Source organism: Klebsiella sp. RC2 (assembly GCF_014192815.1).
In the GTDB taxonomy this organism is placed as follows: Bacteria; Pseudomonadota; Gammaproteobacteria; order Enterobacterales; family Enterobacteriaceae; genus Klebsiella; species Klebsiella variicola.
The window spans coordinates 56,613-170,384 of sequence record NZ_JACHYL010000005.1 but is presented as its reverse complement, the minus strand read 5'-3'; the positions used below and the strand labels follow the sequence as shown (position 1 = coordinate 170,384).

At 58.6% G+C, this 113,772-nt stretch carries 110 protein-coding genes, 1 pseudogene and 1 riboswitch (2 of these 112 running past the window's edge); of the genes and pseudogenes, 59 read left to right on the top strand and 52 right to left on the bottom strand.

What is annotated here, in order from left to right:
- The 6 genes from cbiD to pduF all read right to left on the bottom strand — a co-directional run.
- Window positions 1-164, bottom strand: the 5' portion of a protein-coding gene (gene cbiD / locus FHW76_RS16855) for a cobalt-precorrin-5B (C(1))-methyltransferase CbiD (RefSeq protein ID WP_032740947.1). 976 nt of this gene lie to the left of the window's left edge; only the first 164 of its 1,140 coding nucleotides appear in the window; it begins with the start codon at window positions 162-164; its stop codon lies off the left edge, out of view.
- Window positions 161-796, bottom strand: a complete 636-nt coding sequence (locus FHW76_RS16850; protein WP_022065734.1) for a cobalt-precorrin-8 methylmutase — start codon at window positions 794-796, stop codon at window positions 161-163. The genes cbiD and FHW76_RS16850 overlap by 4 nt, the downstream gene beginning before the upstream one ends.
- 10 nt (window positions 797-806) lie before the next feature.
- The gene (cbiB, locus tag FHW76_RS16845) at window positions 807-1,766 is read right to left on the bottom strand and encodes an adenosylcobinamide-phosphate synthase CbiB (RefSeq protein WP_008806296.1); all 960 of its coding nucleotides are present in this window, start codon (window positions 1,764-1,766) and stop codon (window positions 807-809) included.
- Window positions 1,763-3,139, bottom strand: a complete 1,377-nt coding sequence (locus FHW76_RS16840) for a cobyrinate a,c-diamide synthase (RefSeq protein ID WP_032755427.1) — start codon at window positions 3,137-3,139, stop codon at window positions 1,763-1,765. The genes cbiB and FHW76_RS16840 overlap by 4 nt, the downstream gene beginning before the upstream one ends.
- 92 nt (window positions 3,140-3,231) lie before the next feature.
- Window positions 3,232-3,410, bottom strand: a riboswitch (cobalamin riboswitch).
- Window positions 3,411-3,690: 280 nt separating this feature from the next.
- Complete coding sequence (gene pocR, locus FHW76_RS16835) at window positions 3,691-4,602, bottom strand: transcriptional regulator PocR (RefSeq protein ID WP_012967304.1); 912 nt, start codon at window positions 4,600-4,602, stop codon at window positions 3,691-3,693.
- A gap of 202 nt (window positions 4,603-4,804) precedes the next feature.
- On the bottom strand, window positions 4,805-5,614 hold the full coding sequence (gene pduF, locus FHW76_RS16830; RefSeq protein WP_012967303.1) for a propanediol diffusion facilitator PduF: 810 nt from the start codon (window positions 5,612-5,614) through the stop codon (window positions 4,805-4,807).
- Between the two features lie 524 nt (window positions 5,615-6,138).
- Between pduF and pduA the strand changes: the two genes are divergently transcribed.
- The 21 genes from pduA (at window position 6,139) to FHW76_RS16725 (ending at window position 22,915) form a co-directional block, all read left to right on the top strand.
- Window positions 6,139-6,423, top strand: a complete 285-nt coding sequence (gene pduA, locus FHW76_RS16825; RefSeq protein WP_002915737.1) for a propanediol utilization microcompartment protein PduA — start codon at window positions 6,139-6,141, stop codon at window positions 6,421-6,423.
- Complete coding sequence (gene pduB, locus FHW76_RS16820; RefSeq protein ID WP_012540676.1) at window positions 6,420-7,232, top strand: propanediol utilization microcompartment protein PduB; 813 nt, start codon at window positions 6,420-6,422, stop codon at window positions 7,230-7,232. The genes pduA and pduB overlap by 4 nt, the downstream gene beginning before the upstream one ends.
- A gap of 18 nt (window positions 7,233-7,250) precedes the next feature.
- Complete coding sequence (gene pduC / locus FHW76_RS16815; RefSeq protein WP_032731191.1) at window positions 7,251-8,915, top strand: propanediol dehydratase large subunit PduC; 1,665 nt, start codon at window positions 7,251-7,253, stop codon at window positions 8,913-8,915.
- 10 nt (window positions 8,916-8,925) lie between these two features.
- Window positions 8,926-9,606: a propanediol dehydratase medium subunit PduD gene (gene pduD / locus FHW76_RS16810; protein WP_016161755.1), complete on the top strand. Its 681-nt coding sequence runs from the start codon at window positions 8,926-8,928 to the stop codon at window positions 9,604-9,606.
- 14 nt (window positions 9,607-9,620) lie between these two features.
- Window positions 9,621-10,145 carry a propanediol dehydratase small subunit PduE gene (gene pduE, locus FHW76_RS16805; RefSeq protein WP_008806303.1) on the top strand — a complete coding sequence of 175 codons (525 nt, stop codon included), beginning with the start codon at window positions 9,621-9,623 and terminating at the stop codon, window positions 10,143-10,145.
- Between the two features lie 12 nt (window positions 10,146-10,157).
- A complete protein-coding gene (locus FHW76_RS16800) occupies window positions 10,158-11,990 on the top strand; it encodes a diol dehydratase reactivase subunit alpha (RefSeq protein WP_183476852.1) in 1,833 nt (610 codons plus the stop codon).
- Window positions 11,980-12,330 carry a glycerol dehydratase reactivase beta/small subunit family protein gene (locus FHW76_RS16795; RefSeq protein ID WP_012540672.1) on the top strand — a complete coding sequence of 117 codons (351 nt, stop codon included), beginning with the start codon at window positions 11,980-11,982 and terminating at the stop codon, window positions 12,328-12,330. Before FHW76_RS16800 ends, FHW76_RS16795 begins: the two co-directional genes overlap by 11 nt.
- 18 nt (window positions 12,331-12,348) lie before the next feature.
- Window positions 12,349-12,624 carry a propanediol utilization microcompartment protein PduJ gene (gene pduJ, locus FHW76_RS16790; RefSeq protein ID WP_002915806.1) on the top strand — a complete coding sequence of 92 codons (276 nt, stop codon included), beginning with the start codon at window positions 12,349-12,351 and terminating at the stop codon, window positions 12,622-12,624.
- Between the two features lie 21 nt (window positions 12,625-12,645).
- Entirely contained in the window at window positions 12,646-13,113 is a 468-nt protein-coding gene (locus FHW76_RS16785) for a BMC domain-containing protein (RefSeq protein ID WP_012967299.1), read from the top strand.
- On the top strand, window positions 13,113-13,745 hold the full coding sequence (locus FHW76_RS16780) for a phosphate propanoyltransferase (RefSeq protein WP_012540670.1): 633 nt from the start codon (window positions 13,113-13,115) through the stop codon (window positions 13,743-13,745). Before FHW76_RS16785 ends, FHW76_RS16780 begins: the two co-directional genes overlap by 1 nt.
- A complete protein-coding gene (gene pduM / locus FHW76_RS16775) occupies window positions 13,742-14,233 on the top strand; it encodes a microcompartment protein PduM (RefSeq protein ID WP_032733755.1) in 492 nt (163 codons plus the stop codon). The genes FHW76_RS16780 and pduM overlap by 4 nt, the downstream gene beginning before the upstream one ends.
- A 3-nt stretch (window positions 14,234-14,236) precedes the next feature.
- On the top strand, window positions 14,237-14,512 hold the full coding sequence (locus FHW76_RS16770) for a EutN/CcmL family microcompartment protein (protein ID WP_012540668.1): 276 nt from the start codon (window positions 14,237-14,239) through the stop codon (window positions 14,510-14,512).
- A 10-nt stretch (window positions 14,513-14,522) separates the two neighbouring features.
- Complete coding sequence (gene pduO / locus FHW76_RS16765; RefSeq protein WP_012540667.1) at window positions 14,523-15,539, top strand: two-domain cob(I)yrinic acid a,c-diamide adenosyltransferase PduO; 1,017 nt, start codon at window positions 14,523-14,525, stop codon at window positions 15,537-15,539.
- On the top strand, window positions 15,536-16,921 hold the full coding sequence (gene pduP / locus FHW76_RS16760; RefSeq protein WP_183476850.1) for a CoA-acylating propionaldehyde dehydrogenase PduP: 1,386 nt from the start codon (window positions 15,536-15,538) through the stop codon (window positions 16,919-16,921). The genes pduO and pduP overlap by 4 nt, the downstream gene beginning before the upstream one ends.
- Window positions 16,922-16,932: 11 nt before the next feature.
- The gene (gene pduQ / locus FHW76_RS16755; protein WP_183476848.1) at window positions 16,933-18,045 is read left to right on the top strand and encodes a 1-propanol dehydrogenase PduQ; all 1,113 of its coding nucleotides are present in this window, start codon (window positions 16,933-16,935) and stop codon (window positions 18,043-18,045) included.
- A complete protein-coding gene (locus FHW76_RS16750; RefSeq protein ID WP_050887231.1) occupies window positions 18,042-19,394 on the top strand; it encodes a 4Fe-4S dicluster domain-containing protein in 1,353 nt (450 codons plus the stop codon). Before pduQ ends, FHW76_RS16750 begins: the two co-directional genes overlap by 4 nt.
- Window positions 19,395-19,396: 2 nt before the next feature.
- Complete coding sequence (pduT, locus tag FHW76_RS16745) at window positions 19,397-19,951, top strand: propanediol utilization microcompartment protein PduT (RefSeq protein WP_012967293.1); 555 nt, start codon at window positions 19,397-19,399, stop codon at window positions 19,949-19,951.
- The gene (gene pduU / locus FHW76_RS16740) at window positions 19,951-20,301 is read left to right on the top strand and encodes a propanediol utilization microcompartment protein PduU (RefSeq protein WP_023323227.1); all 351 of its coding nucleotides are present in this window, start codon (window positions 19,951-19,953) and stop codon (window positions 20,299-20,301) included. The genes pduT and pduU overlap by 1 nt, the downstream gene beginning before the upstream one ends.
- Window positions 20,302-20,305: 4 nt before the next feature.
- A complete protein-coding gene (pduV, locus tag FHW76_RS16735) occupies window positions 20,306-20,746 on the top strand; it encodes a propanediol utilization protein PduV (protein ID WP_039102519.1) in 441 nt (146 codons plus the stop codon).
- Entirely contained in the window at window positions 20,743-21,957 is a 1,215-nt protein-coding gene (locus tag FHW76_RS16730) for an acetate/propionate family kinase (RefSeq protein WP_064160582.1), read from the top strand. The genes pduV and FHW76_RS16730 overlap by 4 nt, the downstream gene beginning before the upstream one ends.
- A gap of 91 nt (window positions 21,958-22,048) precedes the next feature.
- On the top strand, window positions 22,049-22,915 hold the full coding sequence (locus tag FHW76_RS16725; protein ID WP_032691454.1) for an L-threonine kinase: 867 nt from the start codon (window positions 22,049-22,051) through the stop codon (window positions 22,913-22,915).
- Window positions 22,916-22,918: 3 nt separating this feature from the next.
- Here FHW76_RS16725 and cobD read toward each other — a convergent pair whose 3' ends face one another.
- Together cobD and amiC are read right to left on the bottom strand one after the other, a co-directional pair.
- Window positions 22,919-23,995 carry a threonine-phosphate decarboxylase CobD gene (gene cobD / locus FHW76_RS16720; protein ID WP_049011211.1) on the bottom strand — a complete coding sequence of 359 codons (1,077 nt, stop codon included), beginning with the start codon at window positions 23,993-23,995 and terminating at the stop codon, window positions 22,919-22,921.
- A gap of 17 nt (window positions 23,996-24,012) precedes the next feature.
- The gene (gene amiC, locus FHW76_RS16715) at window positions 24,013-25,266 is read right to left on the bottom strand and encodes an N-acetylmuramoyl-L-alanine amidase AmiC (protein ID WP_008806319.1); all 1,254 of its coding nucleotides are present in this window, start codon (window positions 25,264-25,266) and stop codon (window positions 24,013-24,015) included.
- A gap of 227 nt (window positions 25,267-25,493) precedes the next feature.
- Between amiC and argA the strand changes: the two genes are divergently transcribed.
- Together argA and FHW76_RS16705 are read left to right on the top strand one after the other, a co-directional pair.
- Window positions 25,494-26,825 carry an amino-acid N-acetyltransferase gene (gene argA, locus FHW76_RS16710; protein WP_004149616.1) on the top strand — a complete coding sequence of 444 codons (1,332 nt, stop codon included), beginning with the start codon at window positions 25,494-25,496 and terminating at the stop codon, window positions 26,823-26,825.
- Window positions 26,826-27,056: 231 nt separating this feature from the next.
- A complete protein-coding gene (locus FHW76_RS16705) occupies window positions 27,057-27,377 on the top strand; it encodes a hypothetical protein (protein ID WP_039102521.1) in 321 nt (106 codons plus the stop codon).
- 59 nt (window positions 27,378-27,436) lie between these two features.
- Here the strand turns inward: FHW76_RS16705 and recD are convergent, their stop codons facing one another.
- The 12 genes from recD to rppH all read right to left on the bottom strand — a co-directional run bounded on the left by recD (window position 27,437) and on the right by rppH (window position 45,922).
- Entirely contained in the window at window positions 27,437-29,281 is a 1,845-nt protein-coding gene (recD, locus tag FHW76_RS16700; protein WP_071583165.1) for an exodeoxyribonuclease V subunit alpha, read from the bottom strand.
- Window positions 29,278-32,814, bottom strand: coding sequence for an exodeoxyribonuclease V subunit beta (gene recB, locus FHW76_RS16695; RefSeq protein ID WP_183476846.1), 3,537 nt, complete (start codon window positions 32,812-32,814; stop codon window positions 29,278-29,280). The genes recD and recB overlap by 4 nt, the downstream gene beginning before the upstream one ends.
- Window positions 32,811-35,696 (bottom strand): pitrilysin, encoded by a 2,886-nt coding sequence (gene ptrA / locus FHW76_RS16690; RefSeq protein ID WP_032733765.1) that lies wholly within the window; start codon window positions 35,694-35,696, stop codon window positions 32,811-32,813. The genes recB and ptrA overlap by 4 nt, the downstream gene beginning before the upstream one ends.
- A gap of 120 nt (window positions 35,697-35,816) precedes the next feature.
- Complete coding sequence (gene recC, locus FHW76_RS16685; RefSeq protein ID WP_012967287.1) at window positions 35,817-39,194, bottom strand: exodeoxyribonuclease V subunit gamma; 3,378 nt, start codon at window positions 39,192-39,194, stop codon at window positions 35,817-35,819.
- A gap of 12 nt (window positions 39,195-39,206) precedes the next feature.
- Entirely contained in the window at window positions 39,207-39,530 is a 324-nt protein-coding gene (locus tag FHW76_RS16680; protein ID WP_016161768.1) for a prepilin-type N-terminal cleavage/methylation domain-containing protein, read from the bottom strand.
- Window positions 39,515-39,922, bottom strand: a complete 408-nt coding sequence (locus FHW76_RS16675; RefSeq protein ID WP_032691242.1) for a DUF2509 family protein — start codon at window positions 39,920-39,922, stop codon at window positions 39,515-39,517. Before FHW76_RS16675 ends, FHW76_RS16680 begins: the two co-directional genes overlap by 16 nt.
- Window positions 39,919-40,476, bottom strand: a complete 558-nt coding sequence (locus FHW76_RS16670) for a prepilin peptidase-dependent protein (RefSeq protein ID WP_023298179.1) — start codon at window positions 40,474-40,476, stop codon at window positions 39,919-39,921. Before FHW76_RS16670 ends, FHW76_RS16675 begins: the two co-directional genes overlap by 4 nt.
- On the bottom strand, window positions 40,473-41,024 hold the full coding sequence (locus FHW76_RS16665) for a prepilin peptidase-dependent protein (protein ID WP_016161770.1): 552 nt from the start codon (window positions 41,022-41,024) through the stop codon (window positions 40,473-40,475). The genes FHW76_RS16670 and FHW76_RS16665 overlap by 4 nt, the downstream gene beginning before the upstream one ends.
- A gap of 186 nt (window positions 41,025-41,210) precedes the next feature.
- A complete protein-coding gene (gene thyA, locus FHW76_RS16660; protein ID WP_008806329.1) occupies window positions 41,211-42,005 on the bottom strand; it encodes a thymidylate synthase in 795 nt (264 codons plus the stop codon).
- Window positions 42,006-42,011: 6 nt separating this feature from the next.
- Window positions 42,012-42,887, bottom strand: a complete 876-nt coding sequence (gene lgt / locus FHW76_RS16655; RefSeq protein WP_002915934.1) for a prolipoprotein diacylglyceryl transferase — start codon at window positions 42,885-42,887, stop codon at window positions 42,012-42,014.
- Window positions 42,888-43,132: 245 nt separating this feature from the next.
- Complete coding sequence (ptsP, locus tag FHW76_RS16650) at window positions 43,133-45,379, bottom strand: phosphoenolpyruvate--protein phosphotransferase (RefSeq protein ID WP_008806330.1); 2,247 nt, start codon at window positions 45,377-45,379, stop codon at window positions 43,133-43,135.
- Between the two features lie 12 nt (window positions 45,380-45,391).
- Window positions 45,392-45,922 carry an RNA pyrophosphohydrolase gene (rppH, locus tag FHW76_RS16645; RefSeq protein WP_004205443.1) on the bottom strand — a complete coding sequence of 177 codons (531 nt, stop codon included), beginning with the start codon at window positions 45,920-45,922 and terminating at the stop codon, window positions 45,392-45,394.
- A gap of 453 nt (window positions 45,923-46,375) precedes the next feature.
- Between rppH and FHW76_RS26605 the strand changes: the two genes are divergently transcribed.
- From FHW76_RS26605 to FHW76_RS16625, 5 genes are all read left to right on the top strand, one after another.
- Window positions 46,376-46,519: a hypothetical protein gene (locus FHW76_RS26605; protein ID WP_012540652.1), complete on the top strand. Its 144-nt coding sequence runs from the start codon at window positions 46,376-46,378 to the stop codon at window positions 46,517-46,519.
- A gap of 85 nt (window positions 46,520-46,604) precedes the next feature.
- A complete protein-coding gene (mutH, locus tag FHW76_RS16640) occupies window positions 46,605-47,300 on the top strand; it encodes a DNA mismatch repair endonuclease MutH (RefSeq protein WP_008806331.1) in 696 nt (231 codons plus the stop codon).
- A 63-nt stretch (window positions 47,301-47,363) separates the two neighbouring features.
- Entirely contained in the window at window positions 47,364-48,077 is a 714-nt protein-coding gene (locus FHW76_RS16635) for a TerC family protein (RefSeq protein ID WP_004205441.1), read from the top strand.
- A gap of 123 nt (window positions 48,078-48,200) precedes the next feature.
- Window positions 48,201-48,419, top strand: coding sequence for a YgdI/YgdR family lipoprotein (locus FHW76_RS16630; RefSeq protein ID WP_002915974.1), 219 nt, complete (start codon window positions 48,201-48,203; stop codon window positions 48,417-48,419).
- Window positions 48,420-48,639: 220 nt separating this feature from the next.
- Window positions 48,640-49,680: an NADP(H)-dependent aldo-keto reductase gene (locus FHW76_RS16625; protein ID WP_183476844.1), complete on the top strand. Its 1,041-nt coding sequence runs from the start codon at window positions 48,640-48,642 to the stop codon at window positions 49,678-49,680.
- Window positions 49,681-49,784: 104 nt separating this feature from the next.
- On the opposite strand, the gene lplT is transcribed toward FHW76_RS16625, so the two are convergent.
- The 3 genes and pseudogenes from lplT to FHW76_RS16610 form a co-directional block, all read right to left on the bottom strand.
- Window positions 49,785-50,978, bottom strand: a complete 1,194-nt coding sequence (gene lplT, locus FHW76_RS16620) for a lysophospholipid transporter LplT (RefSeq protein ID WP_004185495.1) — start codon at window positions 50,976-50,978, stop codon at window positions 49,785-49,787.
- The gene (gene aas / locus FHW76_RS16615; RefSeq protein ID WP_002915977.1) at window positions 50,971-53,130 is read right to left on the bottom strand and encodes a bifunctional acyl-ACP--phospholipid O-acyltransferase/long-chain-fatty-acid--ACP ligase; all 2,160 of its coding nucleotides are present in this window, start codon (window positions 53,128-53,130) and stop codon (window positions 50,971-50,973) included. The genes lplT and aas overlap by 8 nt, the downstream gene beginning before the upstream one ends.
- A gap of 86 nt (window positions 53,131-53,216) precedes the next feature.
- Window positions 53,217-53,459: pseudogene (locus FHW76_RS16610) on the bottom strand (hypothetical protein); the annotation flags it as partial.
- A 93-nt stretch (window positions 53,460-53,552) separates the two neighbouring features.
- Between FHW76_RS16610 and galR the strand changes: the two are divergent.
- A complete protein-coding gene (gene galR / locus FHW76_RS16605) occupies window positions 53,553-54,569 on the top strand; it encodes an HTH-type transcriptional regulator GalR (RefSeq protein WP_002915981.1) in 1,017 nt (338 codons plus the stop codon).
- Here galR and FHW76_RS16600 read toward each other — a convergent pair.
- The 4 genes from FHW76_RS16600 to FHW76_RS16585 form a co-directional block, all read right to left on the bottom strand.
- On the bottom strand, window positions 54,530-55,009 hold the full coding sequence (locus tag FHW76_RS16600; protein WP_004174522.1) for a GNAT family N-acetyltransferase: 480 nt from the start codon (window positions 55,007-55,009) through the stop codon (window positions 54,530-54,532). The two genes, galR and FHW76_RS16600, sit on opposite strands and share 40 nt — an antisense overlap.
- Window positions 55,006-55,779 (bottom strand): GntR family transcriptional regulator, encoded by a 774-nt coding sequence (locus tag FHW76_RS16595; protein WP_002915985.1) that lies wholly within the window; start codon window positions 55,777-55,779, stop codon window positions 55,006-55,008. The genes FHW76_RS16600 and FHW76_RS16595 overlap by 4 nt, the downstream gene beginning before the upstream one ends.
- 67 nt (window positions 55,780-55,846) lie before the next feature.
- Window positions 55,847-57,274 (bottom strand): glycoside hydrolase family 1 protein, encoded by a 1,428-nt coding sequence (locus FHW76_RS16590; RefSeq protein ID WP_004149636.1) that lies wholly within the window; start codon window positions 57,272-57,274, stop codon window positions 55,847-55,849.
- A gap of 7 nt (window positions 57,275-57,281) precedes the next feature.
- Window positions 57,282-58,619: a PTS sugar transporter subunit IIC gene (locus FHW76_RS16585; RefSeq protein ID WP_183476842.1), complete on the bottom strand. Its 1,338-nt coding sequence runs from the start codon at window positions 58,617-58,619 to the stop codon at window positions 57,282-57,284.
- Window positions 58,620-58,918: 299 nt separating this feature from the next.
- Here FHW76_RS16585 and FHW76_RS16580 point away from each other — a divergent pair, with 299 nt between their 5' ends.
- Window positions 58,919-59,920 (top strand): LacI family DNA-binding transcriptional regulator, encoded by a 1,002-nt coding sequence (locus FHW76_RS16580; protein ID WP_162493303.1) that lies wholly within the window; start codon window positions 58,919-58,921, stop codon window positions 59,918-59,920.
- Here the strand turns inward: FHW76_RS16580 and lysA are convergent.
- Window positions 59,913-61,175 carry a diaminopimelate decarboxylase gene (lysA, locus tag FHW76_RS16575; RefSeq protein WP_008806341.1) on the bottom strand — a complete coding sequence of 421 codons (1,263 nt, stop codon included), beginning with the start codon at window positions 61,173-61,175 and terminating at the stop codon, window positions 59,913-59,915. The genes FHW76_RS16580 and lysA overlap by 8 nt on opposite strands.
- A gap of 136 nt (window positions 61,176-61,311) precedes the next feature.
- Between lysA and FHW76_RS16570 the strand changes: the two genes are divergently transcribed.
- Window positions 61,312-62,238: a LysR family transcriptional regulator gene (locus FHW76_RS16570; protein WP_009308578.1), complete on the top strand. Its 927-nt coding sequence runs from the start codon at window positions 61,312-61,314 to the stop codon at window positions 62,236-62,238.
- Here the strand turns inward: FHW76_RS16570 and FHW76_RS16565 are convergent.
- Entirely contained in the window at window positions 62,204-62,917 is a 714-nt protein-coding gene (locus FHW76_RS16565) for an aspartate/glutamate racemase (RefSeq protein WP_008806343.1), read from the bottom strand. The genes FHW76_RS16570 and FHW76_RS16565 overlap by 35 nt on opposite strands.
- A 139-nt stretch (window positions 62,918-63,056) precedes the next feature.
- On the opposite strand from FHW76_RS16565, the gene FHW76_RS16560 reads away from it, so the two are divergent.
- The 5 genes from FHW76_RS16560 to FHW76_RS16540 all read left to right on the top strand — a co-directional run bounded on the left by FHW76_RS16560 (window position 63,057) and on the right by FHW76_RS16540 (window position 68,065).
- A complete protein-coding gene (locus FHW76_RS16560) occupies window positions 63,057-63,383 on the top strand; it encodes a cupin domain-containing protein (RefSeq protein WP_012540645.1) in 327 nt (108 codons plus the stop codon).
- 453 nt (window positions 63,384-63,836) lie between these two features.
- Window positions 63,837-64,727 carry a carbohydrate ABC transporter permease gene (locus tag FHW76_RS16555; protein WP_004205419.1) on the top strand — a complete coding sequence of 297 codons (891 nt, stop codon included), beginning with the start codon at window positions 63,837-63,839 and terminating at the stop codon, window positions 64,725-64,727.
- On the top strand, window positions 64,720-65,622 hold the full coding sequence (locus FHW76_RS16550; protein WP_008806346.1) for a carbohydrate ABC transporter permease: 903 nt from the start codon (window positions 64,720-64,722) through the stop codon (window positions 65,620-65,622). The genes FHW76_RS16555 and FHW76_RS16550 overlap by 8 nt, the downstream gene beginning before the upstream one ends.
- A gap of 12 nt (window positions 65,623-65,634) precedes the next feature.
- Window positions 65,635-66,762, top strand: coding sequence for an ABC transporter ATP-binding protein (locus FHW76_RS16545; protein ID WP_008806347.1), 1,128 nt, complete (start codon window positions 65,635-65,637; stop codon window positions 66,760-66,762).
- Between the two features lie 16 nt (window positions 66,763-66,778).
- Window positions 66,779-68,065 (top strand): ABC transporter substrate-binding protein, encoded by a 1,287-nt coding sequence (locus FHW76_RS16540; RefSeq protein ID WP_008806348.1) that lies wholly within the window; start codon window positions 66,779-66,781, stop codon window positions 68,063-68,065.
- A gap of 59 nt (window positions 68,066-68,124) precedes the next feature.
- Here the strand turns inward: FHW76_RS16540 and FHW76_RS16535 are convergent, their stop codons facing one another.
- The 4 genes from FHW76_RS16535 to FHW76_RS16520 form a co-directional block, all read right to left on the bottom strand.
- Window positions 68,125-69,468, bottom strand: coding sequence for a carbohydrate porin (locus FHW76_RS16535; protein ID WP_022064921.1), 1,344 nt, complete (start codon window positions 69,466-69,468; stop codon window positions 68,125-68,127).
- Window positions 69,469-69,589: 121 nt separating this feature from the next.
- Window positions 69,590-71,023 (bottom strand): glycoside hydrolase family 32 protein, encoded by a 1,434-nt coding sequence (locus FHW76_RS16530; RefSeq protein ID WP_183476885.1) that lies wholly within the window; start codon window positions 71,021-71,023, stop codon window positions 69,590-69,592.
- A gap of 19 nt (window positions 71,024-71,042) precedes the next feature.
- On the bottom strand, window positions 71,043-72,284 hold the full coding sequence (locus FHW76_RS16525; RefSeq protein ID WP_012540640.1) for an MFS transporter: 1,242 nt from the start codon (window positions 72,282-72,284) through the stop codon (window positions 71,043-71,045).
- Between the two features lie 12 nt (window positions 72,285-72,296).
- Window positions 72,297-72,431 (bottom strand): hypothetical protein, encoded by a 135-nt coding sequence (locus FHW76_RS16520; RefSeq protein WP_048293565.1) that lies wholly within the window; start codon window positions 72,429-72,431, stop codon window positions 72,297-72,299.
- A 94-nt stretch (window positions 72,432-72,525) separates the two neighbouring features.
- Here FHW76_RS16520 and FHW76_RS16515 point away from each other — a divergent pair, with 94 nt between their 5' ends.
- Complete coding sequence (locus FHW76_RS16515) at window positions 72,526-73,521, top strand: LacI family DNA-binding transcriptional regulator (protein ID WP_008806352.1); 996 nt, start codon at window positions 72,526-72,528, stop codon at window positions 73,519-73,521.
- Here the strand turns inward: FHW76_RS16515 and FHW76_RS16510 are convergent.
- The gene (locus FHW76_RS16510) at window positions 73,518-74,939 is read right to left on the bottom strand and encodes a sugar porter family MFS transporter (protein ID WP_008806353.1); all 1,422 of its coding nucleotides are present in this window, start codon (window positions 74,937-74,939) and stop codon (window positions 73,518-73,520) included. The genes FHW76_RS16515 and FHW76_RS16510 overlap by 4 nt on opposite strands.
- A 297-nt stretch (window positions 74,940-75,236) precedes the next feature.
- A complete protein-coding gene (gene kduD / locus FHW76_RS16505) occupies window positions 75,237-75,998 on the bottom strand; it encodes a 2-dehydro-3-deoxy-D-gluconate 5-dehydrogenase KduD (protein ID WP_002916003.1) in 762 nt (253 codons plus the stop codon).
- A 486-nt stretch (window positions 75,999-76,484) separates the two neighbouring features.
- Between kduD and FHW76_RS16500 the strand changes: the two genes are divergently transcribed.
- Window positions 76,485-77,660 carry an oligogalacturonate lyase family protein gene (locus FHW76_RS16500; RefSeq protein ID WP_008806355.1) on the top strand — a complete coding sequence of 392 codons (1,176 nt, stop codon included), beginning with the start codon at window positions 76,485-76,487 and terminating at the stop codon, window positions 77,658-77,660.
- A gap of 134 nt (window positions 77,661-77,794) precedes the next feature.
- Here FHW76_RS16500 and ompK26 read toward each other — a convergent pair whose 3' ends face one another.
- The 3 genes from ompK26 to FHW76_RS16485 all read right to left on the bottom strand — a co-directional run bounded on the left by ompK26 (window position 77,795) and on the right by FHW76_RS16485 (window position 80,906).
- A complete protein-coding gene (gene ompK26 / locus FHW76_RS16495; protein WP_012967271.1) occupies window positions 77,795-78,490 on the bottom strand; it encodes a KdgM family porin OmpK26 in 696 nt (231 codons plus the stop codon).
- A gap of 249 nt (window positions 78,491-78,739) precedes the next feature.
- Entirely contained in the window at window positions 78,740-79,918 is a 1,179-nt protein-coding gene (locus FHW76_RS16490) for an acetyl-CoA C-acetyltransferase (protein ID WP_008806357.1), read from the bottom strand.
- Between the two features lie 118 nt (window positions 79,919-80,036).
- Window positions 80,037-80,906, bottom strand: coding sequence for a LysR family transcriptional regulator (locus FHW76_RS16485; RefSeq protein ID WP_183476840.1), 870 nt, complete (start codon window positions 80,904-80,906; stop codon window positions 80,037-80,039).
- Window positions 80,907-81,008: 102 nt separating this feature from the next.
- Here FHW76_RS16485 and FHW76_RS16480 point away from each other — a divergent pair, with 102 nt between their 5' ends.
- The 6 genes from FHW76_RS16480 (at window position 81,009) to mkrJ (ending at window position 86,359) form a co-directional block, all read left to right on the top strand.
- Window positions 81,009-81,470, top strand: a complete 462-nt coding sequence (locus tag FHW76_RS16480) for a multidrug/biocide efflux PACE transporter (RefSeq protein WP_008806359.1) — start codon at window positions 81,009-81,011, stop codon at window positions 81,468-81,470.
- A 124-nt stretch (window positions 81,471-81,594) separates the two neighbouring features.
- Complete coding sequence (locus FHW76_RS16475) at window positions 81,595-82,824, top strand: amino acid permease (protein ID WP_008806360.1); 1,230 nt, start codon at window positions 81,595-81,597, stop codon at window positions 82,822-82,824.
- A 119-nt stretch (window positions 82,825-82,943) separates the two neighbouring features.
- Window positions 82,944-83,822, top strand: a complete 879-nt coding sequence (locus tag FHW76_RS16470; protein ID WP_012540635.1) for an aldo/keto reductase family oxidoreductase — start codon at window positions 82,944-82,946, stop codon at window positions 83,820-83,822.
- A gap of 382 nt (window positions 83,823-84,204) precedes the next feature.
- The gene (mrkH, locus tag FHW76_RS16465; RefSeq protein WP_008806362.1) at window positions 84,205-84,909 is read left to right on the top strand and encodes a transcriptional activator MrkH; all 705 of its coding nucleotides are present in this window, start codon (window positions 84,205-84,207) and stop codon (window positions 84,907-84,909) included.
- A 17-nt stretch (window positions 84,910-84,926) separates the two neighbouring features.
- A complete protein-coding gene (locus FHW76_RS16460) occupies window positions 84,927-85,499 on the top strand; it encodes a LuxR C-terminal-related transcriptional regulator (RefSeq protein ID WP_022064922.1) in 573 nt (190 codons plus the stop codon).
- A 143-nt stretch (window positions 85,500-85,642) separates the two neighbouring features.
- On the top strand, window positions 85,643-86,359 hold the full coding sequence (gene mkrJ, locus FHW76_RS16455) for a phosphodiesterase MrkJ (RefSeq protein WP_032731214.1): 717 nt from the start codon (window positions 85,643-85,645) through the stop codon (window positions 86,357-86,359).
- A gap of 35 nt (window positions 86,360-86,394) precedes the next feature.
- Here mkrJ and mrkF read toward each other — a convergent pair whose 3' ends face one another.
- The 5 genes from mrkF to mrkA form a co-directional block, all read right to left on the bottom strand.
- On the bottom strand, window positions 86,395-87,030 hold the full coding sequence (mrkF, locus tag FHW76_RS16450; RefSeq protein ID WP_183476838.1) for a type 3 fimbria minor subunit MrkF: 636 nt from the start codon (window positions 87,028-87,030) through the stop codon (window positions 86,395-86,397).
- Between the two features lie 13 nt (window positions 87,031-87,043).
- Complete coding sequence (mrkD, locus tag FHW76_RS16445; protein ID WP_012540632.1) at window positions 87,044-88,039, bottom strand: type 3 fimbria adhesin subunit MrkD; 996 nt, start codon at window positions 88,037-88,039, stop codon at window positions 87,044-87,046.
- Window positions 88,030-90,516 (bottom strand): type 3 fimbria usher protein MrkC, encoded by a 2,487-nt coding sequence (gene mrkC / locus FHW76_RS16440; RefSeq protein WP_008806367.1) that lies wholly within the window; start codon window positions 90,514-90,516, stop codon window positions 88,030-88,032. The genes mrkD and mrkC overlap by 10 nt, the downstream gene beginning before the upstream one ends.
- An 11-nt stretch (window positions 90,517-90,527) precedes the next feature.
- Entirely contained in the window at window positions 90,528-91,229 is a 702-nt protein-coding gene (mrkB, locus tag FHW76_RS16435) for a type 3 fimbria chaperone MrkB (RefSeq protein ID WP_012967265.1), read from the bottom strand.
- A gap of 95 nt (window positions 91,230-91,324) precedes the next feature.
- Window positions 91,325-91,933: a type 3 fimbria major subunit MrkA gene (gene mrkA / locus FHW76_RS16430; protein WP_008806369.1), complete on the bottom strand. Its 609-nt coding sequence runs from the start codon at window positions 91,931-91,933 to the stop codon at window positions 91,325-91,327.
- A 705-nt stretch (window positions 91,934-92,638) separates the two neighbouring features.
- Between mrkA and FHW76_RS16425 the strand changes: the two genes are divergently transcribed.
- Complete coding sequence (locus tag FHW76_RS16425; RefSeq protein ID WP_002916131.1) at window positions 92,639-92,848, top strand: DUF1471 domain-containing protein; 210 nt, start codon at window positions 92,639-92,641, stop codon at window positions 92,846-92,848.
- A gap of 95 nt (window positions 92,849-92,943) precedes the next feature.
- Here FHW76_RS16425 and FHW76_RS16420 read toward each other — a convergent pair whose 3' ends face one another.
- Entirely contained in the window at window positions 92,944-93,840 is an 897-nt protein-coding gene (locus FHW76_RS16420; protein ID WP_012540631.1) for an EamA family transporter, read from the bottom strand.
- Window positions 93,841-93,921: 81 nt separating this feature from the next.
- On the opposite strand from FHW76_RS16420, the gene FHW76_RS16415 reads away from it, so the two are divergent.
- The gene (locus FHW76_RS16415; RefSeq protein ID WP_012540630.1) at window positions 93,922-94,428 is read left to right on the top strand and encodes a MarR family winged helix-turn-helix transcriptional regulator; all 507 of its coding nucleotides are present in this window, start codon (window positions 93,922-93,924) and stop codon (window positions 94,426-94,428) included.
- Here FHW76_RS16415 and FHW76_RS16410 read toward each other — a convergent pair.
- The 5 genes from FHW76_RS16410 to yehD form a co-directional block, all read right to left on the bottom strand.
- A complete protein-coding gene (locus FHW76_RS16410) occupies window positions 94,425-95,381 on the bottom strand; it encodes a nickel/cobalt transporter (protein ID WP_032731217.1) in 957 nt (318 codons plus the stop codon). The genes FHW76_RS16415 and FHW76_RS16410 overlap by 4 nt on opposite strands.
- Window positions 95,382-95,518: 137 nt before the next feature.
- Entirely contained in the window at window positions 95,519-96,508 is a 990-nt protein-coding gene (locus tag FHW76_RS16405; protein WP_012967263.1) for a fimbrial protein, read from the bottom strand.
- 12 nt (window positions 96,509-96,520) lie between these two features.
- The gene (locus FHW76_RS16400; RefSeq protein ID WP_183476836.1) at window positions 96,521-99,001 is read right to left on the bottom strand and encodes a fimbrial biogenesis outer membrane usher protein; all 2,481 of its coding nucleotides are present in this window, start codon (window positions 98,999-99,001) and stop codon (window positions 96,521-96,523) included.
- A gap of 12 nt (window positions 99,002-99,013) precedes the next feature.
- A complete protein-coding gene (locus tag FHW76_RS16395; protein WP_012540626.1) occupies window positions 99,014-99,697 on the bottom strand; it encodes a fimbria/pilus periplasmic chaperone in 684 nt (227 codons plus the stop codon).
- 61 nt (window positions 99,698-99,758) lie between these two features.
- On the bottom strand, window positions 99,759-100,301 hold the full coding sequence (gene yehD / locus FHW76_RS16390) for a fimbrial protein YehD (protein ID WP_008806376.1): 543 nt from the start codon (window positions 100,299-100,301) through the stop codon (window positions 99,759-99,761).
- Between the two features lie 349 nt (window positions 100,302-100,650).
- On the opposite strand from yehD, the gene FHW76_RS16385 reads away from it, so the two are divergent.
- Window positions 100,651-100,896: a hypothetical protein gene (locus FHW76_RS16385; RefSeq protein ID WP_008806377.1), complete on the top strand. Its 246-nt coding sequence runs from the start codon at window positions 100,651-100,653 to the stop codon at window positions 100,894-100,896.
- 410 nt (window positions 100,897-101,306) lie between these two features.
- Here the strand turns inward: FHW76_RS16385 and FHW76_RS16380 are convergent, their stop codons facing one another.
- Window positions 101,307-101,504 (bottom strand): hypothetical protein, encoded by a 198-nt coding sequence (locus tag FHW76_RS16380; RefSeq protein WP_153242724.1) that lies wholly within the window; start codon window positions 101,502-101,504, stop codon window positions 101,307-101,309.
- A 244-nt stretch (window positions 101,505-101,748) separates the two neighbouring features.
- Here FHW76_RS16380 and fimB point away from each other — a divergent pair, with 244 nt between their 5' ends.
- From fimB to FHW76_RS16330, 10 genes are all read left to right on the top strand, one after another.
- A complete protein-coding gene (gene fimB, locus FHW76_RS16375) occupies window positions 101,749-102,354 on the top strand; it encodes a type 1 fimbria switch DNA invertase FimB (protein WP_012967261.1) in 606 nt (201 codons plus the stop codon).
- Window positions 102,355-102,817: 463 nt separating this feature from the next.
- Window positions 102,818-103,426 (top strand): type 1 fimbria switch DNA invertase FimE, encoded by a 609-nt coding sequence (fimE, locus tag FHW76_RS16370; protein ID WP_012540621.1) that lies wholly within the window; start codon window positions 102,818-102,820, stop codon window positions 103,424-103,426.
- Window positions 103,427-103,906: 480 nt separating this feature from the next.
- Complete coding sequence (fimA, locus tag FHW76_RS16365; protein WP_008806380.1) at window positions 103,907-104,455, top strand: type 1 fimbrial major subunit FimA; 549 nt, start codon at window positions 103,907-103,909, stop codon at window positions 104,453-104,455.
- Between the two features lie 70 nt (window positions 104,456-104,525).
- Window positions 104,526-105,062: a fimbrial protein gene (locus FHW76_RS16360; protein WP_012967260.1), complete on the top strand. Its 537-nt coding sequence runs from the start codon at window positions 104,526-104,528 to the stop codon at window positions 105,060-105,062.
- Between the two features lie 49 nt (window positions 105,063-105,111).
- Entirely contained in the window at window positions 105,112-105,816 is a 705-nt protein-coding gene (locus FHW76_RS16355; RefSeq protein ID WP_012540619.1) for a fimbria/pilus periplasmic chaperone, read from the top strand.
- 80 nt (window positions 105,817-105,896) lie between these two features.
- Window positions 105,897-108,512: a fimbrial biogenesis usher protein gene (locus FHW76_RS16350; RefSeq protein ID WP_008806383.1), complete on the top strand. Its 2,616-nt coding sequence runs from the start codon at window positions 105,897-105,899 to the stop codon at window positions 108,510-108,512.
- A gap of 10 nt (window positions 108,513-108,522) precedes the next feature.
- A complete protein-coding gene (locus FHW76_RS16345) occupies window positions 108,523-109,050 on the top strand; it encodes a fimbrial protein (protein ID WP_023323247.1) in 528 nt (175 codons plus the stop codon).
- A gap of 27 nt (window positions 109,051-109,077) precedes the next feature.
- Window positions 109,078-109,563, top strand: coding sequence for a fimbrial protein (locus tag FHW76_RS16340; protein ID WP_162550390.1), 486 nt, complete (start codon window positions 109,078-109,080; stop codon window positions 109,561-109,563).
- 17 nt (window positions 109,564-109,580) lie between these two features.
- Window positions 109,581-110,486: a fimbrial protein gene (locus FHW76_RS16335; RefSeq protein WP_012540615.1), complete on the top strand. Its 906-nt coding sequence runs from the start codon at window positions 109,581-109,583 to the stop codon at window positions 110,484-110,486.
- Window positions 110,483-111,895: a cyclic diguanylate phosphodiesterase gene (locus tag FHW76_RS16330; RefSeq protein WP_012967256.1), complete on the top strand. Its 1,413-nt coding sequence runs from the start codon at window positions 110,483-110,485 to the stop codon at window positions 111,893-111,895. Before FHW76_RS16335 ends, FHW76_RS16330 begins: the two co-directional genes overlap by 4 nt.
- 42 nt (window positions 111,896-111,937) lie before the next feature.
- Here FHW76_RS16330 and FHW76_RS16325 read toward each other — a convergent pair whose 3' ends face one another.
- Complete coding sequence (locus tag FHW76_RS16325) at window positions 111,938-112,210, bottom strand: GNAT family N-acetyltransferase (RefSeq protein ID WP_002916201.1); 273 nt, start codon at window positions 112,208-112,210, stop codon at window positions 111,938-111,940.
- Between the two features lie 11 nt (window positions 112,211-112,221).
- The gene (yjdI, locus tag FHW76_RS16320; RefSeq protein ID WP_183476834.1) at window positions 112,222-112,452 is read right to left on the bottom strand and encodes a 4Fe-4S mono-cluster protein YjdI; all 231 of its coding nucleotides are present in this window, start codon (window positions 112,450-112,452) and stop codon (window positions 112,222-112,224) included.
- A gap of 206 nt (window positions 112,453-112,658) precedes the next feature.
- On the opposite strand from yjdI, the gene FHW76_RS16315 reads away from it, so the two are divergent.
- Window positions 112,659-112,931, top strand: a complete 273-nt coding sequence (locus tag FHW76_RS16315) for a YtcA family lipoprotein (RefSeq protein WP_008806389.1) — start codon at window positions 112,659-112,661, stop codon at window positions 112,929-112,931.
- 6 nt (window positions 112,932-112,937) lie between these two features.
- A protein-coding gene (gene mdtN, locus FHW76_RS16310; RefSeq protein ID WP_008806390.1) for a multidrug transporter subunit MdtN crosses the window boundary here: on the top strand, window positions 112,938-113,772 show its 5' portion. 191 nt of this gene lie beyond the right edge of the window; only the first 835 of its 1,026 coding nucleotides appear in the window; the start codon lies at window positions 112,938-112,940; its stop codon lies off the right edge, out of view.

Below are 113,772 nucleotides of genomic sequence, written 5' to 3'. Positions count from 1 at the left end.
ACGCCGGAGGGGGTGACGATCGAGACCTGGTGGATCAGATGCTGGCGCATCACCATCAGCGCCGCCACTTTTGCCGCCGCCGTGGCGCAGGAGCCGGTGGTGTAGCCCTTGCGCAGCGCTTTGCCGTGATGCCACACCGGGGCGTCAAAGGTCTGATCGCTCATTGCGCCTCCCGCAGGTGGTAAAGCAGAGCGTTCACAATCGCTGCCGCCACGTTGCTTCCCCCCTTGCGGCCGAGCGCGGCGATGGCCGGCAGGCCGCTCTCGCTGAGCGCCGCTTTCGACTCCGCGGCGCCGACGAACCCGACCGGCACCCCCACCACGCCGCCGATGGCCGTCTCGCGATGTTCCAGCAGGCGAAACAGTGCGGTTGGCGCATTGCCGAAGACGAACACTTTCTCCCCGGGCTCCTGCACCGCAATATCCACCGCCGCCATCGAGCGGGTCATCCCCCGGCTTTGCGCCTCGCGCACCACCCGTGGGTCGCTGATATAGCAGCGGCATTCGCCGCCAAAGCGGGCCAGCAGGGTTTTGTTGATCCCGGACAACGCCATGGTGGTATCGGTATACAGCATGCAGGGCCGGCTCAACGCCTCGCTCAGCGCGATCAGGGCATCCGGAGAAAACCACAGAATATCCAGCCAGTCGAAGTCAGCGGTGGTGTGGATCACCCGCTTGATAATCGCCTCGTGCAGCGAGCTGGCGAAACGGTAGTCCGGTCGCGTTTCGGCGATGATCTCGCTGATGATGTCGAAGCTTTTCGCCTCGATCGCCTGCGGTTGTTGGATGTACTGCATCAGGTTCTCCTCAGGCCGCGCCGACCAGCCAGTAGCGCACGCCGATAAATAGCGCCAGCGCCAGGCTTGACGCCACCCACATTAATCGAATGGTTCGGGAAATATCGTCCACCGCGATGTCGCGGACGGCGTCGCCTATCCAGGGCTTTTCAACGCGCTGGCCGAAGTAATCGTTCGGGCCGCCAAGGCGGATCCCCAGCGCGCCGGCGACGGTCGCTTCCGGCCAGGCGCAGTTAGGACTGCTGTGCTGATAACGATCGCGCCAGCCCGTACGCAGCGCCCGGGCGCCATCTTCCCGGCATAGCACTGCGGCAAGGCTGAGCAGCAGCCAGCTCAGCCGGGCGGGAAGGAAGTTGGCTACATCATCAAGACGGGCGCTGACCATGCCGATCGCCCGGTATTTTTCGTGTTTATAGCCGACCATGGAATCGAGGGTGTTGACCGCTTTATAGGCCATGGCCAGCGGCGCGCCGCCCAGCAGCAGGAAAAAGAGCGGCGCGATAATGCCATCCACCGTGTTTTCCGCCACGGTCTCCACCACCGCACGGTTGATCTGCGCTGGCTGGAGCTGAGAGGTGTCGCGCCCGACAATCCAGGAGAGCTTATGCCGGCTTTCGGCGAGATCCCCGGCCTGCAGCGGCCGGGCCACCGCCATCGCCGACTGTGCCAGACAGCGTCCCGCCAGCACGGTGAAGATCATCCACACCTCCACCAGCCATCCCAGCCAGGGATGGAGCCCGTGCGCCAGCGCCAGTGCGCCCCAGGCCACGCCCCATGTCAGGCCGGTCACCACCAGCCACATTACCCCGCCGCCGATGCGCAGCGCCCGGTCGCTATGGCAGACGCGCCGCACCACACGCTGGCTGACGGTGATCAGGCGACCTATCCAGCGCACCGGATGCGGCCAGTGCGGCGGATCGCCAATGAGCACATCAAGTATCCAGGCCACACACCAGGCGAGAAGAGTCATTGCGCCCTCCTTGCCGCTCGCAGCCAGTGGTTGAGCATGGTGGGGCGCTGGGCAAAGTGGACATGGAGATAGCTGGCAAAGGCGCTGCCGGACTGCCATCCTCCCGGCCACTGCTGGAGCGTCTTACCGTCTCGCTGTTTACGGCAGGCCAGTACGGCAGGGGTGGCGGGCGAAAAATCGGAGTAATGAAATTCATGGCCGCGCAGCCACTCGCCAGGAGCGGCCAGCAGCGTCTGCTGCTGCGCCTGCGCTTCGCAGTAGCCGAACCGGGTCAGACGCGTCCCCATTCGGCTGTGTCCAGGAATAATATCCGCCATGGCGTAGCGCTCGCCGCCGGTGACTTCCAGGGTCGTGCCCAGATACATCAGGCCGCCGCACTCGGCGTAGATCGCCACCCCGCGCCGGTGCGCCGCGCGAAGCTGCGCCAGCATCTCATGGTTGGCGGACAGCCCGGCCGCATGCAGCTCCGGGTAGCCGCCGCCGAGCCAGATCATCTGGCAGGCCGGCAGCTGGCGATCGCGCAGCGGGCTAAAGCGCACCATCTTCACGCCGCAGCGCGCCAGCAGCGCCAGGTTATCGGGGTAATAAAAATTGAAGGCCTCATCGTCGGCGAGGGCCAGCGTCAGTCCTTCGCCGGCGTCGGCGGCAAGCTGTTCCCCCCACTCGCCGGCCGGCATGGCGGCCAGTTCGCTGAGGGCCAGTAGCCGGTCTATGTCGAGGGTGCGCCCCAGCAGGCTGGCAAAATCCCGCCATGCCTGCTGATTGACCACCGACTCGCGGGCGGTCACCAGCCCCAGATGCCGTTCGGGCAGCGCCACGCCTTCCACGCGCGGCACATAGCCGAGCACTGGCACCTGACAGTAGCGCTCAATGGCGCTTTTCAGCAGCTGGAAGTGCGCGTCGCTGTTAACCCGATTGACGATAACGCCAGCGATGTTGAGGGCCGGATCAAAGTGTTGAAAGCCCATCACCGTGGCGGCGACGGAAGTCGACACCGCTTTGCCATCCACCAGCAAAATCACCGGGCAGCCAAGCTGTTTGGCCATCGCCGCGCTGCTGCAGTAGTTGGGGTCGATGCCGTAGCCGTCATACAGGCCCATCACCCCTTCGATAACCGCGATGTCGGCCTGCTGCAGTTGTTCGGCAAACAGCGCGTTGAGTATCGGGGCGGGAAGCATAAAGCTGTCGAGATTGCGGGAGGCGATGCCGCTGATGGCGGTGTGCCAGGCGGTGTCCAGGTAGTCTGGCCCCACTTTACAGGGTTGCACCCGCAAACCGCGCTGTTGGAGCAAGCTGAGCAGGCCAAGCGTAACGGTGGTTTTGCCACAACCGCTGCCGGTACCCGCAAGAATAAACGCACGCCTGGTTGCCATACCCTGTCCTGTTCAGGTGGTCGGGGTATAGCTGCGCGCATGCCTGGTCCTGCGACCACGCACCGCTAAGCCACCCACTTCCCACCGAAGTTGTTGGTCAGTTACCGGCAGGCAGGTCTTCTGGCTTAGCCTCGTTCTCGCCCGCCCTTCCCAATCTTACGATCAGTGGTTTTTGCGGGGTCGTCAGCATCACAGCAGCGGGGGCTGCGGGGGATTTACACCCCCTTCCCTGACACCAAACTGGTGTCGAACCTGTCGGTTGTATTCGCCGATGCGCCATGCATCCGCGGTTAATGTTTCACGCTTACTTTTACCGCCTCATCGCCTGCAAAATGACGTCCGCGAGGTGAAGCGGTGTTGTGATATTCATCAGTCTCGTATTAACGGACACTCTATCCCATCACAAAAATAAAAACTGGTGTAGTTTATCCCTCGAATATCACTATTTTGTTGCGCTATGACAATTTATTGCTCTACTGTCGTTTTTTTCATTTTATAATGATGAAGATACTCCGGGATATCAAAAATCGGCAATAGCAAAATATTGTCATTTAAAAAGACTCAGTTTGTGATCCGGCATTAATTTGCTGACGAAATGCCTGCGGCGTTACCTGATAGGTCTGGCGAAACACTTTGCAAAAATAGCTGGTTTGCGAAAAACCTAAATTCCGCGCGATGCTGGCAATGCTCCAGTCGCTGTGGCATAGCAGCTCTTTTGCGCTCGCCATCCGCTGCTGATTGACCCAGGCGTTAAAGCCGATCCCCTGATACTTTTTAAACAGTTTGCTGAAGTAGTACGGGCTGAGATAGACGTGCGCCGCCACGTCCTCCAGACGCAGCTCATCGGAGAGATGCGCGTCGATATAGCGCAGCGCCTTCTTCATTTTGCCATCGTGCGGCGAGGCCGCCCGGCAGGCCTGCGCCGGGTCGTTCTGCGGCGGGTTATCTTTGATAACCACAAAGTTGAGCTGTTTTTTCAGGCAATTCTCGACGATCAGCTTCAGCAGATCCGCCGAAGCGATAACCCGCGAATAGTCCATCTCAGGCACATCGCGAAACGCCTGGACCAGCGCCGGATCGTCCTGCCAGCGGTCATCCACGTTCAGAATATCAACCAGTTCAATATCATTGCTCAGACGCACCTGGCCGCACAGCACGAAGCCAACGAGGTGGCCGGCGATCACCAGCGGGATGGAAAAATCGGTTAACCCCGCGTGACAGCGGTAGATACACAGCTGGTCATTTTTCGAGGCTTCCAGCCCGCCGCAGCGGTCGCTCATGCGACAGCGTCCGCTGTGCTCCGGGTGCTGACGCATGAGTTGGCAAAACGGCGTGAAATTAAACAGTTCAGAAATCTCATCACCGTGAATATTGACGACCACAACCGCCAGACTGGTGGCTTGCGCAAAATCCTGTGCGATTTTATTGATGAGTTCTGAGTTCAGGGTACTCGCAGAAATCATGATAAAACCCCTCAGTTAATTTTTTGTTATAAATAAAACATATTATTCATATTTCCCTTTTTTAGCATCAGATCCCGTCGACGATAAAAAAGTGCATTGACAATAACAAAAGTCTCCCACCCCGGGGAGACTTTTTGAGCGGTTCGTGATATCGGTTCATGAAATAGTTTTGCTATTTCAGTAATACATTTTTCACTGGATGCTAACGCGTATTTTTCTCCTCAACGCAGGTATGACAGGGAAGATTATTAGCGATGAGAAAACGATAAATTGCGGCGCCGAGGCAGGCGCCCAGCAATGGCGCGATGATGGGCACGATAAAATAGGGAATATCCCTTCCGCCAGTCATCGCGATGTCGCCCCACCCGGCGAGCCAGGCAAATAGTTTCGGGCCAAAATCGCGCGCCGGGTTCATCGCAAAACCGGTAAGCGGCCCGGTCGAGGCGCCGATCACCGCTACCAGAATGCCAATCAACAGTGGCGCCAGCGGGCCCTTGGGTACGCCATTGCCATCATCGGTGAGCGCCATGATCATCCCCATCAACATCGAGGTGATCACCACCTCCACCAGCGCCGCATGCCAGATGCTGAGCTCAGGCGCCGGGTAGGTACTGAAGATACTGGCCAGCTGCAGGCTTTCCAGGCTGCCACGCACCATATGATGTACCGTTTCAAATTGCGTAAACAGGGTGCTGTAAAGTATCCAGGCCAACACGGCGCCGCCAAACGCGCCGGCGACCTGGGCCACGATATAGGGCAACACTTTTCTGCCCGGGAAGCAGGCAAACAGCCACAGGGCGACGGTGACGGCGGGGTTCAGATGCCCCCCCGAAATGCCGGCCGTCAGGTACACCGCCAGAGAAATACCCAGTCCCCAGATAATACAGATCTCCCACAGCCCCAGGCTGGCGCCAGCCAGCTTCAGAGCACTCAGGCAGCAGATACCAAAAAACAGAAATAGCCCGGTGCCTAAAAACTCGGCGATACATTGCGCACGTAAAGAACCATTCATTGTGACACCTCTTGACGTAGTTCGTGTCCAGGCCAGCCAACCATCCGCTGGCTCGTTGGGTACGGCGAGGCCCACTATAGAAACCGGCGGCAGCAAAGTGTTGGCATCCTGCGGAAAACGGGCGGCGTAAAGTCGCTGAAGAAGAGCAATTTATTGCTATTTGCTCGCGAATCCATGCAGCAATGGCGGGCGTTCAGGGGATATTTTTATTTCCAACTCAATAATAAAAAATTGCAAAAGCGCAGTGCTTATTTTCCAACAAATATCACACCACGCAAAATATCGCATAGCAAAAACAATTTAAAAAATCACGCCCAAAAATGTAAATACGGAACAGCATCCGCAAGATAATCACATTAATAAGTAAAATAAAAACCAATAAAAACAACAATATAAAATAAATCATGACTATTTATTATTATATAAAAACCACTATTTTTTCGTTCTACACCATCAACTCAGCCATTCTTTTTCGCCGCCCCGCCATATAGTTCCCTCACTGGAACATACCCTGCGAGGTCTTTATGCAACAAGAAGCATTAGGAATGGTAGAAACCAAAGGCTTAACCGCAGCCATAGAGGCCGCTGACGCAATGGTTAAGTCGGCCAATGTTTTATTAGTTGGCTATGAAAGGATCGGTTCAGGCCTGGTGACCGTCATCGTGCGTGGCGACGTGGGAGCCGTAAAAGCCGCCACCGACGCCGGTGCCGCCGCAGCCCGCCACGTGGGCGAGGTGAAAGCCGTACACGTCATTCCCCGCCCCCATACCGATGTTGAAAAAATCTTACCGAAGGGGAATAGCCAATGAGCAGCAATGAGCTGGTTGAACAGATCATGGCGCAAGTCATAGCGCGTGTGGCGACGCCAGAGCAGCAGGCGCTTCCCGATACCCCCCATCCCACAGGAGAAACGGCTATGGCAGAGAAAAGCTGCAGCTTAACGGAATTTGTCGGGACCGCCATTGGCGACACCCTCGGGCTGGTCATCGCCAACGTGGATGCCGCATTGCTGGAAGCCATGAAGCTTGAAAAACGCTATCGCTCTATCGGCATCCTCGGCGCTCGCACCGGCGCCGGGCCGCACATTATGGCCGCCGATGAAGCGGTCAAAGCCACCAACACCGAAGTGGTCAGCATTGAGCTTCCTCGCGACACCAAAGGCGGCGCAGGCCATGGCTCACTGATTGTGCTGGGCGGGAACGATGTTTCCGACGTCAAACGCGGGATTGAGGTCGCGCTGAAAGAGCTGGACCGTACTTTCGGCGATGTCTACGGCAACGAGGCGGGTCATATCGAGCTGCAGTATACCGCGCGCGCCAGCTACGCCCTGGAAAAAGCCTTCGGCGCTCCGCTGGGCCGCGCCTGCGGGATTATCGTCGGCGCGCCGGCGTCCGTTGGCGTGCTGATGGCCGATACCGCGCTGAAATCAGCCAACGTCGACGTGGTGGCTTACAGCTCACCGGCCCACGGCACCAGCTTCAGCAACGAAGCCATCCTGGTGATTTCCGGCGACTCCGGCGCGGTGCGCCAGGCGGTGATCTCCGCCCGGGAGATCGGCAAAACCGTACTGGGGACGCTGGGCGCCGAACCGAAAAACGATCGCCCCTCCTACATTTAATACCCGCGAGGCTGATTCATGAGATCGAAAAGATTTGAAGCACTGGCGAAACGCCCTGTGAATCAGGATGGTTTCGTTAAGGAGTGGATCGAAGAGGGCTTTATCGCGATGGAAAGCCCTAACGATCCCAAACCCTCTATCCGCATCGTCAACGGCGCGGTGACCGAACTCGACGGCAAACCGGTTGACCAGTTCGACCTGATTGACCACTTTATCGCGCGCTACGGTATTAATCTGGCACGTGCCGAAGAAGTGATGGCCATGGATTCGGTCAAGCTCGCCAATATGCTCTGCGACCCGAACGTTAAACGCAGCGACATCGTGCCGCTCACTACCGCGATGACCCCGGCGAAAATCGTCGAAGTGGTGTCGCATATGAACGTGGTCGAGATGATGATGGCGATGCAAAAAATGCGCGCCCGCCGCACGCCATCCCAGCAGGCGCATGTCACCAATATCAAAGATAACCCGGTACAGATTGCCGCCGACGCCGCTGAAGGCGCATGGCGCGGCTTTGACGAGCAGGAGACCACCGTCGCCGTGGCGCGCTACGCGCCGTTCAACGCCATCGCCCTGCTGGTCGGTTCACAGGTGGGCCGCCCCGGCGTCCTCACCCAGTGTTCCCTGGAAGAAGCCACCGAGCTGAAACTGGGCATGCTGGGCCATACCTGCTATGCCGAAACCATTTCGGTCTACGGTACGGAACCGGTGTTTACCGATGGCGATGACACCCCATGGTCGAAAGGCTTCCTCGCCTCCTCCTACGCCTCGCGCGGCCTGAAAATGCGCTTTACCTCCGGCTCCGGCTCTGAAGTGCAGATGGGTTATGCCGAAGGCAAATCGATGCTGTATCTCGAAGCGCGCTGCATCTACATCACCAAAGCCGCCGGGGTGCAAGGCCTGCAGAATGGCTCCGTCAGCTGTATCGGCGTGCCGTCCGCCGTACCGTCGGGTATCCGCGCCGTACTGGCGGAAAACCTGATTTGCTCAGCGCTGGATCTGGAGTGCGCCTCAAGTAACGATCAAACCTTTACCCACTCGGATATGCGGCGTACCGCGCGCCTGCTGATGCAGTTCCTGCCAGGCACCGACTTTATCTCCTCCGGTTACTCGGCGGTGCCGAACTACGACAACATGTTCGCCGGTTCCAACGAAGATGCCGAAGACTTCGACGACTACAACGTGATCCAGCGCGATCTGAAGGTCGATGGCGGCCTGCGGCCGGTGCGTGAAGAGGACGTGATCGCCATTCGTAATAAAGCCGCCCGCGCGCTGCAAGCGGTATTTGCCGGCATGGGTTTGCCGCCAATTACGGATGAAGAGGTGGAGGCCGCCACTTACGCCCACGGTTCAAAAGATATGCCTGAGCGCAACATCGTTGAGGACATCAAGTTTGCCCAGGAGATCATCAACAAGAACCGCAACGGCCTGGAGGTGGTGAAAGCCCTGGCGAAAGGCGGCTTCCCCGATGTCGCCCAGGACATGCTCAATATTCAGAAAGCCAAGCTCACCGGCGACTACCTGCACACCTCCGCCATCATCGTCGGCGAAGGCCAGGTGCTCTCGGCCGTGAATGACGTGAACGATTATGCCGGTCCGGCAACAGGCTACCGCCTGCAAGGCGAGCGCTGGGAAGAGATTAAAAATATCCCGGGCGCGCTCGATCCCAATGAACTTGGCTAAGGGGTGAAAAATGGAAATTAACGAAACGCTGCTGCGCCAGATTATCGAAGAGGTGCTGTCGGAGATGAAATCAGGCGCAGATAAGCCGGTCTCCTTTAGCGCGCCTGCCGCTTCCGTCGCGTCGGCCGCTGTTGCGCCTGTGTCCAGCGACAGCTTCCTGACGGAAATCGGCGAAGCCAAACCCGGCACGCAGCAGGATGAAGTCATCATTGCCGTCGGGCCCGCCTTTGGCCTGGCGCAAACCGCCAATATCGTCGGCATTCCGCATAAAAATATCCTGCGCGAAGTGATCGCCGGCATTGAGGAAGAAGGCATCAAAGCCCGGGTGATCCGCTGCTTTAAATCTTCTGACGTCGCCTTCGTGGCGGTGGAAGGCAACCGCCTGAGCGGCTCCGGCATCTCGATCGGTATTCAGTCGAAAGGCACCACCGTCATCCACCAGCGGGGCCTGCCGCCGCTTTCCAATCTGGAACTCTTCCCGCAGGCGCCGCTGCTGACCCTGGAAACCTACCGCCAGATTGGCAAAAACGCCGCGCGCTACGCCAAACGCGAGTCGCCACAGCCAGTGCCGACACTCAACGATCAGATGGCTCGTCCCAAATACCAGGCGAAGTCGGCCATTTTGCACATTAAAGAGACCAAATACGTAGTGACCGGCAAAAACCCGCAGGAACTGCGCATGGCGCTTTAACAAAGGATATCCCGATGAATACCGACGCAATTGAATCCATGGTACGCGACGTGCTGAGCCGGATGAACAGCCTACAGGACGGGGCAACGCCCGCGCCAGCCGCACCGACAAACGACACCGCTCGCCAGCCTAAAGTCAGCGACTACCCGTTAGCCACCCGCCATCCGGAGTGGGTCAAAACCGCTACCAATAAAACGCTCGATGACCTGACGCTGGAGAACGTATTAAGCGATCGCGTTACGGCGCAGGACATGCGCATTACCCCGGAAACGCTGCGGATGCAGGCGGCGATCGCCCAGGATGCCGGACGCGATCGGCTGGCGATGAACTTTGAGCGGGCCGCCGAGCTCACCGCGGTTCCCGACGACCGGATCCTTGAGATCTACAACGCCCTGCGCCCATACCGTTCCACCCAGGCGGAGCTACTGGCGATCGCTGATGACCTCGAGCATCGCTACCAGGCCCGGATCTGTGCCGCCTTTGTTCGGGAAGCGGCCGGGCTGTACGTCGAGCGTAAGAAACTGAAAGGCGACGATTAACAGGGGGCAAGCATGCGCTATATCGCTGGCATTGATATTGGCAACTCATCGACAGAGGTCGCCCTGGCGACGGTCGATGACGCAGGTGTGCTGAACATCCGCCACAGCGCGCTGGCTGAAACCACCGGTATTAAAGGCACATTACGTAATGTGTTCGGTATTCAGGAGGCGCTAACACAGGCGGCAAAAGCGGCAGGCATTCAGGTCAGCGATATCTCGCTTATTCGCATTAACGAAGCCACGCCGGTCATTGGCGATGTGGCGATGGAGACCATCACGGAAACCATCATCACCGAGTCCACCATGATCGGCCACAACCCGAAGACACCCGGCGGCGTCGGACTGGGGGTCGGCATCACCATCACACCGGAGGCGCTGCTGTCCTGCGCTGCGGACGCCCCCTATATTCTGGTGGTCTCCTCAGCCTTTGACTTTGCCGATGTCGCTGCGATGGTCAATGCGGCGACGGCAGCGGGCTATCAGATTTCCGGCATTATTTTGCAGCAGGATGACGGCGTGCTGGTCAATAACCGGCTACAGCAACCGCTGCCGGTGATCGATGAAGTTCAGCATATCGACCGTATTCCACTTGGCATGCTGGCGGCGGTCGAGGTCGCTTTACCCGGCAAGATCATCGAAACGCTCTCCAACCCCTACGGTATTGCCACCGTTTTCGATCTCAACGCCGAAGAGACCAAAAATATCGTGCCAATGGCGCGGGCGCTGATTGGCAATCGTTCGGCCGTAGTGGTGAAAACCCCCTCCGGCGACGTCAAGGCACGGACTATTCCGGCGGGGAATCTGCTGCTCATCGCTCAGGGGCGCAGCGTACAGGTTGATGTGGCCGCCGGGGCGGAAGCCATCATGAAGGCGGTTGACGGCTTCGGCAAACTGGACAACGTCGCGGGAGAAGCGGGCACCAATATCGGCGGCATGCTTGAGCATGTGCGCCAGACCATGGCGGAGCTCACCAATAAGCCAGCTCAGGAGATTCGTATTCAGGATCTGCTGGCCGTTGATACGGCGGTGCCGGTCAGTGTGACCGGCGGCCTGGCGGGAGAGTTCTCGCTGGAGCAGGCGGTGGGTATCGCCTCGATGGTCAAGTCGGATCGCCTGCAGATGGCCCTCATTGCGCGTGAAATTGAACACAAGCTGCAGATCGCCGTTCAGGTGGGTGGCGCCGAGGCGGAAGCGGCCATTCTCGGGGCGCTCACCACTCCCGGCACCACGCGCCCGCTGGCGATCCTCGATCTGGGCGCCGGGTCGACCGACGCCTCGATTATCAATGCGCAAGGGGAGATCAGCGCCACTCACCTGGCTGGCGCCGGCGATATGGTCACGATGATCATCGCCCGCGAGCTGGGGCTTGAGGACCGCTACCTGGCGGAAGAGATCAAAAAATACCCGCTGGCGAAAGTCGAAAGCCTGTTTCATCTGCGTCATGAAGACGGCAGCGTCCAGTTTTTTCCGTCGGCCTTACCACCGGCGGTATTTGCCCGCGTCTGCGTGGTGAAACCGGATGAACTGGTTCCCCTGCCCGGCGATCTGCCGCTGGAGAAAGTGCGCGCCATTCGCCGTAGCGCCAAATCACGCGTCTTTGTCACCAACGCCCTGCGGGCGTTACGCCAGGTGAGCCCTACCGGCAACATTCGCGACATCCCGTTCGTAGTGCTGGTGGGCGGCTCGTCCCTCGATTTCGAGATCCCCCAGATGGTCACCGACGCGCTGGCGCACTACCGGCTGGTTGCCGGGCGCGGCAACATCCGCGGCAGTGAAGGCCCGCGCAATGCGGTCGCCAGCGGATTACTCCTTGCCTGGCAAAAAGGAGGTACGCATGGAGAGTAGCCTCGTCACCCCCGCCATCGTCATTGCGGTCACTGACGAATGCAGCGAACAGTGGCGCGATGTCCTGCTGGGCATTGAAGAGGAAGGCATTCCTTTCGTTCTGCAACCGCGGACCGGCGGCGATCTTGTCCATCACGCCTGGCAGGCGGCGCAGCGTTCGCCGCTGCTGGTGGGCATCGCCTGCGACCGGGAACAGCTCATCGTGCACTACAAAAATTTACCCGCATCAACTCCGCTGTTTTCGCTGAGGTATCACCAGGACAGGCTGGCCCGGCGAAACACTGGCAACAATGCGGCTCGTCTCGTCAAAGGGATCCCATTTCGGGATCGCAATGCTTAATCCACAGGAGAACACAATATGAATAACGCACTAGGACTGGTTGAAACGAAAGGCCTGGTTGGCGCCATTGAAGCCGCTGATGCAATGGTGAAATCCGCCAACGTGCAGTTGATTGGTTACGAAAAAATTGGCTCCGGGCTGATTACCGTGATGGTCCGCGGAGACGTCGGCGCGGTCAAAGCCGCCGTTGACGCCGGGAGCGCGGCGGCCAGCGTGGTCGGCGAGGTCAAGTCCAGCCATGTGATCCCACGCCCGCACAGCGATGTTGAGGCCATTCTGCCGAAATCCGTCTGACCTTGAAACAAGGAGCACTGCGTGAAGCAATCACTGGGATTACTTGAGGTCAGCGGCCTGGCCCTGGCCATCACCTGCGCCGACGCCATGGCGAAAGCGGCCGCCATCACGCTGCTCGCCCTGGAAAAGACCAACGGCTCCGGCTGGATGGTGGTGAAGATCGCCGGTGATGTGGCCTCTGTCCAGGCGGCGGTGATGACCGGGGCCGAACTCGCCGACCGGCAGCAGGGGCTGGTGGCGCAGAAGGTTATCGCCAGGCCCGGCGCAGGCCTGCTGCCAGCCCGCGTCGAAGCGCCTTCACCAGCACCTGACGCTGCTCTGGAAGAGGAGAACGCCACCGTAATGGATGAGCGCAGAGATCCCGCAGACACCCTCCCCCGCCCTGCGGAGCAGGTGACCTGCAACCTGTGCCTGGACCCGCACTGTCCACGGCAAAAAGGCGAACCTCGCTCGCAGTGCCTGCACGCCGGTAAACGAGGTGACGCGTAATGGATAAACAACAGCTGGCTTCAACAGTCAACAAAGTGCTGGATGAGATGCGCCAGCGTCCCATCCCAATCGGTATCTCCAGTCGCCATATCCATTTAGCGGCGGAGGACTATGCCAGGCTCTTTCCCGCTCAGCCCATCCAGCCGAAAAAAGCGCTGCTGCAGCCCGGGCAGTATGCCGCAGAGCAGACGGTGACTCTGGTTGGCCCCAAAGGACGATTAAATAACGTGCGCCTGCTCGGCCCTTTGCGCCAGACCAGCCAGGTGGAAATCTCACGCACCGACGCCCGGACCCTCGGTATCGCCGCGCCGCTGCGCATGTCAGGCAATCTGCAGGACACGCCAGGGATCCGCCTGATAAGCCCCTTTGCCGAACTGGAGCTGAGCAGCGGGACGATCGTCGCCCAACGACATATTCATATGTCCCCGCTCGATGCCCTGATCCTGCGCGTCGCCCATGGCGATAGCGTCGCGGTGGCGATCGAAGGCAGCGACAGGCGGCTTATCTTCGACAATGTAGCGGTCCGCGTAGCCCCGGATATGCGTCTTGAGATGCACATCGATACTGACGAAGCCAATGCGGCAGGCGCTGACGCTGCGCAGGCCTGGGCTACGCTGGTGACGAAGCCATGAACCACGCGATGCTGCAGCGTATCGTCGAAGAGGTCGCCGCCCGTCTGCGCCGTCGCGCCCGGAGTACGGCCACGCTCAGCGTGGCCCAGCTCGGCGAAGCGGATATCCACAGCCTGCTGTGCCAGCACGCTTCGCTGCGCATCGTGCAGGTGGATTTACCGCTGCTGGAGCAGCTTACCGGCCAGCGCGCGCTGACGGCCGCCGGTTGCGCGTTGCATGAGGCGATGGCCTGGGGCGTTCGGGTACAGCTAACGCTGCTTCCCGCCCTGCTCCCCGCGCTGGCGGTAAAAAAACTCGCCCGTTTGCCGCTGACGTTCAGCGACCCGCCTGGCCAGCCCGTCAGACTTCACGCCGCGTCGGTGCTCACCTATGCCGATGTAGCCCGTCTCAGGGGAGGTTATCTGGTGCTGCGCCGCCGCCCCATTATCACCGCCCTCGCCCGCGAAGCGGCCGTCGCGCGGCATGTTCAATTGATTACGCAGGAGTGAACTATGCATCTGGCACGCGTGACCGGCGCCGTCGTCTCGACGCAAAAATCGCCCTCTCTGAACGGCAAAAAACTGCTGCTGGTGCGCCGGGTAAGCACAGACGACGAACATCCATTTCAGCCCGCGAGCGGCGATGAAGTGGCGGTAGATTCGGTTGGCGCTGGCGTCGGCGAACTGGTGCTGCTCTGCAGCGGCTCGAGCGCACGCCACGTCTTTAGCGGCCCGAATGAGGCCATCGATCTTGCCGTTGTGGGCATTGTTGACTCACTTTCACGCTAAGGGGGCGCCTGTGGCTATTTATACCCGAACCGGCGATGCCGGCAGTACATCACTCTTTACCGGCCAGCGGGTCAGCAAGACGCATCCGCGCGTCGAAGCCTACGGCACCCTGGATGAACTGAACGCGGTGCTGAGCCTGTGCGTCTGCGCCGCCGCTGAAGAGGAACATCGCGTCCTGCTCGAAGCCCTGCAGCAGCATATTTTCTGGTTCAGCGCGGAGCTCGCCAGCGACAGCGAACAGCCATCACCGGGTAAGCGCTATATCAGCAGCGAAGAGATTGCCCTGCTGGAGCAGACCATCGATCGCGAGATGGCCCGCGTGCCGGCGCTGCACCAGTTTGTGTTGCCCGGACGGTGCGAAGCCGCCAGTCGCCTGCACCTGGCCCGCACCGTTGCCCGTCGGGCGGAGCGTCGGCTGGTCGAGCTGGCGGCAGAGGTCACTATCCGTCAGATACTGCTGCGTTATCTGAACCGCTTATCTGACTGTCTGTATGCCCTGGCGCGCAGCGAGGATCATGCCGATCACCAGCGCCGGCTCGTGGCGGAGATCGCGGCCCGCTACCTGGCCGCCAGCGGGTCGCCTGCGTCCGACGCGCCCAAAGCCCAGGCCGGGGCACTCTCCTTTCACGAGCTGCATCAGCTTACCCGTCAGGCTATCGAACACGCCCGCCAGCTGCAGGTGCCGGTGGTGGTCAGCATCGTTGACGCACACGGTACCGAAACCGTGACCTGGCGAATGCCCGATGCGCTGCTGGTCAGCAGCGAGCTGGCGCCAAAAAAAGCCTGGACCGCCGTCGCCATGAAAACCGCCACCCACGAGCTCGCGACGACCGTACAGCCAGGCGCTGCGCTGTACGGTCTGGAGAGCCATCTGCAGGGCAAAGTCGTCACCTTTGGCGGCGGATATCCGCTGTGGCGCGATGGTCAGCTAATAGCCGGTCTCGGGATTAGCGGCGGCAGCGTCGAGCAGGATATGGCTATTGCACAGGCTGCCATGGCGGCCATTAACGTGAGAACACATCAATGAATACAGCAGAACTGGAACCCCTTATCCGCACCATTCTCAGCGAAAAGCTCGCGCCCGCCCCCGTTTCTCAGGAACAGCAGGGCATTTACCGCGACATCGGCAGCGCCATCGACGCCGCCCATCAGGCTTTTCTCCGCTATCAGCAGTGTCCGCTAAAAACCCGCAGCGCCATTATCAGCGCCCTGCGGGAGACGCTGGCCCCCGAGCTGGCGACGCTGGCGGAGGAGAGCGCCACGGAGACCGGCATGGGCAACAAAGAAGATAAATATCTGAAAAATAAAGCTGCCCTTGAGAACACACCGGGCATTGAGGATCTCACCACCAGCGCCCTCACCGGCGATGGCGGGATGGTGCTGTTTGAGTACTCGCCGTTCGGGGTTATTGGCGCCGTGGCGCCCAGCACCAACCCAACGGAAACCATTATCAACAACAGTATCAGCATGCTGGCGGCGGGTAACAGCGTCTATTTCAGCCCCCATCCCGGCGCGAAAAAGGTCTCGTTAACGCTTATCGCCAGGATCGAAGAGATCGCCTACCGCTGCAGCGGGATCCGTAACCTGGTGGTGACCGTTGCCGAGCCGACCTTTGAAGCCACCCAGCAAATGATGGCCCACCCGCTGATTGCCGTTCTGGCTATCACCGGCGGCCCTGGCATTGTGGCGATGGGCATGAAAAGCGGTAAAAAAGTGATCGGCGCTGGCGCCGGCAATCCGCCGTGCATCGTTGATGAAACGGCCGATCTCGTCAAAGCCGCCGAAGATATCATCAGCGGCGCCGCCTTCGATTACAACCTGCCCTGTATCGCCGAAAAAAGCCTGATCGTCGTCGCCTCCGTCGCTGACCGCCTGATCCAGCAGATGCAGGATTTTGACGCGCTGCTGTTGAGCCCGCAGGAGACCGATACCCTGCGCGCCGTCTGCCTGCCCGACGGCGCGGCGAATAAAAAACTGGTTGGTAAGAGCCCGGCTGAGCTGCTGGCGGCCGCCGGTCTCGCCGTCCCTTCCCGCCCCCCTCGCCTGCTGATAGCCGAGGTGCAGGCGAACGACCCCTGGGTGACCTGCGAGCAACTGATGCCGGTGCTGCCGATCGTCCGGGTCGCCGATTTTGATAGCGCCCTGGCGCTGGCCCTGCGCGTTGAGGAGGGTCTGCACCACACCGCCATTATGCACTCGCAGAATGTCTCGCGGCTCAATCTGGCGGCACGCACGCTGCAGACCTCCATTTTTGTCAAAAATGGTCCGTCTTACGCGGGTATCGGCGTCGGCGGCGAAGGGTTTACCACCTTCACCATCGCCACGCCAACCGGAGAAGGCACCACCTCCGCGCGGACGTTCGCCCGCCTGCGGCGCTGCGTGTTGACCAACGGTTTTTCCATTCGCTAACCGGGGGCGCCATGCACACCTTTTCTCTGCAAACGCGCCTCTACAGCGGCCCGGGCAGCCTGGCCGCGCTGCAGCGCTTTAGCCATCAGCACATCTGGATCGTCTGCGACGGCTTCCTGGCGCGCTCGCCGCTGTTCGAGCGGCTGCGCGCCGCGCTGCCCGCCAGCAACCGCGTCAGCGTGTTCAGCGATATTACACCGGATCCGACCATTCACACCGTGGCGAAAGGGATAGCGCAGATGCAGACCCTGCGTCCGCAGGTGGTGATCGGCTTCGGCGGCGGCTCGGCGATGGACGCCGCCAAGGCGATCGTCTGGTTCAGTCAGCAGGGCGGGCTGCCTGTCGACACCTGCATAGCGATCCCCACCACCAGCGGTACCGGGTCGGAAGTGACCAGCGCCTGCGTCATCAGCGACCCGGAAAAAGGGATCAAGTATCCGCTGTTCCATGAGGCGCTCTGTCCCGACATGGCGATCCTTGACCCAACGCTGGTGGTCAGCGTACCGCCCACCATCACAGCCCATACCGGGCTGGACGTCCTGACCCACGCCCTTGAGGCATGGGTATCGCCGCAGGCCACCGATTTTACCGATGCACTGGCGGAAAAAGCCGCCAGGCTGGTATTTCGCGCCCTGCCCGTTGCGGTTCGCCAGGGCGACTGCGTTGCGACCCGCAGCAAAATGCACAATGCTTCAACCCTTGCCGGCATGGCCTTTAGCCAGGCTGGCCTTGGGCTCAATCATGCTATCGCCCATCAGCTTGGCGGCCAGTTTCACCTCCCCCATGGCCTGGCCAACGCGCTGCTGCTGACCGCGGTGATCCGCTTTAACGCCGGCGAGCCGCGAGCGGCGAAGCGCTATGCGCGCCTGGCCAGGGCCTGCCGGTTCTGCCCGCCGGAAGCTGGCGAACAGGAGGCTCTCCAGGCGCTGATTGCCGCGGTGGAAACACTGAAACAGCAGTGCGCCATTCCCACCCTCAAGGGCGCCTTGCAGGAAAAATATCCCCTTTTCTTATCGCGAATTCCCGCCATGGTGCCGGCCGCGCTGGCCGACGCCACCCTGCGCACCAACCCGCGCCCGGCCGATGGCGCGGCCATCGCGCAACTGCTGGAGAGCCTGCAATGAGTGAAGCGATAGTGCCACTACCAGACATGGACGCGGCGGAGATCCGCGAGCGCGTCCGGGCTGCCGGCGTGGTGGGCGCCGGTGGCGCAGGCTTTCCGACCCACATCAAACTGCAGGCCCGGGTGGATACCGTGCTGGTGAACGCCGCCGAATGCGAACCGATGCTGAAGGTTGATCAACAGCTGATGGCGCAGCAGGCTGACCGGCTGATTCGCGGCCTGGGTTACGCGATGACCGCCACCGGCGCCCGGGAAGGGATCATTGCCCTGAAGGCGAAATATGCTGCGGCGATTGCGGCCTTAACCCCGCGACTCCCGGAATGGGCCCGGCTGCATATTCTGCCCGATGTCTATCCGGCCGGGGATGAGGTGCTTACTATCTGGCTGGCGACGGGGCGCCGCGTGCCGCCTGCCGCGCTGCCGGTCAGCGTCGGCGTAGTGGTCAATAACGTGCAGACGGTACTCAATATCGCCAGAGCCGTGGAGCAGGGCTATCCGGTGACTCGCCGGACGTTGACCGTCAATGGCGCTGTCGCCCGCCCGCTGACGCTGACCGTACCGCTGGGCATGTCGCTGCGCGAGGTGCTGGATCTGGCCGGCGGCGCGACGGTTGCCGAACCGGGGTTTATCAACGGCGGTCCGATGATGGGCTCGCTTATGACCTCCCTGGAGACACCGGTCACCAAAACCACCGGCGGCCTGCTGGTGCTCCCGGGCAACCATCCGTTGATCCAGCGACGGCGGCAGGATGAACGCACCCTGCTCGCCATCGCCCGCACCGTCTGTGAGCAGTGCCGTTTATGCACAGATTTATGCCCCCGGCACCTGATCGGCCATGAGCTTTCCCCTAATCTGCTGGTGCGGGCGGTGAACTATCGCCAGGCGGCCACCCCGTCGCTGCTGCTCAGCGCCCTGACCTGCTCGGAGTGCAACGTTTGCGAGAGCGTCGCCTGCCCGGTGGGGATTTCCCCTATGCGCATCAACCGTCTGCTGAAACGTGAGCTGAGGGCGAAAAATCTGCGCTACGAAGGACCGCTGCGTCCGGCGGACGAGATGGCGAAGCACCGCCTGGTGCCGGTCAAACGGCTCATCAGCAAACTGGGGCTTGATCCCTGGTATCAGGAGGCGCCGCTGACGGCGGTGGAGCCGGAGGTGGGCTGCGTCACCCTGCCGCTGCGCCAGCATATCGGCATCAGCGCCGTCCCCTGCGTCGCGCCGGGAGAGCGAGTAACGCGCGGCCAGCTGCTGGCAGACATCCCTGCCGACGCCCTCGGTGCGCCGGTACACGCCAGTATTGACGGCCAGGTCTCCGCCATCACGGAGCAGGCCATTACGCTTGTAAGAGGTTAATCATGACCCAGGCTATCGGAATTTTAGAACTGACCAGTATCGCCAGGGGAATGGAGCTGGGCGACGTCATGCTGAAAAGCGCGAACGTACAGCTCCTGCTCTGCAGAACCCTTTGTCCCGGGAAATTCCTGCTGATGCTCGGCGGCGACGTCGGCGCCGTGCAACAGGCAATCGCCGCCGGCACGGCGCGCGCCGGGGAGATGCTGGTGGACAGCCTGGTGCTGGCTAACATTCACCCCAGCGTACTGCCGGCGATCAGCGGACTCAACGTGGTCGAGCAGCGGCAGGCGGCGGGGATCGTCGAAACCTGGAGCGTGGCGGCATGCATCAGCGCCGCCGACCGCGCGGTGAAAGCGGCCAACGTCACCCTGGTTCGCGTTCATATGGCGTTTGGTATCGGCGGCAAATGCTACATGGTGGTGGCGGGTGATATCGCCGATGTCGACAACGCCGTCACGGTGGCCAGCGACAGCGCAGGCGAGAAAGGATTACTGGTTTACCGGGCAGTGATCCCGCGACCGCACGATGCGCTGTGGCAACAGCTGATGGAGGGATAATGGAATCGCAAACCCCTACCGAACGCATGATCCAGGAGTATGTCCCGGGTAAACAGGTCACTCTGGCGCATCTCATCGCCAATCCGGGCAAAGATCTGTTCAAAAAGCTGGGCCTGCCGGACGCGGTCTCCGCTATCGGCATCCTTACTATTACCCCAAGTGAGGCATCAATTATCGCCTGCGACATCGCCACCAAATCCGGCGCGGTGGAGATCGGCTTTCTCGATCGCTTCACCGGCGCGGTGGTGTTGACTGGCGATGTCTCCGCGGTGGAGTACGCGCTCAGGCAGGTAACACGCACCCTTGGTGAGCTGATGCGCTTCACCGCCTGCCCGATCACACGGACCTGAGCCCATGAAACGCCTGATGCTAATCGGACCCAGCCAGTGCGGCAAAACCTCGCTGACCCAGGTATTGCGTGGCGAAACCCTGCGTTATCAAAAAACGCAGGCCATCGTCTGGACGCCGACCGCCATCGACACCCCGGGGGAATATCTGGAAAACCGCTGCCTGTACAGCGCGCTGCTCACCAGCGCCTGCGAGGCCGATGTCATCGCGCTGGTACTGAATGCCGATGCGCCCTGGTCACCCTTTTCTCCGGGGTTTACCGCTCCGATGAACCGCCCGGTCATCGGGGTGATCACCAAAGCCGATTTGGCCGCCCCGCCCCGTCTGGAACAGGTCCGGGCATGGCTCGAGGCGGCAGGCGCCGAACATATCTTTATCACCAGCGCGTTAACCGGCGACGGGCTTGATGACCTGCTCGCCTGCCTGAACGCAGAGGAATATCAATGACCTATAAAATCATGGCGATCAACGCCGGCAGCTCCTCCCTGAAATTTCAGCTGCTTAACATGCCGCAGGGAGCGTTGCTCTGCCAGGGGCTGATCGAACGTATTGGCCTGCCCGAGGCCCGCTTCACGCTGAAAACGCCGACGCAGAAATGGCAGGAGACGCTGCCCATCGCCGATCACCATGAGGCAGTGACCCTGCTGCTGGAGGCGCTGACCGGCCGCGGGATCCTGAGCAGCCTGCAGGAGATAGACGGCGTTGGCCACCGCGTCGCCCACGGCGGCGAACGCTTCAAAGACGCCGCGCTGGTCTGCGACGACACCCTGCGGGAGATCGAACGCCTGGCGGAGCTGGCGCCGTTGCATAACCCGGTCAATGCGCTGGGCATACGTCTCTTTCGCCAGCTGTTACCCGCGGTACCGGCGGTGGCAGTTTTTGATACCGCCTTTCACCAGACCCTGGCGCCGGAGGCCTGGCTCTATCCCCTGCCCTGGCGCTATTACGCCGAGCTGGGCATTCGCCGCTACGGTTTTCACGGCACCAGCCATCACTATGTCAGCAGCGCGCTGGCGGAAAAGCTGGGCGTACCGCTGAGCGCCCTGCGGGTAGTGAGCTGCCACCTGGGCAATGGCTGTAGCGTCTGCGCCATCAAAGGCGGGCAGTCGGTGAATACCTCAATGGGCTTTACTCCCCAGTCCGGGGTGATGATGGGCACCCGCAGCGGCGATATCGATCCGTCGATCCTTCCCTGGCTGGTGGAGAAAGAGGGGAAATCCGCCCTGCAGCTCAGCCAGCTGCTGAATAATGAATCCGGGCTGCTGGGCGTCTCCGGCGTGTCCTCTGACTACCGCGACGTCGAACAGGCAGCCGACGCCGGCAACGAAAGGGCGGCTCTGGCGCTGTCGCTGTTTGCCGAACGCATTCGCGCGACTATCGGCAGCTATATCATGCAGATGGGAGGTCTGGACGCGCTGATCTTTACCGGCGGCATAGGCGAGAATTCCGCCCGGGCGCGGGCGACAATCTGCCGCAATTTGCACTTTCTCGGCCTCGCGCTGGACGACGAGAAAAACCAGCGGAGCACGACCTTTATTCAGGCGGATAATGCGCTGGTCAAAGTGGCGGTGATCAACACCAATGAAGAGCTAATGATTGCCCGCGACGTCATGCGTCTTGCATTGCCGCAGGCGCGCGAGCTGACGGTGTCGGCATAAACGACGCGCCTCCTCTTGCGGAGAATCATGGTAACCGGCGGGTCGCCATGCCACTATGCGCCCTGGCGAAGGTAAGCGGAAAGGTGAAAACGTGGCTGTTGCACAATGTCCCGCCTCGTGCGGAGAACTTATCCAGGGCTGGATCCTCGGCAGCGAAAAGCTGGTCTCCTGTCCGGTGGACTGGTACAGCACCGTCGAGGTCGAGACCGGGGTACCGCGAAAAGACGAGCGGCCACTGTCGCGGGCGATGGTCGACCAGCTGCTGGCCCACTGGGGCTACCCCCCAGCGCTGAGCCAGCAGATCCGCATTACCCTGCACTCAACGATCCCGGTGGCCAAAGGGATGGCCAGCAGCACCGCCGATATCGCTGCCACCGCCGTCGCCACCGCCCATCATCTGGGCCATCTACTGGATGAGCCGACGCTGGCGCGCCTGTGCGTCGCGCTGGAGCCTACCGACAGCACCCTGTTTCGCCAGCTGACGCTGTTCGACCATAATACCGCCGCCACGCAAATCGCCTGTCCCCCTCCGCCAGCGCTCGACCTGTTAGTACTGGAGAGCCCGCTGACGCTGCGCACCACCGACTACCACCAGCTGCCGCGCGAGGCGGGTCTGTTGGCTAACGCCTCCCGGCTGCAGCTGGCGTGGGAGAAAGTGCAGCAGGCCTGCCACTGCGGCAGCCCACAGCTGCTGGGCGAAGCGGCGACCATCAGCGCCATCGCCAGCCAGCAGCTGTTGCCCAAACCGGGGTTTGACGCGCTACTGCAACTGGTGGAAAGCGCAGGATTGTATGGCCTTAATGTAGCGCACAGCGGCAGCGTCGTCGGCCTGCTGCTGGACCGCCGTCGTCATGACGTCGAATTTCTGCAATGGCGGCTGGCAGAGAGCGACATCGCCGCCCACTGGCCGCAGCAGCATCTGCTGGCGATGGTGCCCGGGGGCGTCACCCTGCAGTAGGCCTCAGGCCAGCGCCCGGCGCAGCGCCGCCAGCAGCTGGTCGTTTTCGCTGGCGCTACGGATCGCCACCCGGAAATAACGGCTATCCAACCCCGGGTAGTTGGCGCAGCTGCGGATCAGCACATGCTGGCGCAACAGGGCGTATTGCAGGTCAAGCCCTTGCCTGTCGCAGCGCAAGAACAGGTAGTTAGCACGCCCGGGCCACACGGTCAGCCCGGTAATCTCTTTCAGTCGTGAACAGAAACGCGCCCCCTCCTCCTGCAGCCACTGCCAGGTGGCCCGCTGATACGCCCGGTCCTGGAGGATGATCTCTCCGGCCAGGGCGGCATAGGCATTGATGGACCACGGCATTTGTCGCTCGCGCAGCCGGGCCACTGCCTGGGCGTCAGCGTTGAGCAGGTAGCCAAGACGCAGCCCAGGAATGGCATAAAATTTGGTGAGAGAACGCAGAACCCAGACGTGCGGGTGCTGCGCCAGCAGAGGAATAAACCCCGGCTGGTCGGGGATAAAGTCGAGGAAGGCCTCATCGAGGATCAGGCTGATGTTCAGGGCCCGACAGCGCTGCGCAATGGCTTCCAGCAGGCCCCGCTCCGGCAGCAGGCCGGTGGGGTTATTCGGGGTGCAAAGAAACAGGCAGTCCAGCGCCGGAGTCAGGGCATCGAGGATGGCGTCGGTCAGCTGCCAGCCATCGCACTCACGCAGGGCATACTCCACCACCTCGCAGTCCACCGTCTGCAGCGCCCGCCGGTACTCCGCGAAACCAGGAATGACGATCATCGCCCGCCGCGGCTTAAGGCCGTGGACGAGGGTGAAGATCGATTCAGTTTCGCCGTTGCCGGCAAGGATATGCGCCGCCGGCAGCTGATGGTGGGCAGCCAGCGCCTGATGCAGCTGTTGATATTCAACGTCAGGGTAGCGCTCGGCGCAGCCTGGGTTGTCTACGATCGCCTGCCTGAGCGAAGCTGGCATCCCCAGCGGATTGATGTTGGCGCTAAAATCCAGCAGCTCGCCGGGCGCAATACCCAGCAGGGCGGCGGCCTCGCGGATGTTACCGCCATGGGCGCTTTTCAGTAAGGCCATATCCCTTTCCTGTGTGGTTATCCGCGACGGGCCAGCGTCGCGCCGTCGGCGAAGTAGGCTTTAATCCCGGCGAGGATCGACTCGGCTACCTCCTGCTGGAATTTGGCCGTTTTCAGCTTCCGCTCTTCTTCCACGTTACTGATAAACGCCGTCTCCACCAGAATGGAGGGGATATCCGGCGCCTTCAGCACCGCAAAGCCCGCCTGCTCTACCCGATTTTTGTGCAGGTTATTGATATTGCCCATTTTCTCCAGCACCGCCTTGCCAAATTTGAGGCTATCGGCGATGGTGAGGGACTGCACCATATCGAACATGGTGTGGTCGACATAGCGGTCGCCGCTCTTGCTGACCCCACCGATCAGATCCGAGGCATTCTGCGTCTGGGCGAGATATTTTGCCGCGGTACTGGTGGCCCCCCTGGTAGAGAGGGCAAACACTGAGGAACCGCTGGGCTGGCGGCTGGTAAAGGCGTCGGCGTGAATCGACACGAACAGGTCGGCGCGCTGCTTCTGCGCCTTGGCGACACGCACCTTCAACGGGATAAACACGTCTTCGTTGCGGGTCATATAGGCCTTCATATTGCCTTCTTTGTCGATCAGCGCCCGGAGGCGGCGGGCAATCTGCAGCACCACATCTTTCTCGCGGGTGCGATACTTCCCCACGGCGCCGGAGTCTTCGCCGCCGTGTCCGGGATCGAGCATAATGACAATCGGCCGGTCACGCCCGGCTTTGCCCGGCTGCGGTCCGCTTTGCGCCGGCGGCACCTGACGCTCCAGATCGCCTTTGTTGTAATCCTCGAGCAGCGCCAGCAGCGGATCCTGAACATCGGTGGCGTTGGCGGGGTAGAGATCCATCACCAGACGCTCTTTAAAGCCGGCCACCGGCGCGAGGGCAAACAGCTGCGGCTTAACGTTCTGCTTGAGCTCAAAAACCATGCGCACGGTTTGCGGATCAAACTGGCCCACGCGGGCGGACTGAATAAAGGGGTCGTCATCGCGGATCTGCCCCCCCATGCCCTTCAGCACAGAGTTCAGGTTAACCCCTTCCAGATCCACCACCACCCGCTCCGGGTTACTGAGGGCAAACTGCCGGTATTTCAGCACATGATTCGATTCTACCGTGACGCGCGTGTAGGTCGATGCTGGCCAGACGCGAACAGCGACCACCCGCGCATCGGCAGCCAGCCCCACAGGGCTCACGCTCATTAACCACATGGCGCCCGCGCCCTGCAGCAGACGGCGACGGCTTAATCCAGAGTTGTTTCCCGACATGCCACTCCCAAGCAATAAAAACGCATTTGTACCCAAAACAAACAGATTGACCAGAAACTTTAACGAAAGGCATATAACCTGTCATCTATAAAAGGGTAAACATTCATTGACACCCTGCGCCGGGTCACATGTTTTTCGTGGCTTAGCCTAAAATTGGCACTTGCGTTTAACAGCAAAACAGAATAAAAATACAATAATTACGAATAATCATGCATTGAGGGTTTGTCATGGTGAAGGAACGTCGCACTGAACTGGTAGAAGGATTCCGCCATTCTGTTCCCTATATTAATGCCCATCGGGGAAAAACGTTTGTCATCATGCTGGGCGGCGAAGCCATTGAGCATGAAAATTTCTCAAATATTGTCAATGACATAGGATTATTGCATAGCCTGGGCATTCGCCTGGTCGTGGTCTATGGCGCCCGCCCGCAGATTGACGCTAACCTCGCCGAGCACCACCACGAGCCGGTCTATCACAAGCAGACGCGAGTGACTGACGCTAAAACGCTTGAGCTGGTTAAGCAGGCGGCGGGGATGCTGCAGCTGGAGATCACCGCCCGCCTGTCGATGAGCCTCAACAACACCCCGCTGCAGGGGGCCCATATCAACGTTGTCAGCGGCAACTTTATCATCGCCCAGCCGCTGGGCGTCGATGACGGCGTCGATTATTGCCACAGCGGACGCATTCGCCGCATTGACGAAGAGGCGATTCATCGTCAGCTCGACAGCGGCGCCATTGTCCTGATGGGGCCGGTCGCGGTGTCGGTCACCGGCGAGAGCTTTAACCTGACTTCGGAAGAGATCGCCACCCAGCTGGCCATCAAGCTGAAGGCGGAGAAAATGATCGGCTTCTGTTCGTCGCAAGGGGTTTACAACCAGGCCGGGGAAATCGTCTCCGAACTGTTCCCTAATGAGGCGCAGGCCCGCGTCGAAGAGCTGGAAGCGGACGAAGATTATAACTCCGGCACCGTGCGCTTCCTGCGCGGGGCCGTGAAGGCCTGCCGCAGCGGCGTGCGGCGCTGCCACCTGATCAGCTATCAGGAAAATGGCGCGCTGCTGCAGGAGCTGTTCTCACGCGACGGCATCGGCACCCAGATCGTCATGGAGAGCGCGGAGCAGATCCGCCGGGCGACCATCAACGATATCGGCGGTATTCTTGAGCTGATAAGCCCGCTTGAGCAGCAGGGCATCCTGGTGCGCCGCTCCCGCGAGCAGCTGGAGATGGAGATCGACAAATTCACCATTATTCAGCGCGATAACACCACTATCGCCTGCGCTGCCCTCTATCCTTTCCCGGAAGAGAAGATCGGCGAAATGGCCTGCGTGGCGGTGCATCCGGATTACCGGAGCTCGTCGCGGGGAGAGGTGCTGCTGGAGCGTATTGCCGCTCAGGCCAGACAGATGGGACTGAGCAAGCTGTTCGTGCTAACCACCCGCAGCATCCACTGGTTCCAGGAGCGCGGCTTCACGCCGGTGGATATCGACCTGCTGCCGGAGAGTAAAAAGCAGATGTATAACTATCAGCGCCGGTCGAAGGTGCTGATGGCCGACCTCGCTTAAGCCCTTCTTCACCCTTTCTAACGGCCCGGGATAGCGCGACGCTTATCGCTTTATCCTGGGCCGGTCTCCCGCCACTCTTCGCGCCAGCGCTCGTCTGCGGTACGCGGGCTAAATTCCTGGTTTCCGCGCAGACCATTTCTTTCTCGCTGGCTCACCGATATGCTACTGGCTGTCGACAGGACGTCGACTGGCGCCACGGCCGCCACCCGCCCTGCAAGGATCGCTGAAATAATGGAAACCAAACCGAACTGGCTGGTCAGACATATCAACCTCATTACCGCCACGGTCACCCTCTATCCGTGGTTGCTGATGATACTGCTCCTCTGGGATAACCAGCGCCATCATCAGCATGGTTATGCCGCACTCGGCGCCGCCATCGCGATATTATTCCTGCTGGCCCTGACATCCGGCATGAATGTTCTCATCTCCTCGCTGGTGATTTTTGTTGCCCGCTGTTCCTCCCCACCGCTGGCCAGCGGCGCGGCAGTCCGCTTTTGCGCCATGAACTCGATATCGGTGCTCTGGCTCATCCCCCTGGTCTTCAGCTACTGATTTTTCTGCCAGTCCGGGCAACGGGCTGCATTATTTTCCCATCGCCCGGATGCGGCCTCTCAGGGGGCTTCGCGCCCGGCGAAAATCTCCGCCAGGCCGCTGCGCCGCTCGGTGCGCGTCACAATGGCCTGGGAGAGCACCTGCTCGTCGGCATAGAGTGACAATCGCTGTTTCGCACGGGTGATCGCCGTGTAGACCAGTTCGCGGGTCACCAGCGGGACGCTGCGCGCCGGCAGGATCAGCGCCGCATGTTCGAACTCGGAGCCCTGCGATTTATGCACGGTCATCGCCCAGGCGGTATCATGCTCCGGCAGGCGACTCGGTTGCACCGACTTGATGGTGCCGTCGGGCATCAGGAACCACACCCGCAGCTCGCCGTTGCGCTCCAGCGCTATGCCGATATCGCCGTTAAACAGCCCCAGCGCGCTGTCGTTGCGCGATATCATGATCGGTCGGCCGTCATACCAGCGGGAGTGGCGCGGCAGGGCGATCGCCCGCTGGCGGTTGAGCCGCTGCTCCAGCCGCTCATTGACGCCGCTCACGCCGTACGGCCCTTCGCGCAGCGCGCACAGCAGCTGGAATTCGCTGAAAGCGGCCAGCATGGCCTGCGGTTCCGCTCGCTCGCGGCGCAGCTGCAGGTAGCGTTCATAGCCCTGCTGGGCCGCGCCGAGCATGGCCTCGTACTCGTCGGTCGTGCTGAGGGGATGAAGCGCGATATCGTCAAACGGCTGGCGCAGCGTGGCCTTCACCTCCGCGCGCGCGCCAGCATTCACCGCCCGCGCCAGGCTCCCGATGCCGGAGTGACTGCCGAAGCGATAGCTCTTTTGCAGCAGGCACAAGCTGTCTCTCAGCGCGCCAGCGATAGCCCCCTCGCCCGCCGGCACCGGCGAACCGGTCAGCCGGGTCAGCTCCTGCGCCCGCGCGGCAGTGTAGCCCGAGCTCGCCCAGGCGCAGATATCCCCCAGCACCGCCCCCGCTTCCACGGAGGCCAGCTGGTCGCGATCGCCGAGGAAAATCACCCGCCCGTGGGCCGGCAGCGCGTCGATAAGCCGCGACATCATCGGCAGGTCAATCATCGAGGCTTCATCCACGACCAGCACATCCAGATGCAGCGGGTTGCCGGCGTGATAGCGCATGCGCTGGCTGCCGGGCTGGGCGCCCAGCAGACGATGCAGCGTGCTGGCCTCGGTGGGAATTAACGCTTTCTGCGCATCGGTCAGCGGCAGCTTTCTCAGCGCCGCGCCCAGCGATTCGGTCAGGCGCGCCGCCGCTTTCCCCGTCGGTGCCGCCAGGCGAATACGACAGCGTGGACTGTCGTCAATCTGGATCAGCGCCGCCAGAAGCTTCGCCACGGTGGTGGTTTTCCCGGTCCCGGGACCACCGGAGATCACCGAGATACGGCGGGTCAGCGCCACCGCCGCGGCCACTTTTTGCCAGTCGGTTTCGCCAGTGGCGGGAAACAGCGCATTTAGCGTTGACGCCAGCCGCGCCTCATCCATCTCCAGCACCCGGTTGGCTTCGTTAAAGAAGCGGGCGACGGTCAGCTCGTTGCGCCACATCCGGTTCAGATAGAGCCGGTCGCCGCACAAAATCATCGGCGCCGGAGCATCGCCGCAGCTCACCGCCGACGAAGCGAGCAGCAGCGCGGGCCAGTCCTCCGGCGCGCCGGCTTCGGCCAGCAGCCGATCGCGGATCTCCCCCGCTTTTCCGCTCAGCGCCTCGTCGCCGCTCAACCGCGACAGCGGCAGGCAAACGTGCCCCTCGCCAGCATCCCGGCTCAGCAAGGCCGCCGCCAGCATGACCGCCGGCGGGTCGTTTTGCGCCACCATCAGGGCAAACTGGACGTCCAGCGGCCGCAGCAGACGCTGCTCCACCGCAGCCAGCAGTAATTGTTCGAAAGTCATGAGGCCTCCTCCTGAGTTTCTCCGGCAAAAAGCTGATCCAAACCGTCAATCAGCGGTCTCACCGGCCGGGTGGTGAAGATCCCCTGCCCCCCCTCCTGCCCGTCCATGCCGCGCAGGAAAAGATAAATCACGCCGCCGAAGTGGCGGTCATAGTCATAATCGGCCAGCCGGTGGCGCAGATAGCGGTGCAGCGCCAGGCTGTACAACTGATACTGCAGATCGTAGCGGTGGGCACGCATCGCCTGCTCCATTGCCGGCCGGGTGTAGGCCTCGCGGTCTTCCCCCAGCCAGTTGGATTTGTAATCCAGCAGGTAATAACGGCCTTCGTGGCGGAAGACCAGATCGATAAAGCCCTTCAGCATGCCACGCACCTGGCGGAAATCCAGCGGTGGCGTGTCGGCGGAGAGGGGATCGTACTGGCGGATAAGCGCGTCAAGGCGCTCCGCCGTCAGCAGCTGAGCGATAGGCAGATAAAACGCCATCTCCACCTGTTTATCCCGCGCCGCAAGCTGATTGAGCGCAATATCCGCTCCCGGCAGGCGAGTCTTCAGCACGCCCCCCAGCCAGTCGGTCAGCACCGGCGCCCACTGCGCGTCAAACCCGCTCAGCTGCAGCTTCTCCGCCATCCATCCGTCCGGCACCGGCTGGGTGAAGTCCAGCTCCTCAAACAGGCTGTGCAGGAAGGTCCCCGGCGCGGCGCCGCGCGGAAACTGGTGCGGAGTCAGCTGCGGCTCTTCCACGACTTCGCCGACGCCGGCGGCATCGACATCCAGACGCGGCAGCAGATCCTGCCCGCCGCTGAAACCATGCTGTTGCAGTCCGGAGTAGCTGGTCACCCGCCAGTCGTCGGCGATGCGGCGCTGCAGCTCGCGCGCCGACAGCGGGGGGATGGTCGCCGCGGGCGCCTGCCACGGGGTCAGATCCAGCTCGCCCGGTCTCTGCAATGCAATATCGCCATGACAGAAGTCCGCCAGCCGCGCGGCCAGCCCGGCGGCGTCCATGGCTTCGCCCGCCTGCAACAGCCGCCCCAGCGCGCTGAGGTGGAAATCGCTGTTGCCGGATTTCCGGCTGCTGAGCGGCGCCACGCCGAGGCTGCAGTGCCAGACCGCACGGGTCAGGGCGACGTACAGCAGGCGCAGATCTTCCGCCAGCCGTTCCGCCTCCGCCAGCTCGAGGCTGGCCTCATCCTGGCCCAGATCCAGTACCGCCGCGAACGTCTCGCGATCGTGGTAGAACGCCTGGTCCTGTTTACGAAACCGGGCGATAAACGGCAGCCAGACCAGGGGGTATTCCAGCCCTTTTGACTTGTGAATGGTGACAATTTGCACCAGGTGCTTATCGCTTTCGAGACGCATCTGCTGGCTGGCGGCGTTGCTGTCCGGCTCGGCGATATGCTGCGCCAGCCAGCGCACCAGGGCATGCTCGCTTTCCAGCTGGCTGGCCGCCTCCTGCAGCAGTTCGCTGATATGCAGAATGTCGGTTAAGCGCCGCTCGCCGCCGCGGGTCGCCAGCAGATTCTCGGCGATATGCCGGGCCGTCATCAACGCCCGCAGCATCGGCATCACTCCGCGCTGACGCCAGATCTGGCGGTATTCGCTGAACTCTTCCACCAGCGCGTCCCACGCCTGCTCATCCTGGTTCAGGTTTTCAATATCCAGCGCGGTCAGGCCAAACATCGAGGTCGCCAGCGCGCTGCGCAGGGTATTTTCCCGCTCCGGGGCCAGCACCGCCTGCAGCAGCCAGAGCAGCTCCTGGGCCTCCAGCGTCTCAAAAACGCTGTCACGGTTAGAGAGGTAGACCGAGGGGATGCCCAGCGTCTGCAGCGCTTCACGCACCTGCGCCGCCTCCAGCCGGTTGCGCACCAGCACGGTGATATCCGAGGCCTGCACCGGGCGCGAGGTTTCCCCGCGCCACAGCAGCGCGCGCCCCTGCTGCCCGGCGCTCAGCCAGTCGCGGATCTGCGTGGCGCAGAGCTGCGCCATAAACGTTTGATAATCGCCAGACCCGACGGTGTCGCCGGGCATCAGCCAGACGTTCATCGCCGGTACGTCCGCCGCGTCAACGGTAAAGCGCAGCCCCTGATTCTTTGCCGCCGCCTTCACCGGCAGAAACGGGATCTCGCGGAACATGAAGGGGTTATCGCTGAGGCTGAACAGCCGATTGACGCTGCCCACCATGCCCGGCGAGGAGCGCCAGTTGGTATCGAGGGTGTAGTGCGCGGCAACGTCGCCGCGCGCTTTCATATAGGTAAAGATATCGGCGCCGCGAAAGGCGTAGATGGCCTGCTTCGGATCGCCGATCAGCAGCAGCGCCGTCTCCGGCTGCCGGCGCCAGATGCGGCGAAAAATCCGGTACTGCTGGGGGTCGGTGTCCTGAAATTCATCGATCATCGCCACCGGAAAACGCTGGCGAATGGCGCTGGCCAGCGTCTCGCCGCTGTCGCCGCGCAGCGCCTCGTCAAGCCGGCTGAGCATATCGTCAAACCCCAGCTCGCCGCGGCGGCGCTTTTCGCGGGCGACCGCATCGCGGATCTCGACCATCGCTCTCGCCAGCACCAGATCGGTGAGCGTCAGCGAGGAGGCCAGCAGCGACTCTACGGCGCTAAACAGCGGGTGCACCGGCGGTTCGCCACCGGCTTTGGTGCGCTCGAGCAGAAACGACTGGGCAAATTTCTCCAGCGCGTCGGGCAGCTGGTAGCTTAACGTCTCTTCCTGCGCCCAGGCGTTCACTTTCTCAAGCCATTTGCCCTGGTTGCCACGATTGTATTTCCGCCGGTCGAGCCCGGAATTTTCCAGCACGCCTTCGATCTCGCCCACCTGCTCGCGCCACTGCTGCTTGAGCGAGTCAATGCGGCCGATGATCTGCTGATGGCGTTCAGCCAGCGTCTCGTCGGGGGCCGGCGGCGACTTAAGCTGCGGCGCTTCGCCCTGCAGCCAGCGGTCAAGAGACTTCAGCAGATCGCGCGGCCCTTTCCAGACGTCGTGGATCACCGCCGCGATATCGCGGGTCAGCGGATAGCAGTGGCGGCGCCAGAAGTCAGCGCAGGCCTGATAGCGCAGGCGGGATTCATCCTCGATCAGTTGCTGCTCGAACAGCATGCCCGACTCGAAGGCGTTAAGGCTCAGCATCCGTTGGCAAAAGCCGTGGATGGTGAATACCGCCGCCTCGTCCATCTGCCGTTCAGCCAGCAGCAGCGTCTTCGCGGCGTCGTCTTTATCATCGATCTCCGCCAGCAGCGCGCTGTAGAGCGGATTGTCGGATTCGCCGCGCAGGCAGGCGATGCGCAGTTCGTGGATGTTGCTGCGGATACGCCCGCGCAGCTCTTCGGTCGCCGCCTCGGTAAAGGTCACCACCAGCAGCTCTTCAACGCTGATAGCGCGGGAATAGGCGGACTCGCCGCCCAGCCCCAGCAGCAGCCGCAGATACAGCGCGGCGATGGTAAAGGTTTTTCCGGTGCCCGCAGAGGCTTCTATCAGGCGCTCGCCCCTCAGGGGCAAGCGCAGGGGATCCAAAGACTCAGCGGTGTCGGTCATTCATTCTCTCGCATCAGGGGTAAGGATTGCTGCAATGCGCTGACGTTTTCCCACACTTTGCCGCCTTTCGGCTGGGCATAGTCCGCTTTGCCATTCTGGCTACCGGAAATCTGGGACAATATCGTCATGCCCTGCGGATCCACCACCGTCTGGTGGAAGAAGTCGGCAAGTTTTTGCGGCGTCAGCAGTTTAATCTGAGCCACTACTTTATCACGTGAATCAAAACGCATATTACCGCGATCGAAATCTTTGCTCAGTTTCGAGGCTTCATCGCCCAGCGTCTGCGGCGCCTGCAGCATCTGGCTTATCACCGCCTGCTGGAGCTGAGCAAACTCTTCCGGCTTCATCGCCCGCAGCTTCGCCTCCGCGGTGGGAAAGAAGGCCTGGAACCGCTGCCAGAGGAAGGCCGGCTGCTTATCGCTACTCTGCAGCAGGAAGCCCATGCCCCACTGGCGCCCCACGTTCATCGGGAAGGCAAAGACCGCATAGCCGAGCTGCTCTTCGGTACGCAGCTGGTTGTAGAACCACGGCTGAATAATCTGCCCCAGCAGGGTGCTGGCGGCGGTGCTGCTGAACTCATCCACGTTGGGCGGCGCGAACACCGCGGCCAGCGCGGAGTCGGTGCTGTTGCCCGCTTTGTTGAAGATCGCCAGCTGCTGCCGGTTCACCACCACGTCTTTATTACGGCACCATTCGTTGCCGTCGGCGCCCAGCTGCTGCTGGATCTGGCGGGCCAGCGTCGTGGCGGCATCGGAGGTCATATTGCCGATCACCATCAGTTCAGGACGCCCCTTGGTTTTCAGGTTGGCGCGGTAGTCGAGCACCTCTTTAAGGGTGATGGAGGGCAGCAGCGCCCGGCGCACTTCGCGCTGGAAGTACGGCACCTGGGAGACCATCTGGATCGGCATTATCGCCTGATCGTAGGCTTTGCCTTTCTCGGCGGAGTCCATCATCTGCGCATACCAGGATTTGGCCTGCTCCAGCTGCTCCTCGGTCGGCGTATAGCTGAAGTATCCCTGCAACAGATCGCTGAACAGTGCCGGAAGGTGCTGGGTATAGCCGTTGGCATTAACCATTAATCCGTTATTAGCGCCGGTGGAGAACGAAATGCCGCCGACCGCCGCCTGGTTACTGAGCTGATCGAGGGCGATGCCGGCGAGATAATCGTTGAGGGCAAACATCACCTGCCGGCGAGCGCTGTCCATCGCCTGGGGATTACGCAGCACCAGGGAGATATCCGCCTTCGGCTCGCTGGCAAAATACTGGCTCGGGGCATACACCACCCGCAGCGTCGGTTCATCAAGGATCAGCTGCGGATGCGGCCAGGCTTTATCGCTTTTGATGAGGGTGAAATCATCCGGAATATAGGGGTTGAGCACCGGCAGCTGTAGCTGGATGGCCTGCGATTTTTGCTGCCAGTCAGCGAACGTCTGCTCGCTAATCTTATCCACCTGATACGGCGCATCGACAAAATAGGCCGTCTTGTTATGCGGCTCCTGGGGGCTGATATACCAGATACGGGCGTTCTGCGGGGTCATCATCGCCAGCCGATCTTTGATCGCCTGCGGGTCGTACTGGTCGGCAATATTCACCACGTCCAGCGCATGCTCGACCGGCACCCGGATCATGGTATCCGCCAGCCATTCCACGTAGTCCATGTCGCGGTTGATCGACGGATAGCGGAAATCCAGCGCCAGCACATGCGCCAGTTCATCGAAGTACCGTTTGTCGATGCCCTGAGTACGCAGGAGGTCGAGATAGCTGAAAATGGCCGCCGTCACTTCGTCGCGGTGCGCCAGGCCTTTATCGGTGAGGGTGGCAGAGATCGCCAGCACACCGCTGTTGCCGTTTACCACCGGATCGGAATCGGCGCGGATACCTTCCGCCAGCCCCTGCTTTTGCAGCCAGTCGGAGAGCGTGCCCGGGCTGCGGTTGCCGATGAGATAGGTGACCAGCTCATCGGTTTTGCTGCGGAAGCGATCGCTGTTGTTGTCGATGCGAAACTCGACGCGCAGCACTTTGCGCGGCATCGCCGGCACATAGTGAATAATGATGCCTTTTTGCGCATCCGTTACCACCGGGACGGTAATTTCCGGCCTGCTGATCTGACGATTCGGCACGCGGCCAAAGGTGTCAGCAGCCATCCGCGCCAGCGCCGGCAACGGCTTGTTGCTGTAGATCACCGCTTTCATCAGGTTGGCGGAGTACCAGCTATCGCGGAAGGTATGCAGCGCGTCAAGTACCGGGCTGCCGGGCTTATCGCTGAGCGTCTCGAGGTTACCACCGGAGAAGTGGGCCGCCGGGTGGGCCGGGTTGATGGTCTCCGCGCTGACCTGGGCCATGCGCATCCCGTCTCGCGTCCGGGCCATCGTCAGTTCGGCGTTGACCGCGTTACGTTCGCGATCGGCATATTTCTTATCCAGCAGCGGCGCGGCGATGGCGTCGGCCAGGCGGTCTACGGCCCCGTCCAGCGCATCATTTTCCACTTCGAGATAAAACGCGGTGCGGTAAGGCGCGGTGCTGGCGTTATGGCTGCCGCCGTGCAGTTTAAGAAACTCTGCAAGGCTGTCAGGCTGGGGATATTTTTGCGACCCCATCAGCGTCATATGTTCCAGAAAATGCGCCAGCCCCTGATGATCGGCCGGATCCTGCAGGGATCCCACCGGCACCACCAGCGCCGACAGCGATTTCACCGCCTGCGGATCGGAAACCAGCAGCACGACCATGTCGTTATCAAGGCGGATCGCCTGATACTGACGCGTATCTTTTTCGCTTTTGCGGATCGTCTCCTGAATCGGCTGCCATCCGGTGTCGGCCTGACTAAACGGCGCCCAGAGGGCGGCCAGCACAACAAAAACCTTGAACCATAAACTGCGGGGCATTCACGAACCTCATCATTAACAAACTTGCGCTGCACAGCGTGCAGCCTTTTATGTCCATCAGTCCGTGATACGTTGCGCATAATAAATGAACCGCCATTCACTGCGCAATTTTTATACTATTTAAATTTGTGTGGACTGATGGTAACGATATAGCGGTAACAGATAACGCTGCGTCTGAGCAATAATTTCTTCGTAATGCGCCGGCTCCAGCGAACGCCACAGGCGTTGATACCAGATATCGGCGCCCTCCCCGCTGACCACCATATTACCTTCGTAGGTCTGCAGGAATTTGCTCCGCGCTTTCTGCTGCGTCTCTTCGTCCATTAAGATGACATCCTTTTCGGCGTCGTAACAGGCTTTCAGCCAGGCGCCACCGCTTTCCGGCAGCAGCAGCAGCGGCTGCGACATCCCCAGCAAATAGCCATCCACCAGCGCATTAAGGTACGCCTGCGCCTCGGCGGGCGCCAGCGCCGGGAAGCGCCACTCTCCCTCTTTCCGCACAAACAGCCGGCTCTCGCCGGTGCCGCCGCTGGCACAGTAGACAAGGTGTTCCAGCCAAAGTTGCATCCCCTGGGAGACGCTCAGCAGCGAAGGCCGCCAGCGCAGCAGACCGTCCGGCTGCACCTGCTGCAGCCAGCCGGTCAGGTTCACGCCGCCGCACTGCAGATCGATCTCCATGCTCTGCGCCTGCTGGCGCTCGGCCATCACCCGCTCGGCCAGCGCCTGCATCTCCAGGCGCTGCGTCTCCCAGACCAGCTCGCCAAAGGCGCCATACGGTAGCTCGCCCGCGGCGCGGAAGCGGCGGAACATGGCTGAGACGTCCTGCTCCTCGATAAGCGTATTGAGCAGTTGCTGATTCAGTTGATAACGGCTCAGCCCTTCAAGAGTGAAGGGCTCGTCGTCTGGAATATCGTCCTCTTCGGCGCGGAAATTGACCCGCAGACGCTGCTGAAAGAACGCGCGAACCGGGTGCTGCCAGAAGCGTAAGAGCTGCTCGAACGGCAGGCTGTCAATCGGCGGCGCGGTGAGCGGCTGTATAAAATCGCTATGCGCCTCTCCCTGCTGGCCGGCGGCGGCCAGCCATTCACGAGCGTAGCTCTTGTTCTCGTCTTCCTGGAAATTAGCGACGTCGAACGGCATGCGCGTATGCAGATGGGTGATATGGGCTTTGACCCGGGCTTCGCTGGCGTCGCAGTCAAGCTCCTCGTCGCCAGCGAGACAGTGGCTCTGGCCGATATAATCCACCAGCTCCTGCACCAGCACCGAGGGAAAGCGCTCGCTGTTGTCCTGAATCGAACGGCCGATGTAGCTGATATACAGCGTCTGTTCGGCGGACATCAGCGCTTCGAGGAACAGATAGCGGTCATCATCGCGCCGGCTGCGGTCGCCGCGCTGCGGCTTCTGGCTCATCAAATCAAAGCCCAGCGGCGGCAGCGTTCGCGGATAAACCCCGTCGTTCATCCCCAGCAGGCAAACCACTTTGAAAGGAATAGAGCGCATCGGCATCAGGGTGCAGATGTTGACCGGGCCAGCAAGAAAGCGCTGGCTGATCCGCTGCTGATCGAGACGCTGGGCCAGCTCATCGCGCAGTAGCGTCAGCGGCACCTGGTCGCCATACTGTGCTTCCAGACCGCTATCAATAACCGCCAGCCATTGTTGCTCAATCAGTGCCAGCGCCGCTTCGGTCTCGCTGTCCGGCAGGAAAAAGTCATTCAGCAGATCGCGACAGACCGGCAGCCACTCCGCCAGCGGCCTCTGCTGGGCAAGGCCGCGTCGCCACAGATTAAGCTGCATCAGCAGCGACGCGAGGTTGCCCACCAGTTCGGCTATCAAACCGCTGGATTCGTCATACGGCAGCACCGACTGCCACTCTCCCTCGCGGCTGTCCATGGCGTAGCCCAACAGCATACGGGTGAGGCCGAACCGCCAGGTATGCTGCCCGGTCGCAGGCAGGTCCAGCTCGCGGACGTTGTCGTCATCCATTCCCCAGCGGACGCCGGACTCGTTCACCCACTGGCGCAGGTAGCGCAGCCCTTCTTCCGTGATATTAAAGCGCGCCGCCAGCACCGGCACGTCCAGCAGCGCCAGCACATCTTCGCTGGCGAAGCGGCTGTCCGGCAGCGAGAGCAGCGTGATAAACGCCTGCAGCACCGGGTGCGACTCGCGGGCGCGACGGTCGGAGATCGCCCACGGCAACCAGCGATCGCCGCTGGCCGCGCCAAACACCGCCTGAATATAGGGACTGTAGCTGTCGATATCCGCCACCATGACGATGATATCCCGCGGGGTGAGCGTCGGATCCGCCTCCAGCATCGCCAGTAGCCGATCGTGCAGAACCTCCACTTCGCGCTGCGGACTGTGGCAGACGTGAATGCTCAGGCTGCGGTCATCCAGCGCCAGCGGACGTTTGTCGCGACTGTGGGCGAACGCCTCTGCGCTCTGCCCGGCCACCGCCGCGTTGCGCAGTTCGAGGATATCCGATTGCAGGTTATGCAACAGGTTATCGGGGGCAATATCGACAAAGGCGTCCAGCTCCTCATAGCGCTCCAGCCCCGCCAACAGGTAGATATAGTCGCGCCCCAGTTTGCCCCAGGAGGCGAGCAACGGGTTGCCGACATCCTGTTCCCCAGCGTCATTAAACAACCCCGGCGCCTGCTCGGTGTCGCGAAACAGGGGTAGCGCGCGCGCCTCGCGGTGATGGCGCCGCTGGCGCGACAGCAGCTTCGCCAGGAACGCCGGATCCTTAATGTCTCCCCAGTAGTAGCGGCAGGGGTTGGTAAACAATACGTAGACATCGACATGCTTACCCAGCGCCTGCAGGGCCTGAAGATAGACCGGCGGCAGCGCGGAAATCCCGCAGATGAAGACGCGCGACGGCAGCCCGGCGGGCGGTTCGTCCGCTTTTTCCAGGGTACTGATAAAGCGCTGGTAGAGATTGGCGCGGTGCCACTGCGGTTGCCCCAGCTCGGCGGTATAGCTCACCAGCGCCTGCCACAGCGGCGCCTGCCACTGCTGGGCATCGCCGAGACCTTCCACCCGCTGGCCGGCCTCCCAGCGCATCAGCCACTCCGGGCGATAGACGAGGTACTGGTCATAGAGGTCCGCCACCCGGGCGGCGAGTTGAAACAGTTTGCGCTTGTCGCCGTCATCGCTCAGATACTGGCGCAGCAAGATAAAATCGTCTTCCTCCAGGTGCTGCGGCAGGAGGGTCATCAGCTTCCAGCTCATGCTCTGCTTGCTGAAGGCGCTTTCGCCAGGAATATCTTTCAGGACGCGCACGAACATGTCCCAGATAAAGCTCGCCGGCAGCGGGAACTCGATATTGGCGGCAATTCCGAAGCGCGAGGCCAGGGTCATCTGCAGCCACTGCGCCATACCGGTACTCTGCACCAGCACCATTTCGGCCTGAAAAGGGTCATCCAGCCGCTGGCGCTCGACGATAAATTCCATCAACGCCTCGAGAACATCCAGCCGGTTTGAGTGGTATACCCTTAACATAATTGCTCCTGACTACTGACTAACCGGGCAATGCAGCCGGGTCATCTGCACCCGCTTGGCAACGGGCCTACTGATCGTTACCGTGATGCTGACACATCTTTGCGTCGATGTCTGCATACGGCTTACCTGCCCGTGTTCCGGCGAGGGCGGCGCGGAGAGCTGGCTATAGCGCCACGCGTCCCGCCACAGCTGACGGGTCTGGTTCAACTGGACAATTCCTTGCGCCATTCCGCGCTGATAGCCGCCCAGCGCGGTGACCGTCAGCACCATCAGCGCCATCGCCAGCACGGTCTCCGGCAGGCTAAACCCCCGCTGATGCTTCAGGGCATTTGACATAAGCTCGCCTCCCTGAGCGGGCAAAAATCGCTCCAGCCGTGGGCGGAAAAACGCACCTGCCCGCCGCGCACCTCGCCGGACTGCCAGACCTGCACCTCGCCGCTGGCGCTGCTGAGCAACAGTGAACCGTCGCCGAAGATACGCAGGCAGGCGCGCCAGCCCTGCGGCGTCTGCTCCCGGCAGGCCAGCGGCAGCTGCGCCGACCAGGCCTGTTGTTTTCCCCACTGCAGCGCCGAATGGGCTATCGCCGTATCGCGGATCGCCTGCGTTTCGCTGGCGGTTTGCGCCAGCAGCGCCCGCTGCTGCAGGTTAAGCCCCTCGAGTAACAGGCTGCCGAGGGTCAGCAACAGGAGCACCATCAGCAGCGACGACATTCCACGCTGACGGCTCACAGGTTATACCCCGTCACCCGCTGCTCAACCTCGCTCGTCAGGCCCCTCTGTTGCGCGGAGCGCGCCGCCAGCGTCACGCTCAGCTCCGGCGCGAAGCCCGAGGTGACCTGACGTTGTACCGAGAAGCGCGTCACCACGATGGCGGCCGGGTTGGTGATTTTCTCCCATCCGCCCCCGCGGCAGTCGCTGGCCCCGCGCAAGGTCTCCAGCGCGCCGTCGCGCAGGCGAAAGCCGGTGCTCTCCGCCGCTGCCGCGGGGGAGGTTTCCCATCTCCCGTTGCTGTTCGCATCCCAGCGCACAATCAGACACTCGCCATCAGCGGCTAGCTCCAGCCCGGCTCCGCCGCACGCTCCCCGGCAGTACCCGGCGCGCTGGAGATGTTTTCCCACGGCATGCACGCGCTGCCACAGCTCGTTCTCCAGGGCCAGCTGTTCGCCCTGGCGCAGAATATGACGCTGCAGGGCAGGCAGAAAACGGCAGGCCCCCATCAGCAGCAGCGAGCCGATGGCCATGGCGATAAGCGCCTCCGCCAGGGAAAATCCTCGACTGTTCACTGACACCCTCCTGCGCTGTCGCTGCGGCATAAACGAATCCGCCCCCAGTGTGAGATCACAATGCTCCAGCTGCCGGCCGCGCTCTGCAACCGCAGATTCCCCGCCCAGGCGGTGCTGCGCAGACCATAAAACCCCAGACCAGGCGTAACGCCAGCCAGCGTGATCCCCGGCCAGCGCGGGCGCAGCGTGAAGGATGTCCCCGAGGCGCATTCCGGCCCCTCCCCCTCCGCGCTCAGGCACCAGCCCACTTCGTCCTGGCCGACGCGAAGCACGCGGTCCCGGTTGTACGCGTTGGCGTCATCGCGCAGAAAGAGCAGAAAATCCCGCACCTGGACGGCGGTTTGCCACAGTTGTTGCTGCTGCTGCCAGCGCTGCCAGCCGTACAGGCCGCCGACGCTGAGGATCATCATCAGTGTCAGCGTTACCAGGGTTTCCATCAGGGTGTAGCCATGTTCTCTGTTCATGGCGTCGAGTATGCCGCGGCGGTTGACCCTGGCGCGACGACGGAAAATAGCTTTCCCGGCCAGATACGCAAAAAAGGTTTGCATACTCGACAGAAGAACATTTTTTTGCGAGCGTCTACCCAACTTCGCCCACCGCAACCGCCGGAGGGCAGTGGGCAGGCTGAAGCGACCTTATCCCTGTGGCTATGGAGATAGCCTCCATTCTGATGGTGCAAAAGGCATAAAAAAACCGGCGCCATCGGGCGCCGGTTGGTCATCTCTGCTGGAGGGTTAAATCGCCACCGGCGCTTTAATGCCCGGGTGCGGATCGTAACCTTCAATCTCGAAGTCTTCAAAACGGTAGTCGAAAATCGACGCCGGTTTGCGTTTGATGACCAGCTTCGGCAGCGGACGCGGTTCGCGGCTCAACTGCAGGTTGGTCTGCTCAAGATGGTTGCTGTACAGATGGGTGTCGCCGCCGGTCCAGACGAAATCACCGACCTGCAGATCGCACTGCTGCGCCACCATATGCACCAGCAGCGCGTAGCTGGCGATGTTAAACGGCAGGCCGAGGAATACGTCGCAGGAGCGCTGATACAGCTGGCAAGAGAGCTTGCCGTCGGCGACGTAGAACTGGAAGAAGGCGTGGCACGGCGCCAGCGCCATTTTATCCAGCTCGCCGACGTTCCACGCCGAGACGATGATCCGGCGGGAGTCCGGGTCGTTTTTCAGTTGGTTCATCACCGTGGTGATCTGGTCGATATGACGACCGTCCGGCGCAGGCCAGGAACGCCACTGTTTGCCGTAGACCGGCCCCAGGTCGCCATTTTCATCTGCCCACTCGTCCCAGATGGTGACGTTGTTGTCGTGCAGATAGGCGATGTTGGTGTCGCCCTGCAGGAACCACAGCAGTTCATGGATGATGGAGCGTAAATGACAGCGCTTGGTGGTCACCAGCGGGAAGCCTTCCTGCAGGTTAAAACGCATCTGATGGCCGAAAATAGAGATCGTGCCAGTGCCGGTGCGGTCATTTTTTGGCGTGCCCTCGGTGAGCACTTTCTGCATCAAATCAAGATACTGTTTCATGGTTCCTCAAGAATTCTGTTGCTGCGGACGATGGCGGTAAGCCCAAACCATCATGATGATACCCGCAAGCACCATCGGGATCGAAAGAATCTGCCCCATGCTGATGTACTGCACCCAGCCGCCGGTGAACTGGGCGTCGGGCTGGCGGAAGAATTCCACGATGATGCGGAACAGGCCGTAGCCAATCAGGAACAGACCGGAAACGGAGCCGGTCGGGCGCGGTTTACGGATAAACAGGTTCAGGATCAGGAACAGCACCACGCCTTCCAGCGCCAGCTCGTACAGCTGCGACGCGTGACGCGGCAGCGCGCCGTAGGTATCGAACAGCGATTGCCATTCCGGATGCGTCGGCAGCAGCGCCAGGTCTTCGGCACGGGAGCCCGGGAAAATCATCGTGTAGTGGAAGCTCGGGTCCACGCGGCCCCACAGCTCACCGTTGATGAAGTTACCCAGACGCCCGGCGCCAAGGCCAAACGGGATCAGCGGCGCGATAAAATCGGAGACCTGGAAGAAGGTGCGTTTGGTGCGTCTGGCGAAGATAATCATCACCAGGATCACGCCGATCAGGCCGCCGTGGAACGACATGCCGCCGTCCCAGACGCGGAACAGATACAGCGGATCGGCAAGAAATACCGGCAGGTTGTAAAACAGCACGTAGCCGATACGGCCGCCCAGGAAGACGCCGAGGAAGCCCGCGTAGAGCAGGTTTTCCACTTCATTTTTCGTCCAGCCGCTGCCCGGACGATTCGCCCGACGGGTGGCCAGCCACATCGCAAAGACAAAGCCCACCAGGTACATCAAACCGTACCAGTGGAGGGAGACCGGGCCTAGAGAAAAAATGACCGGATCGAACTCCGGAAAATGCAGGTAGCCACTATTCATCTGTCACCATAAAGACTTGTTATTCCGCCGAAAGTGGACAGCGGTGATGATCTATGCCCGATAAAAACGGGCACGCCGAAGGAGGCGAATCATAGCATAAGCCTGGAGTGCGATCCGCGCCGAACGTGTAAAAGATATGTATACGGATGCTAACAGAATGCCGTTTTCCCGGCGGTACCCTATTTTGCCGGATGGTGCGAGCAGAGGATCCCCGGGTTACGGCTTACGCCTCACCCGGGCTACCGCTACCGCCCGCCGCGGATCAGGCCGCCGAGACCGCGACGCTCCATAAAGGCCGCCACCTGATGGCGCACCTCAGCGGTCATCTGGGCATCAAGGCTGCGACGCGACAGCTCCTGCGCCTCTTCGATATCAATGCGGCGCAGCAGATATTTCACCCTCGCCACCGAGCGGCCGTTCATCGACAGATGGCGATAACCGAGGCCGATAAGGATCGTCACGCACATCGGGTCGCCCGCCATCTCGCCGCACAGTCGCAGATCGATGCCAAAGCGCTCCGCGTCATGGGCGATCATCGCCAGCGCCCGCAATACCGCCGGATGCAGGCTGTCATACATGCTGGCGACCCGGGTATTGTTGCGGTCGACGGCCAGCAGGTACTGGGTCAGGTCGTTCGTCCCTACCGAGATAAAATCGATCCGACTGGCCAGCTGCGGCAGCATAAAGACCATCGACGGGACCTCCAGCATCACCCCCAGGCGCGGACGTGGGATGGCGTAGCCGATCATCTCTTCCACTTCCCGGCTGGCGCGGTCGATCAGCCGACGGGCCTCATCCACCTCCTCCAGACTGGTCACCATCGGCAGCAAAATGCTGAGGTTGCCGGTGGCGGCGTTGGCGCGCAGCATCGCCCGCACCTGGATCAAAAAGATCTCCGGCTGATCGAGGGTGATGCGGATCCCGCGCCAGCCGAGGCACGGGTTCTCTTCGCTGATCGGCATATACGGCAGCTGTTTATCCGCGCCGATGTCCAGGGTACGCAGGGTCACCGGTTTGCTGTTAAACATCTGCAGCATGCCCTGATACTGGGCGACCTGCTCCTCTTCAGAGGGGAAGCCGCTCTGCAGCATAAAGGGAATTTCGGTACGGTAGAGGCCAATGCCGTCAACAAAGCTGCCGAGCTTCTCTTCGTGCTCCGGGCTTAAGCCGGCGTTGAGCATGACTTTCACCCGCTCGCCGCTTTTCAGCTCCGACGCGCGCTGGAGATCGTCCTCCGCCAGGCGGCTGAGCTCGTTCTCTTCGCTAATAAGGCGCTGATATTCCTGCAACAGAACAGGTTCGGGATCCACCAGCAGCTCACCGCGATAGCCATCGACAATCAGCGTATGGCCATGCAGCAGAGAGGGCTGGATATCGGCGCCCATCACCGTCGGGATCCCGAGGGCGCGTACCATAATGGCGGCATGGGAGTTGGCGGCGCCATCGCGCACCACCACACCGACCAGACGATCCTGCGGCACTTCGGCAAGGGTGGTGGCCGACAGCTCGTCCGCCACGAGGATAATGCGCGCCGGCCAGGTGTTGGGCCCCTGAATGCTGTCGTCGAGATGGAACAGCAGACGCTGACCCAGGGTACGCAGATCGCCGGCCCGCTCTTTCAGATAACCGTCGCTGAGCGCGGCAAACTGTTCGGCGAACTTCTCAATGATCTTTTTGACCGCCCACTCGGCCACCGCGCCTTTGTCGACTTCGGCAAACAGCTCGCGACGCAGGCGGGCGTCGGAGAGGAGGTGCGAGTAGAGATCGAAGATCGCCGCCGTCTCTTTTTGCGCGCCGGCAGCATAGCGTTTGCTGTAGCGACGAAATTCGTTAGCCGCCTCTTCCAGCGCGCCGGTCAGGCGTTCGCGTTCCGAGGCGGTGTCCAGCGTCGAGGCTTCATACACCTGCTCCATCAGCGGCAGGCTGACGTCCATCCAGCCCTCGGCGATCGCCACCCCGGAAGAGGCCGGGAGGGCGCGAATGCGCGTCTGACGATACTGGCCGAACAGGGCGTTCAGCTGGGACTGGGAGAGGATCGCCGCCATCTGGGTGGCGAGGGTGACGAGGAAAGACTCTTCGCTTTCATCAAACTGACGCAGCTCGCGCTGCTGGACCACCAGCACGCCCAACAGCTGGCGGCGCTGAATGATCGGCACGCCAAGGAAGGCGCGGAAGCGGTCCTCTTTGACGGCAGGGATATATTTGAAGCTGGGGTGTTTTTGCGCATCGGCGAGGTTGATGGGCTCCGCCAGGCGGCCAACCAGACCCACCAGGCCTTCATCGAACGCCAGCGCAACGGTGCGCCCGCGAGGTTTTTTTAACCCGCGGGTGGCCATCAGGTAATAGCAGCGTCGGTCATTGTCAGCCAGGTAAACCGAGCAGACTTCCGTCTCCATCGCCTGGCAGACATCCGTCACCAGAATATCCAGCGCCTCGTTTAAACGCGGCGCACTCGCGACCTTCTCGACTATTTCTCGCAACCGAGTGAGCATAATGTGCGTGGCTTAACCTCTTTTACGTCGATAAGCAGGCGCGCTTTGCGGCTTAGGTGCACTCTCCGCCAGCGACATGGTCACGCTGGCGAACTCTTTCATCACCCGGCGGTAGACGTCGCGCTTGAACGACACCACCTGGCGAACCGGGTACCAGTAACTCACCCAGCGCCAACCATCAAATTCTGGTGTACTGCTGGTTTGCATATTGATGTCCGCATCGTTGCCGATCAACTGCAAAAGAAACCACTTTTGTTTCTGGCCGATACAAACCGGCTTTGTGTCCCAACGCACCAAACGTTTAGGCAACTTGTAACGCAGCCAGTTACGGGTTGAGGCAAGGATCCGCACATCTTTACGGCTTAACCCGACCTCTTCAAACAATTCCCGATACATCGCCTGCTCTGCGGATTCTCCTGGATTTATGCCCCCTTGCGGGAACTGCCACGAGTGCTGACCATAGCGCCGGGCCCACATGACCTGGCCCTGACGATTACAGATTACAATACCGACATTTGGGCGGTAGCCATCGTCATCAATCACCGGACTACCTCAAGATAAGCTTCAATGTGAATGATTGTTTCACACTCGCCGGAAACGGTAAACCACTCTGTTCGCACACTGAGAACGGATAACATTTGAATAACTCACAGTAATGGCCAGAGTTATAAACAACGAATGCGGCTTAGGCCCTATTTTATTCACTTTTTCTGTGGATAGAGTTGTGAAGAAGTACGGAATTACCCCGGGAAAACCCGGAGTAATCTGAACATCGCACCGCTAACACCTTAAAATAATGATAGCATATTCATCAAGTTAGAATATATTCCTTTCATTTATTACAACGTAACGTGACGATCATCACATATGCGATCCGCTGACTGATGAAAGATCGAGCAATGTCGATTTTATCCACAGATTACGCGCAGACCGCGGGCAGGTTTTCTCTAAAATTTCGATTTTCGTCGCACGTCAAGGCTGTAAATCGAACCAGTAGTGAGGCTTTTCCCCAGTTATCCCAATTTTCTGTGGATAACATGGTGTAAGATCCTGTTTATTGTCAGTGACCAGTTCTGGAAAACCTGTTTTCACGGTTTTCACCCGCGGCGCAATAAGTTTAAAAACTCATATAAATCATGACATTGGTATAGTTACTCAGAAAACGGTAAACTCTATCCACAACGCGCAAAAATAGCGCTCATTTTTTAGCCAAAGGTAGCGCCCTATGCCCACTATCGCCCCTCTCTCCTCGCCGCCGCAAAGTCAGGAACAGTTGCTGGCCCAGGCCCGTCAGCTGGCTGGCTATTCGCTGGGCGAGCTGGCGGCGCTGGCCGGGATCCCCATTCCGCGCGATCTGAAACGCGATAAAGGCTGGACGGGCATTCTGCTGGAGCTGTGGCTGGGCGCCAGCGCAGGCAGTAAACCCGAGCAGGATTTCGCCGCGCTGGGGGTCGAGCTCAAAACGATCCCCATCGACAGCCGGGGGCGTCCGCTGGAGACCACCTTCGTCTGTGTCGCCCCGTTAACCGGCAATAGCGGCGTCACCTGGGAGAGCAGCCATGTGCGGCATAAGCTGCAGCGCGTCCTGTGGATCCCGGTGGAGGGTGAGCGCACCATTCCGCTGGCGGCGCGGCGCGTCGGCGCACCACTGCTGTGGAGTCCGGACGAAGACGAGGAGCGCCAGCTGCGCATGGACTGGGAGGAGCTGATGGATCTCATTGTTCTGGGCGAAGTTGAGCGCATTACCGCCCGCCATGGCGAGGTGCTGCAGTTAAGACCGAAAGCCGCCAACAGCAAGGCGCTGACCGAGGCCATCGGCGCGCACGGGGAGACGATCCTGACGCTGCCGCGCGGCTTTTACCTGAAAAAGAATTTTACCGCCGCCCTGCTCGCCCGCCATTTCTTGTTACAACACGATTAATTTTTTGTTCTGCGTTAGGGCTTGCATATAATTGCTGCTTTCTATTTTGCAGGACTTTGAACAATGTTATTTGCATGGATAACCGATCCTAACGCCTGGCTGGCGCTGGGCACGTTGACGCTGCTGGAGATCGTGCTCGGGATCGATAATATTATTTTTCTCTCTCTGGTCGTGGCCAAGCTCCCCACCGCCCAGCGCGCCCACGCGCGACGGATCGGTTTGATGGGCGCGATGGTCATGCGCCTGGCGCTGCTGGCCTCTATCGCCTGGGTAGTGAAACTGACCAACCCGCTCTTCACCGTCCTCGGTCAGGAGATTTCGTTTCGCGACCTGATCTTGCTGCTCGGTGGGCTATTCCTTATCTGGAAAGCCAGTAAAGAGATCCATGAATCTATCGAAGGTGAAGAAGAGGGGCTGAAGACCAACGTCCACTCCTTTCTCGGCGCTATCGTGCAGATCATGCTGCTGGATATCATCTTTAGCCTCGATTCAGTGATCACCGCCGTCGGCCTGTCGGATCATCTGTTCATCATGATGGCGGCGGTGGTGATTGCGGTGGGGGTGATGATGTTCGCCGCGCGACCTATCGGCGATTTTGTTGACCGCCATCCTTCGGTGAAAATGCTGGCGCTGTCGTTTCTGATCCTCGTCGGCTTTACCCTGATGCTGGAAAGTTTCGACGTTCATGTGCCGAAGGGATACATCTATTTCGCCATGTTCTTCTCTATTGCGGTGGAGAGCCTTAACCTGCTGCGTAATAAGAAAAACCCGCTGTAAACCACAAAATTGCAGCCTGGTCACAGGCTGCAACCCTTTTTCAGACTTTACTGCTTTTTATGTCTCACAAATCAGGCTATTAATAGACGGGTATGGGGTGCAGCTACTCAAGAGGTGATGACGATGAAAAAATGGGCAGTATTGATTTCCGCCGTAGGACTGGCGTTCTCGGTTTCCGGTTGCAGCAGCGATTACGTCATGGCGACCAAAGATGGGCGAATGATCCTGACCGACGGTAAACCTACCGTGGATGACGATACCGGTTTAATCAGTTACGAAGATCAGCAGGGTAATAAAATGCAGATCAATCGTGACGACGTTTCGCAAATCATTAAGCGTTAATCTTTCCCCGTCGGCCCCAGCCTCTGTTGACGCTGCGCTTACCGACAACCAGTCTTTTGAGAAGAGTCGGGACACACCAGGACGCCGCGGGTTCCACCCACCGCCCCTCCTCGTCACCCGGCTTTTTTGATTTTTTACTTCCTCTTTTTCTCACCCTCTGCCATGTTGATACTCCTTTGTCGGGGAATGCCTGACCTTATAAATAAAAAGGAAGCTGGCTATGCAGTATCACCGTATCCCACACAGTTCACTTGAAATCAGCACCCTCGGGCTGGGAACTATGACCTTTGGCGAGCAGAACAGCGAAGCTGATGCCCATCAGCAGCTCGATTACGTGGTCGCCAACGGCATCAATCTGATCGATGTCGCCGAAATGTACCCCGTCCCGCCGCGCCCGGAAACTCAGGGGCTGACTGAAACCTACGTCGGCAACTGGCTGGCGAAACGCGGCAATCGCGAAAAGCTGGTGCTGGCCTCCAAAGTTAGCGGGCCCGCGCGCAATAACGACAGCAGCATTCGGCCCAATCACGTCCTGGACCGCAAAAATATCCGCGAGGCGCTGCACGCCAGCCTGAAGCGGCTGCAGACCGATTACCTCGACCTGTACCAGGTACACTGGCCGCAGCGCCCAACAAACTGCTTTGGCAAGCTGGGCTATACCTGGGCTGATGCCGCGCCCGCCGTGACCCTGCTGGATACCCTCGAAGCGCTGACCGAGTTCCAGCGCGCCGGGAAGATCCGCTACATCGGCGTGTCGAACGAAACCGCCTTCGGCGTGATGCGTTATCTGCATCTGGCGGATAAGCACGACCTGCCGCGGATCGTGACGATTCAGAATCCTTACAGCCTGCTGAACCGCAGCTTTGAAGTCGGCCTCGCGGAAGTGAGTCAGTTCGAAGGCGTGGAGCTGCTGGCCTACTCCTGCCTGGCTTTCGGCACACTGACCGGGAAGTATCTCAACGGCGCGAAGCCGGCAGGGGCGCGTAACACGCTGTTCAGCCGCTTTACGCGCTACAGCAGCGAGCAGTCGCAGAAAGCGGTAGCGGCCTATGTGGATATCGCCAAACGCCACGGCCTCGATCCGGCGCAAATGGCGCTGGCCTTTGTGCGTCGGCAGCCATTTGTCGCCAGCACCCTGCTGGGGGCGACGACCATGGCGCAGCTGCAGGCCAACGTGGAAAGTTTGCAGCTTGAACTGAGTGAAGAGGTATTAGCGGAGATTGAGGCGGTGCATCAGGTTTATACCTACCCGGCACCGTAAGAAAGCAAAGCCCCGGGTAGCGGCGTATACGCCACCACCCGGGCTACCGAAGAGCAGACATTGGTGAACCCGTCGCCCGGTTAAGCGCAGCGCAAGCCGGGAGGTTATTTACGCCGCCCCCAGACCCACAGCGCGGCGATGGCCACGGCAAAGACCGCGCCAAACCCTATCCCCACGGCGACCGGTGGAACGCCCACGCTCACCGCCAGGGAATAGAGCCCCAGCATCAGCAGCATAGCCACGTTCTCACCGAGGTTCTGTACCGCAATGGCGTTACCTGCCCCGACCGAATGTTTCCCACGCTCCTGCAGCAGCGCGTTCAGCGGTACGATAAAGAACCCGCCGAACACCCCGAGCAGCAGCAGCAGACCGAACGCCGGCAGCAGCGACTGCTGCACCGCAAAGGCTATCACCGCGATACCGATCAAAATCCCGGCCGGCATACAGCGCGACACCGTCTCCAGGGTCACCAGCTTCGCCGCCGCCCCGGCACCCAGCACAATCCCCACCGCCACCATCGCATTAAGATAGGTGGGCATGGCGTTGCTGGTAATGCCCAGCGCCACCGGCACCCAGATCACCAGCAGGAAACGCAGGGTCACGCCAGCGCCCCAGAACAGGCTGGTGCCCATCAGCGAAAAGCGGGTTTCGCCGTTGCGCCACAGCGTCCGGCAGGCGCTGAAGAAGCTGTGCGTCATTGGCTTAAAACGCCACGATTGCCCCGGACGCGCCGCCGGCAGCCTGGGTATCCACAGGTTAGCCACTACCGCCCCGCCGTAGACCAGCGCGCAGACGATCAGCGCCGCCAGCACGTGCCAGTCGGCGAGGATCCCGCCGGCCATGGAGCCCAGCAGGATCGCCGCGATGGTCGAGGACTCCATCAGTCCGTTAGCCTTCACTAACTTATCGCCGGTGGTGAGTTCGCCGAGAATGCCATACTTGGCCGGCGAATAGGCGGCGGCGCCAATCCCCACCAGCGTATAGCCGATAAACGGATTGACGCCGAAGCAGATGCAGCCGGCGCCGAGCAGTTTCAGGCCGTTGGCCACCATCATCACCCGGCCTTTGGCAAAGCTATCGGCGAACTGGCCGACAAAGGGGGCAAAGAGGATGTAAGCGCCCACAAACAACATCTGCAGGACCGGCTGGCTCCACTCCGGATAATAGAGCTGCTTCATCAGCGCCAGGGTGGCGAAGAGAAGCGCATTGTCGCCGAAGGCCGACAGGAACTGGGCGCAGATCACCGCCACCATCCCTTTCGAGTACAGCGAAGGGTTAGTATGTACTGACTCACTCATGGGTTGTTTCCGCCTCGTCGACCATATTTTTCAGGGTGACATAGTCTGGCTTGCCGCTGCCGAGCACCGGTAGCTGTTTCAGCCAGCGTATATCTCGCGGCACCGCCAGCTCCGGTACGCCGTGCTGGCGAGCGTAACGCAGCAGGGCTTCACGAGTCAGTTCATTATCGGTGGTAAACAGCACCAACGCCTCGCCTTTGCTGGCGTCCTGTTTAATCGCCGTGGCGTGCATTTTGTCCGGCGACGCGCCGAGGGCCACCTGCTCCACCATCTCGAGGGAGATCATCTCGCCGGCGATTTTGGCGAAGCGCTTCGCGCGGCCCTGAATGCGGACATAGCCCTGCTCGTCGAAGGTAACGATATCCCCGGTGTCATACCAGCCCGCTTCCATCTCGCCGTGCTGGTTTTCCGCCGCAGGCGCTTCCAGCACGCCGGGGTTTTCCACCCGCAGGTAGCCTTTCATGATGTTCGGCCCTTTCAGCTGCAGCCGCCCCCCTTGATCAATGCCTGGCATCGCCAGCAGGCGGGCGTCCATCCCCGGCAGGATGCGGCCCACGGTGCCGACCTTCGCCGCCATCGGCACGTTAATCGAGACCACCGGCGCGCACTCGGTCACGCCATAGCCTTCGAGAATGCGCAGGCCGAATTTATCCTGCCACAGCTGTTTGGTGCTCTCCTGCAGCTTCTCCGCCCCGGCGACCACGTAGCGCAGGCGGTAGAAATCGTACGGATTGGCGAAACGGGCATAGTTGGCGAGGAAGGTCGAAGTGCCGAACAGCACCGTACAGTTGCGATCGTAGACCAGCTCCGGCACCACGCGATAGTGCAGCGGGCTGGGATAGAGAAACACTTCCGCCCCGGTAAGCAGCGGCGTCAGCAGGCCGACGGTGAGGCCAAAAGAGTGGAACAGCGGCAGCGCCGACATAAAGCGGTCATTGGCGGTAAAGTCGGCGATAGTTTTGATCTGCTCGACGTTGGACAGCAGACTCTTATGGCTGTGCACCACCCCTTTCGGATTGCCCTCGGAACCGGAGGTGAAGAGGATCATCGCCGCGTCTTCCGGCTGCTGCTTAACCTGCGCCAGACGCGGCGCCAGCAGATGAGCAAAAATCCACAGTTTGTCAGCGAGGGTGATATCGCCTTTAAGATCTTCCAGGAATACCCAGCGCACCTGGGTCAGCTGCTCCGGCAGGTGCCAGAGTTTGCCTTTATCGAGGAAGGTGCGCGAGGTGAAAATGGTGTTGAGCTCCGCGGCGGCTATCGCGCTGCTGAGCCCTTTCACCCCGGCGGTATAGTTCATCATCGCCGGAATACGCCCGCGGGCGATAGCGCCGAAAATCACCGCCGCGCTGATGCCGGCGTTAGGCAGCATCAGGCCGATCTTCTCGCCCGGCTGGCTGTATTTTTCCAGAATGCGGGCGACAAACAGGGTTTTGGTCAGCAGCTTGCGATAGGTATCCGGCTGGAAGTTGATATCCTCCACGCAGGGTTTGCGCGCGCCGAAGCGGTCCTGCGCCGCCAGCAGCGACTCATACAGGGTTTCCCGCGGGCGCACCGCCATCCGGGCTTCCATCATGATCTGATGCAGCATCTCCCCGGCGATTTTGCGCCGGTCGCGGGCGCGCGGCGCCTCGGGCATCGGCAGATGGGTGGGCGGCAGGAGATGCAGCTGAATACGCGGGAACAGGCGACGTTTCACCAGCCCCTTCAACCGGCTGAAGGGCGTCAGTTCGGCGCCTTCAATACGCAGCGGCACAATGGTCGCCTGCGATTTGGCGGCGACAAAGGCGGCGCCGTCATAAATTTTCATCAGCGAGCCGCTGACCGAAATTCGCCCTTCCGGGAAAATAACCACCGGCCGCCCCTGCTCAATCAGGCGCACCAGATGTTTGATCGACATCGGCTTGGTCGGGTCCAGCGGCACAAAATCGATAATCGGCGTCAGCGCGCGCATAAACCAGCGCTGGCTGATTGAGGTATAGACCGCAAAAACCGGTCGGACCGGCAAAAACAGCGCCAGCAGAATGCCGTCGAGGAAAGAGACGTGGTTCGGGGTGATTAAGACCTTTTGCTGGTATAAAGCCTGCGTGTCGCCGGTCAGTCTGACCCGGTATAACCCCTTGAACAGCAGTCTGAAAAATCCCAAAAGCATAACAACTCCATGTGACCGGTTGATGAGTCAAAGCAGGTTACACGAGAAGGCATGGGAAAGCAGTGCAGCGGGGGGATTTTCGGAATAAAAAAAACCTGCGCATCCGCGCAGGTCGGTGTAAGACGTTCAGTACGAAGAGCGTACCTGAGAAACTCACCTATCAATACCTCTGGGATAGCCAGAATATCAACCGGATCCGCGAACAAACCAGCGAACATTCGCAACAGCGCATCGCAAAGTGTAAGCAAAGGTTTGTATTTCCCTACGCCGGTTTCAATTACCGATCGCGTCAATGTAAACAGGTCACCGATAAGCCCGCGCTGAATCACATTTGCGCCATTCCTTCGCCGCCGCGCCTTGAATCTGCCGCTCTTTCCCGTAACATAGCAGTATGTAAACGCTTACCCTAGAAAAGGCATGGTATGGCGACTATTAAGGATGTAGCCCGACTCGCAGGAGTCTCCGTCGCTACCGTCTCCCGCGTCATCAACAACTCTCCCAAAGCCAGCGAAGCCTCGCGTCAGTCCGTGGGCGCGGCGATGGAAACCCTGAACTATCACCCCAACGCGAACGCCCGGGCGCTGGCCCAGCAGTCAACGGAAACCGTCGGCCTGGTGGTGGGCGATGTCTCCGACCCCTTCTTCGGCGCGATGGTCAAAGCCGTCGAACAGGTGGCCTACCGCACCGGCAATTTTTTGCTGATTGGCAATGGCTACCACAACGTGCAGAAGGAGCGCCAGGCGATAGAGCAGCTGATCCGCCATCGCTGCGCGGCGCTGGTGGTGCACGCCAAAATGATCCCCGATGAGGAACTGGCGGGGTTAATGAAACAGATCCCCGGCATGGTGCTGATCAACCGCATCCTGCCCGGATATGAAACCCGCTGCGTGGCGCTGGACGACCGCTACGGCGCCTGGCTGGCGACCCGCCATTTGATCCAGCAGGGGCACACGCGTATCGGCTATCTGTGCTCAAACCATGATATCTCCGATGCGGAAGATCGGCTGCAGGGGTACTACGCGGCGCTGGAGGAGAGCGGCCTGCCGTGCAACGACCGGCTGGTCACGTTTGCCGAGCCGGATGAAAGCGGCGGCGAACAGGCGATGACCGAACTGCTTGGCCGCGGTCGCCACTTTAGCGCCGTCGCCTGCTATAACGACTCGATGGCCGCCGGCGCGATGGGGGTGCTGAATGACAACGGCATCGACGTTCCGCGGGAGATTTCGCTGATTGGCTTCGACGATGTCCTGATTTCGCGCTATGTCCGCCCGCGGTTGACTACCGTCCGCTATCCGATCGTCACGATGGCGACCCAGGCGGCCGAGCTGGCTTTAGCCCTGGCGGAGCAGCGGCCGGCGCCGGAGATCACCCATCTGTTCAGCCCGACGCTGGTCCGTCGTCACTCGGTGGTCGCCCCGCAGGAAGGCGATAAGTCATAGCGATAGAGGTGCACGGCGGTGGCCGGGTAATCCAGCCCCTCGCCGATGTAGCGCCAGCCGAAGCGTTCATAGAAATCCCGGCAGGCGGAGTAGAGATAGAGCTCCCGAAAGCCCGCGCGGCGGGCATAATCGATCACATGCCGCTGCAGTTTTCCGGCCAGCCCCTGACCGCGGGCGGCGGGCGCGACGAACAGCGCCGCCAGCCAGGGAAACAGATCCTGGCGGCTGATCAAATCGCAGCGCCAGAGGCCAATCGTGCCGAGCAACTGCTCGCCTTCCACCGCAATAAAGGTCAACGGCAGCGCCTCCGCCGTCTGGCTATGCTGCACGATGCTGGCGAAGAATTGCCGCGGCAGCGTCTCGCCGCCAAAGGCCTGCCACAGCCAGTCGGTCACCTGCGGGGCGAACTGCGGCGCAGCGTACAGCGGCAGGATCGTCATACCAGCTTCCCCTGAAAAATCGGCACCGAGTCGAACAGATAGCCGTCAAAGTCGGGGGCGTCCTCATCGGACAGCTCCAGCAGGCTGTTTTTGACGTTTTCCAGATGCTGCCACATCGCCTGCCAGGCGCCCATCACATCGCGACGCCGCAGCGCGGCGAGCAGAGTCTGCCGGTCGCCGAGCCATTTCAGCCGCCAGGCGCGGCTGGCAATATGCACATTGAACTGCTGCCACAGCGGGCTGCTGTCCATCTGCAGCCAGATCCGCTCTACCGTCGCCAACAGCATCTGGTTCTGCGTCGCCCCGGCGAGCACCAGATGGAACAGACGAGCGTTATCCTGCGCGGTGTCGTTGAGAGCGATTGCCCGCTGCTCCTGTTCAATAATCCGCTTCAGATTGTCGATATCGGCGCGGGTGGCCATTTTCGCGGCAAAGGCGGCGATGTTGCTCTCCAGCAGCTGGCGCGCCTGGAGAATTTCAAACGGGCCGACGTCGCTGCTGAGCAGCTGCTCCTCTTCGCTGTCGTTCTCGTGGGGAATGCGCATGACATACACCCCGGATCCCTGACGAATATCCACCGTCCCCTGCAGCTCCAGCATCAGCAGCGCTTCGCGCACGATGGTCCGGCTGACGCCATAGGTTTCGGCAATATGGCGTTCCGGCGGCAAACGCGACCCGACCGGGTAGCGCCCCTGCGCGATCTGGGCGCGCAGGTCATCACCAATCTCCTGATAGGGCTTCTTTTCCGGCGGAACTATCGCTTTTTCCACAAAATCACCTGTGCGTTACATGCCTGCGAGTCAAATACGCCGCTATCTTAGCAAATATTGCCCCCGGCTAGCGGTATTCATCATCGATATCCAGCACCAGTTCACGCCGTTCGCCCAGTTGACGAAACCAGTGCGCCGAGGCTTTGGCTCGCCGGGCGCGATGGTTTTGCAGATCGATTTCGATAAGCCCGTAGCGGTTTTTAAAGGCGTTCATCGGCGATACGTTGTCGGTAAACGCCCACAGCATATAGCCCTGGCAGTTGGCCCCTGCCTCGCGGGCGCGCAGGGTGTGCCACAGATGTTCGCTGATAAAACGAATGCGGTAGCTGTCATCGATGACGCCTTCGCGGTTACGGAACTGGCCTTCGTTTTCCACCCCCATCCCGCTCTCCGCCACGAACCACGGGATGTTGCGATAGTCATTTTTTATCCGCATCGCCATATCAAAGATGATTTGCGGGTAGATTTCCCAGCCGCGGGAGGCGTTCATCCGCCGGCCGGGCAGCTCAAACGGCTCATAATACCAGGCCGGATGGAACGGGGTGTGCGGATGCCAGGCCCGCGACGGGGCTTTGACCCGGTGCGGGTAGTAAAGATTAATCCCCAGCTCATCGACGGTGTGCTCGCGGATAACCGCCAGATCCTCCTCGCTGGTCTCCCACGTCACCTGATGCTGCTCAAGCAGCGCGAGAAGCTCCGGCGGCCAGACGCCGTGCACCAGCGGGTCGAGGAACATGCGGTTGTAGAACAGATCGTAGATCTCCGCCGCGCGCAGGTCATGGGGGGCGCGTGAGCGTGGGTAGGTCACCTCCGGATTGAGGATGCAGCCGACGGTCCCGGGATAGCCGAGCTCGCGAAACCGCTTCACGACGCTGGCGGTCGCCAGCACCTTATGATAGTTCCACTGCATCCAGGTGCTGGTGTTCTGCTCATAGGGCCAGCGCAGAGCATCCAGATAGACCCGGGTCTGCACCACAATTGGCTCATTAAAGGTAAACCAGCGCGTCACCTTCGGGTGGTAGCGGGCAAACACCTTCTCCGCATAGCGCACAAACAGCTCAACCACCGTTTTCGACCCCCAGCCGCCATACTTTTCCAGCAGATAGCCGGGCAATTCATAATGCTCAAGGCAGATCATCGGCGTGATGCCGTTGGCCAGCAGCGCATCGAACAGCTGGTCGTAATAGGCCGCATACTCCTCATCCACCGTGACGTTTTCATAGTCGGTCAGAAAGCGCGACCAGTTGATTGAGGTGCGGTAGTGGGTCAGCCCGGCCAGCTTCATCAGCTGCACATCTTCCTGAAAGCGGTTGATAAAATCGGTGGCCACCGCCGGGCCATAGCCGTTATGCCAGACGTGGCGATCGTTTTTGTACCAGAGATCGGGCCAGGAGTCCTGCCCTGGTTTTTTCCCGCTCCAGCCTTCGGTCTGCCAGGCGGAAGCCGCCGCGCCAAGGATAAAATCATCGGGAATGGTCATCCGTACGGTAGTCATAGGCTCCTCAGACAGGGTTGGCGGTTTGTTGATTGTCTACCTGACGCTGCGCGGCATCGGCACGGCGGGAGGCGATTTTGACGAAAGGCAGATAGATAAGCACCGCGACGACGATGCAGATAAGCTGGGTCACCACCGCCCCCATCGAGCCGGCGGTGGAGAGCCAGGCGTTGATCAGCGGCGGCGTGGTCCAGGGGACCATCACCACCGCCTTGCCGGCGAAGCCGGTCAGGGTGGCGAAATAGCCGATGCTGCCGGTCACCAGCGGGATGATGATAAACGGGATGGCGAGGATCGGGTTGAGCATGATCGGCATCCCGAAGATCACCGGCTCGTTAATATTGAACAGCCCCGGGCCTATCGACAGCTTGGCGATCTCTTTCATCTCTTTGCGTCTGGTGGCGATCATCACCGCAATCAGCAGGCCGATGGTCAGCCCCGAGCCGCCGATGCTCATGTAGACATCCCAGAAGGGCATCGTGATGATGTTCGGTACCTCTTTCCCCTGCTCAAAAGCGCTCATATTGACGGTGATCGCTCCCAGCAGCAGCGGCTCGCGGATCGGCTTGATCATCTGGTTGCCGTGAATGCCGATCACCCAGAACAGCTGGGCGACGAACATCAGCAGCAGGATCCCCGGCAGGCTCTGCACCACCCGCTCCAGCGGCTGCTGCACCACCTGGTAGACCGCATCGTAGAGATACATTCCCGTCAGCTGGTGAAAGAGAAAACCAAAGGTGGCGATCGCGGTGGTAGTGATGATCGCCGGGATCAGCGCGGAAAAAGAGGCAGAGACGTTCGGCGGCACGGTATCCGGCATTTTGATCTTCAGTCCCTTGCGCCCTTCCAGCCAGCAGTAAATCTCCACTGACAGAATGGCGATGAACATCCCGAGGAACAGGCTGCGGGTATCGGAGAACTGGCGCAGCAGGACATCTTTCACCACGTGCATCTGGCCATCGACCATCATCTCCACCGTGGTCGGCGTGACGCAGATAAAGCAGATCACCGCCAACAGGCCGGGAAACAGGCTTTTGATGCCGTTGATTCGCCCCAGCTCAATACCGATCAGAAACACGGCGCCGATATTGAGGAAGTTGAGCGTGGCGTAGTTAAGCGCGCTGGTGATCGGCTTCAGCGCCGCAAGAAAGGAGAGCGAGGAAAAGCTGGCGAGCCCATTCTTCGGATCCAGCACCATATTGGAGATCAGTACCGAAAAGGCCCCGACGATGATCACCGGCATCAGAGTAATAAACGCCGATTTGATCGCCATAATGTAGCGATAGCTGTTGAATGTCGTCGCGAAACGCCCCAGCGCGTCGATCAGTTTGTCCTGTAATGCCATAAAAGAGTACCTCAGAGTAAAGGGCTTATTGCGGCCAGGTGAACAGCCAGAGACTTTTGGCATACCAAAACATAGTCGCCAGGCAAAAATAGTTCTGTGACAGCGCTCGCAACGCGCACTGTGGTATCCCAAATATCCGATAGAATCGACATTGGCATACCAGACTATGCCGGCTCGTCAGTTCCTGCCAAAAGCGTGATCGCGATGGTTTTTCCGCCCCGCCCCGTCGATATGTCCCTTTTCGGTCTGTGATAAACTGCGCTTTACCACGTGAAATCAGGAATCGATGAATGGCTACAATGCTGGATGTCTCAATTCGCGCAGGCGTCTCGAAAGCGACGGTTTCCCGCGTGTTGAACGGCACAGGTCAGGTGAAAGAGAGCACCCGCCAACAGGTCTTTAAAGCGATGGAAGAGCTGGGCTACCGACCGAATTTTCTCGCACGCTCGCTGGCCAATCAGACCAGCAATAGTATCGGGCTGGTCGTCTCCACCTTCGACGGCTTCTACTTTGGCCGTCTGCTGCAGCAGGCTTCACGCCAGACGGAAGCCTGGGGAAAGCAGCTTATCGTCACTGACGGTCATGATACGCCGGAGCGCGAAGAGGAAGCGGTGCAGATGCTCGCCGACCGGCAATGCGATGCGATCATCCTCTATACCCGGCACATGAGCGAAAAGGCGATCATGTCGCTGATTAATTCGATCGCCATGCCGCTGGTGGTGATTAACCGCGATGTGGCGCAGGCCCGCGAACGCTGCGTGTTCTTCGAGCAGCAGGAAGCCGCCTTTCAGGCCGTTGAGTATCTGATTACCCAGGGCCACCGCGATATCGCCTGCATGACCGTCCCGATGCACACCCCTACCGGCCAGGCTCGCCTGCAGGGCTACCGCAACGCGCTGATAAAACATGGTATTGAGTGGGATCCGAGCCGGGTGAAGTACGGGGACTCGACGATGACCCGCGGCTACGAACTGTGCCGGGAACTGCTGGACGAGAAAGCCCGCTTCAGCGCGCTGTTTTCCTGTAACGATGATATGGCGCTGGGGGCGTCAAAGGCGCTGCATCAGGCGGGGCTGCGTATTCCGCAGGATGTGTCGCTGTTTGGCTTCGACGATGCGCCAAGCGCGAAATGGCTGGAGCCGGGGCTGTCGACGGTCTATCTGCCGATCGACAACATGATCACCACGGCTATCGATCAGGCGATCAAGCTTGCTAACCAGCAGCCGATAGAAACGATCCCGCCGTTTACCGGCACGCTGGTGTTGCGCGAGTCGGTAACGACGGGACCTTTTTTTAAATAAGCTCTAAGGCCAGCAGCTCCTGAATGGTCTGGCGACGGCGGATCAGCCGCGCCTTGCCGCCATCAAACAGCACCTCCGGCAGCAGCGGACGGCTGTTATAGTTGGATGACATCGAAGCCCCGTAGGCGCCGGTGTCATGGAGCACCAGATAGTCCCCAGGCACCACCGCCGGCAGCAGGCGGGTCTCGACTTTGCCCCCTTCCTGCTGGGTAAAGACGTCCCCGGATTCGCACAGCGGCCCGGCCACCACGGTTTCCACCTGCGGCGCGGCGCTGAGATCGCGACCATCCGCCGCCAGAGCGGTGATATGGTGATAGCTACCGTACATTGCCGGGCGCATCAGGTCGTTAAAGCCGGCGTCAATCAGCACGAAGTGACGGCTGCCCATCTCTTTCACACTGCGCACCTGCGACACCAGCACGCCGGACTCGGCCACCAGGAAGCGTCCTGGCTCAATCTCCAGTTTCACCGGGTGCCCCAGATGGGCCGCGATCTGCTCCCGGGCGCGGTTCCACAGGCCATAATAGTGGGCGGTGTCGATGGCCTCTTCACCTTCGCGGTAAGGAATCGACAGACCGCCGCCGGCGGAGATGGCCTGCAGATCCTGGCCAAAGTCGACGACCTGGCGCACCATCGCGCCGCACACCTGCTCCAGGTGACCATAGTCAACGCCAGAGCCGATATGCATATGGATCCCGACCAGCTGCAGCTGATAGCGACGCATCACTTCCAGCGCCGCCGGCAGGTGGCTGTACCAGATGCCATGCTTGCTATTCTCACCGCCGGTATTGGTTTTCTGGCTGTGGCCGTGGCCAAAGCCCGGGTTGACGCGCAGCCAGACGCGATGGCCCGGCGACACCTCGCCCAGCTGGCTCAGCATGTCGATCGAGCCGGCGTTCACCGGGATCTGTAACGCCTTCACCCGATCGAGGGTGGCGTCGTCGATCAGATCGGCGGTGAAGACGATATCCTCTGGATTCTGCTGCGGATCGTAGCCTGCCGCCAGCGCCCGCTCGATCTCCCCCAGCGACACCGAGTCCACCTTCACCCCCTGCTCACGCATCAGACGCAGAATATGAATGTTAGAGCAGGCTTTTTGCGCAAAACGCACCACGTCGAACTGGCTGAGCTGGGCTATCTGGCGGCGAATAATCTGCGCATCATAGACCCAGACCGGGCAGCCAAATTCCGCCGGCAGGCGCAGCAGGTTGTCCGCGGTCAGGTCAGTATCGGTGGCGTAAAGCGAGTGTGGCATAAGAACTCCGGTGCAGTGCGTGTGTTGGTCGCTGTTTTTTCTGATTACGCCACAGTGACAGACGAATAAAAAATATCGTTTTATCGCGACTCTATGCAAAAATGATATGGTTCCAGCCGAGCCTCACGGAGACCGCATGCCAGCCGTCAATTTGCGTCATATCGAAATCTTTCACGCGGTGATGACCACCGGCAACCTGACCGAAGCGGCGCGGATGCTGCACACCTCGCAACCCACCGTCAGTCGCGAGCTGGCGCGCTTTGAGAAGGTGCTCGGCCTGCAGCTGTTTGAGCGGACCCGCGGTCGCCTGCAGCCGACGGTGCAGGGCCTGCGTTTGTTTGAGGAGGTTCAGCGCTCCTGGTATGGCCTGGACCGTATCGTCAGCGCCGCCGAGAGCCTGCGCGAGTTCCGCCAGGGCGAGCTGTCGATCGCCTGTCTGCCGGTGTTTTCCCAGTCCTTTCTGCCGCTGCTGTTGCCGCCGTTTCTCTCTCGCTATCCGGAGGTCAGCCTGCAGATCGTCCCCCAGGAGTCGCCGCTGCTGGAGGAGTGGCTCTCCGCCCAGCGCCATGACCTTGGCCTGACGGAGACCCTGCATACCCCCGCGGGCACCGAACGCACCCCGCTGCTGACGCTGAATGAAGTCTGCGTGCTGCCCGCCGGCCATCCGCTGGCGGCGCAGGCGACGCTGACCCCCGCCGATTTTCAGGGCGAAAACTACATCAGCCTGTCGCGCACCGACAGCTATCGCCAGCTGCTCGACGCCCTGTTCCTTGAGCATCAGGTTAAACGGCGGATGGTGGTCGAAACCCACAGCGCGGCCTCGATCTGCGCCATGGTGCGCGCCGGCGCCGGGATCTCGGTGGTGAATCCGTTAACCGCCCTGGACTATGCCGATAGCGGCGTGGTGGTGCGCCGCTTCAGCGTCGAGGTGCCGTTTACCGTCAGCCTGATCCGCCCTCTCCACCGCCCGCGCTCGGCGCTGGTCGACGCCTTTGTTGCCCACCTGCAGCAGAGTCTGCCGCAGATCCTCACGCCGCTGGCGTCGGTCCTGCAGAGAGCATAAAGTTGACCGCGTCTTCTGCGTGGATCGCCGCAGTGTCAAAGACCGGCAGCGGGCTGAGCTCGGCAGGCACCAGCAGGCCAATTTCCGTACAGCCGAAAATAACCCCTTCCGCCCCCTGCTCCGCCAGGGCGGCGATCACCTGCAGATAATAATCCCGCGACGCCTCGCTGAAAGTGCCGAGACAGAGTTCGTCGAAGATGATCTGATTGATCCGCGCCCGATCGTCAGCCTCGGGGATCAACGTCTCGATGGCAAACTGCTCCAGCAGACGACCGCGGTAAAAGGTCTGCTCCATGGTATAGCGGGTGCCCAGCAGCGCGACCCGGCGCTGGCCTTTGGCGGCAATCGCCCGCCCGGTGGCATCGGCAATATGCAGGAAGGGAACCTGGCAGCGGGCGGCGATGGCATCCGCGACTTTATGCATAGTGTTGGTGCACAGGACAATGCCTTCGGCCCCCGCCTGCTGCAGCCCAACCGCGGCTTCAGCAAGGATCTCCCCGGCGCGATCCCAGTCGCCGGCGGACTGGCAGGCTTCGATGTCGTGAAAATCGACGCTGTGCAGCACCAGGCTGGCAGAGTGCAGGCCGCCCAGTCGCGCCTTAACGCCCTCATTGATCAACCGATAATAGGGGATCGTGGACTCCCAGCTCATGCCGCCTAACAGGCCAATGGTTTTCATCTTCTGCTCCTTATGTCGTTTCTGCCAGTGAAGCAAACTTGTGATCAACTTTCCACTTCTCTGGCCGCGTATTTCTTTTTCATGAAGAGTGGGATAAGTTAAATGAAACAATGTTTCACTTTAACAACAGGACCGCCCGATGTTTATTTTCCATAAAGACACCACCCTTGAAGACCTCGGCAATGGCGTAACCCGCCGCATTCTGGCCCACGACGGAAAAATGATGGCCGTGGAGGTGAATTTTGCCGCCGGCGCCGTCGGCCCGATGCATAACCATCCCCACGAACAGCTCACCTATGTGCTCTCCGGTGAGTTTGAATTCACCATCGGCGAGGAGACGCGCGTCGTCAGTGCCGGCGATACGTTGTATAAGCAGCCAGGGATCATGCACGGCTGCGTCTGCCTGCAGCCCGGCACGCTGCTCGATACCTTCACGCCGGTCCGCGAAGATTTTCTCTCACGCTGATCCATGATGGGGGCGTTTACCGCCCCCGGTTTACGTGTTACTGCAGGCATTAAAAAAGATGCCGTCACAATCATTATCCTGGTAATAATATTTTTCACTCAGTTAACGCTGAACCTTCATTCTTTTCAGGCTCCCGCAGCCCCCTAAAATGCTTACCACCTCACCTTTTTGAAACATCGTTTCGACTTTGATCACATTTCCATCCTGATCTGCATGACGCAGAAATAAATCGCAATAAAATGAAATTAAAACGGTGTTTTATAAAAAATAGAGCAGCATAAAAGCGAGCCTGACAGCACGCCACTTGCTGGCTCACTTAAATAATAACCCATTCATTAACAAGGACATGTTAATCAGAGGAAGCGTTCAGACATTTTTGCGTTGTCAGGCGAAAAGGCCGACAGCGCCGCGTCACCGAATCCGTATTACAACTCGTAAGCCAGGTAGGTATGTATGAATGAAAACAAGCTGCTGGGATTGGCATGGATATCACCCTATATCATCGGGCTGATCGTCTTTACCGCTTTTCCCTTTGTTTCATCTTTCTTTCTCAGTTTTACTGAGTACGACTTGATGAGCCCACCGGTATTTAACGGCATCGAAAACTATCGCTATATGTTGACCGAGGACAGCCTGTTCTGGAAATCGATGGGCGTGACCTTTGCCTACGTTTTTTTAACTATTCCCTTAAAACTGGCTTTCGCCCTCGGCATTGCTTTTGTGCTCAATTTCAAACTGCGCGGCATCGGCTTTTTCCGTACCGCCTACTACATTCCGTCGATTCTCGGCAGCTCAGTGGCTATTGCGGTACTGTGGCGCGCCCTGTTCGCCATTGACGGCCTGCTGAATAGCTTCCTCGCCGTCTTTGGCATCGATGCCGTCAACTGGCTGGGGGAGCCTTCGCTGGCGCTGATGTCGGTCACCCTGCTGCGCGTCTGGCAGTTTGGTTCCGCGATGGTCATCTTCCTCGCCGCGCTGCAGAACGTTCCGCAGTCGCAGTATGAGGCGGCGATGATCGACGGCGCCTCAAAGTGGCAGATGTTCATGAAGGTCACCGTGCCGCTGATCACTCCGGTCATTTTCTTCAACTTTATTATGCAGACCACTCAGGCGTTCCAGGAGTTTACCGGCCCGTACGTGATAACCGGCGGCGGCCCAACCTATTACACCTACCTGTTCTCACTCTATATCTACGATACCGCCTTTAAGTACTTCGACATGGGCTATGGCGCCGCGCTGGCGTGGGTGCTGTTCCTCGTCGTCGCGGTCTTTGCATCGATAGCCTTTAAATCATCGAAATACTGGGTCTTCTACTCCGCCGATAAGGGAGGCAAAAATGGCTGATATTCAACAGATGGCGCCGGTAATGAGCAACGCCGATCGTGAGGTCGCTCGTACGCTGCGTCGGGAAAAGGTGAGTCGGGTGGTACGCTACGTCGTGTTGATATTCGTCGGCCTGCTGATGCTCTACCCGCTGGCGTGGATGTTCTCCGCCTCGTTCAAGCCGAACCATGAGATCTTCACCACCCTCGGACTGTGGCCTGCCCACGCGACCTGGGACGGGTTTATTAATGGCTGGAAAACCGGCACCGAATACCATTTCGGCCACTATATGCTTAACACCTTTAAGTATGTGATCCCGAAGGTGGTGTTAACGATCATCTCCTCCACCATCGTGGCGTACGGCTTTGCACGCTTTGAGATCCCGTGGAAGAAGTTCTGGTTCGCAACGCTCATCACCACCATGCTGCTGCCGAGCACCGTCCTGCTGATCCCGCAGTACCTGATGTTCCGTGAAATGGGGATGCTGAACAGCTATCTGCCGCTGTACCTGCCGCTGGCCTTCGCCACCCAGGGATTCTTTGTCTTCATGCTGATCCAGTTTCTGCGCGGCGTCCCACGCGATATGGAAGAGGCGGCGCAGATCGACGGCTGCAACTCCATCCAGGTGCTGTGGTACGTGGTGGTGCCGATCCTCAAGCCGGCCATTATCTCGGTGGCGCTGTTCCAGTTCATGTGGTCGATGAACGACTTTATCGGCCCGCTGATCTACGTCTACAGCGTCGATAAGTATCCCATCGCGCTGGCGCTAAAAATGTCCATCGACGTCACGGAAGGCGCGCCGTGGAACGAAATTCTGGCAATGGCGAGTATCTCCATTCTGCCGTCCATCATTGTCTTCTTCCTGGCTCAACGCTACTTCGTGCAGGGCGTGACCAGCAGCGGAATCAAAGGTTAAGAGGGAAATATCATGGCTGAAGTCATTTTCAACAAACTGGAAAAAGTTTACTCCAACGGGTTTAAAGCGGTGCATGGTATCGACCTGAAGATTGCCGATGGCGAATTTATGGTGATCGTCGGCCCCTCCGGCTGCGCCAAATCGACCACCCTGCGCATGCTGGCGGGTCTGGAAACCATCAGCGGCGGCGAGGTGCGGATTGGGGACAAAATCGTCAACAACCTGGCGCCAAAATCACGTGGCATCGCGATGGTGTTCCAGAACTACGCCCTCTATCCGCATATGACGGTGCGCGAAAACCTCGCCTTCGGCCTGAAGCTGAGCAAGCTGCCGAAGGCGCAAATCGACAGACAGGTGGAAGAAGCGGCGAAAATTCTCGAACTGGAAGAACTGCTCGATCGCCTGCCGCGCCAGCTCTCCGGCGGCCAGGCGCAGCGCGTGGCGGTGGGTCGGGCGATCGTCAAAAAACCGGACGTTTTCCTGTTCGACGAACCGCTCTCCAACCTTGACGCCAAACTGCGCGCCTCGATGCGGATCCGCATTTCCGATCTGCATAAGCAGTTGAAAAAATCCGGCAAACCGGCGACCACCGTCTACGTCACCCACGATCAGACGGAAGCGATGACCATGGGCGACCGCATCTGCGTGATGAAGCTCGGCCACATTATGCAGGTTGATACGCCAGACAATCTCTACCACCAGCCGAAAAATATGTTTGTCGCCGGGTTCATCGGCGCGCCGGAGATGAATATTCGCCCCAGCCAGCTGGTTGAGCACGACGGTCGCCTGCATCTGACGCTGGGCGATCAGCGACTGCCGCTCAACGACCTACTGCAAAGCAAAGTTGAGACCCATAAGAATCAGCAGGTTTTCTTTGGCGTGCGCCCGGAGTTTGTCTCTCTCTCCGATGAACCCTTTGCCGAGGGTTCCTGCACGGGTGAAATGGTACGTGTGGAAAACATGGGACATGAATTCTTTGTTTATCTGAAGGTTGCTGATTATGAGCTGACCGCCCGCGTGCCGTCCGATGAAGCGAAACCCATGCTCGAGAAGGGCCTTCATCGCAAGGTGTATTTCAAATTTGATCTCAATAAGTGTCACATCTTTGACGCGAAAACCGAACAGAACCTCTCTCTGTGAACACTGGAGTATTAAAATGAAAAACGTGCTTTTAAGCGCCGTCATCTCCGCCACTCTGGGCCTTACCGCATTACCGTCAATGGCGAAGGATGTCGACCTTCGTATGTCCTGGTGGGGGGGCAACGGCCGCCATCAGGTCACCCTCAAGGCGCTGGAGGAATTCCACAAACAACATCCCGACATTAACGTCAAAGCAGAATACACCGGCTGGGACGGCCATCTTTCGCGCCTGACCACCCAGATTGCCGGCGGCACTGAGCCTGACGTGATGCAGACCAACTGGAACTGGTTGCCGATCTTTTCGAAAAATGGCGAGGGCTTTTACGATCTCAATACCCTGAAAGACGAGATCGACCTCAGCCAGTTCGATGCCAAAGAGCTGCAGTCCACCACGGTCAACGGCAAGCTTAACGGTATTCCCATTTCCGTCACCGCCCGCGTCTTCTACTTTAACGACGAAGCGTGGAAAAAGGCGGGCATCGCCTTCCCGAAAACCTGGGATGAGCTTATGGCGGCGGGCAAAACCTTCGAAAGCAAGCTCGGGAAACAGTACTACCCGGTCGTGCTCGAACACCAGGACGTGCTGGCGCTGCTCAACTCTTATATGGTGCAAAAATACAATCAGCCGGCCATCGATGAGAAGGGTCGCAAATTCTCCTACAGCAAAGCGCAGTGGGCAGATTTCTTCGGTATGTATAAGAAGCTTATCGACAACCATGTGATGCCGGACACCCGCTACTATGCCTCGTTCGGCAAGAGCAACATGTACGAGATGAAGCCGTGGATCCAGGGTGAATGGGGCGGCACCTACATGTGGAACTCCACCATCAACAAATATTCCGATAACCTGAAGCCGCCGGCGAAGCTGGTGCTGGGGGAATACCCGATGCTGCCGGGCGCCACCGACGCCGGACTGTTCTTCAAGCCCGCGCAAATGTTGTCGATTGGCAAATCGACGAAAAACCCGCAGGCGGCGGCGAAAGTGATTAACTTCCTGCTGAACAGTAAAGAAGGGGTGGATATTCTCGGACTGGAGCGTGGAGTACCGCTGAGTAAAGCGGCGGTCAACTACCTGACCGAGGACGGGATCATCAAAGCCGACGATCCGGCGGTGTCTGGCCTGAAACTGGCACAATCCCTGCCCACGACCCTGCCGGTCTCCCCGTACTTCGACGATCCGCAGATCGTCGCCCAGTTCGGCACCACCCTGCAGTACATCGACTACGGTAAAAAGTCGGTGGAAGAAGCGGCCGAGGACTTCCAGCGCCAGACCGACCGCATTCTGCGCCGCGCGATGCGCTAACGTGCCCGTCGGAAACCTCCCGCGGCGTCCGCCGCGGGAGAGTCTGCCTGAGTATCCTGTCAGAAAAAATATTTAAAACGCACCCGAGCGCCGTAGCGTTCATCGGGATTCCCGCTCTTCGCTGCCGTGGAATCGAGCCACGAAGCATAGGCGCCAAGGTAAATATTGAAGTTCGGCATCGCCATAATATTCGGCAACTGCCAGGAGGTGTGCAGGGTATGGATGTCATAGCGCCCCGGCGCCAAGATAGCGCAGTCGCCATCGCATTCGCTGGTCACCCCGGCCATATTGAACTGGTCGATTTTGTTATGCGCGTAGATATAGCCCAGCTCCACGCGATGCCACAGGGCGTTAATTCCGGCGCTGAAGTCGGTTTCGTCCGCCGCGTCCAGCAGAGCGGTACTCAGATTGACCACCGCCCCATCCTGCGGGTCGCTTTTCAGGGTGTTCCAGCTCATGGTCAGCCCGTAGCCGGTGCGATTTGACTGGTCGACCCAGCGTCCGCTCTGGTTCTGATAGCCGTAAGCATTGTTGACGAGATTGCTCTCTATCGCCGCGGCCGCCGACCAGGCGCCGGACTGCCACACCGCCACCGGCCGCACGTACACCACATTTTTGCGGTTTTCCAGCGCGTTACCGTGATAGTTCTGATCGACAAACAGCGAACTGCCGTCCTCCACCAGGGTATTAACCTCGAAATACCAGTTATCCACCGTTTTGCTGAACAGAAGGTTGCCGCCGCTGCTGCTGCGCCCGCGCCCCTCTTTCATCATGTAAATATAGCCATAGCCGTCGGAATAGAGATCGTTGGCGGTATTGCCTGAATATTCAATAAAGGTGTCCTGATTCAGGGGGAACATATCCCAGGCTTCAAAGCGGCCTATTTTTATTTTCCAGTCATCCTGCTGACCAAAGAAAAATACCGCATCGTCGAGATTCATTTTGCCATCCATATCCGCCAGCGGCTGCACGCTGAATCCGGCATATTTCCCGTCAGCGCCATTACGCCTGCCGTCAATCCCCAGCAGAATACGACCATTAATATCCCAGCGTTCTTTATCGCCCGGCGCCCAGCTTTTATTCGCGCTGGTTTTGACCGACGTCAGACTGCCGGTGCGGCTGGCGCCATCGAGGTTAAATTCGACGTCGCCATAAAATTTTAATTCGCCATTGTCGTTTAGCTGCAGGCGCGGCGTAGCCGGCGCCGCGCGGGCGACCGTCGTGGCCTGCTGCTGGCCTTTCAGTGTCTTAATTTCCGCCTCTGCGCTGGCGGCGCGCGCCTCCGTTGCCTTTAACCGCTGCTCCATTTGCGCCAGTCGCTCCTCCAGCGATAACGGCGCCTGCGCCATAACGGATGGCAGATACAGAGACGTGAGAAAACACCCGACCCAGATTTTATTCATCGGTAAACCCTTTTATTATGGAATGAACTGAATTTGTTATTAATGGGTAACGCACGACGATGCAGGCAATAATAACCCGCCCATCGTCAAAGACGGGTTATTAACGACAACAGCCTTATTATTATTCGAGCTGCCAGGCGCCGGCTTCAGTTAATGCAGCTGAGCCGCTCCAGGCAAATAACGCTAATTCACGGCAAGGGACCTGCGGATAGATACGACTGCTCAGGCAGGCTTCGCCATCATTGACGAAAACCTCAACCGAAGAGCTATCGATAAATATCCGCAGGTTGAGATCCGCCCCGGCGGTCAACGGCACGCTGCGCGTCCCGCACAGGCCAAACTGCGGATAATACCGCTCCACCACCAGACGCTGCTGTTGGGCATCCACGTAGATGCGCAGGCCCTCGCCAAAGCGCAGACCATACTGCTCAGCGCTGCTGCGGGCGCAGTCCCAGTGCAGGTGCACCTCCATCGCCTCGCAGTTGTCGACCATCGTCGTCTGCTGGTTGTTCAGGGTGCTGACCGGCCACGGGAACCAGGCGCCACGCAGGCTCTCCACTTCTTTCGCCGGGCGCATCTGCAGGCGGTTATCCGCGCTCAGGCTCAGCTCGCGCGGCAGGGAGAGCATGCCCGCCCAGCCGTCCTGCTGCTCCGGCAGCGGCGATTCCCACATATCCAGCCAGCCAATCACGATCCGCCGGCCATCGGGGGTGGCGAAGCTTTGCGGGGCATAGAAATCGTGGCCGTGGTCCATCTCCCGGAAGTCGCCGTGGCGAATAAAACGCTGCCCCGGCTGCCACTCGCCGATCAGATAGCCGCTCTGGAACAGATTGCGGTTGCTGAACCCTTCGGCCTGCATCCCCTGTGGGGAAAACATCAGGACGCGCTTACCGTTGAGAGTGAAGAAGTCCGGGCACTCCCACATGTAGCCCATGGTGCTTTCCGCTTCATCCAGCACGCCCGCATCCTGCCACTGGCGCAGATCGGTTGAACGGTACAGCCGCACCTGGCCGGTATCGCCTTCGCGCGCGCCGACGATCATGTACCAGCTATCCCCTTCCCGCCAGACCTTCGGATCGCGGAAGTGGTGCATGCCTGGAGGGGTGTCGACCACCATCCCCTGGCGCTCAAAGTGGATCCCGTCGCGGCTGGTGGCCAGACACTGCACCTGATACAGATTGGCTTCGTCGCCAGGATCGCCGTGGAACTTATGCCCGGTATAAATCAGCGCCAGGGTATCACCATCGACCACCGCCGAACCGGAGAAGCAGCCGTCTTTATCTTCCGGCCCCTCCGGCGCCAGCGCCACCGGCAGGTGCTCCCAGTGCACCAGATCCTTACTGCGCGCGTGCCCCCAGTGCATCGGCCCCCACTGGGTGGAATACGGGTGATGCTGATAAAAGGCATGGTACCAGCCGTCGAACCACACCAGACCGTTAGGGTCGTTGATCCACCCGGCGCGGGCCGCCAGGTGATAGTGTGGATACCAGCGCAGATTGAGCGCCTGGCGTTGTGTCTGCAGTACCTGTTCAGCCCGGGAGATTGTGTAAGTCATCATTTTCACTCTTTTTGATTCAGATAGCGGTAGGTTGCGACACCAGCGGATCGGCCGAGGATTTACCGGAGCGCAACAAGAAGATGGAGATAAAGGTGGTGCAGAACACCAGCAGGCCCATGATCAGATAGGACTGGGCGAAGCCATATTTTTCATAGCTGTAGCCCGCCAGCGGCGACAAGACGCTGGCAATGATCGAGCTGGTGCAGGCGAAACCCACCAGATAGAGGGTGGAGGAGAGGCGTTTATCAAAGTTGATGCTGTTGTACTTAAAGATAGCCACCAGCAGTATCGGCAGCTCCACCGCGTGCAGCAGTTTGGTAATGGAGATCAGCAGCGGCCCCTCCACCAGGCCAGAGGCCACCATGCGCATCGCCATCACCATGCCGGCGAAAATCAGACCGTTCTTGGCGCCGATACGGTTCACCAGCCACGGCGCGCAGAACATGCCGGCCGCCTCGAGGAACACCTGGAAGGAGTTGAGATAACCATACATCTCATTGCCTTCCTGCAGGGTCGCGAACTGCGATGAGAAATAGACCGGGAACTGCTGGTCGTAGACGCCGTAGATGCAGGTGCCGATGACGAAAAAGACCAGCGCCCAGAACCGCGGCAGCGTCAGCAGGCGCAGTGCATCTTCCAGCGTCACCTTACCGCCCGATACCGCCTCCTGCATCGCATGCGGCGCCGAGGAGACCCGCAGCCGTGCCAGCAGGATAAAGAACACCAGCCCTGAGCAACTGGCGACGAGGAAGTTAAGCTGCGGATTGATGTTAAACAGCAGGCCGGCGAAGAAGGTGGCCACCGCCCAGCCGAGCGAGCCCCACATCCGTGCCCTGCCGAATTCAAACTGGCTCTGACGCGCCACGCGCTCGGTGTAGGATTCCAGCACGCCAATGCCGCCGTTAAAGGTCAGGCCGATGTAGATCCCGCCGAAGATGCTGCCCAACAGGACGTTAATCTTCAGCAGGTGGCCGAACAGCAGATACGCCGGACCGGAGAGGATCAGCAGCGCGGTGATATACCAGAGCAGATGTTTGCGCAGCCCCAGTTTGTCCTGAATGAAGCCATAGCAAACTTGCGCAAACAGCGCGGAAACCGACAGTACGGCATAGATAATACCGGTATCGCCAGCCTTTAACCCAACCTCCTGGTGAAGCCAGATAGAGAGCAAGGAGCCGGATGACGACCAGGTCACGAAAAAGAAAAACAGTAAGGCACTGAGCAACGGGTAGCTGTGTGAGTGATGCGCTTTCATCATGACATTCTCGTGTTAGAGGAATGCAGTTATGGTAACGTTAACAAAAAACAAAACGCAGGGGGATTCGCTGCGATACATGATGTTAATCACAAAAGTTAACGTTAACATAATGAAGATGCGATCGCGATCAAATATTAACCGCGGCAGCGTTCAGGACGGCGATAGCAGAAAATCGTTTCACTCTTTTACATCAGCGACTTAGTTGTATAGCCTGTACTCTGCAGCCACGGCGGAGGAAAAAATGGCGTCCCTGAAAGATGTAGCAAAACTGGCGAATGTATCTCTGATGACCGTCTCGCGGGCGCTGAACACCCCTGAGCGGCTCAAGCCGGAGACCCTGGCCCGCGTGCAGGCCGCCATCGCCGAGACCAACTACGTCCCCGACCTGTCGGCGAAGAAGATCCGCGGGGCGCGCGCCACCCCCAGCACCATCGGCGTGCTGGCGCTGGATACCGTCACCACGCCCTTTTCGGTGGAGATCACCCTCTCGATCGAAGAGACCGCCCGCGCCCACGGCTGGAACAGCTTTGTGGTCAACATGTTTTCGGACGATAGTCCGGAAGCGGTGGTCGACCTGCTCCTCTCCCACCGTCCGGACGGCATTATCTTTACCACCATGGGGCTGCGCCAGGTGCCGCTGCCGGACAAACTGCTGACTCTGCCCTGCGTGCTGGCCAACTGCGAAAGCCTCAGCCAGCCGGTGGCCAGCTATATCCCGGACGATGAACAGGGCCAGTACGACGCGGTGAAAGCCCTCCTTGCCGCTGGCTATCGTCATCCGCTGTGCCTGCACTTACCCGCCAGCCAGCTGGCGACGATCCGCCGCCGCCAGGGGCTGGAGCGCGCCTGCCGGGAGGCGGGTATCGAACCGGACCATCTGATCCATTCGTATATGGGCCAGGGCGATGAGCATTACCACGATATCCCGGCGGTGGTGCTGGCGCATATCCGCGAGGGTAAACCTGGCTTTGACTCGGTGATCTGCGGCAACGATCGCATCGCGTTTATGGTCTATCAGACGCTGCTGGGTCAGGGGTTACGCATTCCCCAGGACGTGGCGGTGGTGGGATACGACAATATGGTGGGCATTGGCGATCTGTTTCTGCCGCCGCTCTCCACGGTGCAGCTGCCGCACTACGACATCGGGCGCCTGAGCGCCCTGCATATCATTCACGGCGACAACCATCGGGAGACGCGCAAAGTCGCCAGCCCGTGGTTGCCGCGCGCCTCACATTAACGGTTACCGATGTTGCGCAGCTTCTCGCCCGCCATCAGGTTGCGCTCAATGTGCTCGAGGGTGACATTCTTGGTTTCCGGGATCAGCCAGAAGGTGACGCCGATAAAGGCCACGTTGAGCACCGTGTAGAGCCAGAAGGTACCGGCGGCGCCAATCGCGTCAAGCAGCGTCAGGAAGGTGGCGCCGATGATCATGTTCGACACCCAGTTGGTGGTGGTCGAGCAGGTGATACCGAAATCGCGGCATTTCAGCGGCTGGATCTCGGAGCAGAGGATCCACACCACCGGCGCCGCGCTCATCGCATACCCGGCAATACACATCATGGTCATGCCGACGGAAAGCCAGGAGAGACCGCTGGAGGCGGTGCCATTGTCGAACTGCATCAGGCAGTAACCCAGCACCAGGGTGCCCAGCGCCATCACGCTAAAGCCGATTTTTAGCGCCGGCTTACGACCCGCTTTATCCACCGTGAACACCGCAATAAAGGTGGCAAACATAAAGGTCAGGCCCACCACCAGAGTGGCGATCATCTGCTGTTCGGTAGTGGTAAAGCCCGCCATTTTAAAGATACGCGGCGCGTAGTACATGATGATGTTCATGCCGGTGAACTGCTGCATCGCCTGCAGCAGCATGCCAAGGAACACCGCCCGGCGCACGTTACGATTGACCTTAAACAACGCCCAACCGCCCTGCTTCAGCTTCAGGCTCTCACGGATCTCGTTAAGCTCGTCGCGCGCCTTTTCCGAGGTATCGCGCAGCATCCGCAGCACCTCTTCCGCTTCGATATGGCGTCCTTTCTCCGCCAGCCAGCGCGGGCTGTTCGGCAAAAAGACGACCAGAATAATCAGGATCACCGCCGGCAGCGCCAGCACGCCTAACATGGCGCGCCAGTTACCGCTGTAGCTAAAGGCGGTATCGGAAAGAAACGCCAGCACAATGCCGAGGGTCACCATCAGCTGGTACATACTGATCATTTTCCCGCGCACGTTCTCACTGGCCATCTCGGAGAGGTACAACGGCGCGGTATAGGAAGCGATCCCGACGGCCACCCCCAACACCACGCGGGCTATCAGCAGCACCTCCACGCTGGCGGCAAAAGCGGAGCCGATAGAGCCGGCAACAAAGAGCACAGCCCCCGCCATCAGGCTGTATTTACGGCCGAGGCGGAACGACAGCCAGCCGTTAAACAGCGCACCGATCGCCGCCCCCAACATCATACTGCTGACCACCCACTCCTGAAGCTGGCTGGATAAGGTGAAGTGGTCGGTAATAAAGGGCAGCGCCCCGGATATCACGCCGATATCCAGGCCAAAGAGCAACCCCGCTACCGCCGCAGCGATAGAAACAAACCAGTTCATCCGCCGGGTGTCACGTTGTGTCCGCGGCGTTAATGCAGAGTCGTTACTGATTGAAGTCATTTTTATTCCTGCCACACAGAGAAAGACATAGGACGAAAGTACGTGACTGGCGGAGGAGTTTGTCAGGCTGGATAAGCCAAAGATATGGACTATTTTGCTGGCAGGAGAGGTTTTGTGATGGACATTAAACTTTCTAAGGAACAAAAAATGCGTTTGTCATAGTGAATAACCCTGTCCATACAGGGCAGTAACATTAATCAGGCGATATAGAATATGGACGATTATCACTTATTGATATGGACAATAATTGCTCACTCGGCCGGTGCGATACTCACCGCCCCGGCCTCGCGGAGGGGGTTAGCGCGCCAGCCAGCCGCCGTCCACCGCCACCGTATAACCATTGATGTAATCGGAGGCTGAGGAGGCGAGGAATACCACCGGCCCCATCAGATCGGCCGGCAGGCCCCAGCGTCCGGCGGGAATGCGGTCGAGAATTTCGCTGCTACGCTGTTCGTCAGCGCGCAGCTGCTGGGTGTTATTGGTCGCCATATACCCCGGGGCGATGGCGTTGACGTTGATATTGTGTTTAGCCCATTCGTTCGCCAGCAGGCGGGTCACGCCCATCACCGCGCTTTTGGACGCCGTATACGATGGCACGCGGATCCCGCCCTGGAAAGACAGCATGGAGGCGATGTTAATGATCTTCCCGCCGCTGCCCTGGGCGATAAAGTGCTTCGCCGCCGCCTGGGACATAAAAAATACGCTCTTGATGTTCAGGTTCATGACGTCGTCCCAGTCCTTTTCGCTGAACGCCAGCGCGTCCTCGCGGCGGATCAGCCCGGCGTTATTGACCAGAATATCAATATGGCCGAACTCCGCCACCGCACGCTCCAGCAGCTGGGGGATACCGTCGATCTGGCGCAGGTCGGCGGTCAGGCTGAGAAAGCGGCGTCCCAGCGCCGTCACCCGTTCGATGGTTTCCACGGGCTCGACGATATTGATACCAACAATATCGCAACCTGCTTCCGCCAGCCCGAGGGCCATTCCCTGACCTAAACCGGTATCGCATCCGCTCACGACGGCTACTTTTCCCTGCAGGGAGAATGCATCAAGAATCATAATGTGTTCCTTAATCGTTCAGAGCCTGCTGCGTGCAGGCAAGGTTCTCTCGGCCCTGCCCACGCCGATGGCGGAGCTGAGCGTGGGGTGAACTCTCGGGCATAGCCCACCATAATGAAAATAAAACAGAGTTCCGTTTTTGCTGATGAGTGCCATCTTAGCCCTGCCCCCTGTCATTTTCAATAATATTTAAAACGATGTTTCATTTTTTATGATGGCGATTACAAAAAAAGAAAAAGCGAAGGCACCCGGCGGCACGCGCCGGGCGGGAGAGGTGTTAAAAGGACGATGATTCAACCGGTTGTCTGGAGAGGCGAACAAAGAGAGGCCAGCAGGCCGCTGAAAATGCGGGAATTACGCTGAACTGCGTGAGGCATCACAAATAATGAAACGACGTTTTGATAAATTAACACTCATCTTTTAAAACACATCACACAGCGACACGCCTCTGGTCCAGCGGCATCGCAGGAAAGAAAGGAGCACTACATGGCTAAAGGCATGCGGGTCAAACTGAATTATCAGGTCAGCCACGATCCGGATACCGGAGCGGAAGTTACCCGCTTAACCCCTCCGGAGGTCACCTGTCATCGCAACTACTTCTATCAGAAGTGTTTTTTTAACGATGGCAGCCATTTACTGTTCGCCGGCGAGTTTGACGGCCACTGGAACTACTATCTGCTGAATATCGCCAGCGCCGAGGCCATCCAGCTGACGGAAGGCGCCGGGGATAACACCTTCGGCGGCTTCCTCTCCCCGGACGATAAGTCGCTTTATTACGTGAAAAATGACCGCACCCTGCTGGAGGTGAATCTGACCACCCTCGTTGAGCGCGAAGTTTATCGCGTCAGCGATGACTGGGTCGGCTACGGCACCTGGGTGGCAAACAGCGATTGCAGCAAACTGGTGGGCATTGAGATTGCGAAAAGCGACTGGACGCCGCTCAACGACTGGCAGATTTTTCATGACTTCTTTCACAAAGGACCACACTGCCGCCTGCTGCGCGTCGATCTGCACAGCGGTGAGAGCCAGGTGATCCATGAGGAAAAAATCTGGCTGGGACACCCAATCTATCGTCCCTTCGACGACCACACCGTCGCCTTCTGCCATGAAGGGCCGCACGATCTGGTGGACGCCCGCATGTGGCTGGTCAATGAAGATGGCAGCCACGTCCGCAAAGTGAAAACGCATGCCCCGGGCGAAAGCTGCACCCATGAATTCTGGGTACCGGACGGTTCGGCGCTGATCTACGTCTCCTATCTGAAAGGTCAGCAGGGGCGGACTATCTATCGCTTTGATCCCGAAAGCGGCGTCAACGAGGCCCTGATGACGATGCCGGCCTGCTCGCATCTGATGAGCAATTTCGACGGCACGCTGCTGGTGGGCGATGGCTCAGGGACCCCGGTGGATGTCAAAGATACCGGCGGCTACTCCATTGATAACGATCCTTATCTGTATGTCTTTAACGTGGCGCAAAAACGCTACTTCCGCGTCGCACGTCATGATACCTCGTGGGCGACGGTGGCCAACAGCCGTCAGGTGACTCACCCACACCCCTCGTTTACCCCGGACGACAGCGCCATTCTGTTCAGCTCCGATAAAGACGGTAAACCGGCCATCTATATCGCGAAATTACCCGAGCATCCGCCAATGCTAAGCGCCTGATCCACGCCACACGTCTTTCTGTCACTGGCCTTGCCCTCCTTCGTGGAGGGCTTTTTTTGTCCCTTCTCTTTCCCCCATAAAAAACCCCGGCTGACGGCGCCGGGGAAAACAAACGATGAGGGCTGAATGGTCTGTCAGAACGAGTAGGCCACCCCAACGCGGAAGCGGGTCTGACGATCGCTGCGGTCGTTCACCCCGACGTTGCCAATTTCACCATACGGTGACCAGTTGTTATCCAGCTTATAAGCCACCTTCACGTTATATTCCTGCGAGTAGGGTTTGTTGTCGTTGCGGCTGACCCCTTCGGAACTGCGGGCATAGACATAGTTCAGCTCTGTACGCCAGTCACCAAGCGCAAACCCGGCCCACGCGTCGCCGCGGTTAACTTTGTCATCATCTTTACCGGCGTTGTTCGGATAACGGGTGTATTCATAGCGATAGCGAGCGGCGACATAGAAGCCGTTGTCGAAGCTGTATTGCACGTGGAGGTGCGGCTTGTAGATGGAGCGGCTGTCGTTGCTCTCAATGGTAAACCCGGGGGTGAGGAAAAAGTTCGACGTTGCTTTCCAGCGCCAGCTGATGGTGTCTTCATGTCCATTACCCACCACGTCTGAATAGGGCTGCGAACCGTTGTCGCCACCCGAGCGCCATTTGGCCTCGACGGTAAAGCCTAGCCCGTTGGCAAAACGGTGGGAAACGGAGACGCGGTCGGCATTACTTTTATCGCTCTTGCCGCCATCTATAAATTCATGACGTAAATCTATCGTTACCGCAGTCGCCGCAAAAGACATACCACAGAGGGCGGCCAGAACCAGAGATCGTTTTAACATAGGGTACCCCTTATAATAAATAAAATGTCATTTCGTTTTTATGAAACGTTATTTTATTTTTTAAGCACCTTAGTTTTAGTGACCAGGATCGTAGTTATTTGTTTCAAAAAATGTGGCACAACAAGACGTGACGGAGCTCAATAAATTCGCCAGGGGGGAAGTGAAATACGCGAGAAAAAGCAGGGTTCGGCAAAGCGCGGCGCATAAAAAAGGCCTCCCGCAGGAGGCCATGTAGATCGAGACAGAGCGTCAGGCGCGCTCTACCGCCAGCGCCACGCCCTGACCGCCGCCGATGCACAGCGTCGCCAGCCCTTTACGGGCATCACGCTTGATCATTTCATGCACCAGCGATACCAGGATCCGGCAGCCGGAGGCGCCGATGGGGTGACCGAGGGCGATAGCGCCGCCGTTGACGTTGACCCGCCGTTCATCCCACTCCAGTACCCGGCCAACCGAGATCGCCTGAGCGGCAAAGGCCTCATTGGCTTCGATCAGATCGACGTCGTCCAGCCGCCAGCCGGCCCGCTCCAGACAGCGACGGGTGGCGTGCACCGGGGCAATGCCCATCAGCGCCGGATCGACCCCGACGCTGGCGAAGGCGCGGATCCGGGCGAGGATCGGCAGCCCCAGTTCAAGAGCTTTGGCTTCACTCATCATCATCACCGCCGCCGCGCCGTCGTTGATGCTGGAGGCGTTGCCGGCGGTCACCGACCCGAGGCGGTCGAAGGTGGGCTGCAGGCTGGCCAATCCTTCCGCGCTGGCATCCACCCGCGGTTGTTCATCGGTATCCACGGTGCGCGCCGCGCCGTTATGCTCGGTAATAACCGGGACAATCTCGTCGCGAAAGCGGCCGGAATCAATCGCCTTGCGCGCCTTATGCTGTGAGCTGAGCGCCCAGGCGTCCTGCAACTCGCGGCTGATGCCGTATTCCCGGGCGAGGTTTTCCGCCGTAACGCCCATATGATAATCGTTGAAGGCATCCCACAGGCCGTCATGCACCAGGCTGTCAATCAGCTGGCTGTTGCCCAACTGGGCGCCGGTGCGGCTGTCGGTGAGTACATGCGGAGCGCGGCTCATATTCTCCTGGCCGCCGGCGATCACCACATCCGCTTCCCCGCACTGAATCGCCTGGGTGGCGAGGTGCAAAGCCTTCAGGCCGGAGCCGCAGACGTCGTTTATGGTAATGGCCGATACAGTGTTAGGCAGCCCGCCGCGAATTGCGGACTGGCGCGCGGGGTTTTGCCCGGTACCGGCGGTCAGCACCTGGCCGAGGATCACCTCATCCACACTCTGCGGATCGATCCCTGTCTGCTCAACCAGCGCTTTCAATACCACGCTCCCCAGCTCGACGGCTGAATGGCGCGATAAGGCGCCCTGAAAGCAGCCAATCGGCGTTCGCAGCGCCCCGACGATCACGACATCCTTCATCCTCTACCCCTGCCCGTGCTTTTGCGCAAAGAAACAGCGATATACTAGATAATTGTTATCAAAAAACTTTGTAATTGTTTAAAAAAAGTGAAGCCAATCACAAAGAAACCGCTTTTTATTAACGTTCACGCCGCTGCAGATGCTCACGCAGCCAGCTGCCGGCCGCCCCCGGCGGCGCTTTCTTATTCCACAGCAGATCGACCGAAATCGCCCGCGGCCAGCCGGGAATATCAAGCGCCACCAGCCCGCCCTGCGGCGCAAACTCCGCCACCAGCGCACAGGGCAGAATGCACCAGCCGAATCCCTGCACTGCCATGCTGAGCAGCAGCAGGTAGTTTGGCGCCGACCAGACCTGACCTGCGGCAGGTTCGGTGGCTCTGGCCAGAAAGGTGCTCAACCGCAGCTCACGCCAGCTGCGCAGCTCATCCCAGACGACCTTGCCCTGCGCCGCCAGCGGATGGTCAGGCGCCACGTAAATGCCCATCGCCGTCTGCAGCGGCAGGCGGGTGCTGCCGATGTCGGTCGGGTAGCGATCTCTGGCCTCAATCAGCCCCACCTGGGCGCGGGCTTTTTGCAGGAGATCGATCACATCCTCGTCTTCGCCAATCAAACACTCAAACTCGGTATGGGGAAAGCGGCGGTCAAACTGCACCAGCAGATCTTCCAGCACGTCCGGGTGCAGGGTGTCCGAGAGCACGAAGGTCAGCCGCGGTTCCGTCTCACCGGCGAGCGACACCGCCAGCTCATCCAACCGCTCGCTGGCGGCGAGGATCGCTTTGACATAGCTCAGCACCTGCTCCCCCTGCGGCGTCAGCGTCGGCTGCCGCGTTGCCCTGTCAAAGAGGGTCACGCCGAGATCGGCCTCCAGGTTGGCGATAGCGGTACTGATCGTCGACTGGCTTTTACGCAGGCGACGGGCGGCAGCGGAAAACGATCCGCAGTCAACCGCCTCCACAAAGGCGGTTAACGCTTCCGGGGAATAACGCATAATCTATCTACTTTATCGATGGTTTCTATCTTTTTTTTATCATATTTTTCCATAAAATGCCGGGTAATTTCCTGTTCAGGCTAAAACTGGAGGTCGCTCGCCATGCAACAGATCCCTCATCAGCGCAAGACGCTTACGGAACGCGTTATCCACGCCATCACCTTCGAAGGACTGGCGACGCTGATCCTCGCCCCTACCGCCGCCTGGCTGATGCAGCGCTCGGTCGTGGAGATGGGCGGGCTGAGTATTCTGCTCGCCACCCTGGCGATGGTATGGAACATCATCTATAACGCGATGTTCGATCGCCTGTGGCCGGTCTCCCGCTTTCCCCGCCAACTGAAAGTGCGTGCGCTGCACGCGCTGGGCTTTGAGACCGGATTCATCATCATTGGCGTCACCATGGTGGCGATCGTGCTGGGCGTATCGCTCTTGCAGGCGTTTATGCTGGAGATCGGCTTCATGCTCTTCTTCCTGCCCTACACCATGGCGTTTAACTGGGCATGGGACACCCTGCGCGAGCGCGTTATCCGCCGCCGCCGCCCACGCCAGCCGGCGCGCGGGTAGTGCCCCGGGCGGATCCTCCACGATCCGCCGCGACTTTATCACCAAAAACTATCGCAACAGACGAACCATAAATATGGTAAATTGCACTCCTTTTTTTTGGTTTACCGGTTGATAAAGTCGCATAATGTCTAAAATTTGGTCTAAAGAAGAAACTCTATGGAGTTTTGCCTTATATGGCACTGCAGTAGGCGCTGGGACGCTATTTCTACCGATCCAGCTGGGTTCGGCTGGCGCCATTGTCCTGTTCATCACCGCGCTGGTCGCCTGGCCGCTCACCTACTGGCCTCACAAAGCGCTAAGCCAGTTTATTCTCTCGGCCAATATCGCGCCGGGAACCGGGATCACCGGCGCAGTCAATCACTACTATGGTAAGAAAATCGGCAACCTGATCACCGGCCTCTATTTCCTCGCCTTCTTCGTCGTGGTGCTCATCTATGCCGTGGCCATCACCAACTCGCTTGCCGAGCAGGTGGCGCATCGTACGCCGGTGACCCCCACGCTGCGCGCGCTGCTGAGCCTGGGCGTTGTGCTGGTCCTCAACCTGATCTTTCTCATGGGGCGGCAGGTCACCATCAAGGTGATGGGCTTTCTGGTCTTCCCGCTTATCGCCTGCTTCCTGTTTCTCTCCCTCTATTTAATCCGCGACTGGCATCCTGAGCACCTCACCAGCCAGATGCAGTTCAGCACGCACACGCTCCATCAGATCTGGATCTCCATTCCCGTGATGGTTTTCGCTTTTAGCCATACGCCGATCATTTCTACTTTTGCTATCGACCAGCAGGAGAAACATGGCGACCTGGCCATGGGTAAATGCAAAAAAATCATGAAGGTGGCCTACACCATCATCTGCGCCAGCGTGCTGTTTTTCGTCTTCAGCTGTCTGCTGGCGATCCCGGCGACCTATATTGAAAGCGCCCGCGATCAGGGGGTGACCATCCTTTCCGCCCTGTCGATGGTGCCGGGCGCGCCCGGCTGGCTGGCGGTAACCGGCATCATCGTTGCCGTGGTCGCCATGTCGAAATCCTTCCTTGGCACCTACTTCGGGGTGATTGAAGGCGCCAGTGAAATCGTCAAGAGTTCGCTGGGGCTGGTCGGCGTGCGTAAGAGCCGCGCCTTCAACCGGGCGATGTCGATCCTGCTGGTCTCCGCCTTCACCTTTGCGGTGTGCTTTATCAACCCGAATGCCATTTCGATGATCTACGCCATCAGCGGGCCGCTTATCGCCATGATCCTGTTTATCATGCCCACGCTGTCCACCTGGCTTATTCCGGCGCTTAAACCGTACCGCTCGGTGGGTAACGCCATTACGCTGGTGGTCGGCCTGCTCTGCGTTTCAGTGATGTTCTTTGGCTAATCGCCTCTGGCGGCAGCGGCTTACCTGAGCCGCTGCCGCACATTCTGACAACATTCTCGCCCTTCCCTTTCCCCTGAGCGGATTACACTTACGGCTTAGCCACCGTAAGGAGAGTTCGTATGTCCAGTGTCACCTTATCCGGTCGCGGCACGCTCGGCGATCGCCAGGTTTATCGGTTGGGTTATGGCGCGATGCAGCTGGCCGGCCCCGGCGTCTTCGGCCCGCCGAAAGATCCCGAGGAGGCGGTGCGCGTCCTGCAGGCTGCCGTCGAGGCCGGGGTAAACCATATCGATACCTCTGATTTTTACGGTCCGCATGTGACCAATCAATTGATCCGCAAAGCGCTCCATCCCTATCCTGACGACCTGTGTATTGTCACCAAGGTTAGCGCCCGCCGCGACGAGAAGGGCAACTGGCTGCCGGCCATGTCGCCTGCCGAACTGACCCAGGCCGTCGAGGATAATTTGCGTAACCTGGGGCTCGACGTGCTGGAGGTGGTGAACCTGCGCAGTATGCTCAGCCCTCACGGCCCGGTGGAAGGCTCGCTGGAGGCGCCGCTCACTACCCTGCTGGAGCTCAAAGCGCGGGGATTGATCCGCCATATCGGCCTCAGCAACGTGACGGCAAAACAGGTCGCGGATGCGCAGAAAATGACGCCCATCGTCTGCGTGCAAAACCTCTATAACATTGCCCATCGCGCCGACGACGCGCTGGTCGATGCGCTCGCCGCGCAGCACATCGCGTGGGTGCCCTTCTTCCCGTTGGGTGGTTTTACGCCACTCCAGGCGCAGGAGCTGAACGAGGTCGCGGCCTCGCTTGAGGCGACGCCGATGCAGGTCGCCCTGGCCTGGCTGCTTCAGCGTTCGCCGAATATTCTGCTGATCCCCGGCACGTCTTCCCGCACGCATCTGGCGGAAAATATTGCCGCCGCGCAGCTGGCCCTGCCGGGCGACGCCCTGCGCATCCTCGATAATATCGCCACCCGCGCACGCCCCTGACCCGTGGGGAGAAATGGGGGGAACGACAGCTATCCTTAATATTTGCCTGGAAAAACCTCAACACTGCTGGCACTATAGATCTTACAAATGGGGTGTGATCGACGATCGTTTTCTCATTATCCCCGTTAATCAAACTACTGTTTTTATCCTTCGACCGGTCTCCAGCATGGAGGCCGTTGTCGTTTTTGTCATGACCAAAATTTGAAACTCTTGATTACAGGAAACACAATATCAAATTCCAAGTTTATACATATCAATCTGGCTGCAAAGATAGCCAATAACATCAAACGCTCATAAAAACATCTGATTAACCCAATCAGAATGTTGCTATTGCTATAAGAAAAATCAAACGCCTCACGACAACTATTTACAAGGGAAGCACATGACAGAGGGAACGATAAAGACCAGTAAGTATGAAATTATTGCTATTTTCAGAGAGGAGTTGCGCAAACGTACTGAAATTGAAATATTTTTTAACAACACGAGTATCGTAACCCAACTGACACGTGTGGATTTTGCCGAGTTCCATATTCAGACTCACCGCAAAATCCCGCCGGGGCATAAAATTCGCTTTCTCCTGCATAGTGATTCAGGGAAAATAGAGTTTAATGCACCCCTGACAAAACATGACAATAGCGGTGTGGATAAAGGTATCCGCTACGCCTTTTCTTTGCCTGAATGTCTGCAGGTCGTACAGCGCCGCCGCGATCCCCGTTTTCGTTTACGCCACGAACATGATTTTTATTGCCGCGGTCGCCATAAAAATGGCGAAAACTATCTTTTCGACATCAAAGACATTTCAGATGGCGGTTGCGCATTGATGACCAGGACGCCGAACCTGAAATTTCTCAGCCATAACGCCTTACTGAAAAATGCTGTACTGATGCTCGCGGAATATGGTGAGATCACCATTGACCTGGTGGTAAAGAATGTCATTGTTATCACCCTTGATGACGCCAATGAAGAGAGTGAAAGCTACTATCAGATATCCTGCCAGTTTAAGTTCCGCCATCTCGATGACCAGCGCAGAATAGAGAAGATACTGCTGGACCTGATCTTAGAAGCCAAGCGCAAAAAGAGAATCTGATACCCTTGGACAGTATATTGCTGTACACCAATGATAATCTCATTGGTCACTCAATCTATCACTACCTTATTGATAGCCATGAAAATATCACCCGTCTTGGTTATGGCGACGTTATCCATGAGAAACATCTACCACTGGCTCAGACGGTTATTTTCAATTTAATTAATAAGGATATTTCTGCCATCAGAATCGTCGACCTGCTGAACGCGCTTCGCCTTTCTCTGCAGCGCTGCCAACAGCCGGTACTGGTGGTGAAAAGCGACATTGTCGCCCTGTGCAGAGAGTTGATAACTATTGATAATGCCATGATTATTAGCGAAAAATCTCCATTATCTCTTTTTTCCTCTATCGTCAAGCGCGCAGAGGGCGCCAGCGAACTGCCACCGCGAAGGTTGCGCAAACAGCTGTCGCCACGGGAGTGCCAGATCCTCGAACTGCTGATTGCCAACAATAATAACAAGCGTATTGCCGCCCTGCTCGGCATTGCCCATAAAACGGTTCACAGCCATCGTATCCATATCATGCAAAAGCTGGGCATTGATAATTCCCGCGCCATGAACCAGCGTATTGCCGCACTCCATCAATGTTAAATTATGCTCCAGTAAATCAATAGCGGATAAAGCGTACTTATTCGCTGTTGATTTACATTTCCTGCCATTCCCATTAACCATCAGGTAGCCTATAATTAGTGTATCCTCTGCCTATTGTCTGACTAACCTCGTGATGAGGGATAATGAACACTAAAATAACCGAAGACAACATTTTATCTCGTAATGATATCGCTGTACGCTACGTCTTTCAGAAAATGTTTTCCCCACAAGGTACCTTAGTCGCGGTTGAATGCCTGAGCCGCTTCGATAATCTTACCGTCTCTCCTGAGTATTTTTTTCGTCATGCTACCGCGGCGGTTCGTGAGCGTATTTTTCTCGAGCAACTGGCATTGATTGAAAAACATAAAGAATGGTTTTTACACAACAACATTTCCGCCACCATTAACGTCGACGACCATATCCTGAATCTGCTGCGTCAGAAGGAAATAAAAGATAAAATTGCCGCACTCACCTGCGTCCATTTCGAAGTGACCGAAAACGCCGAGAATCTTCTCAATAATTCCCTGGCCGCCTGGCAAAACCCGCAAGATACCTCGCTGTGGCTCGATGACTTCGGCTCAGGCTATGCGGGGATTAACGCCATCAGAGGGTATCATTTTGACTATGTCAAAATTGATAAAGATTTTTTCTGGCATCTGATGCGCAAAGAGTCAGGCCGCCAGTTAATGGATGCCCTGGTGACCTTTTTATCCCGCAATCATCACAACGTGATTATTGAGGGGGTGGAAAGCGAAGACCATAAAAAATGGTTGCAGGGAATGGAGTGGTTTGCCATTCAGGGCCATTACTGGCAGGAAGTCAGTATTGAACAACTGGTTGCTGACGATATTACCCGATAAAAAAAGCCGGGGATTCTCCGGCTTTTTTGCATTGCTTAATTATAAACTAATTCCCACGTTGCCCAACTGGTAATCGGCCCACTGGTGGCGCTTTTTGGCGTTGGCGAAACGTAGCCCACGTAATAGATGAACAGCCCACCGCTGACCGCGTTTTCCTGCAAATGCACCTGATTTTGCTGCGGGTCCGCCGGGACAATTTTATTACTTTTATCCAGCGTATTATTATCATTGGTCGACAGCGCCAGATAAATATTCTGCGCCCCATCTGGCAAGGTATTGGCCAGATAGCCCGCATTCTCATTCCCGACCGCCGTCAGTAAAAAACCGTCAATCCAGCGAACGCTGACCCGTCGCACTTCGTCCTGCGAGGCGGCCCCACCGTCATGGCGCAACTGACAGTTTGACAGCGCCAGGGTAAATGGCTGCGGCTTCATAAACGCCCCGGCCCCGCGATCGTGCACTTCCGCCAGGCTGACCGGCGCCAGCCAGACGTTGCCATTGCCGGCATGCTGACCGCCATTCAGCGCGACGCTGCAGGAAATATCCGTCACCCGCCCGGCAAATTCGACCCGTCCGCGGTCATAATTGGTCTCGAAACCCCACGCCGAGGGGGCGGCGAGGCTGCCGCAGAATATCAGCCACGCGATAGTGTGTTTCGGCAATCCCTTCATTCCCCCTCCCGTATTAATCGTACGTCAGGTTAAAGATCATATGCGACTCCACCTCGCCGGTGCTGGTCGTCGGGCCATACTGATAAAAGCGCGCGTGCAGCGGTATGGTGATGTAGCGGATCTCCTGATTATTCAAGCGGCCAACGGTGTATTTCTTATTAAACTGCAGCGGCGATCCATCCTTCAGTACCTGAATACCGACGCCTTTTGCCATACCGCTACCGGCCTTTTCATTGAGCAACGCGCCCATAGTCGCCGTCGTGCTGGTAGCCAACGTTCCGGAAAACGAGGTGCTGATGTTGGCATACCCGGTTTCGCTCAGGCCGCCGCTGCACTGCAGATCGATATTAAAATCTTTCCCGCCCGCGGTAGTGCCCACCCCTTTCAGGTCACTGCGCCGGATGGAGCCCACATCGACATTCATATTCTTCCCGCTCATCACCGTACAGGAGGGCGAGACCACGGTGATGGCATTGGCGCTCAGATAGGTTTCGAGGATCGGGTTGCCGCCGCTCTCCCAGTCATAGGAGGTGTATTTCCCTGTTGCCAGGGTGCCGCTGCCGGTGGTTGCCGCGGTTTTGATTATCTCCAGGGTAAAGCGCGATCCCTCCAGCGAATAGTTGGTGGTACCCGATACCCGAGACGAAAAGACGTCGGGATAGACGATATTGACCGTCGCGCCGCCGCGGCTGAAACGCATGCCGATACCCGGCACGTTGGTGGAATAGATTTTATTCCCGAGATCAGTGGCCCCTGGCGCAACAATCTTCGCCGCGAAGCGGTTGGTGCCGGAGGTACAGCGATAGCTCGCGCCGCCGGGGGCGCTCATCGTCCAGTCGCGGGTGAGGATCACCGACCCCACCGGCAGATCCGGAGGCACCACCACCCTGCCCACCACCATGTCCAGCATCACCGTTGGCGAAGAAAGGCGCGTACAGACGGCCCAGGACGAGGTGGTTCCCAGCGCCATTAAGACGATAAAAAGCGTTAGTAATTTCCTCAGCGACATACGCTATCCTTTGTTGTTTGCGGTCCCAGATCCACCGAACACTGCCCGCCGCTCCACTTCACAATCGCGCGTTTGGCATTCGCATCGCTGATAAACATCATGCTGCCCTGGCCGACAACGCCGATCTCCTTACCATCAGGAGAGAAAATACTCGCCGCAAACGGCAGCGGCTCATGGTTCGCCTGGCGCACCTGCAGCGTGAGGTTGTTCTGCACCGTGGTGCCGAACGCCACCTTAACCACGCTGCCTTCCCACGGCACAACCTGCGCCACGGTGCGATCGAAGGCGACATCGTCAAGGCTACCTTTCGGGTCGATCTCGACGGCGTTAATCCGGTACGGGCGCAGATACGGCAAGATGGCGTAACCATTGCTGTCCACACGGGTGCCCGGCGACCCCGGGAGCATGGCGCCGGCAGCGTCTTTGGCTTCAATCAGCGCCATCGTCGAGCCGCTTTCCGGCGAGAGCACCACGCCGCCGCTATGGGCGATCATCGTCCCGCTGGCGCCCAGGCCGCTCTGGCGATAGCCTTCGCCCTGGCTGTAGCTGCCGTTGAGCGTAGTCCATGGCGTACGGTAGCTGCCGTTGAGCGCCACGTCGTGCTGGCCGCCGGTGGCCGTGGTGGTCGACACGCCGTAGTTAAGGTTGTTTTCACTGTCCAGCGAACCGTTGATACCAATCTGCGAGCTGGCAAAGCGCGAGTTGTTGAACGAGGTGTTCGACGTCAGGTTGGCGGTGCGGTTATCGCCAAACCACAGCGGGTAGCTGAAGTTAAGTGAAATACGATCGTCGCGGCGATGACCGGAGCTGTCTGGCGTGTAAACGCGCTGCGCGCTCGCCGACCAGGAGAGACGACCAAATGAGTTGTTGTAGCTGACCTGATACTGCTTCTCGGTCCCGGAGCGGTTCCAGTAGTCGGAGACGCGACCGCTCAGATAAAACCCGCCCCAGCCGTCCGGCAGGTTCTGGTTCACGGTGAAGGTCATGCCGTTTTTCTGCCGCCACAGGGTGTAGTTGCTGCGGCTGTTTTTTTCCTGATCGACGGCATACAGCGCGTCGTTGAGGTTGTAATAACCTTTCGTCGAGTAGCGATACGCCGCCAGCACGATGCTGGTCTGGGTATCGGTAAACATGCGGTTAAAGGTGGCGCGATAGCTCTGCCCCGAATCATCATGGGTATCACTCTTCAGCCGCGAATGGGTCACGTCAAAGGAGAGCGCGCCGATGCCGGTGTTCATCCCGGTCCCCACCAGGAAGGCCTGATAGTCGTCGAAACCCGTGACCCCGGTATAGCCGGTCAGCAGGTTGTTGATACCGTGCTGCCAGGTGGCCTGATAGAGCATCGGCTTGTTACGCAGAGAACTGTCGTCCACTTTACCGGCGGAGAGCGCGTAGCGGGTCATTCCCGGGCGCAACAGTTGGGCGACGGAAGCGTAAGGCACGCTAAACACTTCCACCGAGCCATCCGCCTCTTTCACCGAGACCTCAAGGTCGCTGCCATAGCCGGAAGGATAGACATCCTGCAGGGTAAACGGCCCGGGCGGAACGGTGGTCTGATAGATAATGTTGCTGCCCTGGCGCACGGTGACGAGGGCGTTGCTCTGCGCCACGCCGCGAATTTCCGGGGCATACGAGCGCATGCCATCCGGGAACATATTGTCATCGGTGGAAAGGTTGACCCCACGCAGACCGATGGTGTCGAAAAATTCACCATTGGTAAAAATCTGCCCGCCGCTGACGATGGAGTTGAGCTGCGGAATGGGGCGCTGGAGATAGGTCTGGTTGCTGTTCCAGTGCGCTTTACCCTGCTGCTGTTGCCAGTTCAGGTTGCCGATGTGCTTCAGCAGCCAGCCGTCCCACGACAGGCCGGCGTTGACGCCAAGATAGGCGCTGCTGTTATCCGAGCCGCCGACCGAAGAGGTGTGGCTGTTCCAGGCGTTGGCCATCCAGCCCAAATTGAGCGCAGTAATGCCTTTGTCCCAGAACTCCGGGCTGACATAGTTTTTCAGACGTTGATCTTCATAGATCTGCGGCACCGAAATGTTCAACCGCAGGGAGGACTGGACCAGGTTGTCTTTGACGTTTTCTTCGTTACGCCAGGATTTGAGGCTACCACAGTACCCCTCCTGTTCGCTGAGCTTTGGGTTAAGCTTTTCCGCCGCGATGCCGTACTGCGTCAGCATCGCTTTGGTGTAGCAAACGCCAAGGTTACCGTCTTTGTCGCGCGCGATGCGCAGGTCGTAGCGCCCTTTCCACTCGTCGTTGGTGTAGACGTCAAGGGAGTAAGTGCCTTCGGTAATCGCGCTGGTCGAAAAGCGAGACAGATCGACCTTCTCGCGGCTACCGACAATAAAGCCGTCGTTAAATTGATATACCGTTCCCGGGTTTTCCTGTCCGCTGGAAAATGGCGGAAAGCAGCACAGCGCGATGGCTATCGCGGTGCTTAATCTTCCCGGGCAGAATGACCTCTGCTTCATTAGCTTTTCCCTTATTTAACGGCCACTTTCACTGCGACATCGGCGCCATAGTCATTAATGTTGTTAACGGTCAGGGTTTCGCCGCGGTTGACGGCGGAGGAGAGTGCTACCGTCTGGCTGGACTGCGGCGCCAGCATCACGGTTTTGCTGTTCAGGGCTTTACCGCCGTCGCGGGAAATACGGCTGACGGTAATGTAGAACGGCGTCGGGTTATTGATGGCGAGACTGCTGCCGTTGGCAGTCAGCGTCAGCTTCTCGGCCGCCGCATCGCGGTTGCCCAGTCCGGCAGGGCGGTAAATAAATTTAAAGCGGGAACGGATCGCCAGCTGCAGCACGTTCTGGCCTTCATTTTTCTGATTGGCCACTACCGGTGGAATTTCCAGCAGATTCAGCCACCACAGTGTCTCTTTATCTTTCGCCAGACCGGCGCTGCTGCCGAGCTTAATACGCAGCGTCTGGCCACTTTTGGCGTCAACGCGCGAGATCGGCGGGGTGATAATAAACGGGGTGGTAATGGTATCCGGTGTGGCATCGGCATCGCCATTATCCAGCCAGGCCTGCGCCAGTGCCGGACGGTCGGCGTTATTTGAAAGCTGTACCGTTATTTCTTTTTCATTTCCTGGATAAATAAAGCGGGTACCGTTAACAATAATGTTGTTGGCATGGGCCGCAAAACTAAAAATGAAACAGAAAAAAAGGGCAATACGCTTCATGCTGACCTCAGAATAAAAATACAAGCGGCGGACATCGCCGCTTTATTATTGTTATTAACTGCCCCGGAGCGGGGCAGTTTTATTTTCTGGCGGAATTACTGATAGGTAATTTCGTAAGTCGCGTAGCTGTTGACCACACCGGTAGTTACTGTGGTCGGTGCGCTGGTCGCATAACCAACGTAGTAGGTGAAGCGCGCGCCATCGGCTACAGCAGCAGCATCGCCTTTTGCTTTCGGCTGAGTGCTGTCACCCGGGATGATTTTGTTGGTCAGCGCGGTGGCGTTGTCAGTAGACAGCACCAGCTGGATGTTCTGGGCACCGGAAGCTTCGGTGTTCGCCAGGTAACCCTGCTGTTTGCTGGTTGCGCCAGCCAGCAGGTTACCGCCGGTCCAGTTCACGCCCAGTTTGGTTACGTCATCCTGTTTGGTGCCGTCAGCAGCCTGGCAGTTAGAGACGTCAATGGTGAAAGATTTCGGTTTCAGATAAGTATCCGCTGCTGCCGCTTTAACTTCAGTCAGGGTTACCGGAGACAGGTAAACGTTCGCATCGCTGCCCTGGCCGTTAACAGAAACAGTACAGGATACATCGGTAACTTTACCGAAGAAATTAACCTGGCCGCCGCCAACATTGGTATCAGCTGCATGGGCAGCAGTCATGCCAAAAAACGCGGTTGCCATTGCTGCAGAGAGAAGAACCTTTTTCATTGCCATTTCCTTGTCAGAGTGAATTACGAATCAATGAGCACACTGTGAATTCGCATAGAACCAGAAACATCAGGCGATGCTGATTTATGCCACTGCTAATAGAATCTTCGACTGACCGGGAGCCGCAATATTTAAGGCGTCAGGTAACGAACTTAAAAATATCAGTTCGCTGGTGCTATCGGCGTCAAAGAATGCTATTTATTCGCCGACAAATATACATTTGTTCACGTTTCATTAAGTTATATAACAGATAACCATAAACTATTAATAAACAGTCATTGATAGACGAAAACGATAGGGTGGTTGTTTACAGCGCAGCAAGCCTAACGCCAGTGCGAGAGAAAGTGACCGCAACAGCATGCAGAAAAAGCCCTCGGAAGGCCATCGCGATAAGTCTGAATCTGCCTTTACGGTGGTGAAAACAGCACCAAACCATTCATACAACGAATGATGAAAGCATGAATGAGGCGCATTCCTCTCCCTGAACAAGGGCAGCCCATGTGATATCCCCTTCCAGAAACAAATCATTAATCCATTGTTTTTAAATTAAAAAATCGATAAACGATCATATTTCCGCCATCAAACCGCCATAAAAATGTGATCTAAATCGCACTTTTTGCAACGCGCGTTATAGTTAGCAGACTTATTATAAGTCCATCGAAAGCAAACACGCTTTCCACCATAAAAGTTAAAAGGACAAACACCATGAAAAACGTAAAATTACTCGCCGCTGCCGGTATGCTCTCCCTGGTTTCTTTTGCTAGCTTCGCGCATCCGGTGAGCGTGACAGCAGATACCCTGGACAGCGCAGAAGCGAAAATCGCGACCATTGCGAAAGAACAAGGCGCTTCCTACCACATCACCGAAGCGTACACCGGCAACCAGGTCCATATGACCGCCGAGCTGTCTAAATAAGCGAATGGTTGCAGAGGGAGCTGCCGGACAGGCCGCCTGCGGGTGGCTGGTCTGGCTCCCGCCGCCCACCCCGCACGCAGCAATGTCGAGCCCCGTTATGGGGCTTTTTTCGTTTTTGCTCCCGCCGCCTGGCGCGCCAGCGCGCGCTGGATAGACAGCACGCTCGCCAGCACCACGATCAACCCCACCAGCGCCATCCCCTGGATCTTTTGTCCAAGGAAAATCCATCCCAGCACCACGGCGGTCACCGGGCTCAGCAGACTCATCGCCGACACCGCCACCGGCGAGAGGCGGCCAATCCCCCGGAACCACAGGCCATAGGCCAGCATGGCGCCCGCGACGCACAGCCACAGATAGCCTGCGACCTGCAGCGCTGTCACCTGATGCAGAGGGGGGTCAACGATCAGCGCCACCGGGGCCAGCACCACTCCCCCAATCGCCAGCTGCCAGCCGGTCAACGCGACAATCGGCAAGGAGAGCGCCCAGCGGCGGGAGAGCCAGGTGCCCAGCGCCATACTGATCGCGCCGAGAAACGCCGCGCCGATCCCCAGCGGGTCGAGGACGGTGTGCGGCGACAGCAGCAGCATGGCCATACCGAGTATACCGGCGATGGCGGAGAACACCGCCAGCCAGGGCGAGCGCTGCCGATCAACGCACCAGGCGAGGAGCATCACCAGCAGCGGCTGGATCGCGCCAATCACCGCCGCCAGTCCACCGGGTAAGCGATAGGCAGCGATAAACAGCAGCGCCTGGAAAGCGCCGATATTTAAAATGCCGGTAACGATAAGCTTTGCCCACTCGCCGCGCTGCGGGAAACGACGGCTCCAGATCAGCAGGGCGATGCCTGCCGGCAACACCCTCAGCAGCGCAGCGATAAATGGCCGATCGGGAGGAAGGAACTGGGAGGTGACGATATAGGTCGTCCCCCAGATAGCGGGCGCCAGCGCGGTGAGCAGTAAGTCGATCATCAGACTACGTGAGAGAAAAGCCATGATTTTATCTTCACTTCAAGCTAAATTGGTGACTGAAGTATGTACCGACAAGTATCTTGATATCAAGACAAGTGAGCACTGATGGACAAATCACCCGCGATCGACGCCGTGGATCGCATTCTCGCCCAGTGGCAGCGGGAGCGACCGGATCTGGACTGCAGCCCAATGGGACCGATAGGCCGCCTGAAACGATGCGCCATGCTGCTGGAGCCGCAGGTGGAAGTGGCCTTTACGCGCCACGATCTGGTGCGCTGGGAGTTTGATATGCTGGCGACGCTGCGCCGCGCCGGCCCCCCTTTCACTCTTTCGCCGACCCAGCTCTTCTCCACGCTGATGATCACCTCCGGCACCATGACTCATCGCCTGAAGGCGCTGGAGAAACGCGGATTTATTACCCGCCTGCCGAACCCGGAGGATGCCCGCAGTATGCTGGTCGCCCTGACTCCTGTCGGGCGTGAGCGGATCGATGAGGCGGTGGAAACGCATGTCGATAATGAACGGCAGCTGCTGGCAGGACTCAGTGACAGCGAACGCCTGCAACTGGATCAGGCGCTGCGGGTATTGATGCACCTGCTGGAAAGTCGTTAACAGCCGGCGGCGATAAAGTCGCCGTTGGCGCTGATCGGCACCACGGTGAAAAACAACCCGGCGGCAAAGAGGATCAGCGCCAGCCCGCCGAGGATCTTCACCAGCGGCACCAGCCAGGGCCGCGGACGACTCCCCACCGTCAGCCTGTTGGCCATACGGTGACGGGCATAGTGCACCGTCAGTGACAGACCGAGGATCGAAAGTCCGGTGCCCAGCGCCATGGTCATCACCGCGGCGATGCCCCAGCTGACAATCCCCAGCGCGTTGGCGAACAGCAAGATCATGATTGCCCCGCTGCAGGGGCGGGCGCCGATGGCCAGCACCACGCCAAGGCGTGTTTTCCAATCGGCGCCGTGCAGGTTGTGCCCCACGCCGTGGTGCCCGCAGCCGCACGAGGCATCATGCTGATGCGCCGGCGTCATGGCGCGAATCACTCTCTTGCCCGGCCCCAGGTTCTGCAGCGCGCGAAAGATAATGTAAATTCCAAAGGCGCCGATGGTCAGGGCGCTGATCTTCTCAACGTACCAGCGGCTGGCGCTGAGATCGCCGGCGGCCAGATTCAGTCCTACCGCGAGAATAAAGACAAAGAGGATGGCGCTGACGCCCTGCAACAGGCTGCCGAGAAAGGGCACCACCCGCGCCGCCATCAGGCTCTCCGGGTTGGTGCTCAGGTAAGTCGTGACGATAAACTTGCCGTGACCCGGCCCGATGGCGTGCAGCACGCCGTAGAGAAAGGCGCCCACTAACAGCCAGACGCCGCCGCTGTACTGGTGGTTATTCAGCAGCAGAAGGTACATCACCAGATAGCGATGCAGGGTAATTTGGGTGGCGAGGCACCACTGGAGAAAATCGCCCCAGTGGCTGTGCAACATGATGCCGGCCACCAGCAGAAGGAGCCCGCCGCTCCCGGCCGCCAGCAGGCGCCAGTCGCGCTGCGCAATCGGAGTATTCATCATTATGCCATTGCGTAAAGAGTTTATCTCACCGGGCGGCGAACCGTCTGCCTGCCCTGTCGGCCAGGGGAAGCGGTATGCCCCCTGACAGATAGAGATAACATTAGCCTGGGCTGGCGTCGACAGGCAAAGCGGGGTTAGTTATTGTTGACCACGATGATGACCCGGCTTTTCATCTCCCCGGTACGTATATTCTCGCCATACTTCATTGGCTTGATATTAAGGGTAATTGGGTTTTTGCCGTGCACGGCTTCCTGAGGCGTTTCGTACAGGTAGCCATTGTCATACTGGATATCCGCCCCGCTGGCATCCTGAATATGGAACCCGACCTCACCGGCGCCGGTGGCAGATAATTCCTCATCGTTGGCTAACACCTGGCCGTTTTTCAGTCCAGATGCGCTCCTGAACGAGTACTCAATCTTGCCCGGCGTCAGTTCCAGTACACCGGACTCTCCCTGGCGGCAGTCGATATAGATCACCTCCGGGCGGTACGCGACAGTTCCCTGTTTAATATCGATGAAATTATATTCACCCATGTTGATTTCCGTCGTCGGATTCTCAAAACCACAGGTCATCACGTTGATTTGCAAAATGATATGATAAATATAGGTAATGGGGATATCGGTGCACTCTTTATCCTTATTCTGACAATATCTTAGATTGAGTTTATAACTTACCGTAAAGGGCTGACCGGGGGTGATCACCGGCCTGCCTGCGACCTCTCCCTTACTGATGGCATAGCTAATCGAGGCGGTATCATTAAAAATGTCAGACAATTTATAGTGAATTTTTTCGGTCAAATCGGTGCCGGAAATATTATGCGGCGACAGGTCGAATTTAATTTTATATTTTTCGTGGCCCACCAGGAAATTATACTCGGTGCTGTGCTGCGCTTCTCCTGTCAGGGTAATCACGACGTTCTGTAATGACTGACAAACAAACAGCCAGTCATCATTGGTAAAGGTGCCTTCGCGTAACGCCAGAGTACCGGAGAGGGTGACGGGTTTGAAAATATAGGTACCGTACCCCTCAATCCCTTTCTGGATATGACTGGTGTTCAGGTCGCAGTTCCCCGCCCAGGCGCCAAAGGTACTGAAGGTGAATAGCAGAAACAGTAGCCATCTCATCGTAATATTCCTTTACCGGCAGACATAGGTCTGCTCTTCATCAATGGTTTGTTTAAAGGTGATCGTGCAGTACTGATTATTTGCTTTATCAACAGCCACTTTCAGCGTCGACGGAACAGTATCCGTGCGGATGTATAATAAGCTGCCCTGGCCCACGACCCCGACATTCTGCCCCCGGTTATCCTCGATTTCATAACCAAACGGCAGCGGCTCACCCGCGGCTTGTCGGGCATGAATCAACCACGGCTTACGCTGGTCGGTATCAAAGTGGCTGACCACCACAGCCCCCCGATACGGAGCCACCATTTTCCGGTTGCCTTTCAGTTCCGTCGTACTGTGGGAATCCGACACATCCAGCATCAGGGCGTTTTCACGGAACGGCGTGAGGTTGTCGTAGAGCACGATCCCTTTCCCGTTGGTGGTGCGGTATTTCTGACCATTGACATAAGCCCCCTCCAGCCCCGGCGCCTGCAAAATCGCGAAGGTGTCTGATAACCGATTCGCCAGGTTCACGCCCCCGGACCAGAGCACCAGGCCCCCGGAGAGGCTTCCGCTGGTCTGGGTGTAGTTTGACGACTGGCTGTAACTTCCGCTCAGTGTGGCCAGCGGGGCATTCCAGGTAAGGTTGGCCCCGGCAGCGGTTTCATTATTTTGCTGCTGATGACTGAGATTAACCCCGTAGCTGAACTGATCGCGCGAGCCGGCAATGCCGTTCAGTCCGGTGTTATTGGAGGCAAAGCCACTGTTATCGAAGGTGGTGGAGTTAGACAGATTCAACCGACGGCGCGGCGCGGTCAGGTCGTCCCCCCAACTGAACGGAATGGAGAAATAAAGATTAAATCGCTTATCCTGGTGATGATATTCGTCATAGGTTTGGCTGGCCGATAGCGTATAGGTCAGCCGCTGCCAGGTATTCGAGTAGCCGAGCTGATAATCTTTATTGCTGCCGCTTTTTCCCCAGTAGTCGCGCCACAGGGCGCTCAGGGAAATCGCGCCATAGCCCGCCGGAAGCGCCTGACTCAAACTGGCCGACAGGGAATTTTTCCTGCCGAAATCATATTGATAATAATCGGCAATATCGTAGACATCATTTTCGTCGCGGTGATAGTGGGTTCTGTTCTTCGCCCACACGTGATCGTTAAAGGTGCGGTAATCGCGGCTGGAATAGCGGTAGGCCGCGAGGCCAAAACGGGTCTGGGTTGGGGTGAGGAATTTACTGTAAGCCACCTGATAGCTTTGTCCATCATAGGTGCCGTTATCCTGCTCGCTGTGCGACTGGGTGGCATCGACGGAAATAGCGCCGAGCCAGGTATTCCAGCCCGTCCCGAGGGTAAAAGCCGAATAGTGATTCGACAGCATCGAACCACCATACAGCGTCAGCAAATTGTTCAGACCATACTGATAGGTCCCCTGGATAAAATCAGCCTGCCGATCGGCCCCCTCAATATGGCTGCGTCCGGCAGCAAGATCGTATTTCGAGACGCCTGCCTGCAGCATATTGGGAACGGAAGAAAAGGGAACCAGATAGCTGGTGACCGTCCCGTCTGCTTCTCTGATGCTCACGTCAAGATCGGCCCCGCCGCCGGCCATCTGTAAATCAGCGATGGCAAAGGGACCGGGCGGCACCTCTTTCTGATAAATGACAAAGCCATTTTGCTCAATGGTGACCAGGGCATTGCTTTGCGCAATCCCCTGGACGATCGGCGTAAAGTTGCGTCTGGAGTTGGGCAACATCTGCATATCGCGATATAAGCGCACCCCGCGAAAGCGCACAGTGTCGAATATATCGCCTGATGTGTACATATCGCCAGCGCGCAGCGTACTCTCTATCTCGCCGAAGCCTCGCTCCAGATAAAGGGTGTTACTTTTCCACTCACCGGAGCCAGAATCATTATTGTTATAGCTGGCGTCAGAGTGCAGTTGCCATCCCAGGAGATTTAAACCGCTGGTAAAACGGGCAAAGGTACTCTTGTTATTCCCGGCGCTTTTATAATCGCTGTAATACTGACTGGCATAATAGGACGTATAGAAGGCGTTGACCCCGCGGTCCCAGCTTTCCGGGGAAGCATAGCCCGCCTCCAGTTCATTAACAAACGCCTGCGGGACAGTGAGCTCGAGGGTCAGGGTGGAGATATCAAAATGATATTTCCCCCCCTGCACAGCCTCGCGTAGCGTGATGCATTGCGCCAGATCCTTTTTGTCCAGCCTCTCGGCTTTAATACCGAGCTGCTGCAGCTGGGAGTGTGACAAGCAGCTTTCCCCTGGCTGCTCCTTCACTGTCAGGTCATATTTCCCACGCCACTTGTTATTGACATACACATCCAGGTTATATTCACCCGCAATCGGTGCGTCATCTGTAAACTGATAGTGACTGTCTTTGACCCCTTTCATCCCGCCGAACATAAAGTTGGTATCAAAGGTCTCTTCTGCCGCCAGGGCTTCAGCAAATAATGATGCAATAATTGCCAGGGCCAGTGATGTCATCCTTAACATAACCACCTCTTTTTATTTTACGCTGATGCTATCACTAATATAATTTCCATAATCATCAATAAGAGTTATTTTGTACTGTCTGGCAACGCTGCCGCTGAGGGTGATCATTTGCTGTGAAAATGGCGCCAGCATAATGGCCTTACTGTTTCCTTTCACATTATTCACTTTAATTTCAGGGATCGTAATCCAGTTTGCGCTGTTATTTTTAAGCAGTACATTTTTACCTTTTTGCTGCAGGTCTAAATGATGAAAGCTGGCCTGCGTAACGCCAGCGACACCTTCCGGGCGATAAAACAACTTAATTCGATTTTGGATCGCAAATTTCACCACATTTTTACCATCATTCACGCTGGCATTGGGTGGGATATCGAGGACATTCAAATAAAATAAACTTTCCTGATTTTGCGGTAACGTATTGGATAATGCTTTTATTTTAAGCTGCTGACCGGTATTGGCTCTGACGCGCACCACCGGCGGTGAAATAAGAAAAGGCACGCGGATATTTTCCGGGGCAATGGAAGTATTACCGTCGTCGATCCACGCCTGTACCAGGGCGCCGCGATCGCCGCGATTCATTAACTGCACCATCACCTCATTTTTACCGGCCGGATAAATAACGCGCGTCCCATAGATCACAATACCCGCCTGTGCGGGGATAATGAAAAAGGTCAGTAGCAGCAGAATGAATCCTTTCATCTCTTTCACTCCATGTAAACAGAGACCCGGCGAACGCCCTGCGTCTCGCCGGGTGACAGCATCACTCGGTTACCACGGTCAGCGTAAGGGTTGACTCAACATCGCCCTGGGTGACTGCGTTACCTGCGGCCACCACCGCATACTGTGCTGAAAAATCAATGGTATATACACCGTTTTCATCAGGATCCCCATTAAGAGGAATCAGCGAGTTGGCGTTTAGTTCGGCGTCATTCGCTGTCACCACAAAGCCGACGCCGGATGCGCCACCCGCTACGGTATTTTTCGTAATGTTCGGGTAAGTGGTATCAAACTGGTTACGTGCCAGGCTGATTTTCGGCGCAGCACCGGTACATTTTAATTTTAATGGCACCGTGGTGCTGTTTTTAATGCCGGTATAGGTGGCGCCGGCACCCAGACTTGCAAGACTTTCCTGCCCGACCTGGTTCATCGTAATAGTGGTAGAGTTGTTGCCATCAAGAAACTGACACGTGGTTCCCACAACGCGTCCGGTGATAATAACTTCACCCTGGTCAGTATCCGCAAAAGCACCGGCACTCATAAATACGGTGGACAGGACTGCTGCAGCAACAGTTAAACGCTTCATAATATAGTTCCTTTTATTTGTTTATCCATTTGGCTTATGAGATGAGAAAAAACTCATGCGGTAAATATTGCACGCGACTTAATCATTCACAACAGACGTATTTAATTCACTTGACTAATATCAAGCCAAATAATTCATTATATCTACGACTCATCCAAAAGTTATGTTGCTTATATCGCATTAAAACACAATAAAAACATAGACATCAGAAACGACGAATTCATTTAATAAAAAACAACGTTATCGCTGGCAGCGACGCATTTTGTGCTATCCTCACTTAAGCTATATGATAATTTTATAATTACCTGCTAATTATTTATTGTGTTTATAAAAACAGAAGGCCATCTCCATGAAAAGAGGCTTACTTGCCCTGGTCTGCGTCGCGCTGCTGGCGCCATCGTTTTCGGCGCAGGCGACCTGGCGTGGCGACAAACGCCAGGACGCCCGCGATATCCGACAGGATAGCCGCGAGCAAGGTCGTGATACCAAGCAGGAATGCGTCCGCAATAACAATCAAAGCAACGCCAGCTGCCGTCACGATAAACGGGAAAACCGCCGCGAAGGTCGCCAGGAAGCACGTGACGAAAAATGGTGAAACTAAGGCTTCGGCGTCTCCAGGACGTCATTCCTCCCACCGCCGGAGCCTTTAACGCCCCCTCATACTTCAGTTGTCTGGCTGACATTTGTGGCATGCGCCTTATTCTTAGCATAGCGCAGAATATTCCCGTTCTACCCTCAGACCCTATCCCGGTCCTCATCATGTCCCCCTTTTTTCCAGCCCACTAATATCGCCGCCACTAGCGCTTACCGTGCCTGATACCACTCCACTTCGACCACATGCTTTAGATTAAACTGAATTACTGAAATACAGCGTAAAGTGCCCTCATACAGACAATGGCTATTATCCCCAGGCTTTTTGCAGTATGGTTTAATCACTGTTGTAGTTTTGCAGTGAATGCTATCCAGACGATGCAGAGTTGTATTCTGTCTGAGAAATTTCTCATGCTATTCCCGAAGGTTGTTGGCGCGGGAGGTTGGTTTGCTGGCGCAATGATGTCCAGCAGGCAGGCAATAAATCATGACGGCATTGATGGCCGCCTTGCCGCGGCCGGAAGCCCGCGCCTTCATCATCATGCGGGCATCATCAAGAGGATCAGGGATGTACAGGACGTGGAAACCACCAGGAAAGCGACGCCACTTCAACCCGCTAACCCTTTCTTTACCCTTCAGCTTGCGGCGCCTTATCGGTGGCGATGGAGATAGCCTATGATACCGCACGCTCACTCAGCGATAGCATTCAGATTTTGCCTTCACCAGGTGAAACGCTTTCGTATGAGATTAAAACGTTATCAGCACGCCGTTTCAAAATAAAAAGGCAGTCGAATTTAACAATGACCTGACGCAGGCCTGGAAAGAGAAAAATATGCCTGCAATAAAAGGGAAAACCATGACGAATAACGCCGATATAAAAAAAAGGAACTTCCTGACTCAGAATGAGATCGAGTCTTTACTTAAAGCCGCCGATACCGGTCTCTATGCCGCACGGAATTATTGCCTGACATTACTGTGCTTCATTCACGGTCTGCGAGCCAGCGAGATCTGCCGTCTACGAATATCGGATATCGACCTTGCTGCCCGCTGCGTTTACATCCATCGACTCAAAAAGGGATTTTCGACTACCCACCCGTTGCTGGAGAAAGAGATCCACGCCCTAAAGCGATGGCTGGCCATTCGCAGCAGCTGGCCGCAGGCAGCCAGCGAATGGCTGTTTCTCTCCCGCAAAGGTAATCCCCTTTCTCGCCAGCAGTTTTATCAGATTATCGCCTCATCAGGGGATCTGGCGGGATTACCGCTGGAGATCCACCCACACATGCTGCGTCACTCCTGTGGCTTTGCGCTGGCCAATATGGGGATCGATACCCGTTTGATCCAGGATTACCTTGGGCATCGCAATATCCGCCATACCGTCTGGTATACCGCCAGCAACGCGGGACGTTTCTATGGCATCTGGGACAATACGCGCGACAAACAGCGATCGTCTTTGATCCAATAACCTTGACGCCAAGGATGGCGTTGTCTCGCAACCTGCTCGCAAATTATAACATTTATTATCATTAACCCTGCGTTAATTATGATTACTGTTCCCGCAAGTTCTTATTTATTCCTGCCAGCTCCGCGTCAATTTAACCCTGCGTTCATTCTGGATTTGACCGAATTATTTATTGCTCGAGCAAAATTTCCGCACCGTTTTTTTAATGACAACGTGCGCCAAAAAAAAATCCTTTTATTTTATGCACCTGGCGATAACATCTGGAGAGGCTATTGAGACAACGATTAAAATCTTTAAAATTAAGAATTATCGCCCGGCGATATTTTTAGTATCAGTCAATGTAATGTGCTATCTATTCGTGGTTAATCAACTTCACCCTACAACGTTTTAGCATTACGCATTCTTTTCGTCATGGCGTAAGGTTTCGCCATGACGGTCATTCATCCTTTTTTCAGGAGCTAATATTGTGAACCGACGTCGTTTTCTTACCGCCAAAGAAGTTCAGGCAATGATGCAGGCCGCTCGCCAGGGCCCAACCGGTGAACGGGATTACTGCCTCATCCTGCTTGCCTTTCGCCACGGCATGCGCATCAGCGAACTGCTGGATCTGCACTATCACGATCTGGATCTGCATGAAGGACGGGTCAATGTGCGGCGGCTTAAGAACGGTTTTTCGACTATTCATCCGCTGCGCTTTGATGAGCGCGAGGCAATCGAACGCTGGAGTCAGGTCCGCGCCGGCTGGAAAGCGGCGGCAAAAACCGACGCGCTGTTTATCTCTCGTCGCGGTACGCCGCTCTCACGCCAGCAGGCATATCGTATTATTCGATCCGCCGGTGAAAATGCGGGCACCGTGACGCACACGCACCCTCATATGCTGCGTCACGCCTGCGGCTATGAACTGGCGGAAAGAGGTACAGATACCCGTTTGATACAGGATTATCTGGGACATCGTAATATTCGTCACACGGTACGCTACACTGCCAGCAATGCGGCGCGTTTTGCCGGGATTTGGGAAAGAAATAATCTTTTAGAGGAAAAAGGCCTGTCAAAGGAAAATGATTTAAGCGATTGATTTAATACAATAAAATCAATTGCTAACAGGTCAATTGGGGCCAAACTGTTTATATCATAAAAATGTTTTGTAATGTTTTGCAACTCACCGCGCTATATTTCTGCAGAAAAAATCATAGTTTATTGATTATTATATATTTTTAATCACGCAATCACTCACTTTTCTCCCACCATACTCCCGTTGCACCGGCGATCCTTCGCCAGCGCCATCGCTATTCCTTTTGCACTCCCGCCCACTACTCCAGATTATATACCCACAAAAAGCCAAATAAACAGAATTTAAAACCACAAATAAGCCAGTAAAAAACCAAAAACAGATCATTTACCCCGACGAGTCAAAATGGCCCCAATTGTCTCATCAGTTGGGTAAAAACTGTGCAGAGCCGGCAGCCTGACTACTCGGCTGAAATCTGACATGCCTGGAAGGCACATCGGCTGCCAATCCGGTTCGTTATTTCGACATCGTTCAAAGGAAAACAGTATGAAAATCAAAACACTGGCAATGGTTGTTGTGTCAGCCCTGTCTCTGAGCTCCGCGGCGGCGCTGGCCGATACCACCACGGTCAACGGCGGGACAGTGCATTTTAAAGGGGAAGTCGTCAATGCGGCCTGTGCGGTAGATGCCGGCTCTATCGATCAAACCGTCCAGTTAGGACAGGTGCGTTCCGCGAAACTTGCCACCGCAGGTAGCACCAGCTCCTCCGTCGGTTTCAACATTCAGCTGGATGACTGCGACACCACAGTGGCGACCAAAGCTTCTGTCGCTTTCTCCGGTACCGCTATCGACAGCAGCAACACCACCGTTCTGGCACTGCAAAACTCTGCCGCCGGCGGCGCAACCAACGTTGGCGTGCAGATCCTCGACAGCACCGGCACGCCGCTGGCGCTGGACGGGGCCACCTTCAGTGCCGCGACCACGCTGAATGACGGCACCAACATCATCCCGTTCCAGGCGCGTTACTACGCGACCGGCGCAGCGACCGCCGGTACGGCGAACGCGGATGCCACGTTCAAAGTGCAATACGAGTAAGGCCCGATCCACGCAGGGAGGCAATCAGGGCCAGGAGGGCCCGCTCTCTATTTCCAACTGGAGTGAAACGATGCAGGGAATGAAATCAGGTCTGCTGCTGCTACTACCCCCGCTGGCCCTGGCCGGTAATCAGTGGAACGTCACGCTGCCTGGGGGCAGCATGCGTTTTCAGGGCCTGATTATGGCGAGTTCCTGTCGCGTCGAAGCGGGCGATCGGCAGATGACGGTCAATCTGGGGCAGATCAGCAGTAACCGATTTCATGATGTCGGGGAAGACAGTAACCCGATCCCTTTCGCGATTCATTTACAGGATTGCAGTACCGCAGTCAGCCAGCATGTGGGGGTGGCATTTCACGGCGTGGCTGATGGTAAAAATCCCGATGTGCTCTCGGTGGGCGAAGGCCCGGGGATCGCCAGCGGGATTGGCATTGCGCTGTTCGACAGTCAGGGCCAGCAGCTGCCGCTCAATCGTCCGCCCGACCGCTGGGTGCCGCTCTACCGCGGACCGACGACGCTCAATTTTGTCGCCAAATATCGGGCGACCGGACGCCAGGTCACCGGCGGCGCGGCCAACGCCCAGGCCTGGTTCTCATTGACCTATCAGTAATTAATCCGCAGACAAACAGGACAACACGGTGAGCAGACAAGGAGATAACGTGAGAAAAATGGCAACGACGACACGCGGCATACTGGCGGGATGTTTACTTTTCGTCGCCGGTGCGTTGAGCGCCAGCGCGCAGGCGGGCGTCGCGCTGGGCGCGACCCGGGTTATCTACCCGGCGGGACAGAAGCAGGTCCAGCTCGCGGTGACCAATAATGACGACAACAGCACCTGGCTTATTCAGTCATGGGTGGAAAATGCCGATGGTCAGCGAGACGGTCGGTTTGTCATCACTCCCCCGCTGTTTGCCATGCAGGGCAAAAAAGAGAACACCCTGCGCATTATCGACGCCACCAATAACCAGCTGCCGCAGGATCGGGAAAGCCTGTTCTGGATGAACGTGAAGGCGATCCCCTCGATGGATAAATCCAAGCTCAGCGACAATACCCTGCAGCTGGCGATTATCAGCCGCATCAAGCTCTACTACCGTCCGGGAAAACTGGCCCTGCCCCCGGATCAGGCGGCGGAAAAGCTGACCTTTAGCCGCAGCGGATCCTCGCTGACGCTGACGAACCCCACCCCTTATTACCTGACGGTGACCGAACTGAACGCCGGGACGCGCATTCTGGAAAACGCCCTCGTGCCGCCGATGGGCAAAACCAGCGTCAAGCTGCCCGCGGATGCCGGGAGCACCATCACCTATCGCACGATTAACGATTACGGCGCGCTGACGCCGAAAATGAATGGCGTACTGCGTTAACCCAGAGTACCCCGCCGCGCGGGCCACGCTGCGCATGACCAGAAGCACTGACAGCCGGGCAACGTCGGACCGGAGGGATTATGTCACATCGAAAATATGGACTGGACCATTGGGGTTGCCGAAGCGCCCGGCGCCTGATTACGCCGGCGCTGACGCTGTGGCTCTGCTCACAGCCGTTTGCCGCGCGGGCGGACCTCTATTTTAACCCCCGCTTCTTAGCTGACGATCCGGCGGCGGTGGCTGACCTGTCGGGATTTGAAAAAGGCCAGGAGGTGCCGCCAGGCACCTATCGCGTCGATATTTATCTCAACAATGGTTTTATGACCACCCGGGACGTCACTTTCCAGGCCGACGCGCAGGGCCATGGCTTGTCGCCCTGTCTGACGCGCGGCCAGCTGGCGAGCATGGGCGTGGATACCGGTCGGGTGCCGGGCATGGCGACGCTGGACAGCGCAGCCTGCGTGCCGCTAACGACGCTTATCAGCGAAGCCACTACGCGCTTCGACGTCGGCCAACAGCGTCTGTATCTCACCGTGCCTCAGGCATTTATGGGCACCCGCGCGCGCGGCTATATTCCGCCGGAGCTGTGGGATAACGGTATCACCGCCGGGCTGATTAACTATAACTTCACGGGCAATAACGTCCATAACACCACGGGTGGCAGCAGCCGTTACGCCTATCTGAATCTGCAGAGCGGCCTGAACGTTGGCGCCTGGCGTCTGCGCGATAACAGCACGTGGAGCTACAGTAGCGGCAGCGGCAGCGCTTCCTCCAGTGAAAACCGCTGGCAGCACGTTAACAGCTGGCTTGAGCGGGACATCACGCCTCTGCGTTCGCGGCTGACCCTCGGGGACAGCTATACCAACGGCGATGTCTTCGACGGGATCAACTTCCGCGGCGCCCAGCTGGCCTCGGACGACAATATGCTACCGGACAGCCAGAAAGGCTTCGCGCCGGTGATCCACGGGATCGCCCGCGGCACGGCGCAGGTGTCAATCAAACAAAACGGCTATGAAATCTACCAGAGCACAGTGCCGCCGGGGCCGTTTACCATCGACGATCTCTACGCCGCGGGCAATGGCGGCGATCTGCAGGTCACGATTAAAGAAGCGGATGGCTCCCGCCAGGTCTTCAGCGTGCCCTGGTCAACGGTGCCGGTGCTGCAGCGTGAAGGCCATACCCGCTTCGCCCTCACCGCCGGGGAGTACCGCAGCGGCAACAGCCAACAGGAAACGCCCGATTTTTTCCAGAGCACGGCCATGCATGGCCTGCCGGCCGGCTGGACCCTGTACGGCGGCACTCAGCTGGCGGACCGCTATCGCGCCTTTAACCTTGGGGTGGGGAAAAACATGGGCTATTTCGGCGCCCTGTCGCTGGATATCACCCAGGCCAACGCCACGCTGGCGGACGACAGCGAGCATCAGGGACAGTCGGTGCGTTTCCTCTATAACAAATCCCTGGATGAGACCGGGACTAACCTGCAGCTGGTGGGCTACCGCTACTCCACCCGCGGCTACTATAACTTTGCCGATACCACCTACCGCCGGATGAGCGGCTACAGTGTGGAAACTCAGGACGGCGTTATCCAGGTGAAACCCAAATTTACCGACTACTACAATCTGGCTTACAGCAAGCGCGGCAAGGTGCAACTGAGCGTGACCCAGCAGCTGGGGCGCACCGCCACCCTCTATCTCAGCGGCAGCCACCAGACCTACTGGGGCACCGACGATGCCGATGAGCAGCTGCAGGCCGGCCTCAACGCCGCCGTAGACGATATCAACTGGTCGCTAAGTTACAGCCTGACCAAAAACGCCTGGCAGCAAGGGCGCGATCAGATGCTGGCGGTCAACGTCAATATCCCCTTCAGCCACTGGCTGCGTTCCGATAGCCGCTCAGTCTGGCGGCACGCCAGCGCCAGCTACAGCCTGTCGCACGATCTCAATGGCCGCATGACTAACCTGGCGGGCCTGTACGGCACCCTGCTGGAAGACAACAACCTCAGCTATAGCGTGCAGACCGGCTATGCCGGCGGCGGCAACGGCGACAGCGGGAGCACAGGCTATACGGCGCTCAACTACCGCGGCGGCTACGGCAACGCCAACGTCGGCTACAGCCGCAGCGACGGCTTTAAACAGCTCTACTACGGGGTCAGCGGCGGCGTGCTGGCGCACGCCAACGGCATCACCCTGAGCCAGCCGTTGAACGATACCGTGGTGCTGGTGAAAGCCCCCGGCGCCGGCGGCGTGAAGGTGGAAAACCAGACCGGGGTACGCACCGACTGGCGCGGGTATGCCGTCCTGCCCTATGCCACCGAGTATCGCGAAAACCGGATCGCGCTGGACACCAACACCCTGGCAGACAATGTCGACCTTGATGATGCAGTGGTCAGCGTGGTGCCGACCCATGGGGCGATCGTCCGCGCCAACTTTAACGCGCAGGTGGGAATGAAGATCCTGATGACGCTGACCCATCGCGGCAAACCGGTGCCGTTTGGCGCCCTCGCCACCGGCGACAGCAACCAGAGCGGCAGCATCGTCGCGGATAACGGCCAGGTCTACCTGAGCGGGATGCCGCTGGCGGGCAAGGTGCGAGTGAAATGGGGCGATGGCCCGGACGCTCAGTGCGTGGCCGATTATCGTCTGCCGCCGGAGAGTCAGCAGCAGGCGCTCAGCCAGCTGTCGGCCGCGTGCCGCTAAGGAGATCATGATGAAAACACTGCAGTATCTGCTGGGCGCTCTGCTCACTCTGGCCGCGCCGCTGAGCTTCGCTGCCGATAGCACGATCACCATCAGCGGCTATGTGCGCGACAACGCTTGCGCAGTGGCCGGCGAGTCGAAGGATTTCACCGTCGATTTTCAGGACAACGCCGCGAAGCAGTTTTATGCCGTCGGGGCGACGACGCCGCCGGTGCCGTTCCGCATCGTGCTGTCGCCCTGCGGCACTTCCGTCACCGCGGTGAAGGTCGGTTTCACCGGCGTGGCGGACAGCGTCAACACCAGCCTGTTAAAACTCGATGCCGGCGCCTCGGCGGCGGCGGGAATGGGGGTGGAAATTCTCGATCAGCAGCAGTCCCGGCTGCCGGTCAATGCGCCGTCGTCAGCCATGTCCTGGACCACGCTGACGCCGGGCCAGACCAACATTCTCAACTTTTACGCCCGTCTGATGGCCACTCAGGTGCCCGTCACCGCCGGGCATGTCAATGCGACAGCGACATTCACGCTGGAATTTCAGTAAGCGGAGGCTGAAATGAAATGGACCCACGTGGGCTGGCTGCTGGCCGGCCTGTTAACCGCGAGCGCTTCCCTGCGGGCGGCCGACGTCACCCTCACCGTCAACGGGAAGGTGGTGGCCAGACCCTGCACGGTTTCCACCGTCAATGCCACCGTCGAGCTGGGCGATCTCTATACCTTTAGCCTGATCGGCGCGGGCTCGGCATCGGCCTGGCACAGCGTGGCGCTGGATCTCAGTAACTGCCCCGTGGGTACTTCACGGGTGAAGGCCACCTTCAGCGGGACGACGGACAGTACCGGCTATTACAAAAACCAGGGAACGGCAGGCAATATTCAGCTCGAACTGCAGAGCGAGGACGGCACCACGCTGAACAATGGCAGCAGCCAGTCGGTACAGGTGGATGAGGCCAGCCAGTCCGCTCGCTTCCCGCTGCAGGTCAGAGCCCTGTCCGTTAACGGCGGCGCCACGCAAGGCACCATTCAGGCGGTGATTAACGTCACCTATACCTACGCCTGAGCCAGGAGAGCATTATGATGAAAAAAATTATCCCCCTGTTCACCACCCTGCTGCTGTTGGGCTGGTCGATGAACGCCTGGTCCTTTGCCTGCAAAACGGCCACCGGGGCGACGATCCCCATCGGCGGCGGGTCAGCCAACGTCTACGTAAATCTGACACCGGCGGTTAACGTCGGGCAAAATCTGGTGGTCGACCTCTCCACGCAGATTTTTTGCCATAACGACTATCCGGAAACGATCACTGACTACGTCACCCTGCAGCGCGGATCCGCCTACGGCGGCGTGCTGTCGAGTTTCTCCGGCACCGTGAAATATAACGGCACCTCTTACCCCTTCCCGACCACCACGGAAACGGCGCGGGTGGTTTACGATTCACGGACCGATAAGCCCTGGCCCACCGTCCTGTATCTGACGCCGGTCAGCACCGCCGGTGGGGTGGCGATCACCGCAGGATCGTTAATCGCGGTGCTGATCCTGCATCAGACCAACAACTATAATAGCGACTCCTTCCAGTTCATCTGGAACATTTACGCCAACAACGACGTGGTGGTCCCCACCGGCGGCTGCGATGTCTCCGCCCGCGATGTCACCGTCACCCTCCCCGACTACCCGGGATCGATGGCCGTGCCGCTCACCGTGCACTGCGCGCAAAGCCAGCAGCTGGGGTATTACCTCTCCGGCACCACCGCGGATAGCGCCAACGCGATCTTCACCAATACCGCCTCCGCCTCGCCGGCGCAGGGGATAGGCGTTCAGCTGACCCGCAACGGCAGCGCCGTGCCGGCGAACAGCACGGTCTCGCTGGGCACCGTCAGTACCTCGCCAGTTAATCTCGGTCTGACGGCAACCTATGCCCGGACCACAGGCCAGGTCACTGCCGGCAACGTGCAGTCGATCATCGGCATCACCTTTGTCTATCAATGATGACCGACTATATCCTCTCACCCTGCTCGCTGGCCGCCCGCGGGTTGAGCCAGCTGATGGTGAACGCCGCGAAGCGGCCCGTTGAGCTGCCGGTCGAGGGCGTGTCCCTGCGGGAGCTGACCGCCGTGACGCGGATCGTGGTGTTTCTCCCTGACGATCCCCTGTGGATGCTCACCACGCTGCGCCAGGCGGCAAGGCTGCTCGACCAGGCCTTGCAGCCGTTACCGATGTTGATTCTGAGCCGCAGCCCGGCCATCTGGCTGTGGCAAACGCTGCTTTATCAGGTGAGCCATCCGGATCGTCTGCGCAACGTCCATACCGCCCCCGCCGATCTGTCCTGCACGGAGCTGGCCGATCGGCTGGAGAACGCACCGCGACTTGAGCGGCTTGCCAGTGAAGCCGCCCTGCTCAACGACAAACGAGCCGCCGGATTGAGCCATGCCGAGTTCAAAGTGATCCTCGCCCTGCTGCAAGGGCAGACGATAGGCGAGCAGGCCCGGCGTCTCCGATTGAGCCAGAAAACGCTCTACACCCAGCGGCTGGCCGGGGTGAAAAAGCTGGTGGAATATCACCCGCATCTGGCCCCCCGCTTTCCGCGTACGCTGCTACCGCGCTCATCCGCCAGCTCACTGTCGGCGTTTGAACAGGAATGGGTACAAGCGATCCACGATCGCCAGGTCTTCCCGGTTTTTCAACCTATCGTCGATAGTCGCTCACAGCTACAGGGGGTGGAGATCCTGATCCGCTGGCGCCACCGCGGCCAGGTTCTCCATCCGCAGGCTTTTTTGCCGCAGTTCCGCGCCGACTACGCCTGGCTGCTGCTCACGGCCTTTGTCCTGCAGGAGGCCGTGCAGAATATTAATGAGCATCCGGGTACTTTCTATTTTTCGGTCAATATTCCTTCCTCGCTCGCCGCCAGCGATAGCCTGCTGCGGATGGTGGAAGCCGCTCGCCAGCAGCTCCGGCAGCCAGAGGGCGTGGAAAGGCTGGTGCTGGAATATGCTGAAACCATCGATTTTCGCCGTCAGAGCCGATCCACCGCCCAGGTGGAGGAACTGCAACGTGCTGGCGTGCGGGTGATGCTGGACGACTGCTTTTCTCAGGGGAGCGTCATCTTTCCGGCGCGTCGCCTGCACTTCAATGCCTATAAACTGGATATGAGTATCGTCAACGACGCTCAGCACGATCAGAAGGCGCTTGCGCTGATAAAAAGCCTGGCCTACTACTGCCAGTTGAGCGGCAGCCGCTGCGTGGCGGAAGGGGTGGATTCGCTGGCGAAGTTTACGCAGTTAAAATCGCTGGGTATTGACCGTTTCCAGGGCTATCTGTTTTCACCGCCGATGCGGCGCGAGCATCTCCCGGATCTGATCCGCCGCTTTTCCCATCAGCGCGATCCGGCGGATCGTTGATGGCGCGAGAAAAGCGCACCGGTTGGCACCGGTGCCGGTACGTCAGGCGCGAATATCGTCGTATTCGCGGGTGTTATCGAATTCATGTTTGGCAAACGGGCAGAGAGGAATGATCTTCCGCTGCTCCTGGCGCATTTTTTCCACCACCTTCGCCACCAGCTGTTTCCCCACGCCCTGGCCTTTCAGGCTGGGATCAACATCGGTATGTTCGATAATACTGAGGTGTTCCCCGGTGGGAACAAAAACAATTTCCGCCACCTGGTTTCCCTGCGCGTCGTTAACATAAAACTTGTTGTGCCCTTCCAGTATTTCCATCTTCTCCTCGCTTATTTATGACGATAGTGCAGGGCGCCGCTCGGGCAGGTATCGATCACTTTTACCACCGTCGCCACATCCACTTCATCCGGGATAATCCACGGTTTACGATTCAGGTTAAAAAGCTTCGCGCTGCCGCGCACGCAGTTCCCCGAATGCTGACAGATCGCCGTATTAAAGTAGACGTCGATTTTCTCTCCGGTGTAGGCCCGGTAGCCCGCTTCCAATAATTCCTTATCCATGACATTGCCTCGTTCTTTTTTTATGTTTCAGGCTAAGCATAGTCCTACACGTCGCGGCTGACTACGCGTAAGCGTGGGAATTGGCGCCTCACATCATGCTTTCCCATCGGGTAAGGATCCCGCAGTCGGCGATCCGTTGACTTTCATTCCCGCAACGAGGCGATTACACTCATCACACACTGGTATGATCACTCAGGGATGCTCTATTGAATCATATTGCCACCATCGCCCGCCCGGCGCGGTTACTGCTCGTCTTGCCGCTTTCTGGCTGCTCACTTTCGCCTGCGATCCCGGTATTGGGCGCCGCGTTCCCCGGCTGGTTTTTCTGCTTATTGGGCGGTGCGTTTTTACTGATCCCCTGCCATATCCTGATTACCCGTAAAGGCTGGCAGCCGCGCTTTTCTCCTCTGGTCTTCAGCTATGTCGCGCTGATGTTCCTGTTCGCCACGCTGCTGTGGTTTCTGTTTTTTGTTCACTGATCGCTTATGACAACTTCCCGCACTCCCCTGTTACGCAAAAAGTGGCCTCTGCTGGCGCTGGTCCTTGCCGCTATCCTGGCGCTGATCCTGGTTATCTGGCAGTTGCAAACCTCGCCGGAGACCAATGACGCCTATGTCTATGCCGATACCATCGATGTGGTGCCCGAGGTCAGCGGACGCATCGTGGAGATGCCCATTCGCGATAACCAGCGGGTGAAAAAAGGCGATCTGCTGTTCCGCATCGACCCCCGTCCCTATCAGGCGATGCTCGATGACGCGAAAGCGCGGCTGACGACCCTCGACGCGCAGATCATGCTGACCCAGCGCACCATCAAAGCGCAGGAGTATAACGCCCAGTCGGTGGCGGCCGCCGTCGAGCGCGCCAGAGCGCTGGTCAAGCAGACCACCTCCACGCGCACCCGCCTTGAGCCGCTGGTGCCGCAGGGGTTTGCCTCCCAGGAAGATCTCGATCAGGCGCGCACCGCTGAGAAAGCGGCGCGGGCGGAGCTGGAGGCCACGCTGCTGCAGGCCAGACAGGCCTCGGCGGCCGTGACCGGCGTGGATGCCATGGTGGCGCAACGCGCCGGGATCCTGGCGCAAATCGCCCTCGCCGAACTGCATCTGGAATTTACCGAAGTGCGTGCGCCCTTCAACGGCGTGGTGGTGGCGCTGAAAACCACCGTCGGCCAGTACGCCTCGGCGCTGAAGCCGGTCTTTACCCTGCTGGATGACGACCGCTGGTATGTGATCGCTAACTTCCGCGAGACCGATCTGAACAACGTGCGCCCCGGCGTGGCGGCGCGGATCACCGTGATGACCAACCACAACCGGACCTTTAACG

What these genes read in the sequence shown, in the direction of transcription:
- FHW76_RS16795 (WP_012540672.1), top strand. Translation starts at nt 11,980, where the DNA reads ATGGAGAGTAGCCTCGTCACCCCCGCCATCGTCATTGCGGTCACTGAC.
- kduD (WP_002916003.1), bottom strand. Translation starts at nt 75,998, where the DNA reads ATGATTCTTGATGCATTCTCCCTGCAGGGAAAAGTAGCCGTCGTGAGC.
- pocR (WP_012967304.1), bottom strand. Translation starts at nt 4,602, where the DNA reads ATGATTTCTGCGAGTACCCTGAACTCAGAACTCATCAATAAAATCGCA.
- pduP (WP_183476850.1), top strand. Translation starts at nt 15,536, where the DNA reads ATGAATACAGCAGAACTGGAACCCCTTATCCGCACCATTCTCAGCGAA.
- FHW76_RS16630 (WP_002915974.1), top strand. Translation starts at nt 48,201, where the DNA reads ATGAAAAAATGGGCAGTATTGATTTCCGCCGTAGGACTGGCGTTCTCG.
- pduB (WP_012540676.1), top strand. Translation starts at nt 6,420, where the DNA reads ATGAGCAGCAATGAGCTGGTTGAACAGATCATGGCGCAAGTCATAGCG.
- FHW76_RS16425 (WP_002916131.1), top strand. Translation starts at nt 92,639, where the DNA reads ATGAAAAACGTAAAATTACTCGCCGCTGCCGGTATGCTCTCCCTGGTT.
- ptrA (WP_032733765.1), bottom strand. Translation starts at nt 35,696, where the DNA reads ATGCCCCGCAGTTTATGGTTCAAGGTTTTTGTTGTGCTGGCCGCCCTC.
- FHW76_RS16800 (WP_183476852.1), top strand. Translation starts at nt 10,158, where the DNA reads ATGCGCTATATCGCTGGCATTGATATTGGCAACTCATCGACAGAGGTC.
- FHW76_RS16470 (WP_012540635.1), top strand. Translation starts at nt 82,944, where the DNA reads ATGTCCAGTGTCACCTTATCCGGTCGCGGCACGCTCGGCGATCGCCAG.
- FHW76_RS16635 (WP_004205441.1), top strand. Translation starts at nt 47,364, where the DNA reads ATGTTATTTGCATGGATAACCGATCCTAACGCCTGGCTGGCGCTGGGC.
- mutH (WP_008806331.1), top strand. Translation starts at nt 46,605, where the DNA reads ATGCCCACTATCGCCCCTCTCTCCTCGCCGCCGCAAAGTCAGGAACAG.
- mrkF (WP_183476838.1), bottom strand. Translation starts at nt 87,030, where the DNA reads ATGAAGGGATTGCCGAAACACACTATCGCGTGGCTGATATTCTGCGGC.
- FHW76_RS16680 (WP_016161768.1), bottom strand. Translation starts at nt 39,530, where the DNA reads ATGTCAAATGCCCTGAAGCATCAGCGGGGGTTTAGCCTGCCGGAGACC.
- FHW76_RS16665 (WP_016161770.1), bottom strand. Translation starts at nt 41,024, where the DNA reads ATGCAAACCTTTTTTGCGTATCTGGCCGGGAAAGCTATTTTCCGTCGT.
- FHW76_RS16475 (WP_008806360.1), top strand. Translation starts at nt 81,595, where the DNA reads ATGTCTAAAATTTGGTCTAAAGAAGAAACTCTATGGAGTTTTGCCTTA.
- FHW76_RS16770 (WP_012540668.1), top strand. Translation starts at nt 14,237, where the DNA reads ATGCATCTGGCACGCGTGACCGGCGCCGTCGTCTCGACGCAAAAATCG.
- pduQ (WP_183476848.1), top strand. Translation starts at nt 16,933, where the DNA reads ATGCACACCTTTTCTCTGCAAACGCGCCTCTACAGCGGCCCGGGCAGC.
- pduU (WP_023323227.1), top strand. Translation starts at nt 19,951, where the DNA reads ATGGAATCGCAAACCCCTACCGAACGCATGATCCAGGAGTATGTCCCG.
- mrkH (WP_008806362.1), top strand. Translation starts at nt 84,205, where the DNA reads ATGACAGAGGGAACGATAAAGACCAGTAAGTATGAAATTATTGCTATT.
- cobD (WP_049011211.1), bottom strand. Translation starts at nt 23,995, where the DNA reads ATGGCCTTACTGAAAAGCGCCCATGGCGGTAACATCCGCGAGGCCGCC.
- fimA (WP_008806380.1), top strand. Translation starts at nt 103,907, where the DNA reads ATGAAAATCAAAACACTGGCAATGGTTGTTGTGTCAGCCCTGTCTCTG.
- FHW76_RS16525 (WP_012540640.1), bottom strand. Translation starts at nt 72,284, where the DNA reads ATGATGAAAGCGCATCACTCACACAGCTACCCGTTGCTCAGTGCCTTA.
- cbiB (WP_008806296.1), bottom strand. Translation starts at nt 1,766, where the DNA reads ATGACTCTTCTCGCCTGGTGTGTGGCCTGGATACTTGATGTGCTCATT.
- FHW76_RS16580 (WP_162493303.1), top strand. Translation starts at nt 58,919, where the DNA reads ATGCTGGATGTCTCAATTCGCGCAGGCGTCTCGAAAGCGACGGTTTCC.
- FHW76_RS16405 (WP_012967263.1), bottom strand. Translation starts at nt 96,508, where the DNA reads ATGAGATGGCTACTGTTTCTGCTATTCACCTTCAGTACCTTTGGCGCC.
- FHW76_RS16625 (WP_183476844.1), top strand. Translation starts at nt 48,640, where the DNA reads ATGCAGTATCACCGTATCCCACACAGTTCACTTGAAATCAGCACCCTC.
- recD (WP_071583165.1), bottom strand. Translation starts at nt 29,281, where the DNA reads ATGACTTTCGAACAATTACTGCTGGCTGCGGTGGAGCAGCGTCTGCTG.
- FHW76_RS16840 (WP_032755427.1), bottom strand. Translation starts at nt 3,139, where the DNA reads ATGGCAACCAGGCGTGCGTTTATTCTTGCGGGTACCGGCAGCGGTTGT.
- FHW76_RS16330 (WP_012967256.1), top strand. Translation starts at nt 110,483, where the DNA reads ATGATGACCGACTATATCCTCTCACCCTGCTCGCTGGCCGCCCGCGGG.
- FHW76_RS16410 (WP_032731217.1), bottom strand. Translation starts at nt 95,381, where the DNA reads ATGAATACTCCGATTGCGCAGCGCGACTGGCGCCTGCTGGCGGCCGGG.
- FHW76_RS16565 (WP_008806343.1), bottom strand. Translation starts at nt 62,917, where the DNA reads ATGAAAACCATTGGCCTGTTAGGCGGCATGAGCTGGGAGTCCACGATC.
- FHW76_RS16555 (WP_004205419.1), top strand. Translation starts at nt 63,837, where the DNA reads ATGAATGAAAACAAGCTGCTGGGATTGGCATGGATATCACCCTATATC.
- FHW76_RS16530 (WP_183476885.1), bottom strand. Translation starts at nt 71,023, where the DNA reads ATGACTTACACAATCTCCCGGGCTGAACAGGTACTGCAGACACAACGC.
- FHW76_RS16540 (WP_008806348.1), top strand. Translation starts at nt 66,779, where the DNA reads ATGAAAAACGTGCTTTTAAGCGCCGTCATCTCCGCCACTCTGGGCCTT.
- lplT (WP_004185495.1), bottom strand. Translation starts at nt 50,978, where the DNA reads ATGAGTGAGTCAGTACATACTAACCCTTCGCTGTACTCGAAAGGGATG.
- FHW76_RS16780 (WP_012540670.1), top strand. Translation starts at nt 13,113, where the DNA reads ATGGATAAACAACAGCTGGCTTCAACAGTCAACAAAGTGCTGGATGAG.
- FHW76_RS16510 (WP_008806353.1), bottom strand. Translation starts at nt 74,939, where the DNA reads ATGACTTCAATCAGTAACGACTCTGCATTAACGCCGCGGACACAACGT.
- mrkA (WP_008806369.1), bottom strand. Translation starts at nt 91,933, where the DNA reads ATGAAAAAGGTTCTTCTCTCTGCAGCAATGGCAACCGCGTTTTTTGGC.
- mrkC (WP_008806367.1), bottom strand. Translation starts at nt 90,516, where the DNA reads ATGAAGCAGAGGTCATTCTGCCCGGGAAGATTAAGCACCGCGATAGCC.
- FHW76_RS16335 (WP_012540615.1), top strand. Translation starts at nt 109,581, where the DNA reads ATGAAAAAAATTATCCCCCTGTTCACCACCCTGCTGCTGTTGGGCTGG.
- FHW76_RS16395 (WP_012540626.1), bottom strand. Translation starts at nt 99,697, where the DNA reads ATGAAAGGATTCATTCTGCTGCTACTGACCTTTTTCATTATCCCCGCA.
- thyA (WP_008806329.1), bottom strand. Translation starts at nt 42,005, where the DNA reads ATGAAACAGTATCTTGATTTGATGCAGAAAGTGCTCACCGAGGGCACG.
- FHW76_RS16850 (WP_022065734.1), bottom strand. Translation starts at nt 796, where the DNA reads ATGCAGTACATCCAACAACCGCAGGCGATCGAGGCGAAAAGCTTCGAC.
- mkrJ (WP_032731214.1), top strand. Translation starts at nt 85,643, where the DNA reads ATGAACACTAAAATAACCGAAGACAACATTTTATCTCGTAATGATATC.
- yjdI (WP_183476834.1), bottom strand. Translation starts at nt 112,452, where the DNA reads ATGGATAAGGAATTATTGGAAGCGGGCTACCGGGCCTACACCGGAGAG.
- FHW76_RS16360 (WP_012967260.1), top strand. Translation starts at nt 104,526, where the DNA reads ATGCAGGGAATGAAATCAGGTCTGCTGCTGCTACTACCCCCGCTGGCC.
- pduT (WP_012967293.1), top strand. Translation starts at nt 19,397, where the DNA reads ATGACCCAGGCTATCGGAATTTTAGAACTGACCAGTATCGCCAGGGGA.
- ompK26 (WP_012967271.1), bottom strand. Translation starts at nt 78,490, where the DNA reads ATGTTAAAACGATCTCTGGTTCTGGCCGCCCTCTGTGGTATGTCTTTT.
- FHW76_RS16590 (WP_004149636.1), bottom strand. Translation starts at nt 57,274, where the DNA reads ATGACTACCGTACGGATGACCATTCCCGATGATTTTATCCTTGGCGCG.
- ptsP (WP_008806330.1), bottom strand. Translation starts at nt 45,379, where the DNA reads ATGCTCACTCGGTTGCGAGAAATAGTCGAGAAGGTCGCGAGTGCGCCG.
- aas (WP_002915977.1), bottom strand. Translation starts at nt 53,130, where the DNA reads ATGCTTTTGGGATTTTTCAGACTGCTGTTCAAGGGGTTATACCGGGTC.
- mrkB (WP_012967265.1), bottom strand. Translation starts at nt 91,229, where the DNA reads ATGAAGCGTATTGCCCTTTTTTTCTGTTTCATTTTTAGTTTTGCGGCC.
- FHW76_RS16550 (WP_008806346.1), top strand. Translation starts at nt 64,720, where the DNA reads ATGGCTGATATTCAACAGATGGCGCCGGTAATGAGCAACGCCGATCGT.
- FHW76_RS16560 (WP_012540645.1), top strand. Translation starts at nt 63,057, where the DNA reads ATGTTTATTTTCCATAAAGACACCACCCTTGAAGACCTCGGCAATGGC.
- pduC (WP_032731191.1), top strand. Translation starts at nt 7,251, where the DNA reads ATGAGATCGAAAAGATTTGAAGCACTGGCGAAACGCCCTGTGAATCAG.
- lysA (WP_008806341.1), bottom strand. Translation starts at nt 61,175, where the DNA reads ATGCCACACTCGCTTTACGCCACCGATACTGACCTGACCGCGGACAAC.
- galR (WP_002915981.1), top strand. Translation starts at nt 53,553, where the DNA reads ATGGCGACTATTAAGGATGTAGCCCGACTCGCAGGAGTCTCCGTCGCT.
- FHW76_RS16515 (WP_008806352.1), top strand. Translation starts at nt 72,526, where the DNA reads ATGGCGTCCCTGAAAGATGTAGCAAAACTGGCGAATGTATCTCTGATG.
- FHW76_RS16500 (WP_008806355.1), top strand. Translation starts at nt 76,485, where the DNA reads ATGGCTAAAGGCATGCGGGTCAAACTGAATTATCAGGTCAGCCACGAT.
- FHW76_RS16750 (WP_050887231.1), top strand. Translation starts at nt 18,042, where the DNA reads ATGAGTGAAGCGATAGTGCCACTACCAGACATGGACGCGGCGGAGATC.
- FHW76_RS16570 (WP_009308578.1), top strand. Translation starts at nt 61,312, where the DNA reads ATGCCAGCCGTCAATTTGCGTCATATCGAAATCTTTCACGCGGTGATG.
- FHW76_RS16400 (WP_183476836.1), bottom strand. Translation starts at nt 99,001, where the DNA reads ATGTTAAGGATGACATCACTGGCCCTGGCAATTATTGCATCATTATTT.
- FHW76_RS16415 (WP_012540630.1), top strand. Translation starts at nt 93,922, where the DNA reads ATGGACAAATCACCCGCGATCGACGCCGTGGATCGCATTCTCGCCCAG.
- FHW76_RS16490 (WP_008806357.1), bottom strand. Translation starts at nt 79,918, where the DNA reads ATGAAGGATGTCGTGATCGTCGGGGCGCTGCGAACGCCGATTGGCTGC.
- FHW76_RS16325 (WP_002916201.1), bottom strand. Translation starts at nt 112,210, where the DNA reads ATGGAAATACTGGAAGGGCACAACAAGTTTTATGTTAACGACGCGCAG.
- pduM (WP_032733755.1), top strand. Translation starts at nt 13,742, where the DNA reads ATGAACCACGCGATGCTGCAGCGTATCGTCGAAGAGGTCGCCGCCCGT.
- recC (WP_012967287.1), bottom strand. Translation starts at nt 39,194, where the DNA reads ATGTTAAGGGTATACCACTCAAACCGGCTGGATGTTCTCGAGGCGTTG.
- FHW76_RS16705 (WP_039102521.1), top strand. Translation starts at nt 27,057, where the DNA reads ATGGAAACCAAACCGAACTGGCTGGTCAGACATATCAACCTCATTACC.
- FHW76_RS16385 (WP_008806377.1), top strand. Translation starts at nt 100,651, where the DNA reads ATGAAAAGAGGCTTACTTGCCCTGGTCTGCGTCGCGCTGCTGGCGCCA.
- FHW76_RS16585 (WP_183476842.1), bottom strand. Translation starts at nt 58,619, where the DNA reads ATGGCATTACAGGACAAACTGATCGACGCGCTGGGGCGTTTCGCGACG.
- FHW76_RS16600 (WP_004174522.1), bottom strand. Translation starts at nt 55,009, where the DNA reads ATGACGATCCTGCCGCTGTACGCTGCGCCGCAGTTCGCCCCGCAGGTG.
- amiC (WP_008806319.1), bottom strand. Translation starts at nt 25,266, where the DNA reads ATGTCGGGAAACAACTCTGGATTAAGCCGTCGCCGTCTGCTGCAGGGC.
- yehD (WP_008806376.1), bottom strand. Translation starts at nt 100,301, where the DNA reads ATGAAGCGTTTAACTGTTGCTGCAGCAGTCCTGTCCACCGTATTTATG.
- FHW76_RS16730 (WP_064160582.1), top strand. Translation starts at nt 20,743, where the DNA reads ATGACCTATAAAATCATGGCGATCAACGCCGGCAGCTCCTCCCTGAAA.
- FHW76_RS16480 (WP_008806359.1), top strand. Translation starts at nt 81,009, where the DNA reads ATGCAACAGATCCCTCATCAGCGCAAGACGCTTACGGAACGCGTTATC.
- FHW76_RS16535 (WP_022064921.1), bottom strand. Translation starts at nt 69,468, where the DNA reads ATGAATAAAATCTGGGTCGGGTGTTTTCTCACGTCTCTGTATCTGCCA.
- argA (WP_004149616.1), top strand. Translation starts at nt 25,494, where the DNA reads ATGGTGAAGGAACGTCGCACTGAACTGGTAGAAGGATTCCGCCATTCT.
- pduD (WP_016161755.1), top strand. Translation starts at nt 8,926, where the DNA reads ATGGAAATTAACGAAACGCTGCTGCGCCAGATTATCGAAGAGGTGCTG.
- pduJ (WP_002915806.1), top strand. Translation starts at nt 12,349, where the DNA reads ATGAATAACGCACTAGGACTGGTTGAAACGAAAGGCCTGGTTGGCGCC.
- fimB (WP_012967261.1), top strand. Translation starts at nt 101,749, where the DNA reads ATGACGAATAACGCCGATATAAAAAAAAGGAACTTCCTGACTCAGAAT.
- pduE (WP_008806303.1), top strand. Translation starts at nt 9,621, where the DNA reads ATGAATACCGACGCAATTGAATCCATGGTACGCGACGTGCTGAGCCGG.
- FHW76_RS16485 (WP_183476840.1), bottom strand. Translation starts at nt 80,906, where the DNA reads ATGCGTTATTCCCCGGAAGCGTTAACCGCCTTTGTGGAGGCGGTTGAC.
- pduV (WP_039102519.1), top strand. Translation starts at nt 20,306, where the DNA reads ATGAAACGCCTGATGCTAATCGGACCCAGCCAGTGCGGCAAAACCTCG.
- lgt (WP_002915934.1), bottom strand. Translation starts at nt 42,887, where the DNA reads ATGAATAGTGGCTACCTGCATTTTCCGGAGTTCGATCCGGTCATTTTT.
- FHW76_RS16345 (WP_023323247.1), top strand. Translation starts at nt 108,523, where the DNA reads ATGAAAACACTGCAGTATCTGCTGGGCGCTCTGCTCACTCTGGCCGCG.
- recB (WP_183476846.1), bottom strand. Translation starts at nt 32,814, where the DNA reads ATGACCGACACCGCTGAGTCTTTGGATCCCCTGCGCTTGCCCCTGAGG.
- mrkD (WP_012540632.1), bottom strand. Translation starts at nt 88,039, where the DNA reads ATGTCGCTGAGGAAATTACTAACGCTTTTTATCGTCTTAATGGCGCTG.
- FHW76_RS16420 (WP_012540631.1), bottom strand. Translation starts at nt 93,840, where the DNA reads ATGGCTTTTCTCTCACGTAGTCTGATGATCGACTTACTGCTCACCGCG.
- FHW76_RS16545 (WP_008806347.1), top strand. Translation starts at nt 65,635, where the DNA reads ATGGCTGAAGTCATTTTCAACAAACTGGAAAAAGTTTACTCCAACGGG.
- FHW76_RS16350 (WP_008806383.1), top strand. Translation starts at nt 105,897, where the DNA reads ATGTCACATCGAAAATATGGACTGGACCATTGGGGTTGCCGAAGCGCC.
- pduA (WP_002915737.1), top strand. Translation starts at nt 6,139, where the DNA reads ATGCAACAAGAAGCATTAGGAATGGTAGAAACCAAAGGCTTAACCGCA.
- pduF (WP_012967303.1), bottom strand. Translation starts at nt 5,614, where the DNA reads ATGAATGGTTCTTTACGTGCGCAATGTATCGCCGAGTTTTTAGGCACC.